This window comes from Roseateles sp. P4_D2 (assembly GCF_056401875.1).
This window is the reverse complement of the sequence record NZ_JBFUIM010000001.1, coordinates 339,102-449,394: the sequence shown is the minus strand read 5'-3', so window position 1 is coordinate 449,394 and position 110,293 is coordinate 339,102. Positions and strand designations below refer to the sequence as shown.

The following is a 110,293-nucleotide window of genomic DNA, read 5'->3' as shown; positions in this document are numbered from 1 at the left end:
ACGACCAGGCGCAGGTAGAAGGCCGTGTGCACGTCGGCCATCTCGAGGATGGGTGTGTCGCTCATCGCGTCGGGCTGGAAGGCCAGGTGCGGCACACGGTGGTCGGGGTCGGCCGTGTGCAGGCGGGTCACGTCCACCAGGTCGGCGACGACGGCCGACGCGGTCGGCTCGGCGCCGGCACCCTTGCCGTAGTAGAGCGTCGTACCGACGGCATCGGCCTGCACGACGACGGCATTCATCGCGCCTTCGACGTTGGCGATCAGGCGGCTGGATGGGATCAGCGTCGGGTGGACGCGCAGCTCGATGCCATTGTCACGACGGCGCGTGATGCCCAGCAGCTTGATGCGGTAGCCGAGCTGCTCGGCGTACTTGATGTCGGTGGCCTGCAGGCTGCTGATGCCCTCGACGTGGGCCTTGTCGAACTGCACCGGCACGCCGAAGGCGATGGCGCTCATCAGGGTCAGCTTGTGGGCCGCGTCCACGCCTTCGATGTCGAAGGTCGGGTCGCTCTCGGCATAGCCCAGGCGTTGCGCTTCCTTCAGCACGGTGGCGAAGTCCAGGCCCTTGCCGCGCATCTCCGACAGGATGAAGTTGGTGGTGCCGTTGATGATGCCGGCGATCCACTCGATGCGGTTGGCCGTCAGGCCTTCGCGCAGCGCCTTGATGATGGGGATGCCGCCGGCCACGGCCGCCTCGAAGGCGACGACGACGCCCTTCTCGCGCGCCGCTTCGAAGATCTCAGTGCCGTGCAGGGCCAGCAGGGCCTTGTTGGCGGTGACGACATGCTTGCCGTTGGCAATCGCCTGCAGCACGAGGCTGCGGGCCGGCTCGATGCCGCCGATCAGCTCGACGACGATGTCGATATCCGGGTTGTTGACGAGCTGCTGCGCGTCACCGACGCAGGGCACGCCGTCACCCACGATGGCCTGGTAGGCCTTGGCGCGCTCGGCGTTGCGGGCGGACACCATCGCGATCTCGATGCCCCGGCCGGCGCGGCCGCGAATCTCGGCCTGGTTGCGCTGCAAGACGTGGAAGGTGCCGGCACCGACGGTGCCGAGGCCGATCAGGCCAACTTGAATCGCTTTCATCGCAGGGCTCTCAGGACAGGAAATCAGGAAGTGTGGCGGCGGCGGTAGCCGGCCAGGAAACGGTCGATGCGGCCAATGGCCTCACGCAGATCATCCACATTGGGCAAAAAGACGAGGCGGAAGTGGTCATGCTCGGGCCAATTGAAACCGGTGCCCTGGACGATCAGCACCTTCTCCTCGGCGAGCAGCTCGTAGGCGAACTGCTGGTCGTCGGCGATGGGGTAGACCTTGGGGTCCAGCCTCGGGAACATGTAGAGGGCCGCTTTGGGCTTGACGACGCTGACGCCCGGGATCTGCGTCAGCAGCTCATAGGCCAGATCGCGCTGGTGGCACAGCCGCCCGGTCGGCGCGACCAGATCCTTGATGCTCTGGTAGCCGCCCAGCGCGGTCTGGATCGCCAATTGACCCGGCGTGTTGGAGCACAGGCGGAGGGACGCCAGCATGTTCAGGCCCTCGATGTAGTCGCGGGCATGGCGCTTCTCGCCGCTGACGATCATCCAGCCGGCACGGTAGCCGCAGGCACGGTAGTTCTTGGACAGGCCGTTGAAGGTGATGAAGAGCACGTCGTCGGCCAGGGACGCCATGCTGGTGTGCGTGTTGCCGTCGTAAAGCGTCTTGTCGTAGATCTCGTCGGCAAAGATGACGAGTTGGTACTTGCGAGCCAGTTCAATGATGCCCAGCAGCAGGTCGTCCGGATACAGCGCGCCGGTCGGATTGTTCGGGTTGCAGACCATGATGCCGCGGGTGCGCGGGCTGATCTTGGCCTCGATGTCGGCCAGGTCGGGCAGCCAGCCGGCGCCCTCGTCACAGCGGTAGTGCACCGGCCTGCCGCCCGACAAGCCGACGACGGCGGTGTAGAGCGGGAAATCGGGCGCCGGGATCAGGATCTCGTCACCATCGTTGACCAGGGCGTTGATCGCCATCTGGATCAGCTCGGAGGCGCCGTTGCCCAGGTAGACATCGTCCACCGTCACACCCTTGACGCCCTGCTGCTGCGTGTAGTGCACCACCGCCTTGCGCGGCGCGAACAGGCCCTTGCTGTCGGTGTAGCCGCCGGCGTCGCCGAGGTTGCGGATCATGTCCTGCACGATCTCGTCCGGCGGCGTCAGGCCGAACACCGCCGTGTTGCCGATGTTCAGCTTGATGATCTTCTGGCCCTCTTCCTCCATCTGGCGCGCCTTGTCCAGCACGGGGCCGCGGATGTCATAGCTGACGCTGGCGAGCTTGCTGGACTTGGCGATGGGCTTCAAAAGGGGCTCCGGCGCAGCAATGCTGCAGTGCAAGAAGGTGCAAAAAGGGGGATCTTGGAGTTTAAGCAAGGCCCGGGCATGCGGCCTGCCGTTCTGCGCGACACTCGCGCCCGGCTTTTCGCACCTTTTCCCGATGAAGTTCCAGCTTGACGAGCCGCAAGGCGGCAACAGCATTTCGCGCCATGACGCCCAGGGGGTCTGGGTCAACGGCCGGCCGCACACGGCGAGTGTCCTGGTCCCCTGGAAAGGCGACGTGGCTGCCTGGGCGCCTTCGCGCTTCGAGGAACTTCAGCCTGCACATTTCGAAGCGATCAAGGCCTTGAACCCCGAACTGGTCGTCTTCGGCAGCGGCGCCCGGTTGCGTTTCCCGAGCCCGGCCCTGTGGCGTGGGCTGGTTGAAGCGCGCATCGGCTTCGAAGTCATGGACAACGCAGCCGCTTGCCGCACTTACAACGTGCTTGCCAGTGAAGGCCGCAACGTTCTGGCAGCATTGCTCATTGAGGGATGACCTCCGCCGGTCGGGAGACCGGGGAGGCTTTATAATCACGGGCTATTGCTTGCGGGCGCCCGCGTAGATTGTTTTTGTGAAAGGCTTCACAGAGCGATCACGAACCGGGGACCCCGTGAGCACAACTCCTGCTGCACCCCCCAATGACGCCTGCGCTCAACAAACCCCTGCCGGAAATTGAGGCTCAAGCCACCGGCGGCGTGAAGTTCACTGCCAATGCCTTCCTGGGCAAGTCGGTCGTGCTGTATTTCTACCCGAAGGACAACACGCCCGGTTGTACCACCGAGGCGATGCAATTCCGCGACCGCCACAAGGACTTCGTGAAGGCCGGCGCGGTGGTGCTCGGTGTTTCGCGCGACAACATGGCCTCGCACGAGAAGTTCAAGCAGGCCCTGGAGCTGCCCTTCGAGCTGATCGCCGACACGGAAGAAAAGCTCTGCCACATGTTCGGCGTGGTCAAGAACAAGATCATGTACGGCAAGAAGGTCAAGGGCATCGAGCGCTCGACCTTCCTGATCGCCCCGAACGGCATCCTGGTGGGCGAATGGCGCGGCATCAAGGTCGCCGGCCACGTCGACGAGGTGCTGAAGGCCGTGAAGGGCCTCAAGAAGGAAGCCGCCTAAGCCGCACAAGGCGCCACATGACGCGCGAAAAACGCGTTGTTTGCTGACATCGCGGGCCCCCGCGGTATGTGCATAATCAGCTCATGCCCCGGGTCGAATCCTTGTCACAGACTGCAAAGCCGCACTCATCCTGTGCGGCTTTTTGCTTTCTGGAGCCTGGATCGCGTGGGGTTCACTTGTCGCCCATCCGCCGTAAATGCCACTGCCTAAGCCTCCTGCACAACGCGCCAGCCGCCTCGATGCCTCTGCTTATTCGGCCACTCTGACCCCCAGCAAACCTCGCGCGACGCCTCCCGTCGTCGTCGCGCCCGCCGCCGCTCCGGTCGCGGTGCCGACAGCCGAAGTGCTGCGGCTTCCCACCCCCACCTCCAGCCCCGCTGCCGCCAGGCCGGGACTGCCCATAAAAACAGCCAGCAAGGCGCCGGCCAGAGCCGCCGCGCCCAAACGCACGCGAAAACCCGCCGGCGCCGCCAAGCTCTTCGTGCTCGACACCAATGTGCTGATGCACGACCCGATGTCGCTGTTCCGCTTCGAGGAGCACGACGTCTTCCTGCCCATGATCACGCTCGAGGAGCTGGACGGCCACAAGAAGGGCATGACCGAGGTCGCCCGCAACGTGCGCCAGGTCAGCCGCGAACTGGACCAGCTCGCCGCCAGCCTGAAGACCAGCGGCATCGAGGAGATGGCCAAGGGCCTGGCCCTGGCCGGCACGGGCCACCGCGAAGCCGAGGGCAAGCTCTTCTTCCAGACCGAGCTGATCGATGCGCCGCTGCCGCAAGGCCTGCCCCAGGGCAAGGCGGACAACCAGATCCTGGGCGTCGTCCAGGCGCTGAAGGGCATGCACCCGGGCCGCGAAGTGGTGCTGGTGTCCAAGGACATCAACATGCGCATCAAGGCCCGCGCCCTGGGCCTGCCGGCGGAGGACTACCGCAACGACAAGACGCTGGAAGACTCCGACCTGCTCTACACCGGCGTCCAGGCCCTGCCCTCGGATTTCTGGGACCGCCATGGCAAGACCATGGAGAGCTGGCAGCAGGGCGGCACGACCTACTACCGCATCAGCGGCCCGCTCGTGCCCACGCTGCTGATCAACGAGCTGGTCTACCTGGAGGCGCCCGGCGAGACGCCCCTGTACGCCAAGGTCACCGAGATCACCGGCAAGACGGCCGTGCTGCGCACGCTGAAGGACTACGGCAATCAGAAGCACGCCGTCTGGGGCGTGACGTCGCGCAACCGCGAGCAGAACTTCGCGCTGAACCTGCTGATGGACCCGGAATGCGACTTCATCACGCTGACCGGCACCGCCGGCACCGGCAAGACGCTGATGACGCTGGCTGCCGCCTTGGCCCAGGTCTTCGATGACCGCCGCTACAGCGAGATCATCGTCACCCGAGTGACCGTGCCCGTGGGCGAGGACATCGGCTTCCTGCCGGGCACCGAGGAAGAAAAGATGGGCCCCTGGATGGGCGCCCTCGACGACAACCTCGAGGTGCTGGCCAAGGGCGGCTCCACCGCCGGCGAATGGGGCCGTGCCGCCACCAATGACCTGGTGCGCAGCAAGATCAAGATCAAAAGCCTGAACTTCATGCGCGGGCGCACCTTCCTGAACAAGTTCGTCATCATCGACGAGGCCCAGAACCTGACGCCCAAACAGATGAAGACCTTGATCACGCGCGCCGGACCGGGCACCAAAATCGTCTGCCTGGGCAACCTGGCGCAGATCGACACGCCCTACCTGACCGAGGGCAGTTCAGGCCTGACGTTTGCGGTCGACCGCTTCAAGGGCTGGGCCCACAGCGGCCATGTGACGCTGGCCCGCGGCGAGCGCTCACGCCTCGCGGATTTCGCTTCCGAAGTTCTTTGAACCGATGCGGCCCCTTCGTGGGGCCGTTTCTTTCCCATCAAATGGTTGCGATACCATTTCGCATTCACTGTCTGGCATTCCCATGATCTACCGCTCCCTCGGCCGCACTGGCTGGAACATCTCTGCCATCGGCTTCGGCGCCTGGGCCATCGGCGGCACCTGGGGCCATACGGATGACAGCGCCGCGATGGCGGCCCTGCACCGGGCGCTGGACCGCGGCGTGAACTTCTTCGACACCGCCGACGTCTACGGCGATGGCCACAGCGAGTGCCTGCTGGCCCGCCTCAAGCGCGAGCGCCCCGGTGAAGCCTTCTACATCGCCACCAAGGCCGGCCGGCGCCTGAACCCGCACGTCGCCGACGGCTACCGCGATCTGCGCCCGTTCATCGAGCGCAGCCTGCAGAACCTCGGGACCGACAGCCTGGACCTGCTGCAGCTGCACTGCCCGCCCAGCGCCGTCTACGCCATGCCCGAGGTCTTCGGCGCGCTCGACGACCTGGTGCGCGAGGGCAAGCTGCGGCACTACGGCGTCAGCGTCGAGCGCATCGACGAGGCCCTCGCGGCGCTCAAGTTCCCTGGCGTGCAGTCGATGCAGATCATCTACAACCTGTTCCGCCAGCGGCCGGCCGAAGCCTTCCTGCCTGCGGCCCAGGCGGCGCAGGTTGGCGTGCTGGCGCGGCTGCCACTGTCCAGCGGCATGCTGAGCGGCAAGTTCACGCGCGACAGCCGCTTCGGTGCCGACGACCACCGTGGCTTCAACCGCCAGGGCGAGGCCTTCGACAAGGGCGAGACCTTCTCGGGCGTCGACTATGAACAGGGCCTGGCCGCCGTCGAAGAGCTGCGTGCGCTGCTGCCGCCTGGCATCAGCATGGCCCGCCTCGCGTTGCGATGGATCCTGATGAACGAAGCCATCACGACCGCCATCCCCGGCGGCCGCACGCCCGCGCAGGTGGATGAGAACGTCAGCGCCGCCGACCTCGATGCCCTGCCTGCGCCGCTGATGCAGTCGCTGGCCGACCTCTACCAGCGCCGCATTGCACCGCAGGTGCACGGCCTGTGGTGAGCCGCTTTCACGTCACATGAAAAAAAGCGGCCCGAGGGCCGCTGCTTCGTTTTCCCTGCGAGAGATCAGACACTGCGACGGCGACCTGCCGCCAAGCCTGCCAGTGCGATGCCCACCAGGGCCATCGAGGCCGGCTCCGGCACATTGACGGTGATGTCGGTGGTCGCGAGGGTGGCGCCGGCCGCATCGGTGACGAACAGGCGGAAGTCCGTCGAGCTGGCCGCATACGGGTTGAAGTTGAAGCCCGGTGTCGTCAGGAAGGACATCTCCAGATTCCACGATTCGCCCAGGAACGTCGGCAGGCCCGCGGTCAGCAGGTCGATGTCGGTGTAGCTGACGGCGGCGCTGCTGTCGGTGTCGATGCCCAGCCAGATCTTGCAGCCCTGGCAGCCCCGAATGTCGTAGGCAAAGTCGAAGCTCCAGTTCGCGTAGTTCTTGCCGTCTGGCAGGTAGACGCCACCTTGCGCCTGGAAGTTACGCACGCCGTCATTGGCCAGAAAGGCGCTGTTCTTGTACGCATGGGCGCCGACGGCGACCTTCACACCGCTGGCCGCCACAGCGGCGAACTGCACGGTCTCCAGGCCGCTGCTGCCCGCAGGCGGCCAACCATCCGCCGCCGTCAACATCGTCAAGGCGGCATGCGCCGAGAGCGGGGCCAGGCCGGCGAAAGCCGCCGTGGCAAGCATCTTCTTGATCATCTGTTTGTCTCCAGTGTGGGCGATGTTTTGCAGGCCCTGTTGACGCAACGACACGCTTTGGGGCGACGCACAATCCCTAGCGCATCAACCATGCCAACACCTCGCCGCTTGTAGGACGGTCCAGTAGGACGAGCACCGCAGGCAACCTTGAAATGCCCCCCACGGTTGAAGGTGGAAATTCCCTCGACATGCGGCAAACCCTAGGGTTAGGCCATTGCGCTGAAATGACCCGTCAGGGAAATGCCACCCAATGCCGATCAGATATCCGGTTAACGATCAATCGCCGCGCTGAACGGCTTTCGAGAATCGTTTCACGCCGGCATCCTGGGCCGTCGCCTGGCGTCCAGCATTGATCAGCCTGTCGATCTGCTCCGCCGGCAGCTTGAGCCGCGTCGGAATCGCGTTCAGCGCCTGCTCCTCGGTCTCGGGCAAATCAGCAAAGCTGATCTGGGTGACGCTGAACTTGATGTCCTCGCAATGCCATTCCGGGTTCAGCGCCCGCAGCGCGGCCTTGCGTTCGTCGCTGAGACTGCAGCGATAGGTCACCAGGTCGCGCTCCCAGTTGCGCACCATGGGCACAAAGCTCGCATAGCTCATGCGCATGGTGCTCTCGATGGCCGTGTCGACGGCGCCGGATGCGATCTCCATGCCCGAGGGGCCGGCCACCTCGCGGGCCCAGTCCGCGCTCGGGCCCTGGCCAGCATCGACGACGATGAAAAGCAGGCGGCGCATCGTCGCCGCGTCCTGCTCGGGGATGGGGCCATAGGGCGTGTTCAGCAGCACGCGGCTTTGCAGGATGGCCACCAGGCCGAGGTTGTCGGTCAGTCCACCGTCGACGAGCTTCAGATAGCGGCCCGCCTTGGGGTCGGCGTTGTCGCGGAACAACCGCGCTAGCGCCAGCCGCAGCCGGTACTGGTCGTCGCGCTCGTCCCGGCGCACCGCCAGGCCCGGCGGCATTTGCACCTGGCAGGCATCGGGAAAGCGCTCCAGCACCACAGGCGCGAAGAGCAGCGGCACCGCCATCGACGCCGCCACCGCCTCGGAGACCGGATAACTCGCCAGGTCACTGCACAGCGCATCGAAGGCACGCTCATGGAAGGGAAAGGCCAGCCGGTACTGCACATTGCTGGCGCTGATCCACACCACGGGCCGCGAGCGCTTGAACATGTCGGCGAATGTCGCGCCCTTGAAGACATCGTTCTCCAGCCAGTCGTTGAAGTCGCTGCGATCGTTCAGGCCACCGGCAAACAGACGCCGCAGGTTGTTGGGGTTGAGCAGGCTGAAGCGCAGGTTGGCTTCGCCGTCGCGCAGCAGCACCTTGTCGCGGAACTCACGCAGGCCCTCGGCGCCGTGCAGGCCGAAGTAGGCCGACGTCAGCGAGCCACCCGACACGCTGGTGATGAAGCTGACCTCATCCAGCAGCGTGCGCCCTGGCGTCGACGCCTGCTCGCGCAAGCCCTCCAGCACGCCGTAGGAAAACGCCGCCGCACGCAGGCCACCACCCGAGAAACTCAGCGCGACGACGGTATCGGCATCCAGCGGCATGGGTGCGCGCTGCATGGTCTGCGCGGCCACCGGCTTGTTGCGCGGCGGGTTCATCGGGGCGCTGGCGCAGGCGGCCAGCAGCAGGCAGGTGCAAAGCAGCAGCAGGGCGCGCATGGAGCGTCTTTCCGTCAAGGTCGGCGCATTCTGCCGATGCTGCCAGCCCCTGTCTTTATTCCCAGTGACAATCGAGCAAATGAACCGCCCCCACGCTCGCATCCGCTCACTGCCCCCCGAGGGGGCGCGTCAGCGGTTTCGGGCGGCCGTGCACCGCTGACATGCCGCAGCCCGACCGCTGGATCGCCCACCTCGACATGGACGCCTTCTATGCGTCCGTCGAGCTGCTGCGCTATCCGCAGCTCAAGGGCCAGGCGATCGTCATCGGTGGCCGGCGGGCGGATGCGCCGCAGCAGCTGGAAGACGGCAGCTGGCGCTACTCCAAACTGCGCGACTACACCGGCCGCGGCGTCGTCACGACGTCCACCTACGCCGCGCGGGACCTCGGCGTGTTCTCGGCCATGGGCCTGATGAAAGCCGCCCTGCGCGCGCCCGACGCCATCCTGCTGCCGGCCGACTTCGACAGCTACCGCAAGTACTCGCGCCTCTTCAAGGCCGCCGTCGCCGAAGTCGCACCGGTCATCGAGGACCGTGGCATCGACGAGATCTACATCGACCTGAGCGACGTTCCTGGCGTGCGCGACGCCGTCGGCCACGACCCGCTGGGCGGCGTGAAGGCGGTGGCCCGCGAGATCAAAAACTCGGTGGGCCGCGCCACCGGCCTGACCTGCTCCATCGGCGTCACACCCAACAAGCTGCTGTCCAAGATCGCCAGTGAGCTGGACAAGCCCGACGGCATCAGCGTGCTGACGCTGGACGACATCCCCACACGCGTGTGGCCCCTGGGCGTGCGCAAGATCAATGGCATCGGCCCCAAGGCGGGCGAGAAGCTCGTCAAGCTCGGCCTGGAAACTGTCGGCGACATCGCCGCCGCCGACCCGGCCTGGCTGGTCGAGCAGTTCGGCGAAAGCTACGGTCAGTGGCTGCACGCCGCCTCGCATGGCCGCGATTCGCGGCCCGTCGTCACGCACAGTGAGCCCGTGTCCATCAGCCGCGAGACCACCTTCGAGCGCGACCTGCACGCCGTGCACGACCGCGCCCTGCTCGGCGGCATCATGGACGAGCTGTGCGAAAGCCTGTCGCGCGATCTCGCCCGCAAGCACTACGCTGGCAAGACGGTGGGCATCAAGCTGCGCTTCGAGGGCTTCGTCACCGTCACGCGCGATCAGACGCTGAAGGCCGCCATCACCAGCGCCGCCGACATCCGCTATGCGGTGGGCTTGTGCCTCAAGCGCGTCACGTTCGACAAGCGCCTGCGGCTGATGGGCGTGCGCATCGGCAACCTCGTGCATGCAAGCGAGGTGCCGCCCCCGGCGCCAGCGCGAGCAGAGCCTCTGCCCACGCTCGACAACCTGAGCTTGTTTTGAGCGACTGGAGCTACAGCGTCTCGGTACGCAGCCTGTGCGAGTTCACTGCCAAGCGCGGCAGCCTGGACCGCCGCTTCACGCCCTCGGCCACGGCGCTGGAGGGCCAGGCCGGCCAGATGGCCGTGCTGGCGCGCCGTTCGCCGGGCTACGAGACCGAACTGCCGCTGGAGGCCGTCCACGGCAACCTGCGCGTACGCGGCCGGGCCGACGGCTACGAGGCCGACGTGAACCGGCTGGAGGAGATCAAGACCATCCGCGGCCCCGTCGAGGCCATTCCCGACAACCGCCGCGCCCTGCACTGGGCCCAGCTGCAGACCTATGGCGCGCTGATTGCCGCCGACCGCGGCCTGACCGAGTTGGAGCTGGCCCTCGTCTACGTCGATGCCGACACGCAGAACGAGACCGTGCTGCGCGAGAAGGTGACGGCCAGCGAGCTGCAAGCCGCGTTCGAGTTGCGCTGCCGGCAGTTCGAGGCCTGGGCACGACAGGAGGCGGAGCACCGCACGGCGCGCGACGCGGGCCTGAACGCCCTGCCCTTCCCCAAGGGCGAACTGCGCCCCGGTCAGCGCCTGCTCGCCGAGGCCGTCTACCGCGTCGCCGCCAACGGCCGCTGCCTGCTGGCCCAGGCGCCCACCGGCATCGGCAAGACCCTGGGCACGCTGTACCCGCTGCTGCGCGCCATGCCGCTGCAGCAGCTCGACAAGATCGGCTACATGACCTGCAAGGGCACCGGCCGCATCACCGCGCTGGAGGCCCTGCATGCGCTGCGAGAACACACGCCGACGAAATCGCTGCGCGTGCTGACGCTGGTGGCCAAGGAGCAGGCCTGCGAACACCCCACCAAGGCCTGCCATGGCGACGCCTGCCCGCTGGCCAACGGCTTCTACGACAAGCTGCCCGCCGCCCGCGCCGAGGCCGTGCAGACGGCCTGGCTGGACCCCGCCGCCCAGCGCCGCATCGCGCTGCAGCACGACATCTGCCCCTACTACCTCGGCCAGGAGCTGCTGCGCTGGGCCGACGTCGTCGTCGGCGACGTGCATCACGCCTTCGACCCCTATGGCCAGCTCTACGGCCTCTCCCAGGCTCAGGGCTGGAAGCTCGCCCTGCTGGTGGACGAGGCCCACAACCTCATCGACCGCGCCCGCGACATGTACAGCGTCAGCCTCAGCCTGGCGCGCGTGCGCGAGGTCATTGCCGAAGCGCCGGCCAGCCTGCGCCCGCCGCTGCGCCGGCTGGCCAAGGAACTGGCCACGCTGARCCGCCGCCAGCAAGGCGACTACCAGGCGCTGGACACGGTGCCCGACGCCCTCGCCGAGGCCCTGCAACGCGTCAACGTCGCCCTGGGCGAGCACGTGCAGAACCACCCGCTCGACGTCGGGGCCATGCTGCAGTTCTATTTCGAGGTGCTGGGCCTGCAGCGCCTGCTGGACCGCTTCGATGCCCATTCGATTTGCGACCTGCAGCGCAGCGCCGCTCCGGGGGACCCCAAGCCGGCGCTGGACGCGCCACGGAACCTCTCGCTGCTGGAAGACGACGACGAGGACGATCCCAACGACGGTCGCGACGTGCTGCTGTCGGTGCGCAACGTCGTGCCAGGGCACTTCCTGAAGGAGCGCTTCGAGGGGCTCAGCAGCGTCACGCTGTTCTCGGCCACGCTCGGGCCGCCCGACTACCAACGCCAGCTGCTTGGCATGCCCGAGGACACCGCCTGGATCGACGTGCCCGCGCCCTTCCCGCCCGAGCACCTGACCGTGCAGGTGGCCCATCGCTTGTCCACGCGCTACGAACATCGCCAGGCATCGTTGGACGCGCTGGTGGACCTGCTCGCCCAGCAGTTCACCGAGCACCCCGGCAACTACCTCGCCTTCTTCAGCAGCTTCGACTACCTCGACAAGGCCTCGGCGCGGCTGGCACAGCGGCACCCACGGGTCACGCAGTGGAACCAGTCGCGCGCCATGGGCGACGCGGCACGGCGCGCCTTTCTGGACCGCTTCGTGGAGGGCGGCCGCGGCATCGGCTTCGCCGTGCTGGGCGGCGCCTTCGCCGAGGGCGTGGACCTGCCCGGCACGCGGCTGATCGGCGCCTTCATCGCCACCCTCGGCCTGCCGCCGGTGTCACCGCTGCAGGACCAGGTGCGCGAGCGCCTGGACACCCTGTTCGGCGCCGACCACGGCTATGCCGACCTTGTGCCCGGCATGCAGAAAGTCGTGCAGGCCGCCGGCCGCGTGCTGCGCTCCGTGGACGACCGCGGCTGGGTGTGGCTGCTGGACAAGCGCTATGCCCGACCCGAGGTGCGGGCCTTGCTGCCGGGCTGGTGGCAGCTGTAGCGCGGCGCACCCACGCCCGCATTCCGGGCCGAGCGCTGGGCCGTCCCCGAGCCGGCCCGCTTGCCGCCGACTGCGGCTCGACGCCGCAAGCGGCGGCGTCCCCCCGGGGGACCGACCAAGCACGCGCGCGTTCAGCGGCGCGGGAATGGGCGAGGGGTAAAGTTGTTTTCATGTTTGACCACGTCAAGTTCGGCGTCAGCGACTTCGCCGCGAGCAAGGCCTTCTATCTCAAGGCGCTGGCGCCGCTCGGCGTCACGGCGGGTGCGGAAGGCGAGCCGAGCTACGGCATCGAGCTCGTCATCGAGGGCCAGGTGACCAGCCTGTGCCTGTTCGAGACCCAGGAGAAGCCGGCCCATCTGCACCTCGCCTTCATGGCGCAGACACGCCAGCAGGTCGATGCGTTCTACCGCGCGGCGCTGGACGCCGGCGCCGCCGACAACGGCGCGCCGGGCCTGCGTCCGAAGTACCACGCGAACTACTACGCCGCCTTCGTCATCGACCCGGACGGCCACAACATCGAAGCGGTCTGCCACGCTCCCAAGGCCTGATATCGCCGTCTTTGTGTAGGGATGTTGCGAGCCGGCTCTCGCGGGCTGCACCCGGTAACCGGCGCCAGGCCAGGGCGTGCCACGCTGCGGGCCTATGAGCCACTTCCTTGCGCCGCCACCCTCACCCACCCGCGCGAGAGCGTCCCGCCTGGCGCCTCTCGCCGTGGCGACCCTGGTTTCGCTGGCCGGCTGCGGCGGTGGCGGCTCCGACTCAGCCACCACCACGCCGACAACGCCCCCTGCTCCTGCTCCTGCTCCTGCTCCTGCTCCTGCTCCTGCCCCGGCGCCAGCACCACCGATCGCCGGAACGCGCATCACCTGCGATCTCGCCAACTTCCAGGACGACATGCTGGCGGCCGTCAACGCCCGGCGCCGCAGCGGCGCCACCTGTGGCGCGCAGGGCGCCTTCGGCCCGGCACCTGATCTGACCTGGAACGCCGCGCTGACCCAGGCCGCCGTGGCGCACAGCGACGACATGGTCACGCACAACTTCTTCAGCCACACCGGCAGCGACGGCAGCACCCTCGGCACCCGCGCGACCGCCGCCGGCTATGTTTGGAGCAGCCTGGGCGAGAACATCGCCGCCGGCCAGTCCAGCGTGGCCGAGGTGGTGGACGGCTGGATGAAGAGCGATGGTCATTGCGCCAACCTGATGAACGCGACCTTCCGCGACATCGGCGTGGCCTGCGTGGCGGGCAACGCCAGCACCACCTACCGCAGCTACTGGACGCAGGACTTCGGCACGCCGCGATAGGTTCCGGACTCGCGGGGCCGGATCGTTGAGTCGGTCAACCAACAACGAAAAAAGCCACGAAGGCGAGTCATTGCGACTCGCCTTCGTGGCTCGTTGACCGAACCGAGGGGTCAGGCCTTCTTTGCCTTGGCGCGACGGGCAGCGTATGCGCCCAGCAGGGCGAGGCCGACCAGGGCCGCCGCGTCGGGCTCGGGCAACTGATTGCCGGCGGCGCCGATCTGGAAGGTGATGAACTCGCCGGTCTGCGCGTCGGTCACGGTGTAGGTGCCGGCAAACATCTGCAGGGAGGCAAACGAGGCGTTGTGGAAAGTCCAGGCTTGATCGGGCGACCAGAACGTGCCTTCCAGGTCTTCGCGCTCGATACCGATGCCCGGAAGCTGGGTGCTGACGGGGCGAACGTAGGTGGTGAAGCCCTTGTGACCAGCGTCGACCGTCGTGTTGAAGCTGGATTGGGCCCAGGGACCGCTCGCAGCGGACCAGGCCGAGAAAGCGGTGCCGGCGTGGAAACCGAAGGACATGTTCACGCCGCCGACGGCCGTGCCGCCCATGATGTCGTGGTTGCCGTTCTCCTCGATACCGGTGCCGCCCCAGCCAGACACGCCCTGCTGAAGCACCAGCTTGCTGGTGTCAATGGTGCCGGAGGAGTTCATCACCACGTTGGCGCCGGATTCGGTGAACGTGAAGACGATGCCCGCGTTGGCCAGGCTGCAAAGGGAAGCCGTCAGGATTGCAGCTGCGAAAGAAGCCAACTTCATGGCGGATCTCCTCAAGAAATTTCAATGATCCCCACAATGCAACGGCCGTGCCAGGCCGCAGTATTTCTTAAAAATCAATAGCTTAGCGAGCTCATATCCCTAGTTTGATCTAGGGGTGTAAATTTCTTTGACATTCAAAAACCCTCAACTTGAGGGGGTGCGACAGTGCTTTTTCTTTCGCTCGCTGAATCCAAACGCCACGGCCGGGCGCTCCAAGGAAGCACCATCCACCCGTTTCCCTGGAGCCCGCCCATGTTCTTCGACCGCTTTCAGGAAATCAGCCCGCTGATGATCCCGATCCTGTCGCTGCTGATTCCCATCGTTGCCATCGTGGCCCACTACCTGGGCAAGGCTCACACCGAGCGCCAGCGCCACGAGACCATCCGCGAGTTGGCCCGCGCCGGCCAGCCCATCCCGCCCGAGCTGCTGGGCGACGTGCAGGACAGCGACTGGCACCGCGCCAAGCGCGACCAGGCCAACCCCAACCGCATCCTCATTCCCGCCGTCATCAACATCGGCGTCGGCCTCGGCCTGATGGGCATGTTCAACGCCATGATGCCGGGCGCCTGGCTCTGGAGCATCGGCCTGATTCCGCTGTTCCTGGGGCTGGGCCTGGCGGTGTACTGGGCCGTTGAACGCAAGCAGCAACCGCCCCAGCCGTGACCTCCGGCCTCCCCGCCGCGCCGACCGAAGCGGTCCTGCAAGAGGATCGCCTGGTTGCCCGTGCCGCCGCCGGTGACCGCGCGGCCTTCGCCGCCCTCGTGCAGGCCCACCAGGGCTATCTGCGCAAGCTGCTCGGCCGCGTCTGCCGCGGCGACCAAGGCCGTGCCGACGACCTGGCCCAGGAAGCCTTCGTGCGTGCCTGGCGCGCCCTGCCCAAGTTCCGCGGCGAGGCGCGCTTTCGCACCTGGCTCACGCGGCTGGCCTATTCCGCGCTGTCGGCCGAACGGCCGGCTTTGCCTTTGGTGGACGACGCACCGCCGGAGCTGGGCGCACACAGCGACTTCGCCCCCGGCGCCGACTGGCGCATCGACCTCGACCGCGCCATGGCCGATCTCAGCGAGCCCCAGCGCCACGCGCTCCTGCTCTGCTACGGCGCCGACCTCAGCCACGCCGAAGCGGCGCTGGTGCTGGGCTGGCCGCTCGGCACGGTCAAGACACAAGTGCTGCGCGCAAAGGCCAAGCTGCGCGCGCAACTGCAAGCATGGGAGCCCACGCCATGACGATTTCCACGAACCACGACAACGACGCTTCTTTTGATGACGTGCTGCGGGAGCAGATGCAGAACGGCACCGAGCCCGATGACGCTGGCTTCAGCCTGCGGGTGATGGCCGCGCTGGCGCCCAAAGGAGTTTCATCGCAGCAGCGCCGCTGGGCGCGTTGGGTCAGGCGGGCGCAATGGGTGGCGATCAGCATCGCGGCCTGCGGTGCCGCTGCGTTGCTTGCTGATGGGAACCGGCCGCTCGATACGCCGCATGTGCTGGCGGCCGTATCGCTGATAGGGCTGCTGATCTTCTGGGCGATCCCCAGCCGTTGGAGCCGGGGCTGACGCGCTACGGCCACTGAGGGTAGCCAAGAGCCTATGGCTACACTGGCGATGTCGAAAAAGGCAGGGTCGGTTTTTCGGTAAGCCCGACCCCTCTCTGACGAGAGCTCTGCTCCATGCATTGCATGAGAACCCACGACGAACCTCAGCGCCTTTCGCGCTGCGGGCTCGTCTGTGTGGCAAAGCGGGTGCCGACGGTGCTTCGCATTGTGATCCGGTCGAGTCCATTTGACTCAAAGGACAAATCAATGCAACTCAACCACCTCGATCTCTCAGTGCCTGATGTGACCGCAGCCACCGCCTTTTTCGAGGCCGCCTTCGGCTTCACGTTGCGCCAGATCAAAGGCAACGACGGCATGGCGATCCTCGATGGTGAAGGCGGCTTCGTGCTCGTCCTCACCCGGGCGAAAGATGCCACCGAGCCGATGTATCCGAAGACCTTTCACATCGGTTTTCTGCTCGCTTCCGAGCAGGCCGTCATGAGCGCGCACGCACGGATGCTGGATGCAGGCATCGAACTCGCGCAGCCTCCGCGCGTGATGCGCGGCAGCCTGATGTTCTATTGCCACGCGCCCGGCGGGATCCTGGTGGAGGTGAGCCATCGGACGGTGGGCTGAGGCGTGGGTTCGAGTGCGCTTGCAGGCAGATCACCCCGCTCACGTCGCGCTCTTGAACTTGTCCCGCTGCGACAGGCAATAGACCAGCGGCACAGCCACCCCCGCCAGGACTGAGGCGGAACCCGCGGCGACTGCCACGGGGATCGGAGCGAAGGCCCACAGCGCCACATAGACAAGCCCGCTGATCGTGATGGACCAGCCCCCAAGCCGGTTGACCTTGCGGGCCAGTTCGCTCGGGAAGAAGCGCTTGGGCATGCGGTTGCCATACCAGGCAATCATGAGCCCGTTCATGGCGATGACCACCCGGGTGACGTTTTCGCCGTCCGCATAGCCCAGCTTGCGCGCCCAGGTCATGCCCAACGCCACGGCGACGATGCCGCCGCCCCAAGCAAGGCCTGCAATCAGATCAGCTTTCATCGCGCAATCTCCTTCTTGGGTTCCGGCGCGTCGGCGCTCGGGCTGAACGAATGGACGAAGCCCAGCAACGCTTCTTCGAGCACGGACAGCTTCAGGTGATACAGGACGGACTTGCCCGCCTTCTCGGCGTGTACGAGGTCGGCCTCCTTCAGCACGGTGAAGTGCGCCGACATCGTGGGCTTGGAGACATGGAACTGGTCACTCAGCTCACCGGCGCTCAAGGGGCCCTGCCTCAGGAGCTGCAGCACCTGGCGACGGGTGGGGTCGGAAAGGGCTTTGAAGACCTTGTTCATGGCTTGATGATTAGCTAATCATCGAAACGTGTCAAGGGCGCCCCGCACCGCCGACTGGTGCATCAACGCCCCACGGCGAGGCACGCGATCTCAGCCGCGAAGGCTTGAAGGAGGACTGCCAGAAAGCGGCAGACCGAGCGACGCCCGGTACACCACATGCAGAACCTGCGCAGAGGCAGGCGCGCCGCAAACTGGCACGCTTGATGCTGGCGTACCAATTGGTATACCAGCATGTGCACCATGAACAAGCGAAGCCTTCTGACCCTTGGAGACTGGCACCAGGCCTATCTGGACGGCGCGCCGCCCCGTGAGTTGCTGGGCGCGCTTGCCGGCCTCATCGGCCCGCACGACCCGGCCATGCTCGGCGAAGGCTGGCGGGCCCGCATGGCCGAACTGCACCTCGCCTGAAGCCTCACCCCTTCTTGCCTCCCCCTCTCAATCACCCAAGGAGCCGACCATGACCGATTCGTTCAAACCCCAGCGCCGCACCCTGCTGGGCGCGGCGGCCGCCGTGGCCACGCTGGGCGCGCCCGCACTGGTGCGTGCCCAGACACCCAAGATCCGCATCGGCTACTGGCCCGTGGCGGCCGGGCTGCCGTTCTATGCGGCGGTGGAGAAGGGTTACTTCAAGGAAGCGGGGCTGGACGTCGAGGCGCTCAAGTTCGCCGGCGCCCAGCAGGTGATGGAGGCCATGCTGGCGGGCCGCTGCGACGGCAGCTCCAACGGCACCGGCTCGGGCAACCTGGGCGTGGGCGAGATTGCTTCGCCGGGCTTGTTCAAGATCATCGCCACCAACCCGAGCAACCAGAAGTACGTGCTCGACCAGTTCCTCGTGCCCAAGGACAGCCCCGTCAAGACGCTGGCCGAGTTGAAGGGCAAGCGCGTAGCCAGCGGGCCCGGCATCCAGAACAAGACGCTGGCTATGGCCGTGCTGGAACGCGCCGGTGCTGCCGGCACGACGGTGACCGAGCTACCCATCGGCCAGCACGTGGCCGCACTCGCCGCCGGCCAAGTGGACGCCGTCTACACGCTGGAACCCACCGGCACCGTGGGCCGGCTCAATGGCACGACGCGCGTGCTGGAGGCCGGCGTCATCGCCAAGTACATCCTCGGCGACCCGCTGGCCCCGTGGCATGGCGGCTCGGCCACGCTGACGACCGAGTTCATCAAGAAGCACCCGGCCGAGACGAAGAAATACATCGCCGCCTATGCCCGCGGCATCGACCTCGTGCGCAAGGACCCGGCCCAGGCGCGCAACTTCCTGAAGGGCTACACGGCCATCGAAGGCCCGCTCACCGGCGAGGTGCCGCTGGCCTCCTACATGCTCTACAACGAGTTCACACCGAGCGACGTGGCGGCCTTCCAGAAGTTCTTCGACCTCTTCACCGAGAAGGGTGTGTTCGAGAAGAAGCTCGACGTCACGACCCTGCTCTACAAGGCATGAGGCCATGACTATCGTGGACCCAACCCCCGCCGCCGCCCAGCCCTGGCGCGCACCCGTCGCCGACGGCCAGCCCGCCGTGCGCCTGCCGCGCTTCAACGCCGCGAAGCTGCTGCCCTTCATCGGCCCGCTGTTGCTCTTCATCATCTGGGACCTGGTGGTGCGCCTCGGTCTCATCCGCCCCATCCTGCTGCCGCCGCCGCTGGCCACGCTGCAGACGCTGGTGGTGGGCCTGGCCGGCGGGCCGCTGCTGCTGGACTTCGCTACCACGGTGTGGCGCACGGTGCAGGCCTTTTTGATCGCCGCCGTCGTCGGCGTGCCGCTGGGTGTGCTGCTCGGCAGCAACGAGCGCGCCTACCGCAGCGTCGAGTTCCTGATCGACTTCTTCCGCTCGACACCATCGTCGGCGCTGATCCCGCTGTTCCTGCTGATCTTCGGCGTGTCGGACATCAACAAGATCGCCATCGCCGCCTTTGGCGCGCTGCTGATCGTGGTGTTCAACAGCGCCTACGGCGTCATCAACGCGCGCAAGCAGCGCGTCATGGCGGCCAAGGTGATGGGCGCGTCGCGCTGGCAGATCTTCAAGGACGTGCTGGTGTGGGAGAGCCTGCAGCCCAGCTTTGTCGGCCTGCGCTCGGCGGTGTCGATGGCGCTGGTGATCGTCGTCGTGGCCGAGATGTTCATCGGCTCGGACAACGGCCTGGGCCACCGCATCATCGACGCCCAGCAAGTGCTGAACGTGAAGACCATGTACGCCGCCATCCTGGCCGCGGGCATCCTGGGCTATGTGCTCAACATTCTGTTCCTGGTGCTGGAACGCAAGATCGTCCATTGGAGTGGGAGGTAAGCCATGTCCGCCGTCATCAACGCCCCGGTCGTGCCCGATGTGCCCGTGCGCGCCTTCCAGCCCGGTCCCGCCGGCACCCACATCACCATCCGCGGCCTGACGAAGTACTTCGCAGGCTGGCCGCTGTACGAGGACTTCAACCTCGACATCCCCAAGCACAAGATCGTGTCCGTCTTCGGCCCCAACGGCTGCGGCAAGAGCACGCTGATCAACATGATCGCGGGGCTGATTCCCATCGACTCGGGCCAGATCTTGTTCGACGGCAAGAGCCTCAAGGACACCAAGATCGGCTACGTGTTCCAGAACTACCGCGAGGCGATGTTCCCGTGGATGCGCACCATCGACAACATCGCCTACCCGCTGAAGATGGAAGGCCGCAGCAAGGCCGAGGTGGACCGGCGCATGGCCGAGCTGGTGGAGAGCTTCGACGTCAAGTTCGACCTGAAGCGCTACCCGTATGAACTCTCGGGCGGGCAGCAGCAGACGGCATCCATCATGCGGGCGCTGGCGCCCGGCCCCGAGGTGCTGTTCCTGGACGAGCCCTTCTCGGCGCTGGATTTCGAGATGACGTTGTTCATCCGCGAGAAGCTCCAGGAGGTCTTCATGCAGACGGGCACGACCATGATGCTGGTATCGCACGACTTGGAGGAGGCCGTGTACCTCGCCGACGAGGTGCTGCTGCTGACCAAGCGGCCGACCCGGGTGGCCGAGATCCTGAAGTACGAGGACCCGCGGCCGCGCACGGTGGCCACTTTGTCGGAGCCGAGCTTCATCACGGCCAAGAAGCAGAGCCTGGAGATCTTCCAGCGCGAGGTGCGGCGTTGAACATGCTCGCTGAGCAGAAGAGCTTGCTCACCGCGCCCGCTGGCTAAGATCGCCGGCATGCGGGCCATCGTCGACTCTTCTGCCAGCGCCCCGCGTGCCGGCCGTCCCAATCTGGCCGAGCAGGTCTACGCCCGGCTCAAGGCCGAGCTGAACGACTTCCAGCTCGTACCGGGCGACCGCTTCTCGGAGGCGGAACTGGGCCAGCGCCTGGGCGTTAGCCGCACGCCGGTGCGCGAGGCGCTTTTCAAGCTGCGCAACGAGGGCTTTCTCGACGTCGAGGCCAAGTCGGGATGGTCCGTACGGCCGATCGATTTCGGCAGGTTGGAGCAGCTCTACGACCTGCGCGTCGTCCTGGAGCTGGCCGCCGTGGCGCGGCTGTGCACGCACACCGGCACGCCGCCGCCGGAGCTGGAATCGTTGAAGGACATCTGGCTGGTCCCCGCCGCCGAGCGACTGAGTGATGCCCGCGAGGTGGGCATGCTGGACGAGGCCTTCCACGCCACGCTGGTGAGCGCGGCAGGCAACGCCGAGATAGCCCGTGTGCACTGGGACGTGACGGAGCAGATCCGCATCATTCGCCACCTGGATTTCACGCGCGGCCACCGCATCGAGGCGACCTACGCTGAGCACGCCAAGATCCTGCGCGCAGTCATGCAGCGCAAGGTCGAGCAGGCCCATTTGCTGCTGCGCAGCCATGTCGAACAGAGCAAGGCCGAGGTGCGCAAGATCACGCTGGCGACGCTGCACGAGGCGCGGGAGCGGTCCAAGAGCGCGTAGTGCGGGACAGCACGTGATCAAGACCCACCGCAAAGGGTCAGCCAAGATACCGAAGAGCCCACCCAAGTTGCCCGCCGCGGCGTACTATCGTCGCAGACGACCTGCCCGCAAGCCGGGTCCGGTCGGGTCACCTGGGCAGGTGATGCTAGGCCTGCTCTGACGTGCGAGTGCCCGGCTTCTAGCCAGAGGTGCATCATGTTCAAGCACATCCTGCTTCCGACCGATGGGTCTCGGTTCTCCGAGCAAGCGGTCTTTCATGGCGTCGAGTTGGCAAGGCTTTCCGGCGCGCGGGTGACGGCGTTCTACGCCACGCCTGCCTTCCATGTGCTGACCTATCGAGCGTCTGAGTTGGAGGGTTCGCGCGATCAGTTCGCGACAGACGTGCGGGCCCACGCGGACCTTTACCTCAAGTTTGTCAGCGGCGTGGCGAACGAAGCGAAGGTGCCCTGCGAGACCTTGATGGAACAGAACGACCATCCCCATGACGCCATCTGCAGTGTCGCCAAGCGCCTGCAGTGCGACCTGATCGTGATGGCTTCGCATGGCCGCAAGGGCTTGACCGGGCTGCTGCTCGGTAGCGAGACCCAGCGCGTGCTTGCACACACCGAAGTGCCCGTTCTGGTGTGGCGCGCCCAATCCAGCTGAGCGTTTCGCTGGCGCCCAATGCGCGAGTCACGCGGAGCACGCTCTCGGCCCGGACCTACTCGGCCAGGCCGAGGCTCAGCCGCAGCTTCTTCGGCAGCTTGGCAGCCACCAGCTCATGCGAGCGCTTCACCAGTGCCTTGAGTTCCGACAAGGGCAGCGCCTTCGCATCCTCCACCGCCACCCAGTGATACCGCGCCGCGTAAGGCGCGGGCGCGATGCCGGGCACACCGGTCAGCTCCAGGAAGCGGTGCTCGTCGACCTTGAAGCTGCAATGCGTCCACTTGCCGGGGTGTGGCCCGCCGACGAAGAACATCTTGCCGCCGACGCTGGCCACCCAGTCGGCGCCCCATTTGATGTCCTGCGTGGCGCCAGGCAGTTCCATGGCGTATTTGGCGAGGACTGAAAAGCTCATGGTGTCGGGCGGAGTTCGCGTTGTGGTGGCGGCCGGCGCAGGGTGGCCGGCCCGCCGCTGAAGCCTTGAAATTCTCGCCGAGCGCCTCGGTTTGCGGCAATTTGCAGCATTACTGCACGCCGCGCAGCCCTGCCCTGCTGCCCGGCCCACCAACAATTCAGGGATACGCCTTGCCGGGCGCCTGAGCACCGCTCGGGCCGCCCAAACCAGGTCGCAATATCGACCTCCAACGCCCGCCTGCTGCATGAATATCCTCAACCTGGGGCCGACCCCGCCCATGGCCCTCAACGCGCAGCCCGTAGACCCACTCCAGCACGGCATGGCCCTGTTCCATGCCAACCCGCCGGACTATGAGCGCGCGGTGGGCTGGTTCCGTGCCGCGGCAGACAGCGGCGACAAGGACGGGCTCGCCATGCTGGGGCTGTGCCAGCTGGAAGGGCTGGGCATGGCCGCGGACCCGGCGCAGGCGCGGCGGGTGCTGGAACAGGCCGCGTCCCGGCGCAGCGCCATCGGGCGCTTCCAGCTCGGGCGGGCGCTGATGACCGGCCGAGGCGGCCCGGTCGACGAAGCAGCGGGCCTGTCGGCCTACGTGACGGCGGCGGCCATGGGCCACGCCGAGGCCACCTTCAACCTCGCCAACTGCCTATACGCCGGCGTGGGCTGCCTGCCCGACCGCCTGGCGGCCAAGTCGCTCTACCTGCGCAGCCGTGCCCTGGGCTGCACCTTGAGCCCGCAAGGTGTGCGGGTACGCAGCCACGAGCTGAAGGCGGTTCGCGCGCTGGCGCAGCGCTTTGCCGACCCGAACCGCATGTTCTTCCTCGTGCAGGAGCGCCAGCAGGAGTTGGCGCTGGTGCACGCCATCGCGCAGCCCGGCGATACACCCAGGCTTGGTCACGCAAATGCTGCGAGGCCCCAAGCCCTGCGGCTGGCCGCGGGTGTCGTGGCGGCGATGGCCGGCACCTTGGGCCAATACCTGCGCCGGCCGTCGCGCGACGCCGGGCCGACGACGATCAACTTCTGACGCACCGCATCCCCTCGCCTGCTCCGGGGGGGTGGCTGGGTAGGATGACCCCATGTCCTCGCGCGCCATCCGCCTGCCCTCGCTCGACGCTCTGCTCGCCTTCGAGGCCGTGGCCCGCACGGGCGGCTTCGAGGCCGCCGCCGCCGAACTCGCGCTGACGGCCAGCGCCGTCGCCAAGCGCGTGGCCGGGCTGGAGGAGCGGCTGGGCCAGCCCCTGTTCCTGCGTCAACCCGCCAAGGGCCTGACCCTGACCTCCGCCGGCCACGAGTACCTGCCCCAGGTACGCCAGGCCCTGGCCCTGCTGCAGGCCATGCCGCTGCACCAGCGCGCCAGCCAGCAGCGCGAGCGTCTGCGCGTGACGTCCACGCCCACCTTCGCCCGCCAGTTGCTGGTGCCCGCGCTACCCGGCTTCACGGCAGCCCACCCCGAGGTGGAGTTGGAGCTGACGCTGTCAGTCCCGCTGCTGGCCGAGGGCGACGCGGGGGCGGACCTGGAGATCCGCCACGGCGCCGTGCCGGACGACATCGCGCCCGCCCAGGTGCTGCTGCGCGACCGCCTCACGCCGCTGGCCGCGCCCGCCCTGCTGGCCCGCCACGAACCGCTGCGCGAGCCGGCCGACCTGCTCGCCCTGCCGCTGCTGCGCACGCCGCTGCAGCCCTGGGCGCCCTGGCTGCGCGCCGCCGGCCTGGGCGACGTGCCCGAGCCGGACGAAGGCCCGCGCTTCGTCGACCTGGGCCTGACGCTGGCCGCGGCCCTGGCCGGCCAGGGCGTGGCACTGGCCCGGCTCAGCCTCGCCCGCCACGAGCTGGCCGAAGGCCGCCTCGTCCAGCCGTTTGCGCTGACCGTGCCGGCCGAGCGCCACTACGGCCTCATTCGCCACCGCGCCAGCCCGGCATCCGAGGCCTTCGCCGAGTGGCTGCATGCGCATTGCCGCGCGCTCGAAGCGGAAAACTCCTCTCGACCCGGCTGAGTTTTTTTCCGGGGCGACCGGTGCGGTGCGGGCCTAGCATCGCGGCCTCACTCCGACCAGTCCGCCATGCCCGTCATCACCTGCATCGAAGACCTGCGCCAACTCGCCGAGAAGCGGGTGCCGCGCATGTTCTACGACTACGCCGATTCCGGCTCCTGGACGGAGACGACCTACCGCGCTAACGAGAGCGACTTCCAGGCCATCAAGCTGCGCCAGCGCGTGGCCGTCAACATGGAAGGCCGCAGCACGGCCGTGCAGATGGTGGGCCAGGCCGCGAAGATGCCCGTGGCCATCGCACCGGTGGGGCTGACGGGCATGCAGCACGCCGACGGCGAGATCCACGCGGCGCGCGCAGCCGAGAAGTTCGGCATCCCGTTCACGCTCAGCACGATGAGCATCTGCTCCATCGAGGACATCGCCGAGAACACCTCGGCGCCGTTCTGGTTCCAGCTCTACATGATGCGCGACCGTGACGCCATGGCCCGCATGATCGGCCGCTGCAAGGCAGCCAAGTGTTCGGCCCTGGTGCTGACGCTGGACCTGCAGGTCATCGGCCAGCGCCACAAGGACCTGAAGAACGGCCTCACCGCGCCGCCGCGGCCGACGCTGGGCAACATCCTCAACCTGATGACCAAGCCACGCTGGTGCCTCGGAATGGCCGGCACCAAGCGCCACACCTTCCGCAACCTCGTGGGTCACGTGAAGGGCGTCAGCGACATGCGGTCTCTCTCGGCCTGGACGAACGAGCAGTTCGACCCGCGCCTGTCCTGGGCCGACATCGCCTGGGTCAAGGCGCAATGGGGCGGCAAGCTCATCCTCAAGGGCATCATGGACGTGGAAGACGCCAAGCTCGCCGTGCTGGCGGGGGCCGACGCCATCGTCGTCAGCAACCACGGTGGCCGCCAGCTCGATGGCGCGCCCAGCAGCATCCACGCGCTGCCCGCCATCGCGGCCGAGGTGGGTTCGCAGACGGAAGTGTGGATGGACGGCGGTATCCGCTCCGGCCAGGACGTGCTCAAGGCCTGGGCCCTGGGCGCCCGCGGCACGATGATCGGCCGCGCCATGGCTTATGGCCTGGGTGCGATGGGCGAGGAAGGCGTGGCCAAGGCGCTGGCCATCCTGCACAAGGAGCTGGACGTGACCATGGCCTTCTGCGGCCACACGCAGCTCACCAACGTGACGCGCGACATCCTGGTGCCGGGCACCTACCCGACGGCCTGAGTCTTACCAGGAAGTCTCGGCCGCGGTGCCCTGGTGGTAGAGCATCTGCCAGGCCTCGCCCTCGCGCACCCAGACCGAGGAGCGCAGCGTGTGCCGCGTGAGCGATCCGTCCGGCTGGCGGTGCGCAGCACGATAGGTCAGCAGCGCCGCCGAAGGGCCGAGGGGCCGCACGGCGAATTGATCGGGCTCGACACTCGGCGGACCCTCGTCTCTGCGGCCCTGCTCGGCCAGGAAACGCAGGATGGTAGGTCGGTCATAGGCCCGGCCGGAACGGCCGACCTCGTGAAAATCCGCGTGCAGCAGGGCTTGCAACCGCGCTTCGTCCAGGCGCACGCCGGGGTGATGCAGTTCGACTTCCAGACGCCGCAGCGTATCCACCAGGTCATCTTCCATGCGGCGCATTGTCGTCAGCAGCGGTGACTTTTCGCCCGCGGGCCACATCGTGCGCTACTGTGCCTCCATGAAGACCGCGTCCGTCCGCATCTGCCTGTTGCTGTCCACGCTGAGCGTGGGCGTCGCCGCCCAGACCTGCGCGCTGCCCGTCGACTTGAAGACCGAAACCGACCCAGCGCGCATCCAGCAGCAGGCCATCGCTCTGCTACCCTGCCTGGGACATCCCGACTTCCAGCTGCGCGACGACATTGCCTTCGAGCAGATCTCTGCATGGGCGCGCGGCGGCAAGCTGGAGGCCGCCACGCTGCAACGCCTGCGCACCGACCTCGTCGCCGTGCTGGACGCCAAGCCCGACACCGCCGGCGTGCACCAGCCCTTTGCGGTCCTCACGCTGGCCGAAGTGGCACGGGCCGACCGCCTCAAGCCCTTCATGACCACCGAGCAGCGCGGCGAGCTCGTCGAGCATGCCGCACGCTTCCTCAGCAGCGTGCGCGACTACCGCGGCTTCACCCCCGGCGAGGGCTGGCGCCACGGCGTGGCCCATGGTGCCGACCTGGCTCTGCAGCTCGGCATGAACGATGCGCTGAGCCCCACCCAACGCCAGGCCCTGCTGGACGCCGTCAGCAGCCAGGTGCTTGCCGACCACAGGCATGCCTACCGCTTCGGTGAAGGCCAGCGCCTGGCGCGTGCGGCGCTGCAACTCCAGCTGCGACTCAAGCCCGACGAAGCCGCCGTGCAGGCCTGGCTGGACCGGCTGCTGCAGCCGTTGAAGGCAGCCAAAGCCTGGGACGAGACCGCGCTGATCGATCTGCACAATCTGCGGGAGTTCCTGTGGCCGCTGCTGGCCGGCGTGCTGGACGTCACCGACGCCGCCCAGCGCGAACGGCTTTTGGTGCCGCTGCAGAAGACGCTACGCCGCCTGCCTTAGTCGGCGTGCCGCTCGAAGTGAAGCCGGTCGTGCCAGACGCCGCCGAGCTCGAAGCTGCGCAGCGAATGGCCGAACTGGCGAAAGCCATTGCGCAGCAGCACCTTCACCGAGCCGCCGTTGCCGACGCGTGCGTTGGCCTCCACGCGCATCAAGCCCAGCTCGCCAAAGGCCATGGCCAGCACCAGCCGGACGGCCTCGCTGGCATAGCCCCGGCCGCAGGCCGACTCGGCCATGCGATAGCCCAGCTCAGCCATCTGAAAATGAGCACGCTTCACGCCGATCAGGTTCACGCGGCCCACCAGCTCGCCGGCCACGGTACGCACGAGGAACTGGTAGCCCTTGTCTTCAGCGGCCTCGCGCTCGGCCAGCGCAATGGCGGCATCAACGCCCTCGCGTGAGTAGAAGCCGGGCGGCCGTGAGTTGATGCGGGTCTCGAAGAAGGCGCGGTTGTCCGTTTCGAAGCGCAGCAGCTCGTCGGCGACGTCGGGGGTGGGGGCAATCAGTTCGAGCAGGTTCATGGGCGGCAGCAAAGACGGCGCACCGATTACAACAGCAGCGGCGGTGGCCTCGCCTCGCGCCCGCGGGTGCCGTTAGGCTGGCGCCCAGGAGAAACCATGCGCCCTGCCCGCCTTGCCGCTTTGCTGATCGCCCTGCCCCTGCTGGCCGCGGCCGCCCCGCCCGCGATCCCGAGCAGCGACGCCATCGACGCCGAGGCCGCACGGCTGATGGCCGCCGCCCAGGCCCAGGGCCTGGCCGTGGCCGTCATCGACGACGGCCAGGTCGTGCATGTCGGCGCCTACGGCAAGCGCAATGCGGCGGGCGAGCCGCTGCTGACCGACACCGTCATGTACGGCGCCTCGTTGACCAAGGCGGTGTTCGCCTACTGGGCCATGCAGCTGGTCGAGGAGGGAAAACTCGATTTGGACCGGCCACTGGCAGGCTACCTGGACCGGCCGCTGCCGGAGTACGCCGGCTTCTTGACGCCCTATTCGTGGCAGCACTTGGCGGGCGACAACCGCTGGCGCCAGCTGACCGCTCGCATGCTGCTGACGCACAGCAGCGGCTTCGCCAACTTCGCCTTCCTGGAGCCCGACCGCCGGCTGCGCATTCACTTCGACCCCGGCTCACGCTACGCGTACTCCGGCGAAGGGCTCATCCTGCTGCAGTTCGTGCTGGAGCGCGGCCTGGGTCTGGACGTGGGCGCCGAGGTGCAGCGCCGCGTGTTCACGCCGTTTAGCATGACACGCACCAGCCTGAAGTGGCGCGCCGACTTCAGGCCCAACCTGGCCGACGGCTGGACGGCCGACGGCCGCGTGGTGCCGCACGCCGAACGCAGCAAGGTGCGCGTGGCCGGTTCCATGGACACGACCATTGCCGACATGGCCCGCATGGCGTCCGGCTACATCCGCGGCGTCGGCCGGTCGGCCGAGAGCGCCGCCGCGCTGACGGCGCCCCAGTTGCCCATCACGACGGCCACCCAGTTCCCGACATTGCAACCCGAACTGCCACCGGCCAGGCGCCGAGCCGACCTCACCGCAGGTCTGGGCGTCATCGTCTTTGAAGGCCCGCAGGGGCCGGGCTTCTACAAGGGCGGCCATGACGACAGCACCGGCAACACCTGGGTCTGCGTGAAACCGAGCAGGCGCTGCGTCGTCATCCTGGCCAACGACGTGCGCGCCGAGCGGGCCTTTCCGCAACTCGTGCGCTTCATCCTCGGCGAGACCGGCGTGCCATGGGGCTGGGAGTACGGTGCCATGGACTTCCTGCGCTAGCGGCCAGCGCTGCGCGAGCATTTGTCAGGGTCCGCCAGGACAAAATATTTTTGACCGGCCGCGAATCCGATCGCGCCCTGGCTCCCTCTTAGTGACCGAGGGCTGTCCTCGAACACTTGAGAGTCGAACCATGATCTATGTGAAAAACGTTCCGAACGGCGAGCGCGCCGTGCGCGTGGCGGCGGGCCTGGTGGCCGCGGCCCTGGGGCTGCTGCTGTTGGGCGGCATGGGCGGCTGGCTGGTGGCTGGCGGGGCGGCCGGGTTGGTGGCATCCGGGCTGTTCGGTTTCTGCCCGGCTTGCGCCATGATTGGCCGCAAGTTGAAGTAGCAGCCGGGCAGCACTGACATGGCCCTGGCCCCACAACACCAGCCCCTGCTCGCGGCCGCGCACGGCGGCGATCCGCGGGCACTGGAGCAATTGCTGAAGATCTCCCGGCCCGACATCCGCCGCTATGCCCAGCAGCACTGCCTGCTCAGCGACGTCGATGACGCGGTGCAGGAGGCCCTGCTCATCGTCAGCCGCAAGCTGCCGTCGCTGCGCGTGCTGGCGGCTTTCTCGGGCTGGTTGATCCGCCTGGTGCAGCGCGAATGCCGGCGCCTGGGCCGGCTCACGCTGCGCTATGACCCGTATGACGAGGAAAAGCTGGAGCAGTGGCTGGTCGTGCGCGACGAAGTGGGCCTGCGGCGGGAACTGGTGGCGGCGCTGGAGTCGCTGCCGTCCCACTACCTCGAGGTCATGCTGCTGCGCGACCTGGAGGAGCTAACCATCGAGGAAATCGCCGCCCGCACCGGCCTCACGCGGCCGAACGTGAAGAGCCGGTTGCATCGCGCCCGGGCACTGGCGCGGGAGTACCTGCTGGGCGGGAAACCGGCCGGCGTCTGACGGTGGCCGCCCGCAGCGGGACTTCCTCCTCTCCGACTTGAGTGCCGCCGTGGCAGTGCAAGCATGGTTGCCTCCATAACTTCGGAGACAGACACCATGAATCGACGCCACTACGTTCTCGGCGCGGCCACCTTGCTGGCCGGGCTCTCGTTGCCCGCTCTGGCACAGCGCGGCGATGACGACGGCGAGTTCGTCATCCTGCAAGCGCGCTACGGCACGGACCGCAACCATGTCGATGTGACCGACCAGCTGCGCCAGCTGGCCCGCCGTGACCGCCGCGTGCGGCTGACCAACGACCTGTTCGGCGTGGACCCCGACCCCGGCCGCGACAAGTACCTGCGCATCTACGCCCGCGACAGCCAAGGCCGCGAACGCCGCTTTGACTACCCCGAGCGCGCATGGATTGACGGCGGGCAATTCACCGCCTGGGGCGCGGGCCGCTGGGGCGAACCGAACTACAACGGTGGCTGGGCCGGCAACCCCTATCGCGACCGCCACGATGACGGCAGCTACACCATCCTTCACGCCAACTACGGCACCCCCGGCCGCGAGGTGGACGTGACCGGCAGGCTGCGCGAACTGGCGCGCCGCGACGAGCGCTTCCGCATGGGCAACGACACCTTCGGCGTCGACCCCGACCCGGGCCGCGACAAGCGGCTGATCATCATTGCGCGCGACCCCAATGGCCAGCAGCGCAGCTTCGCGTACGCCGAGGGCAGCTGGGTGGATGGCAGCCAGTTCACTGGTTGGCGCCGCGGCGACTGGGGCCGCTGATCGCGCGGTTTACCCGCCCTTACAACCGGCGAAGCCCGGCGTCCTCGCGCCGGGCCGTCCTCGCGTTGAACCCTTGGCCGTGCGACCATGCCCGGCCAAGACCAACAACGAGGGGATCGCCATGAAACGCCGCCAATTGGGCCAATGGACACTGGGCCTGGGTGCAGCCCTGGCCACTGCCATCACCGGGCCCGCCTGGGCCGACGATGACGGCGAGTTCGTCATCCTACATGCCCGCTACGGCACCGAGCACAACCACGTGGACGTGACCGGCCGCCTGCGCGAGCTGGCCCGCCAGGACCGGCGCTTTCGCTTGAGCAACGACCTCTTCGGCGTCGACCCCGAGCCTGGGCGCACCAAGACGCTGCGCATCTTTGCCCGCGACCGCCAGGGGCGTGAACGCACCTTCGAATTCCGTGAACGCGACTGGGTCGACGGCAACAGGTTCATCGGCTGGGGCCGCGGCAACTGGGGCGAGTCCGGCGGGTCGGGCGGTTGGCAAGGGGGCGGCAACAGCCCGGGCGGCGACCGCCACGACGACGGCGAGTTCACCATCCTCTACGCCACCTATGGCGCCGATGGCCGCGACGTGGACGTCACCGACCGCCTGCGCGAACTGGCGCGGCGCGACCAACGCGTGCGGTTGACCAATGAACTCTTCGGTGTTGACCCGTTTCCCGGAAAGACCAAGGTCCTGCGCATCTTTGCCCGCGACCGTGGCGGCCAGGAGCGCGTCTTCGAGTACCGCGAGTACGGCACCATCGACGGCAACCAGTTCGTCGGCTGGGGCCGCGGCGACTGGGGCCGCGGCGACTGGGRCCGCGGCCACCGCGGCGGCGGCGACCAGGGCCCGGTGCGGCCCGGCAGCGGCCGGCTCATCATCGACAGCGCCAGCTACGGCGCCGACGGCCGCTGGACCGACGTGACCCAGGCCCTGCGCGGCCAGGTCCGCGGCGACCGCTTCGAGACCGAGGTGCGCAACGAGCTGTTCGGCTTCGACCCCGCGCCCGGCCGCCGCAAGCTGCTCAGCGTGACCTATCGCTTCGGCAGCGAGCCGCCGAACACGGTGCGGGTTGGTGAAGGCGACCGGCTGCGGCTGCCCTAGGAAGGCGCAAGCGATCCGGCTTCAATGCCAGGCGCCGAGGATGGCGCCCATCACCGTGTAGGCCACCACCTGGTAGCCGCTGTTGATGAGCCAGAGCTTGAGCGAGCGCTGCTCGAACAGGTAGATCACGCCCAGGCTCATGGCCACCCAGCCCAGGCCGGTGGCCAAGCCGGCGAACAGGCCGAAGCTCAGAGTCGCCTTGGCGCCGAGGAAGGCCGCCAGGTTGAAGGCCATCACCAGCGAGGCCAGCGCCGACAGGCCGAAGACCTTGGCCGGGCTGGCCTGCTTGGCCTGGGCCTCGCTCAGGCCCGCCTCGGCCATCCAGGCCTTGGCGAAAAGGATGGGCGAGTACCAGAGCCCGCCGATCAGGAAGCTCGACAAGGCCGCCACAATGACCGCCGGGAAGTTGAATTGCACTGCGTCCATCGCAGACCCCTCTTGAAGTTGTTGGTGCGGCGATGCTGAGGCGCTCCCGTCCCCGGCAACAGCGGTCGCGCGCCGAAGTCGAAGATGAGCACGCCCAAAGCCGACAAACTGCCGCTCAAATCGCCGCCGAACCCGCCGATGCAGGCGCGCCTGGATGACCGGCTGCTGATGGCCGGCGGTTCGCTCGCCTTCGGGCTGGCCATCCCCTGGCTGACTGGGCTCTATGGGCCACTGGGCCCCGGCGACGCGCGCTTCTGGGTCGGCTTTGCCGGCTTCATCGCGCTGGCCTTTGCCATCTGGGCCGGCAACCGCTGGCTGCTGTTCAAGCAGCGCGAGCACCTGAACTGGTTCGCCCACCCGCTGCGCAAGCTCTTGATGCTGGTCAGCGCCAATGTGCTCTACACCGCACCGCTGACGCTGGCCGCCATCTGGGCCTGGTTCCATGTCGCTGGGCAGCCGGTCGACGTCAATGCGCTGAAGCTGGTGGTGGCCACCAATGTCATCTGCGTGCTGTTCGTGACGCATGCCTACGAGACCATGTTCCTGATCCGCGAGCGCGAGTCGGACATGCTGCGTGTGGAGCGCCTGGAGCGCGCCCGCACGCAGGCCGAGCTTGGCGCGCTGAAGGCTCAGGTCGACCCGCATTTCCTGTTCAACAGCCTCAACACCCTGGGCCATCTGATCGAGAGCGACGCGAAGAGCGCCCGCGAGTTCAGCGACACCCTGGCCGAGATCTACCGCTATGTGCTGGACAGCCGCCAGCGCGACCTCGTGCCACTGGACGAAGAGCTCGCCTTCCTGCGCCACTACCACCGCCTGCTGGCCCTGCGCTTTGGCGCCGCCATGCCACTGGAGCTGGACCCAGCCTTGCAAACCGGCTCGTGGCTGATCCCGCCGCTGGCGCTGCAGACGCTGCTGGAGAACGCCATCAAGCACAACGAGGCCAGCGCCGCGCAGTCGCTGACCGTCAGCTTCACGCTGGACGGGGACCGCGTGCACGCCCGCAACGCGCTGCAGCCGCGCCGCAGCGCCCTGCCCTCCTCAGGCCTGGGCCTGGCCAACCTCGACGAGCGCTGCCGCCTGCTGGCCGGCCGCGCGCTGGAACGCCGCGCCGAGGCTGGCGTGTTCGAAGTCTCCATTCCGCTGCTGGCCCGCCCATGAAGATCTTCATTGCCGAAGACGAGATCCCGGCGCGCGAGCGCCTGACCGCCACGCTGGCCCGCGTCGCGCCTGAGGCCCGCGTGCTCGGCCACAGCGACACGGTGCAAGGCACGCTGGCCTGGCTCGCTGACCACCCCGCACCCGACCTGCTGCTGCTCGACATTCAGCTCGCCGACGGCCTGTCGCTGGAGCTGTTCCGCGACCGCCGCCTGGCCCTGCCCACGGTCTTCACGACCGCCTATGACCAGTTCGCGCTGCAGGCCTTCCAGGCGCTGGCGGTGGACTATCTGCTCAAGCCGGTGTCCGACACCGCGCTGGCCCAAGCCCTGGCCAAGGCCGAACAATGGCGCAGTCATTTCGACCTCCAGGCCAAGGAGCGCTGGAACCATCAGCTCGACGGCCTGCTGCAGCGCCTGAGCCCGCCAGCCGGGCGTCAGCGCATCGTCGGCCGCAAGGGCGGACAGCAGTTCCATGCACTGGAACTGACCGACATCGCCTATTTCGTCTCGGTGGACAAACTCTGCTTTGCCGTCACTCAAGCCGGTGAGCGCTTTCTAGTCGAGCCCACCTTGGGCGAACTGGAGGAGGAGCTCGGGCCTCAGCGCTTCTTCCGCGCCAACCGCCAGCTGCTGGTGGCCGCGGGCGCAGTGCAACGCTTTGCGCCCGCCGGCAAGGGAAGGCTGAAGCTCGACCTCCGCCCGGCCCTGGACGGCGAGCTGCTGATCAGCCAGGAGCGCGCCGCGGCTTTTCGCCAGTGGCTGGAGGGGTAAACCCGGGCGGGCTACGATTCGGCATGGATCAAGTCTTGTTCGATTTCACCAAGCAGGATGCCACCGGCAGCTGCTCGACGGCCCACGCTTGGGCCAAGGTGCCCACACCGCTGACAGCGACCGAGCGCAGCGCGCTGACCGAGCGCGCCAAGGCCCTGCTTCAAAAACACAACGCCGTCCTCGTCGCCCACTACTACGTCGACGGCGCACTGCAGGACCTGGCGCTGGAGACCGGCGGCATCGTGTCCGACTCGTTGGAGATGGCCCGCTTCGGCCGCGACCACGCCGCCCAGACCCTGGTCGTCGCCGGCGTGCGCTTCATGGGCGAGACGGCCAAGATCCTCAGCCCCGAGAAGCGTGTGCTGATGCCCGACCTGGACGCCACCTGCTCGCTGGACCTGGGCTGCCCCGAGGACGAATTCGCCGCCTTCTGCGACGCCCACCCGGACCGCCAGGTCGTCGTCTACGCCAACACCAGCGCCGCTGTGAAGGCCCGTGCCGACTGGATGGTGACCAGTTCCTGCGCGCTGGAGATCGTGGCTGACCTGCATGCCAAGGGCCAGAAGATCCTCTGGGCGCCGGACCGCCATCTGGGCCGCTACATCCAGGAAGAGACCGGTGCCGACATGCTGATGTGGAACGGCGCCTGCATCGTCCACGACGAGTTCAAGGGGCTGGAGCTGGAACTGCTGCGCGAGCAGCACCCGGGTGCACTGATCCTGGTCCACCCCGAATCACCCAAGAGCGTCGTCGAGCAGGCCGACGTCGTCGGCTCCACCTCGGCGCTGATCAAGGCGGTTGTCGAAGGCACGGCGCCTGCGTACATCGTGGCGACCGACAACGGCATCCTGCACCGCATGCGCCAGTTGGCGCCGGGCAAGACGCTGATCGAAGCGCCCACGGCCGGCAACAGCGCCACATGCAAGAGCTGCGCCCACTGCCCCTGGATGGCGATGAACGGCCTGGCCAACCTGGTCGACTGCCTGGAGAGCGGCCAGCCTCAAATCCATGTCGACGAGGCTGTCCGCGTGAAGGCTCAACGCTGCATCACACGCATGCTGGATTTCGTCTCGGCGAGAAAGACTGCCGCTGCCGGTATGACCCCGGGTATCGGCGCAGCCTGATGGGGCTATAAATCGGCATTCACCGTCCTTGACGAGGCCCGCCATGAATGCCGACTTCAGCTCCCTCTACAACCACCATGAGCGCGAGGTCTTCGGCGCGGTCATGGACTCGTCCACCGACTACCCCGACATCGCGGCCAGCAACGACCTGCTCTGCGACGTCTGCTGTGTAGCCCTGAACCGCCTGCCCCCGCGCTACATCCGCCATGAGGTGGACTTCAGCTTCTACCTGACCGAGCACGAACGGCTGGAGATCGACAACGCGATCGTTGAGGCGGTGAGCTATGCGTTCAACTTTGTGCAGGCGCGTACGGCGCTGCGGTCACGTAAATAGGCCGAGTCGAGCAGGAATGGAAAAGGCCCGCCTCTCACGAGGCGGGCCTTTCACAAGATTCCTTGAGGGAATCACTCCGTTATAGATGGTCGGGGCGGCGGGATTCGAACTCGCGACCCTCTGCTCCCAAAGCAGATGCGCTACCAGGCTGCGCTACGCCCCGAACAAGCCTGCCATTCTAGCTCACAGGAACGAAGCGCCCCGTTCCGCTGATCAAAGCGGCTCTAACGGGCTCGCCCGGCTGCAGCATTTGCACTGCCGCGACATAGCCGCGCATCTGCTCCAGATAGGCCGGCTCGCGCTCCGGCGTGGCGCCGAGCTTGTAGTCCAGCACCCACCAGCAGCCATCGCGGCGCTGCACGAGGCGGTCGATGCGCTGGTCCTTCTCACCCTCCGTGCCCTGCCCCACGGCCACCTCGTTGCCGGCCCAGATCAGCTCGGCCGGGTCGAAGAAGGGCCGGCAGTCGGGGCTGGACAGGATGGCCTGGGCCGCCTGGGCAAGTTGCTCGCGTGACTTGGCGTCCAGGCCGAAGGCCTGCGAGGCTGAGGCCATCAACGCCACCAGCGGCTGCGTCTGGCCGCTTGCCGAGGCCCACTCCAGCACGCGGTGCAAGGCCTCGCCCACGCGGGCCAGGCGGTCGTCACGGGCCGTGCCATCACGTGCGGCCACGGCTGCTGGAGGTTGCCAGCTTGGCAGCGGCGCAATGGCTGGCGGCGCGGTGTTGGCTCGGCCGCCCGGTGTCATCGCAAGGGGCCAGCGGCGGGCCAGCGGTTGCAGCCGGTCCCACCAGCTGGTGGCCTGGCTGCGGCTCGGCGTGTGGCTGAGCACCACCGCACGCCGCGCCCGCGTCAGGGCAACGTACAGGCCGTTCAGCTCTTCGCGCTCGCGCTCGGCACGCTCCTCGTCGACCAATGCCTGCAATGACGGCGGCGGCCTGGCTTCGGAGGCGAGGAAGGCCGCGCGCCGCGGCGCCGGCTGGCCCACCGGCCAGTCCAGCAGCAGGCCCAGCGTCTCCGCCTTGGGCGGCGCGGCGTCGGCATCGAGCAAAAAGACGACCTCGGCCTCCAGGCCCTTGGCACCATGGATGGTCAGCAGCTGCACCGCGTCCGGCGCTGCGGCCGGCACGAACTTGATGGGCCGGCTCTTCAGCGCGCGCACGAAGCCGTAGAGCTGGGCATAGCGGCCGCCATCCAGGTCGAGCGCGGCACGCAGCAGCGCCTGCACGCTCTGCAGTCGCACGGCTGCATCCGCTGCGGGCACAGCCGCCGCGATGCGCATGAGCAGCTCGCCCTCGTGGACGATGCGGTCCAGCAGCTCGTGCGGCGTGCGCTGGCGCGCCTGCTCGGCCCAGCCGCGCAGCAAAACCCGGGCGCGCACCAACGCCGCGCTAGGCGCGGCCAGGCCTTGCAACGCGGCCCACCAGGAGCGCCGCTCGGCGGGTGCATGGCCCAGCCACTGCGCTGTACCAGCGGCCTCGGCCAGCGTCAGCAGGTCGGCTTCATCGACGCCAAACAGCGGGCTGCGCAGCGCGCGGGCCAGCGACAGGTCGTGCCCTGGCGAGGCCAGCACGTCCAACAACGCCAGCAGGTCGGCCACGTCGGGCAGCCCGGCCAGCGGCTGCTCCTCGGGCGCTGCGTGCGGCACACCGGCAGCCGTCAGCGCCTCGCTGAGCTGGCGCAGCGGGTCGCGCTTGCGTGCCAGCACGAAGAGGTCGCCCGGCTTGAGTTCAGGCCGGGCCTGCAGCAGCCCGACTATTGCCCCGCAGACCCGCTCACACTCGGGCGCGCGGCGGCTGATCTCGGCCTCGCGGCGGGGCTCGGTCAGGCTGGGGCGCCAGCGCAGCGGGTCAACGTCCGCCTGGGCGGGCGACGCCATGACCTCGGCGTCGAGGGCCCACAAGCCGGCCAGGTCGTCCACTTCGGCCACCTCGGTCGTGTGCACGCGAAAGCCCTGGTAGGTGCCGGCGCGCTGGGCGCTGTCGAAAGTGGCGTTCACGGCGGCCAGCACCTCGGGCGCGTTGCGCCGCGTGTGGTCGCAGGCCAGGCGCACGCCGGCGAGGCCGTCGCAGACGAAGCCCTGCGCCGCTGCGAACACGCGCGGGTCGGCACGTCGGAAGCGGTAGATGCTCTGCTTGGGGTCGCCGACGATGAAGACGGACAGCGGCGAGCCCGCGCCCGCGCCGGCATAGGCCGAGAGCCAGCCGTGCAGGGCCTGCCATTGCAGCGGGCTGGTGTCCTGGAACTCGTCGATGAGCAGGTGGCGCACCTGGGCGTCCAGGCGCTGCTGCACCCAGCCGGCCGTCTGCGCGTCGGCCAAAAGGGCCAGCGCGCCGCGCTCCAGGTCGTTCATGTCGACCAGGCCGCGCTCGCGCTTGATGGCCTCGAAGGCGTCCACCAGCACCAGAGCCAAGCGGCGCATCGCGGCGTGTTCGTCGGCGGCGCGCTGCTGGGCTATTGCCGCGCGCAAATGCAGCAACTCATCGCACAGCTCGTCCAGGTCCGGGTGGTCGACGCCCAGCTTGCGCGGTTCGCCCTTCAGGGTGAACAGCGCCGCGAAGCAGCCGTCGAAATCGGCGGCCTGTTCGATTGACGCGGCCGCTTCCTGCGCCTTCTTGCCTTTGGCTGCGCCGAGCAGCCGGGCGAGTGCCTTCAGCGGTTCACGCAGATGCTCGAAGAACTGCTCCGGCGTGGTGCCCAGCACATCCACTGCACCGGGCAGGCTGGCCTCCAGCACGCCAGCCATCTCGGCCAGCCGCAACTCCACACGCTTGGCGAACGCGCCCAGCAACCACTCGCGCAGGTTGAAACGGCCGCGCGACTGGGTCAGCGCCTGGAAGTCGGCGCGCAACGCCTCGTCTGCCAGCACCGCGACGTGGAAGCGCCGCCACAGCGTCGGCATCAGCTCCTCTTCGTCCTCGATGAGCTGCAGCTCGGGCGCGATGCCTTGCGCCTGCAGAAATGCCAGCGGCGCGGCGCGCAGCAGCTGCGAGAACCAGCCATGGAAGGTGCGCACCTCGACGGCCCGGCCGCCGCGCAGCAGCTCGGCTTGCAGGGCCGCAAGCCTGGGCCGCAGCGTCATGGCGTCGGCCTCGGCCACACCGCGGTGGCGCAGCGCCGCCAGTTGCTCAGCGTCAGGTGCCTGCGCAAACTCGGCCAGCCATTCGGCCAGGCGCTGGCGCATCTCGCCAGCGGCCTTGCGCGTGAAGGTGATGGCGACGATCTGCTGCGGCTCGGCGCCGGCCAGCAGCGCACGCAGGATGCGCGACACCAGCATCCAGGTCTTGCCGGCACCGGCACAGGCTTCGACGACGATGCTGCGCGAAGGGTCGCAGGCCAGCGCGTAGAACTGCTCGCGAGGGATGCGCAGGCCATCGGCCCAGTAGGCGAGTTCGGCGCTGCTCATGACCAGTCGTCCTTACGGCACAAACCGCGGGCTTCGCAGTAGTCGCAGACCTTGCCCTCGCCCAGCGCGGGCAGCGGCGCGCCGGCACGCACGGCGGCGAGGTCGGTTTGCAGGCCATCACGCAACGCCAGCGCGGTGTCGCTGACATCGGCGTGCGGCAGCAGTGCGATGCCCTTGCCGTCGTCCAGCACGACGTAGGCCGCCTGCAGGCTCGGCGCGGCACCCATCAGCAGCGCATAGGTGGCGAGCTGGGTGTCCTCCAGCGGCGCAGCAAGCTTCTCCTTCAGCCCCTTGGCATCGCCGGTCTTGTAGTCCAGCAGCCAGGTCTGGCGTCCCGCCTCGTCGATGCGGTCGATGCGGCCGCGCAGGGTCAGCGCGTCCAGGGGCGCGTCGAACGGCTGGCAATCTCGGTCCACCTCACCGGCCGCGAAGCGCTGGCCGCTGGCCTCGATCTCGGCCAGCCAGGCGAGGTAGAGCGGGCGCAGGCGCTCGAAGGCGGCTGAGAAAGGCAGGAAATCCGCCGCATCCAGCCACGCCAGCTCGGCCTCGGCTGCCGCGCGCAGGGCCGCGTCGTCGTCACCAGTTCGAGACTCGTGGAAGCGTTTCAGCACCGCATGCAACCAGGTGCCGTAGTCGCGCTTGTCGGGCTCTTGCTCCAACTCGTCGGCTTCGCGCAGGCCCAGCAGTACGCGGCTGAAGAACTGGTAGGGGCAGTTGCGCAGCGCGTCGATGGCGCTGGCGCTCAGGGCCGCCGGCAAGCGGCCATCGGCATCAGCGGCAGCGCGGTGTTGGGGCTGGCCCGGCGGCGTCAGAAGCTCACGCCCGTCGCGCCATTCATGCAGGCCCTGACCGCTGCGCGCTGCCGCGCCGGCCAGCCGCTCCAGCAGCGGGCTGGCCGGCAGCGGCTCGGCGCCTGCGAAGGCGCAGCGCAGCAGCGTCAGCACCGGCGCGCGCAGCAGCTGCGCGAAACTGAAGCCCTCGGCCTCGCGGCGTTCGGCCAGGCTGGGCAGGCCCAGGGCCGCCGCGTCGGCATCGGCCAGCAGACCCGCTTGCGGGTTCACCGGCCCCAGTGTGGCGGCGTCCGCGCCAGGCAGCACGACGGCGCCGAAGGGCCGAAGCATGGCCCGCGCCAACGGCGTGATGACAACCTCGACCGCACCCGCTTCTTCGGTCGGCTCGAACTGCGCCGCCTCCAGCGTGTCGTCCACCCAGGCCAGGAACTCGTCGGGCCGCAGCCGCGTCTGCGCCAGAGCCGCCTCGTGGGCGCTGCCGGCCCAGGGGTTGCGCGAAATCCACAGCGTTTCCAGCAGGGCCTCGCCGCCCTCGACCTCGGCCAGCGGCGTCAGCCCGCTCAGCGCCTGGCCCAATGCGGCGAGCCAGCCACCCAGCGTGCGCGCGCCGCCGGCCAGCGGCTCCAGTTGGCGCCGAGCCCGCTGCCAGGCCGCACCGACGGCCGGCGGCAGCGTCGCTGCATCGAGCTGGGCGGCCTGGCGCCAGCCGAAGCGGCGGCAGCGCGACTCCAGGCCGGACAGGCCTTCGGCATCCCAACCCGTGGCCAGCGCGGACTTCAGCCAGGCCAGCCAGTCGTCCACTGCGCCACCAGCCAGGGCGGCGCGCAGCAGGGCCATCAATGCGGCGGCGGCGGGCGTGGTCGCGAGCGTCCAACCGGTCTCGTCATGCATCGGCACGCCCTGGCGCGCCAGCAGCGCCCGCACGCGGCGGATGACGACGCGGTCTTGCGCAAGCAAGGCCACCGGTCGCCGGCCCGCGTTGAGGTGCTGGACGACGGCCGTGGCGGTCTGCTGGGCGAGCGTCTCGAAGTCCGGCGCGACGGCTTCCTCCACTCGCGCGGCGGGCGTGAAACCGGCCCAGGCCTGATCGAGGTCCAGGTCGGCGTTCAGRCACAGCGCTGGCACGTCGCCCGCCAGCAGCGCCTGGGCCAGCGGGTCGGGCCCGCCGGCGCGCAGCCAGATCCAGGCGCTGGGGCGCAGCGCGAACAGCGTGTCGGTGGGCGGGCGGCGCTCGTCAGAGGCCACCCAGGCCAGCGCGACCTGAGCCAGTGCGCGCTCCAGCAGGCCGGGGCCGGCGTCCAGGGCTGCAAGCCGTTGCCGGGCGGTGTCCATGAACGCAAGGCGCTCAATCGGCGGCACCTGGGCGGCCGCGCGGGCCAGCGCGTGGGCGGTGTCGACGAGCCGGGCGAGCGCCACACGGTAGTCGCGCGGGCTGCTGCGCTTGAGCGGTTGCACCCAGCTCTGCTCGGCCAGCAGCCGGTCGGCGGTGAAGGCGTCGATGGCGGCGTCGCCGGAGAGCTGGTCCGGTGCGGCCAGCGTGGTGGGGCCCAGCGCCGAAGCCAAGCTGCGGCTGGTCGTGATGCGAGGCTGCCAGCCGCCGTGGGCGAGCCAGGCGCGGCGCGCCGGCGCGATCTGCTGGGCGAAAGGCAGCAGCAGCACGGCATCGCGCACGGCCGCGCCTCGCCCTTCCAGCCAGTCGGCACTGACAGCCGCGACGCGGCGCCAGAAGGCTTCGTTGTCCTCGCCAGGCGCCAGGCCCAGATTCAAAGCTTGCTGCACTTGTAAAGCAGGCCTCCCGCCCGCATGTTTGCCACCGTTTCGGTCACCCTCGCGACCGTCCGGACAAAAGTGGCTATGTCACAATCATTTTGCCTATTCGGACGGCGCCCACTGCGGCGACCGCCAACCCTTTGAGGCCAAGGAACCCTCCCATGAGCAGCGAATTGATCAAGCATGTTTCCGACGCGTCCTTCGACGCCGACGTCATCCAGTCGGGCAAGCCCGTGCTGGTGGACTACTGGGCCGAGTGGTGCGGCCCCTGCAAGATGATCGCGCCCATCCTGGACGAGGTCGCCACCGGCTACGGTGACAAGCTGCAGATCGCCAAGATGAACGTCGACGAGAACCGCGAAGTGCCGGCCAAGTTTGGCATCCGCGGCATTCCGACACTGATGCTTTTCAAGGACGGCCAGCTCGCCGCGACCAAGGTCGGTGCCCTCTCCAAGGCCCAGTTGACGGCCTTCCTCGACGCGAACCTATAATCGCGCCCAACTGCTGCAGTGTTGCCGGCGCTCTCCGCGCGGTCACTGCAGCAGCCAAAGCCAACACGCCCCGGGTTCCTGGATACGAATTCAGCACCCAGCCAGCGTGGACTCGGCTCCCCCTCCCACCACTGAGTCAGTTGTCGAATCTGCGTCGCTCGCCGTTTGAGCGGTAGCCATTCGATCCTTTTCTGGGGCGGCCGTGGAATCGCCGTTGCGCCTTGGCTGGCGCTGCGGCCCCTGACGGGTATTCACCCATGCATCTTTCCGAACTCAAAGCGCTCCACGTTTCCGCCCTCATCGAGATGGGCGAGGCGCTGGAGATCGACAACGTCACGCGCCTGCGCAAGCAGGAGCTGATGTTCGCCATCATGAAGAAGCGCGCCAAGGCTGGCGAGCAGGTCTTCGGCGATGGCGTGCTCGAAGTGCTCCCCGACGGCTTCGGCTTCCTGCGCTCGATCGAGGCCAGCTACATGGCCTCCACGGACGACATCTACCTGTCGCCCAGCCAGATCCGCCGCTTCAACCTGCACACCGGTGACCTGGTGGAAGGCGAAGTGCGCGTGCCCAAGGATGGCGAACGCTACTTTGCTCTGGTCAAGGTTGACCGCGTCAACAACCAGACGCCGGAGGAGAGCAAGAACAAGATCATGTTCGAGAACCTGACTCCCTTGTTCCCCAAGGAGCAGTTCAAGCTCGAGCGTGAAGCCTTCAAGGGCGAAGAGAACATCACCGGTCGCATCATCGACCTGGTGGCGCCCATCGGCAAAGGCCAGCGCGCCCTCATCGTGTCCCAGCCCAAGACGGGCAAGACCGAGATGATGAAGAGCCTGGCGCATGCGCTGGTGGCTAACCATCCGGACTGCCACCTCATCGTGCTGCTCGTCGACGAGCGCCCCGAGGAAGTGACGGAGATGATCCGCACCGTGCGCGGCGAGGTCATCAGCTCCACCTTCGACGAACCCGCCGCCCGCCACGTGCAGGTGGCAGAGATGGTCATCGAGCGCGCCAAGCGCCTCGTGGAGCTGAAGAAGGACGTGATCATCCTGCTGGACTCGATCACCCGCCTGGCCCGTGCCTACAACAACGTGCTGCCCAGCTCCGGCAAGGTGCTGACCGGCGGCGTGGACGCCAACGCGCTGCAGCGCCCCAAGCGCTTCTTCGGCGCGGCGCGCAACATCGAGGAAGGCGGCTCGCTGACCATCATCGGCACCGCGCTGATCGACACCGGCTCCAAGATGGACGAGGTGATCTACGAAGAGTTCAAGGGCACCGGCAACTGCGAAATCCACCTGGATCGCCGCATGGCCGAAAAGCGCGTCTACCCTTCGCTGCTGATCAACAAGTCCGGCACGCGCCGCGAGGAATTGCTGCTCAAGCCCGAGATCCTGCAAAAGAGCTGGATCCTGCGCAAGCTGCTCTACAACATGGACGAGATCGAGGCGATGGAGTTCATCCTCGAGAAGATGAAGGCGTCGAAGAACAATCATGACTTCTTCGACATGATGCGGCGCGGCGGGTAGTGAGACGGGACCGAGGACAGGACCTGCGTCCTGTCCGACGCCCGTCAAACGCCCGCGCATGTCTCGCATGCGCGGGCACTTTCAGCCCGAACTAGCCAAACCGCAGGGAAGCCCGCTACAATCGCGGGTTTTCCGCCCTGACACCCCCGGAAAGTGCGCCGACCAGCGATTGACGTCGTCGGCGTGGCTCCCGACCTAGCCAAGAGGTTCCCATGAAAGACGGCATTCACCCCAACTACCGCGACGTCGTGTTCGTCGACCAGTCCAACGGTTTCCAGTTCGTGACGCGTTCCACCGTCCAGACCAAGGAAATGATCGAGCTGGACGGCAAGAAGCTGCCGCTGGTGAAGCTGGAAACCACCAGCGAGTCGCACCCCTTCTACACGGGTACGCAAAAGAGCATCGACAACCTCGGCGGCCGCGTCGAGAAGTTCCGCAACAAGTTCTCGCACCTCAAGAAGTAATCGGTTTGGCGGCGTTTCGCCGCGCCAACGACCAAAGGGCAGCTCAGGCTGCCCTTTTGTTTTGCCGCGGCATTCGCGCTGCCCTTTTCTCATTTGGCAGCATGGGCTGCCATTTTTCATTTTTGACCGCCGTTTGACGGCATCATGCCGGCCGGTTTCATCGAACTTAAGCGCGTGAATCTCCCCACCCCCGCCATCGTCGCCGAGCGCGGCGTCGAGCGCCTGCCGCGCCTGGCCCTGCTGCTGCTGTGCGCGGCCTATGTGCTGCCCGGCCTGTTCGGCCGCGACCCCTGGCGCAATGCCGACCTGAGCAGCTTCGGTTTCATGGCCAGCATCGCCCAGGGCCACGCGCCCTGGTGGCAGCCGGCGATCGCCGGCATTCCGGCCGAGGGCGGCCCCTTGCCCTACTGGCTGGGCGCGCTGGCCATCAAGGCCCTGCCCTTCCTGGACGCACCGGTCGCCGCTCGCCTGCCTTATGCCTTTGTGCTGGTCGGCGTGTTGGTGGCGGTCTGGTACACCTGCTTTCATCTCGCCCGCACGGAGGCTGCCCAACCGGTGGCCTTTGCCTTCGGCGGCGAAGCACAGGCCGTCGACTACGCCCGGGCCTTGGCCGATGGTGCCCTGCTTGCGCTGATGGCGTCGCTCGGCCTGCTGCAGCTCGGCCATGAGACGACGCCCGAGCTGATGCAATTGCTGGCTGTCTCGGTCTACCTTTACGGCTTAGCCGCGGCACCATTCAAGCGAGGCCGTGCGCGGGTCGCCATCCTGCTCGCCCTGCCCGTGCTGGCCGCCAGCGGTGCCCCCGCCGTGGCTTGCGCCCTCGGCCTGCTCGGCCTGCTGCTGAACCACCGCTCCAGCCATGACGAGGCCAAGGCCCAACGGGTCTGGCTGCTGGCTTCGCTGACGCTGGCGGTCCTGGCGGCCTGGGTCTTCAATGGCTGGGCCTGGCGTGTCCTGCCCGGCATCCAGTTCGCCTCGTTGCTGAGCCTGCTGGCCTGGTTCTGCTGGCCGTCGGGGCCCCTGGCCTTGTGGACGCTGTGGCGCTGGCGCCGCCACGGCCTGCGTCGCCACATCACGGTGCCCGCCATTGCCCTGCTGGTGCCGCTGATCACTTGCATCCTGATGGACGCTTCCGAGCGAGCGCTGCTGCTGGCCCTGCCGTCGCTGGCCATCCTGGCCGCCTTCGCGCTGCCCACACTGAGCCGCAGCGTCTCGGCAGCAGTGGACTGGTTCTGCGTGTTCATCTTCTCGGCGGTGGCGCTGTTCGGCTGGCTCTACTACGTCTCCATGCACACCGGCTGGCCGGCACGGCCCATGGCCAATCTGCGTCGGCTGGCCGAGGGCTTCGAGCCGCACTTCAGCCCGCTGGCCCTGCTGTTTGCCATCGCCGCGACGCTGTCCTGGCTGGCCCTGGTGCGCTGGCGCACAGCCCGCCATCGCCATGCGCTATGGAAGAGCCTGGCCCTGCCGGCCGGCGGCGTCGCGCTGGGCTGGCTGCTCGTCATGAGCCTGCTGCTGCCGCCGCTGGACTACGCGCGCAGCCTGGCGCCGCTGGTGGCTCGGCTGAAGACGCGCATGCCCGCCGATGCCAATTGCCTGGCCGCAACGGGCCAGAACCTCGCCACGCTGGCGGCACTGGAATGGCATGGCGGCTGGCAGGTGAAAGGCCGCGGGCCCCTGAATGCATCAGGATGCAGTCACGCCGTGATCAGCGCGGGCCAGCCGACGCCCAAGGGCTGGCAGGTCGTTGCGCAGGTGAAGCGACCGACGGACCGCAGCGGCAGCGCCGGCCTGGTCCTCTTGAAGCGTCAATGATCTGACAGGGCCGCTGCGTTGAAAGCCGCCTCATCGCCCAGCGCCGAATCGCTGGCCTGGCGCACACGCGCGGCCGGGAAGACGAGACGGAAGCGCGAGCCCTTGCCGACATCGCTCTGGATCATCAGCTCGCCGCCGTGGCGCTGCATGACATGCTTGACGATGGACAGGCCCAGGCCCGTGCCACCGGTCTCGCGCGAGCGGCTGCCGTCGACCCGGTAGAAGCGCTCGGTCAGGCGCGGGATGTGCTCGCGCGAAATACCCAGGCCGGTGTCGATGACGGTCAGCTCGCCGTTGCCGCCTTCGAGCAGCCGCCAGGCCACCTCGACCTCGCCGCTGTCCGGCGTGTAGCGCACGGCGTTGGTCACGAGGTTGGCGATGGCGCTGAGCAGCTCGCTCTCGATGCCGGCCAGCTCAACGTTGGTCTCCGGCCTCAGGTGCAATTGATGCCGGCCGGCCGACAGCACCTCGGCATCCGCGGCAATGCGCAGCAGCAGGCCATCCAGGCCCACCCAGCGGTCCGGCGCGGGGCGCGGACTGCCTTCGAGCTGGGCCAGCGTCAGCAGGTCGGCCACGAGGGTCTGCATGCGCTGGGTCTGCTGGTTCATCAGCACCAGAACGCGTTCGCGCTCGACAGCCGTCAGCGGCAGCGAGTGCATGGTTTCGATGAAACCGGACAGCACGGTCAGCGGCGTGCGGATCTCGTGCGACACATTGGCGACGAAGTCGCGCCGCATGGCTTCGGAGCGCACGCGTTCGGTGACGTCCAGCGACAGCACCAGGCGCATGCCCTCGCCGTATTCGCGCACGATGATGGACAGCGTGCCCGGGCCGCGGCCATTGCCCAGCACCAGGGATTCGGCAAAGTTGCCGGCCTGCAGGTAGGCGACGAAGGCCGGCGCACGCACGAGATTGGTAATGCGCTGGCGCAGGTCGCGCTGCGGGTCCAGCGAGAAATGGTCGGCCGCAACGCGGTTGCACCAGACGATCTGCTCCTGCGGGTCCAGCATCAGCACGCCATTGGGCGAAGCCTCGATGGCGGACAGGAACTGCTCCAGTTCCAGCCGGGCGCGCGCCACGCTGCGATCGCGGTCGCGCACGGCGCGCTCGATGCGGTAGCCGACCTCGCCCCACAAACCGGTGTCGCGCGGCGCGTTCTCGAGCTGGTTGCCGCGCAGCCAGCTCAGCAGGCGATGGCCCCGCACCGCGTCGACCAGCAGGGTCAGCACGACGCCGCTGACGACACCGATGCCAAGGCCCAGGCTGTCGATGCCAGTCGTCGTACGAACCACCACGCCAATGACAAACCCGATCAATGCGGCCACGAGGGCCATCAGCAGTCGGGGCAATAACCAGGTCATGTAGCGAGGTACATCTCAGTTGCTTGCGGGCCGAGCGCCGGGCCGCTCCCTAGCCGGCCCGCGCTGGCGATGTGCTTGCCGGTCAATCCGGCAAGCATCGCCGTCCCCTCGGGGGACCGGCCAAGGTATGCCTTGGACGAGGGGCTCATGCTGACAGCGCGCTGCTCTGTTGGGTCAGTCGGTAACCGGCACCGCGGACGGTCTCAATCATGCGCGCGCATTGCACGCGCTCCAATGCTTCGCGCAGGCGCTTGACGTGGACGTCGATGGTGCGTTCCTCGATGAAGACATGGTCGCCCCAGACGCGGTCCAGCAGCTGCGAGCGGCTGTGCACACGTTCCGGATGGGTCATCAGGAAGTGCAGCAGGCGGAATTCGGTGGGGCCGAGCTTGACCTCATTGCCCTCACGGCTGACGCGGCGCGTGCCCGGGTCCAGCAGCAGCGGGCCAACCTCGACCGCGCTGTCCAGCGCCTCGGGCGCCTTGCGGCGCAGCACTGCACGGATGCGCGCCAGCAGCTCATTCGTTGAGAAGGGCTTGGTGATGTAGTCGTCGGCACCCGCGTCGAGGCCGGCGATCTTGTCGCCCTCCTCGGCGCGCGCCGTCAGCATGATGACGGGCAGCTCCTTGGTGCGGGCCACGCCGCGCCACTGGCGAGCCAGGGCCACGCCGCTCTGGCCGGGCAGCATCCAGTCCAGCACCACCAGATCGGGCAGCACGCGGTCCACTTCGTACTGAGCCTGCGTGGCACTGCCGGCGATCGTCACCTCGAAACCGGCATGGCGCAGGTTGATGGAAATCAGCTCAGCAATCGCCGATTCGTCTTCAACAACAAGGACTCGGCTCATGATCAGCGCACCATCGTTTCAACCGCCTCGGGCGAGTTGTGTCGCACGTCCTGGCCCTTGACGACGTAGATGACGACCTCGGCCAGGTTCTTGGCATGGTCACCGACGCGCTCGATCGCCTTGGCGACGAAGACAAGGTCGATGGACGAGGAGATGGTGCGCGGGTCTTCCATCATGTAGGTGATGAGCTTGCGCAGCAGGCCGTCGAACTCCTTGTCGATCTCGTCGTCGTGCTTGAGCACGTCCAGCGCCCGCTCTACGTCCAGGCGCGCAAAGGCGTCGAGCGACTTGCGCAGCTGCGTCGTGGCGAGCTCGGCTTCGAAGCTCAGGTCGGACATCGGCAAGCGCATGCGGCTCGACACGCCGCTGGCCACCAGGCGCTGCACGGTGCGGGCGATGCGCGCCGCCTCGTCGCCGACGCGCTCGAGGTTGGCAATGCTCTTGCTGATGGCGATCAGCAGGCGCAGGTCGCGGGCCGTCGGCTGGCGGCGCGCAATGATGGTCGAGAGATCGCGGTCGATCTCGATTTCCATCGTGTTGACGCGGCTTTCCTTGGTCAGCACTTCATCGGCCGATGCGGCGCTGAAGTCCACCAGCGCCTGCACGGCCTGGGCCACCTGGGCCTCCACGAGGCCGCCCATTTCGAGCACGCGGGTCGAGATGCCGCTGAGCTCGGCATCGAACTGGGTCGAGAGATGTTTGTCCACCATACCGTCCTCCTTGATCAGCCGAAGCGGCCGGTGATGTAGTCCTCGGTGTCCTTGCGCTTGGGCTTCATGAAGAGCTCAGCGGTCGGTCCGAATTCGATCAGGTCGCCCAGGTACATATAGGCCGTGTAGTCAGAGCAGCGCGCGGCCTGCTGCATGTTGTGGGTCACGATAGCCACCGTGTAGTCGGCCTTGAGCTCGTGGATGAGCTCCTCGATCTTGCCGGTGGAGATCGGGTCCAGCGCCGAGCAGGGCTCGTCGAGCAGCAGCACCTCGGGCTTGATGGCAATGCCGCGTGCGATGCACAGGCGTTGCTGCTGGCCGCCGGACAGGCCGGAGCCGCTCTGGTTGAGCTTGTCCTTCACCTCACCCCAAAGAGCGGCCTTCTTCAGCGCCCACTCCACGCGCTCGTCCATCTCCACGCGCGGCAGCGTCTCGAACAGCTTCACGCCGAAGGCGATGTTGTCGTAGATGGACATCGGGAAGGGCGTGGGCTTCTGGAAGACCATGCCGATCTTGGCGCGGATCAGCGAGACGTCGTCCTTGCTGGACAGGATGTCGTCGCCGTCGAGCAGGATCTGGCCTTCGGCACGTTGCTCGGGGTAAAGCTGGAACATGCGGTTCAGCGTGCGCAGCAGCGTGCTCTTGCCGCAGCCCGACGGGCCGATGAAGGCGGTGACCTTCTTCTCGGGGATGTCGAGGTTGATGTTCTTCAGCGCGTGGAAGCTGCCGTAGAAGAAATTCAGGTTGCGCACCGAGAGTTTGGCGCGCTCGCCCACGGGCGTTTCGATCTTGGCGTCCATGTGGGTCAGTCCTTAGTGTTTGTTCTTGAAGAGCACGCGGGCCAGGATGTTCAGCAGCAGCACGCCCACGGTGATCAGGAAGACGCCGGCCCAGGCCAGCTTCTGCCAGTTCTCGTAGGGGCTCATCGCGAACTTGAAGATGGTGACCGGCAGGCTGGCCATCGGCGAGCTGATGTCGCTGGTCCAGAACTGGTTGGACAGCGCCGTGAACAGCAGCGGTGCGGTCTCGCCGGACACGCGGGCCAGGGCCAGCAGGATGCCGGTGAGGACGCCAGCGCGGGCCGCCTTCAGCGTGATGGTCAGGATGACCTTCCACTTCGGCGTACCCAGGGCGTAGGCGGCTTCGCGCAACGCGTTGGGTACCAGGCTGAGCATGTTCTCGGTCGTGCGGATGACGACCGGGATGACGAGTAGCGCCAGGGCCAGCGCGCCGGCCATGCCGGAGAAGCTCTTCAGCTTGGCCACGACCATCGCGTAGACGAACAGCCCGACGACGATGGACGGCGCAGACAGCAGGATGTCGTTGATGAATCGCACCGCGCTGCCCAGCCAGGTCTTCTGTCCGTACTCCGCCAGATAGACACCGGCCAGGATGCCGACCGGTGTGCCGATCAGCGTGGCCAGGCCCACCATGACGAAGCTGCCGAAGATGGCGTTGGCCAGGCCACCACCCTCGCCCTGCGGCGGCGGCGTCATCTCGGTGAAGGTGGACAGGGTCAGTCCGCCGATGCCGAGGTAGATGGTCTCGAACAGGATCCAGACCAGCCAGAACACACCGAAGCCCATGGCGCCCAGGGACAGCGCCAGCGCGATGACATTGGTGCGCTTGCGCTTCTTGTGCATCGCCAGGCGGCGAGCGTCGAGGGTGGTTGAGCTCATGAACGGGCTCCTTCGCTCTTCTTCAGGCGCATCAGCAGCAGCTTGGAGATGGTCAGCACGACAAAGGTGATCAGGAAGAGGACGAGGCCGAGGTACATCAGCGAAGCCTGGTGCAGGCCCTCGCCGGCTTCCGCGAACTCGTTGGCCAGCGTGGACGTGATGCTGTTGGCGGCCTCGAAGACCGACAGCGAGTTCAGCTGGTTCATGTTGCCGATGACGAAGGTGACGGCCATCGTCTCACCGAGCGCGCGCCCGAGACCCAGCATGACGCCGCCGACGACCCCGGTCTTGGTGTACGGCAGCACGACGCGGGAGACGACCTCCCAGGTCGTCGCGCCCAGGCCATAGGCGGACTCCTTCAGCATCGGCGGCGTGACCTCGAAGACGTCGCGCATCACCGAGGCGATGAAGGGGATGATCATGATCGCCAGGATGATGCCGGCCGACAGGATGCCGATGCCCACCGGCGGGCCTGACACCAGCGAACCCAGAAAGGGCACGCCGTTGAGCATCGCCTGCAAGGGCGCCTGCACGAAGGTGGCCAGGATGGGGCCGAACACCAGCAGGCCCCACATGCCGTAGACGATGGAGGGCACGGCAGCCAGCAGCTCGATGGCGATGCCCAGCGGGCGCTTCAACCAGCTGGGCGACAGCTCGGTCAGGAAGATGGCGATGCCGAAGCTGACCGGCACGGCGATCACCAACGCGATGAAGGAGCTCGCCAGCGTGCCGTAGATCATGACCAGGCCGCCGAACTTCTCCTGCACCGGGTCCCATTCCGCGCTGGTCAGGAAGCCGAGGCCGAAGGCCTTGAGCGCCGGCGTGGCACCAATGATGAGGGAGCCGATGATGCCGACCATCAACAGCAGCGTCAGCCACGCTGCACCCTGCGACAGGGCCGCGAACAGCGCGTCAGCCCAGGGGGCGACGCGGCGGCGCTGGGGTTTGGGTTCCATCGGTGAAGTATGCGAGCGACGTTCGCTTCGATCAGCGCCTGCGTTGCCGGCTGGAAGGATGGCTGCCAAGGAACCTCCTGGGGTCTGAGAGAGAAAAGGCGCCTGATGTAACGAAGCCCGGCGAGGCCGGGCCAGGTTCAGCGCCCGGGCATCACTTGTAGGCCACCGCCTTGCCGGACGTGTCCTTGATCTCGCCCCACTGCTTGCGCACCAGATCCTTTACGGCGGCAGGCAGCGGCACGTAGTCGAGGTCGTCGGCCATCTTGTCGCCGTTGCCGTAGGCCCATTCGAAGAACTTCAGCGCGGCACCGGCCTGCGCCGCCTTGTCCTGCGACTTGAACATCAGGATGTAGGTCGGGTTGGTCAGCGGCCAGGCAGTCTTGCCCGGTTGGTCGGTCGTGATCTGATAGAAGGTCTTGTTCCAGTCGGCGCCGGCCGCGGCGGCCTTGAAGGCGTCGTCGCTCGGGTTGACCCACTGGCCGTCCTTGTTCTTCAGCTGGACGTAGGTCATCTTGTTCTGCTTCACATAGGCGTACTCGACGTAGCCGATGGAGTTGGGCAGGCGCTGCACGAAAGCGGCGACGCCCTCGTTGCCCTTGCCGGCCGTACCGGCCAGCCATTTGACCGTCGTGCCTTCGCCGACCTTGCTCTTCCAGTCCTCGCTGACCTTGGACAGGTAGTTGGTGAAGATGAAGGTCGTGCCCGAACCGTCGGCGCGCGCCACGGGGGCGATGGTGGCGTCCGGCAGGGCGACGCCTGGGTTCAGCGCGGTCAGGGCCGCGTCGTTCCACTTGGTGATTTTGCCGAGGTAGATGTCAGCCAGCACGGCGCCGGTCAGTTTGATCTGGCCCGGGGCGATGCCCTTGATGTTGACGACGGGAACGACGCCACCAATGACCATGGGGAATTGCAGCAGGCCGTCCTTGGCCAGTTCCTCGTCCTTCAGCGGCATGTCGGAAGCGCCGAAGTCGACCGTCTTGGCCTTGATCTGGCGGATGCCGGCACCCGAACCGACCGACTGGTAGTTGATGCGGGCGCCGCTGGCCTTGTTGTAGGCATCGGCCCACTTGGCATAGATGGGCGCCGGAAAGGTGGCGCCGGCGCCGGTCACGTCCTGGGCAAGGGCCGCCTGGGCACCGAACAAACTCACGATGATCGCGAGCGACTTGCTGACCTGGACAAATTTCATCTGAGACACCTTCCGCAGGGCGGGTTTGACGATGACCGGCATCCTAGGGATCGAATGTGACGATTGAGTGACTGCCCAGTCATCGATCCGGCCATTGGAGCGCGTCAAAGCGCGGCTGGGAAGCCGCCTGAACCGCTTTGTGACACTGTCATTTTCGATTCACGCGAGCGTCATATAGCGCTTCTAGAGTGCCGGCCTATCGTTTCCAGACACAAACGGAGCTTCCGAAATGACCCGTCGCACATCCCTGATCGCGTTGACAGCCAGCGCATGGCTGGTCGCCTGCGCCACCACCCCCGCGCCGGCGCCGCTGGCCGAGACGCTGGCCCGCGACCCTCAGCTCAGCACCTTCAACCGCCTGGTCGCCCAGGCCGGCCTCGCCGACGAACTGCGTGCCGCCGGTCCGCTGACGGTCTTCGCGCCCAGCGACGACGCCTTCAAGGCCGTGCCGGCCAAGACGATGGAAGCGCTGGCCGCTGACCCGGCCCAGCTCAAGGCCGTGCTGGGCTATCACGTCATCGATGGCCGTGTTGCGGCCGCCGATGTGAAGCCGGGCATCGCCAAGACCCACCAAGGCGCCACGCTGGCCCTGGCCAAGGCTGGCAGCTTCGTCACCGTGGACGATGCCGTCGTGCAGCAGGCCGACATCGTCGCGACCAATGGCGTGGCCCATGTGGTCGACCGCGTGCTGATGCCGCCGAAGAAGTAAATCAGGCTCCAGCAAGCAGAAGGCCGCCACAGGGCGGCCTTTTTGTGGGCCGAGCGCTGGGCCGCTCCCGAGCCGGCCCGCATCTGGCGATGTGCTTGCCGGTCGATCCGGCAAGCATCGCCGTCCCCTTGGGGGACCGGTCAGGCACGCATGCGTTCAGCAGCGCGAGACTGGACGAGGGGCTCCGTTTCAAGACGAGACAGCATCCACCAGGCGCTGGGCACAGCGCTGGGCCACTGTGGCATCCGAGGCCTCGACCATGACGCGCAGCAGCGGCTCGGTGCCCGAGGCGCGGATCAGGACGCGACCCTTGTTGCCCAGCTCGGCCATCACCGCCGACTGCTCCTCGGCCAGGCGCGTGCTGCTCTTCCAGTCCTGGCCGGCAGCCAGGCGCACGTTGATCAAGGTCTGCGGGAACAGGTCCACGCCTTGCAACTGCTCCGCCAGGCCGCGTCCGCTGCGGCAGACGGCCTGCAGCACCAGCAGCGCGCTGACGATGCCGTCGCCCGTGGTGTGCTTGTCCAGCGCCAGCAGGTGGCCAGAGCCCTCGCCGCCCAGCTGCCAGCCGCGCGCGGCCAACTCTTCCAGTACATAGCGGTCGCCGACCTTGGCGCGCACGAACTCGACGTCGCGCGAACGCAGCGCCAGCTCGACGGCCATATTGGTCATCAGCGTACCGACGGCGCCCGGCACGCGCAGCCCTTGGGCGAGGCGGTCGGCCACCATCACGTAGAGCAGTTCGTCACCGTTGTAGAGGCGACCGTTGGCGTCCACCAGCTGCAGCCGGTCGGCGTCGCCGTCCAGCGCCACGCCGTAATGGGCGCCGTTGGCCTTGACAGCCTCGACAAGGGCCCCGGGCGCTGTCGCGCCGAAGCCGGCATTGATGTTGAAGCCGTCGGGCTTGCAGCCGATCGAGATGACCTCTGCGCCCAGCTCATGGAAGACATCGGGCGCGACGTGATAGGCCGCGCCGTGGGCCGCGTCGACGACGATCTTCAGCCCCTTGAGCGTCAGGTCCGAGCCGAAACTGTTCTTGCAGAACTCGATGTAGCGGCCGCGCGCATCTTCCAGGCGCTTGGCACGACCGAGGTTGGCCGAATCCACCCACTGCGGCGCCTCTTCCAGCGAGGCTTCGACGGCCAGCTCCCAGGCATCGGGCAGCTTCTCGCCCTTGGCCGAGAAGAACTTGATGCCGTTGTCGGCAAACGGGTTGTGCGAGGCGCTGATGACGACGCCGAGATCCAGGCGCAGTGCGCGCGTCAGGTAGGCCACACCCGGGGTCGGCAGCGGGCCGGTCAGCAGCACATTCACGCCGGCCGAGGCAAAGCCGGCCTCCAGTGCGGACTCGATCATGTAGCCCGAGATGCGCGTGTCCTTGCCGATCAGCACCGTGGGCCGCTCGTCCGTCTTGCGCAGCACGCGACCGACGGCATGGCCCAGGCGCAGCATGAAGTCCGGCGTGATCGGGTCCTGGCCCACCGTGCCCCGAATGCCGTCGGTTCCAAAATACTTGCGGGCCATCGAGCTCTTCCTTCTTATTTCGTGGCAGGGATTGTCGCCGCATCGACCGCGGCCCAGACCTTGAGCGCGTCCACGGTGGCGGCGACATCGTGCACACGAATCACGTTCGCGCCTGCGCTGACGGCCCGCAGCGCGGCGGCCAGGCTGGCCGGCAGGCGCTGGTCCACCGGCCGACCGGTGATGTCGCCCAGAGTGCGCTTGCGCGACCAGCCCACCAACAGCGGATAGCCCAGCCCCGCCAGGCGTTGCTGCCCGGCCAGCAGCTGGAGGTTGTGCTCGGCGCTCTTGGCAAAACCGTAGCCCGGATCCAGCGCGACGGCATCAGCCGGGATGCCCGACTCTCGCGCAGCTTGCGCGCGTTGGGCGAGAAAGGCGCCGACCTCGGCCACCACATCGCCGTAGACCGCCAGCTCCATCATCGACGCCGGCTCGCCGCGCATGTGCATCAGGCAGACACCCGCACCGCTGCCGGCCACAGCCGCCAGCGCGCCGGGCAGTTGCAGCGCCTGCACGTCGTTGATGATGTCCGCACCGGCATCCAGCGCGCGGCGCATCACGTCTGGCTTGTAGGTGTCGACCGAAACGGGAACGCCCAGCGTGACCGCCGCGGCCAGCACCTTGTCGATACGCGCCCATTCGCTGCCGGCATCGACGCGCGGCGCGCCGGGGCGGGTGGACTCGCCACCGATGTCCAGGATGTCGGCGCCCTCTGCCACCAGGCGCTCGCAGTGCGCGATGGCGGTCCGGGTGTCGTCATGCCGGCCACCGTCGGAAAAGGAATCCGGCGTCACGTTGACGATGCCCATCACGCGCGGATGGCTCAAATCAAGGCGGAAGCGGCGGGTCTGCCAATGCATGGGCGGCTCGGAATGGAAAACGGGCCCGGTGGAAGCCGGGCCCGTCGTTGGGGTGGGGATCAGGCCGCGGCGGGGGCGCCGTCGGTGCTGACCGGCGGCGTGCCACCACCGGTCGGGCCGCTCGGGGTCGGCTTGTCGTCAGGCGCGCGTGGGGGGCGGCCGGCCATGATGTCCAGGATCTGGTCGCGGTCGATGGTTTCCCACTTCATCAGCGCCTCGGTCATGGTCTCGACCTTGTCGCGGTTGTCCTCGAGGATCTTCTGCGCGACGGCGTACTGCTGGTCGAGGATGCGGCGGATCTCGCCGTCGACCTTCTGCTGCGTGCTCTCGCTGATGTTGGCCGTCTTGGTCATGCTGCGGCCGAGGAAGACTTCGCCCTCGTTCTCGGCATAGACCATCGGGCCGAGCACCTCGCTCATGCCATAGCGCGTCACCATGTCGCGGGCCATGCGGGTGGCGCGTTCGTAGTCGTTGGATGCACCGGTCGAGATGTCGTGGACGAACAGGTCCTCGGCAATGCGGCCGCCGAACATGATGCTGATGCTGTTGAGCATCTGCTTGAAGTACAGGCTGTGCTGGTCACGCTCAGGCAGCTGCCAGGTCACGCCCAGGGCGCGCCCGCGCGGCATGATGGTGACCTTGTGAACAGGGTCTGTGCCGGGCAGCAGCTCGGCGACGACGGCATGACCAGACTCGTGGTACGCCGTGGCGCGCTTCTCGTCCTCGGTCATGACCATGCTCTTGCGCTCGGGGCCCATGTAGAGCTTGTCCTTGGCGCGCTCGAAGTCGATCATTTCCACCAGGCGACCATTGCGGCGCGCGGCGAACAGGGCAGCCTCGTTGACGAGGTTGGCCAGGTCGGCACCGCTCATGCCAGGCGTGCCGCGGGCGAGGATGGACGCGTTGACGTCCTGGCCRATAGGCACCTTGCGCATGTGCACGTTCAGGATCTGCTCGCGGCCGCGGATGTCCGGCAGCGTGACATAGACCTGGCGGTCGAAGCGGCCGGGGCGCAGCAGCGCGGGGTCGAGGATGTCGGGTCGGTTGGTGGCGGCGATGACGATGACGCCGAGATTGGTCTCAAAGCCATCCATCTCGACCAGCATCTGGTTCAGCGTCTGCTCGCGCTCATCATTGCCACCGCCCAGGCCCGCGCCGCGATGGCGGCCGACGGCGTCGATTTCGTCGATGAAGATGATGCAGGGCGCGCTCTTCTTGGCCTGCTCGAACATGTCTCGCACGCGGGCCGCGCCAACGCCGACGAACATCTCGACGAAGTCGGAGCCCGAGATCGTGAAGAAGGGCACTTTGGCTTCACCGGCGATGGACTTGGCCAGCAGCGTCTTGCCGGTACCCGGAGGGCCGACAAGCAACACACCACGCGGGATACGGCCGCCGAGCTTCTGGAATTTCTGCGGATCCTTCAGGAAGTCGACCAGCTCCTTGACCTCTTCCTTGGCTTCATCGCAACCAGCGACGTCGGCGAAGGTGACGGTGTTGTTGGCCTCGTCCAGCATGCGGGCCTTGGATTTGCCGAAGCTGAATGCCCCGCCCTTGCCGCCACCCTGCATCTGGCGCATGAAGTAGACCCAGACACCGATCAGCAGCAGCATCGGCGTCCAGTTGATCAGCATGCTGACCAGGAAGCTCTGCTCTTCACGCGGCTTGATGTCGAACTTGACGCCGTTGCTGCGCAGGTCGCCGACCAGGCCGCGATCCTGGTAGGTGGCCAGCGTGCGCAGCTTGTTGCCTTCGGTGTCTTCGGCGTAGATGTCACCGGTGATGCCGTCGGGCAGCGTCGCGGATTTGATCCGGCGCGCCTGGACGAGATCCAGGAACTCGGAATAGGTCACCTGCTTACCGGGTGCCGTGGTGCCGCCGAACTGCTTGACGACCGTGAACAGCACCAGCGCGATCACGATCCAGACGGCGAACTTCGAAAACCATTGATTGTTCACTGCGACTCCTTGGCCCTGATGGCCCAGCGCGGGTTTCAGGACAGTGGGGGCGATTTTAGGGGCGGCAAGGGGCCTACCCCTGTAATCAGCGGTTTTTCAGTCCCATGCCCACCAAGAATGTCTCGGAAGAGCGGATGCGGGAGGCTTTGGGCTTCACGACCTTGAAGACTTTGAAATGTGTTTTGAAGAGGTTCACGAGCTCGTCGTAGCCGCTGCCATGGAAGACCTTGGCCACCAGCGCGCCCTCGGGCTTGAGGTGGCTGCTGGCGAAATCGACGGCCAGCTCGACCAGGCCGGAGATGCGGGCGGCATCGGTGGACGCAATACCCGACATATTGGGCGCCATGTCCGACACGACGACGTCCACCGGCCGGCCGGCCAGAGCCGCCTCCAGCTCTGCCAGCACCGCGTCCTCCTGAAAATCGCCCTGAATGAACTGCACGCCCTCGATGGGTTCGAACTCCAGCACGTCCAGCGCAATGATGCTGCCGTTGAGCTGCCCCACCGCCGCCCCGCCCCGCCCCGCCTCCGTGGGCGCGAACCGGCGGCGCAGATATTGGCTCCAGGCACCGGGCGTGGCGCCCAGGTCGACGACGATCTGGCCCGGGCGGATCAGCTTCAGTTCCTCGTCGATTTCCTTGAGCTTGTAGGCCGCGCGCGAGCGGTAGCCGTCCTTCTGCGCCTGCTGCACATAGGGATCCGAGACATGGTTGTTCAACCACGCCTTGTTGAGCTTCTTGCTTTTGGTTTGAGTTTTCATGCCTACGGGATAATACGGGGATGCCTCAAATCATCCTGACCCCTGCCCAGCGCAAGGACAAACGCTCCGACGCCCACCATCTCGACCCGGTCGTGATGATCGGCGGCGATGGCCTGACCCCCGCCGTCGTGAAGGAAGTGGACCTGGCGCTGAAGGCTCATGGCCTGATCAAGGTGCGGGTGCTGGGCGACGACCGCGCTGCGCGCGAAGCCATGTTCGCCCAGCTCTGCGACGAGCTGAACGCCGCGCCCATCCAGCACATCGGCAAGCTGCTGGTGCTGTGGCGGCCGATTCCGGAGAAGGCAGCCGCCGAGCGCACCGACGCCCGACCCGGCCCGCGCGTGGTCAAGATCGTCAAATTCTCCAAGAGCGGCAATGGTCGGCCCCAGGTCACCAAACTCAAGGTGTTGGGCAACCAGCGCGTCGCCCAGGGTGGCGAACTCAAGCGCGCCAAGCGCCGCATGACCAGCGTCAAGAAGAACGTCGCGGACTGATCCACGCCAGGGCCAGCACCGCCAGGCCCTTCACGCCGAAGAACGCGAGCGAAGCACCATGCAGCGCCGCGAAGGATGCGACCCCGGCGCCGGCCTTCGCGTCTGCCATCAGCGGTTGCAGGCCGTAGTAGCCGGCAATCGTGCAGAACAGGGCCACGACCGGCAGCAAGAGCCGGGCTGAAAACTGTTGGCTGACGCCCCCGCCCTCCAAGGTGTCACGGGCGATGCGTCGCTCGATCATCATCAGCACCAGCCCCAACGCCAGGCTGACCTGCGCCTCGATCGCAAACACGCGTGCGACGAAAGCACCGGCCTGGGCGCGCTCCAACACCGCGAAGGCACTGGGCGTCGCCGCGAAGGCCACACACAGCAAAAAGCCGCCCCAGAGGGCGGCCAGCAGGGCTTGGAGCCGAGCGAACATCACTCGTAGCGCACTTCGACGATTTCGTAGCGCTTGATGCCGCCGGGGGCCTGCACTTCGGCGACGTCACCGGCCTCCTTGCCGATCAGGGCGCGGGCGATCGGCGAGCCGACCGAGATGCGGCCATGCTTGATGTCGGCCTCGTCGTCACCCGTGATCTGGTAGGTCACTTCGGTGCCGCTGGCTTCTTCTTCCAGGTCCACCGTTGCGCCGAACACCACGCGACCGCCAGCGTCCAGCGTCGAGGGATCGATGATCTGCGCCGCCGCGAGTTTGCCTTCGATCTCGAGGATGCGGCCTTCGATGAAGCCCTGCTTGTCCTTGGCTGCGTCGTACTCGGCGTTCTCGCTCAGGTCACCCTGGGCGCGCGCTTCGGCAATTGCCTGGACGACGGCATGACGTTCGACGGTCTTGAGTCGGTGCAGCTCGGCTTTGAGCGACTCGGCGCCGCGCTTGGTCAGGGGAATGGTCGTCATGGCAAAAACTCAATGGGCAAAAAGAGTTCCGCCGCTGCGGCCCGGTCGGGCTGCTGCGGCGGAATCGATGGGCTGTAGTTTAAGCCAGCTCGGCGTGCAGTTCCTGCAGGGATTGCACGGTCAGACCATCACGGTGTTTCATGCCTTCGACCGCGGCTTCACAACCGGCCATGGTCGTGTAATAGGTCACGCGGTTGGCCAGAGCTGCCTGGCGGATGTAGCGGCTGTCAGCGATCGCCGTGCGGGTCTCGTCCACCGTCGTGAAGACGAGCTGGATGTCGCCGCCCTTGAGCGCGTCGACGATGTGAGGGCGGCCGTCCTTGATCTTGTTGATCAGCTTGACCGGCACGCCGGCCTCGGTGATCGCAGCCGCCGTGCCGCGCGTCGCGACGATGCCGAAGCCCAGCGCATGCAAATCCTTGGCGATGGCGATGGCGCGGGCCTTGTCGCTGTTCTTGACCGTGATCAGCACATTGCCCTGGCGCGGCAGGCGCGAGCCGGCGCCGATCTGGCTCTTCAGCATCGCCTCGCCGAAAGTCCTGGCTGCGCCCATCACTTCGCCGGTCGAACGCATCTCGGGGCTGAGGATGGGGTCCACACCCGGGAACTTGTTGAACGGGAAGACGGCTTCCTTGACGCTGAAGTAAGGCGGGATCACTTCGGCCGGCACGCGGCCCTTGCGGTCGCGCTGGTCGACCAGCTTCTGGCCCGCCATGCAGCGCGCGGCGATCTTGGCGAGCTGCTGACCGGTGGCCTTGGACACATAGGGCACGGTACGCGAGGCACGCGGATTCACTTCCAGCACGTAGACCGTGCAGGCCGCGAGACCGGCAGTCACGTCGCCCTGAATGGCGAACTGCACATTCATCAGGCCGATGACCTTGAGCGCCTTGGCCATCGCGGCCGTCTGGCGGCGCAGCTCGTCCTGCAGGTCGGCCGCCAGTGTGTAGGGCGGCAACGAGCAGGCCGAGTCGCCGCTGTGGATGCCGGCCGCCTCGATGTGCTCCATGATGCCGCCGATCATCACGTCGCCCGCAGCGTCGGCGATGCAATCGACGTCGACCTCGACGGCGTCTTCCAGGAAGCGGTCCAGCAGCACGGGCGACTTCTCGGACACGCGCACGGCTTCGCGCATATAGCGCTCCAGGTCCTTGTCGCCGTGCACGATCTCCATCGCACGGCCGCCCAGCACATAGCTCGGGCGCACGACCAGCGGGTAGCCGATCTCGTTGGCCAGCGCCACGGCCTGATCTTCATTGCGTGCAGTGCGGTTGGGTGGCTGGCGCAGGCCCAGCTCGTGCAGCAGCTTCTGGAAGCGCTCGCGATCCTCGGCGATGTCGATGGAATCGGGCGTCGTGCCAATGATGGGCACGCCGGCACGCTCCAGATCAAGTGCGAGCTTCAGCGGCGTCTGGCCGCCGTACTGCACGATGACGCCGACCGGCTTTTCCTTGTCGACGATCTCCAGCACGTCTTCCAGCGTGACCGACTCGAAATAGAGGCGATCCGACGTGTCGTAGTCGGTCGAGACGGTCTCGGGATTGCAGTTGACCATGATGGTCTCGTAGCCGTCCTCGCGCATCGCGAGCGCGGCATGCACGCAGCAGTAGTCGAACTCGATGCCCTGGCCGATGCGGTTCGGGCCACCGCCCAGCACCATGATCTTCTTCTTGTCCGTCGGGTTGGCTTCGCACTCGGCATCCGCGCCCTCGTAGGTCGAGTACATGTACGCCGTCTGCGTCGCGAACTCGGCCGCGCAGGTGTCCACGCGCTTGTAGACGGGGCGCACGTTCAGCGCATGGCGGCGCTCGCGCACGGCGTGCTGGTGCGTGCCCAGCAGTTTGGCCAGGCGCTTGTCCGAGAAGCCCTTGCTCTTGAGCAGGCGCAGCTCTGCCTCTGTGATGGACTCGATCGCCCGGCCCTTCAGCTCGCCTTCGATCTGCACGAGTTGCTCGATCTGCGCGAGGAACCACGGGTCCACCGCAGTCTCTTCATAGATCTCGTCCAGCGTCATGCCGATGCGGAAGGCGTCGGCCAAGAACAGGATGCGCTCGGGGCCGGCTTCGCCGATCTCCTGCACGATCTCTTCACGATCGGCCGAGCGCTCGGTCAGGCCGTCGATGCCGGTCTCCAGGCCGCGCAGCGCCTTCTGGAAGGATTCCTGGAAGGTTCGGCCCATGGCCATCACTTCGCCGACGGACTTCATCTGCGTCGTCAGCCGCGAGTCGGCCATCGGGAACTTTTCGAAGGCGAAGCGCGGGATCTTGGTGACGACGTAATCGATGCTGGGCTCGAACGACGCCGGCGTGATGCCGCCGGTGATGTCGTTTTTCAGCTCGTCCAGCGTGTAGCCGACTGCCAGCTTGGCGGCGATCTTGGCGATGGGGAAACCCGTTGCCTTGGAGGCCAGCGCCGAGGAGCGCGACACGCGCGGGTTCATCTCGATGACGACCATGCGGCCGTCCTTCGGGTTGATGGAGAACTGCACGTTGGAGCCGCCGGTGTCCACGCCAATCTCGCGCAGGATGGCGATGCTGGCGTTGCGCAGCAGCTGGTATTCCTTGTCCGACAGCGTCTGGCTCGGCGCCACGGTGATGGAGTCGCCGGTGTGGATGCCCATCGGGTCGAGGTTCTCGATGGAGCAGACGATGATGCAGTTGTCCGCCTTGTCGCGGACGACCTCCATCTCGTACTCCTTCCAGCCGATCAGGCTCTCTTCGATGAGCAGTTCGTTGGTCGGCGAGAGGTCCAGGCCACGCTTGCAGATGGTCTCGAACTCTTCCGGGTTGTAGGCGATGCCGCCGCCCGAGCCGCCGAGCGTGAAGCTGGGGCGGATGACCATCGGGAAACCCGCGCCACCGATCTCGGCGTGGATGCGCTTCTGCACGGCCCAGGCTTCTTCCAGCGAGTGCGCGATGCCGGACCGGGCCGAGCCCAGGCCGATCTTGGTCATCGCGTCCTTGAACTTGAGGCGGTCCTCGGCCTTCTCGATGGCATGCTCGTTGGCGCCGATCATCTCGACGTTGTACTTGGCCAGCACGCCGTGCTTGTGCAGGTCCAGCGCGCAGTTCAGCGCGGTCTGGCCGCCCATCGTCGGCAGCACGGCATCCGGCCGCTCCTTGGCGATGATCTTCTCGACCACCTGCCAGGTGATGGGCTCGATGTAGGTGACGTCCGCCGTGTCCGGGTCCGTCATGATCGTGGCCGGGTTGCTGTTCACCAGGACGACCTTGTAGCCCTCCTCGCGCAGCGCCTTGCAGGCCTGGGCGCCGGAGTAGTCGAACTCGCAGGCCTGGCCAATGATGATCGGACCCGCGCCGATGATGAGGATGGTTTTTAGGTCTGTACGTTTCGGCATGGCGGTCTGCTTAGAGAGTGGCCGTGGCCAGCTTGGCCCCGAACCCAACGAAAAGTGCGCCGACGCTGGCGTTGGCAGTGCTGGACAGCCGGCGGCGCGCGCGGAAGGCGGCGGCCAGGCGGGCGCCGGCAAAGATCAGCGTCGAGAGATAGATGAAACTCAGCACCTGGATGATGGAACCCAGGATCAGGAAGGTCAGCGCCGGATGCGGATAGGCCGGGTCGACGAACTGGATGAAGAAGGACAGCAGGAAGGCGATGGCCTTGGGGTTCAGCAGGCTGACGACCAGGGCCTTCTTGAACGGCTGGCTCGCGTCGACGAGGCGCGGTGCCTCGGCGGCCTTGGCCTCACCGCGCCAGGTACTCAGCGCACCGCGCAGCAACTGGATGCCGATCCAGCCCAGGTAGACCGCGCCGACCATCTTCACGACGAAGAAGATCTGCGGGCTGGCCATCAACAGCGACGCGCCACCGGCAGCAGCCGCCGTCATCAGCAGCGTGTCGCCGACGAACACGCCACAGGCCGCGCCGTAGCCGGTGCGAACGCCGCGCTGCGCCGCAACGGACAGCACATAGATCGAATTGGGCCCGGGCAGCAGGATGATGAAGATCGCCGCCGCGAGGAAGGTGCCGAGATCGGTGATGCCGAACATTTGCAGGCCCTCCTTCAGGACTTGTTCATCAGGGACAGGAACCGGTCGAACAGGTAGGCAATATCGTGCGGGCCGGGGCTGGCTTCCGGGTGGCCCTGGAAGCTGAAAGCCGGCTTGTCGGTGCGGGCAATGCCCTGCAGCGTGCCATCGAACAGGCTCACGTGCGTGGCGCGCAGATTGGCCGGCAGCGTGTCGGGGTCGACCGCGAAACCGTGGTTCTGGCTGGTGATGCCGACGCGGCCGCTGTCCAGGTCCTTGACCGGGTGGTTGGCGCCGTGGTGGCCGAACTTCATCTTGAAGGTCTTGGCACCGCTGGCCAGCGCCAGGATCTGGTGGCCCAGGCAGATGCCGAAGACGGGGATGCCGGATTCGATCAGCTGCGCCGTGGCCTTGATCGCGTAGTCGCAAGGCTCCGGGTCGCCAGGGCCGTTGGACAGGAAGACGCCGTCCGGCTCCAGGTCGAATACGGCGCTGGCGGGCGTCTGAGCCGGCACGACGGTGACCTTGCAGCCGCGCTCGGCCAGCATGCGCAGGATGTTGAGCTTGACGCCGAAGTCGTAGGCGACGACGTGAAACTTCGGTGCGGTCTGCGTGCCGTAGCCGCTGCCGAGCTTCCACTCGGTCTGCGTCCAGGTTTCGTTCTCGGTGCGGCTGACGACCTTGGCCAGGTCCAGGCCGGACATCGACGGTGCGGCCTTGGCGGCGGCCACCGCGGAGTCGATATGCGCTTGCGTCAGCGCTTCGCCGGCAGCCAACGCCAGGATGCAGCCGTTCTGTGCGCCGTTGGTGCGCAGCACGCGGGTCAGGCGGCGGGTGTCAAGGCCGGCAATGGCCACGGTACCTTCGTCGCGCAGGTACTGGTCAAGCGTGCGGCCCGAGCGGAAGTTGGAGGCGCGCAGCGGCAGGTCCTTGATGACGAGGCCGGCGGCATGCACCTTGGCGGCCTCGACGTCTTCATCGCTGACGCCGTAGCTGCCGATGTGCGGATACGTCAGCGTGACGATCTGCTTGCAGTAGCTCGGGTCGGTGAGGATTTCCTGGTAGCCGGACAGCGCGGTGTTGAACACCACTTCGCCGACCGTCTGGCCCGTTGCGCCGATGGATTGGCCTCGGAACACCGTCCCATCCGCCAGAGCCAGAATTGCTTGAGGGGGATGAAGCAGGTCGGTCAGCACAAGGGTCTCCGCAAATGGGGCGCGTGCCCAGCATCAACCCGGCCGAAGACGGGTCAATTTGAGGAAACCAACAAGGTTTTCGCCGGGCAGCAAGTGGGTTCAGGTAAACCCATCGAGTATAGCCGACTGGGGTTAGTACGGAGGCTTCGCGACCGCCTTGCGACGGCTTCGTGGCGCCTCGAAGTGCCGCTTCAGAGTGCCGAAATACCAGCCTTGGCGATCTCGGCATCCTCGCTGGACTTCACACCGCTGACGCCGACGGCGCCCACGCACTGCCCGTCAACGAGGATGGGCACGCCGCCCTCCAGCAGGCCGTGCATGCCGGGCACGCTGAGGAAGGACTGCCGCCCGCCGTTGATCATGTCCTCGTAAATCTTGGATTCGCGCCGGCCCAAGGCCGAGGTGTGCGCCTTGGCCGGCGCAAACATCGCCGAGCTGGGCGAGGCGCCATCCAGGCGCTGCAGCCACAGCAGGTGGCCGCCGGCGTCGACGATGGCGATGGACACCGCCCAGCCCTTGCTGACTGCATGGGCCTCCGCTGCGGCGGCGATGCGCTTGACGTCTGCGAGTTCGAGTTGAGATTGCTGTTTCATGGTCTTGCTTTCCGGGGGATAGACCCCAATGTAGCGGCCCAGCGGGAGCCTAGAATTCCCTCGGTCCTTTTGCCTCCGGAGCATCGTCATGAACGACAGTCTGCAAACCTCTTACGGCTATGCCGGCAACGGCCTGGCTGTTGACCGGCAGCGCGTACTGCGCAACACCTATTGGCTGCTCGCCCTGTCGCTGGTGCCTACGGTGCTGGGCGCCTGGATCGGCGTATCCACCGGCTTCATGGCCAAGATGGGCTTCGGCATCAGCACGCTGGTCTTCTTCATCGGCGCCTTCGGCCTGATGTTCGTCGTCGAAAAGACCAAGAACAGCAGCATGGGCGTCGCAGCCCTGCTGGGCTTCACCTTCTTCATGGGCCTGATGCTGTCGCGGCTGATTGCCCAGGTGCTGGGCTACCGCAACGGTTCCAGCTTGATCATGACGGCCTTCGGCGGCACGGCAGCGATCTTCTTCGCGATGGCCAGCCTGTCCACCATCATCAAGCGCGACCTGTCGTCCATGGGCAAATTCCTGGTCGTTGGCGCGATCGTGCTGATGGTCGCCGGCATCGCCAACATCTTCCTGCAGTCGTCAGCGCTGATGCTGACCATCCTGGTGCTGATGCTGGGCGTGTTCTCGGCCTTCCTGCTGTATGACATCAAGCGCGTCATTGACGGCGGCGAGACCAACTACATCTCCGCCACGCTGGCCATCTACCTGGACCTCTACAACGTGTTCCAGAGCCTGCTGTCGCTGCTCGGCATCTTCGGCGGCGAGCGCGACTGATTGACTCACCCGGAGGCGCTTTGCGCCTCCCCCTCAAGGGGGCTGAGCCCGGACAGAAACAGTCCTGAGGACTGTTTGTGCCTGGCGAAGGACAAGGCCTCAGGCCTTGGCAGCCGCCAGTGGCCCGGCAAAGCCGGTTCCACGGCGGCCGCCTGATGAAGGAGCCTGCTGACGCGGCTCCTTTTTTATTGGGCGCCCGGCTTGAAGTTCTTCAACACAAAGGGTGCGCTCACAATGATCGGCTGGCCCACCTGCCCGACGTGCGCCGACAGCATCACCGTGCCTGCAGCTTGGTTTTCTTGGACTGTGCCGTTCAGCACCACGGGCTCCAGCTTGTTGGTCAGCGTGGCCACACTGGACAGCAGGGCCGTGTAGGGCGCTGCATTCAGTTGCAGCGAGATGGGCACGCTGACCTTGGCCTTGGCGTCGTCCGTATCCAGCCGCATCCACATGAGCACCTGCAGCTTGTCGCCCTTGCGGATCTCGCCGGTGATGGGTGTGATCACGCCGTTGTCCCAGACGTTGGCGCGCTTGCCCTGCAGGTCGACGCGCAGGCAGGTCTTGCCCGAGGCCTCGCAAGCCACCTGCTGTGTGGATTGGCCCTCGCCATAGACCGACCAGGCACTGACCTTGGCCGAATTGATCAGGTGATCCAACGCGGGGTCACCGCCGCGCGCCACTTGGGGTGTCGGCGCGCCGGGCGCCGGCACGAGGGCACCCAGAATGGGTCGGACCCAGCCGTCTGCCTGCATGTCCCAGACGACGAAGTCTGAGTCGAACTGCCAATAACTCCAACCGAAGCTGCGCGCCTCGGCAGCTCGGGCGACCGCCGCAGTCCAGGCCACGCGCTGCGCCATGCCCGCCGTCTCCAGGGCACCGAACTCGCCCAGCAGAATCGGCCGGCCCGTGCGCTGCGCCCAAGCCTTCACGCGATCGAAGTCCTGCTTGAGCTTGTCCAGCTCGGCGGCCGTGCCCCAGGTCACGCCGGACAGCTTCTGGAACTGCGGCGTCCATGACGCGCCCTGGTGGGTGAACTCCATGGGCGTGTAGTAATGGAAGGTCACGACCAGGTTGCGGTCGGACTCGGGCAGCTTCAGGGTGTCGAGCTGATCCAGCGAGTTCCAGAACTTCGGCCCGACGACGACGCGGCGCTTCGGGTTGGTCTCGCGGATGATGGCCAGGTTCTCGGCCAGCATGTCGTTCCATACCGCGTCGGCCGCGCCGTTGGGCTCGTTCAGGATCTCGAACAGCACCGCGTCGGGCGCGTCCTTGTAGCGCGGGGCGATTTGGCGCCAGAAGGCCTTGAGGCGCGTCCGGCACTTGTCGATCTCCTTGGCGCAGTCGTTGAAGTTGTGCTGGTCCAGGATGACCTGCAGGCCCGCCCCCAGCGCCGCGGCTGTCATCTCGTCCAGCGTCTTCAGCCAAGCCGTCGACAAGCGGCCTTCGGCGTCCATGTGCTCGAAGGCATGCAGGTTCAAGCGCACATGATCGAAGCCACCGTCGCGGATGGCCTGCATATGGCGCAGCTGGAAGCGCGCCTTGGCCGGCTCGCTCCAGAGCGGGTCATAGCCCAGCGCGTTCACGCCGCGTTTGAGGGCCGGTTGCGGCAGGGCCAGGGTGGTTTGCGCAAGCGCGGACGACGCGAGCCCGAGGGCCAGGCAGGCAGTGCCCAGGACTCGGGGCAACAGATTTCGAATGGGCATGCTGGCTTGTCTCCTGTGGAAGTCATGACGCCGGCCGGGTGGACCCGATGCTCGGCAAAACAACTAAACAATGTTGTTTATTCATTTTGTCTACTTCGCACCGGGACCGAGTCCGGACTAACACGTAGGCCGAAAAGCAAAAAATCCCGGTCGTCGCAATGGGCGAGCCGGGATTTACTTGAGCAACGTGCGCTTCAGTGATCGAAGACTGCGATCGATTAGTTCCGGCATCACATCGCCGAAGCGATATGAGCCTACTCTGAAGCACCGCGGTCGAAGACCGCAATGCTTTCGACGTGCGCCGTGTGCGGGAACATGTTGACCGCGCTGGCCGCCGTGCAGCGATAGCCCGCCACATTGACGAGCAAGCCGGCATCGCGCGCCAGCGTTGCCGGGTTGCAGCTGACGTAGACGATGCGCTTCGGTGCCATCCAGCCCGGCGCCAGCGACGGGTCCTGGGCGATGTCCGCCACCGCCTTGGCCAGCGCAAAGGCGCCTTCGCGCGGCGGGTCGATGAGCCAGCGGTCCGCTGCACCATCCAATGCCAGCAGTTCAGGCGTCATCTCGAACAGGTTGCGCGCAACGAAGCTCGCCTTGTGCGCCAGGCCGTTCAGCGCCGCGTTCTCGCGCGAGCGCTGCACCAGGGTCTCGCTGCCCTCGATGCCCAGCACCTCGCGCGCCTTGGTGGCCAGCGGCAGCGTGAAATTGCCCAGGCCGCAGAACCAGTCGATGACCCGGTCATCCGGCTCGACAGCCAGCAGGCGCAGCGCACGGCCGACCAGGGTGGCGTTGATGTGCGGGTTGACTTGCGTGAAGTCGGTCGGCTTGAACGGCATGGTCACGCCGAACTCGGGCAGGCGGTAGGCCAGTTGCGGCCCGCCTTCGTCGAGCAACTTGACCGTGTCCGGCCCTTTGGGCTGCAGCCACCACTGCACGCCGTGTTTGGCGGCGAACTCGCGCAGCAGCGCGATGTCGCCGTCCGGCAGCGGGTTCAGGTGGCGCAGCACCAGCGCAATGACCTCGTCGCCCATGGCCAGTTCGATCTGGGGTAGGCGGTCGCGCTCGGCCATCGCCATGATCAGCTCGCGCATCGGCATCAGCAGGTCGCTGACGACCTTGGGCACGACCTTGCAGACCTGCATGTCGGCCACATAGCGGCTCTTGCGCTCGTGAAAGCCGATCAGCACGACGCCCTTCTTCTGCACATAGCGCACCGAGAATCGCGCGCGGTAGCGATAGCCCCAGGTCGGGCCCTCGATGGGCCGCAGCAGCACCTCGGCCTTGACCTTGCCGAGATGCCAGAGCTGGTCCTCCACCACGCGCTGTTTCACCGCCACCTGGGCGCCGGCCTGCAGATGCTGCATCTTGCAGCCGCCGCAGGCGCCGGCGTGCAGGCCGAAATGAGGGCAACCCGGCGTCACGCGCAGCGAGCTTTCCTTCTTGATTTCGGTGAGCTGGCCTTGCTCCCAGTTGTTCTTGCGGCGCGAGATCTGCGCCTTCACGATCTCACCCGGCAAGGCACCGTCGATGAAGACCACCTTGCCCTCGGCGTTGTGCGCCACGCCCTGCGCCTCAAGTTCGATACTTTCGACCTTGAGCCATTCCGTTGTCTGAGTCATCCCCAGATTATCTGAGGCTCGCGCAACCCGTCAGAAGATCGAGTCCCGATCCACGCCGTGGCGCATCATGTTGCGCTTGAGCTTGGCCAGCGCCTCGATCTGGATCTGGCGGATGCGCTCGCGCGTCAGCTTGAGGCGGATGGCCAGCACGTCCAGCGTCTCCGGTTCGCGGTCCGACAGGCCGTAGCGGCCCGACAGCACCTCGCGCTCACGGTCGTTGAGGCTGGCCAGCCCGTGCTGCAGCAACTCCTCGACCTCGTGCGACAGGCGCAGGCCCATCGGGTCGATAGCCTGGTCGTCGGCCACCAGATCCAGCATGGACTCGCCGCCCTCGCCGTTGCGGTCCACCGGCGAATCCAGCGAACTCGGCAGCTCGGCATAGGCCAACAGCTCGGCCACCTCGTCGACCGGCCGGCCCAGCGCTTGGGCCACGTCCTCGGCGCGCACGCGGCCTTCGGAGCCATTGGCGCTCTGCAGGGCCTCCAGCGCGCGGCGCGCCTTCAGCACCTGGTTGAGCTCGCGCACGATGTGCACCGGCAGCCGCACCAAGCGGGCCTGGTGCATCAGCGCGCGCTCGATGCTCTGGCGTATCCACCAGCTCGAGTAGGTGGAGAAACGGAACCCGCGCTCGGGCTCGAACTTGCCGATGGCGTGCATCAAGCCGAGATTGCCTTCCTCGATGAGATCGCTCATCGGCAGGCCACGGCCCAGGTAGTTCTTGGCGATGCTGACGACCAGGCGCAGGTTGTGCTCGATCATGGCCTGGCGCGCATCGAAATCACCCGCGCGCGCCGCAACGGCCGTGTCGAATTCCTGCTGAGGCGTCAGCAGCGGCGTGCGGCGGATGTCGCGCAGATAGGCCTGCAGCGCGTTGCCGAGCTCGACCTCGTCGCCGCCATTGCGCAGTGCCCGGCCGTCTTCTTCGCTGACGTCTGAAACCGGCTCGGCATCACCGCTGCCCCCGTTCAGCGCCGACAAGATGACAGCCGGCTCGCTGCCATTGCCACCATGTCCGTTGAGCTTGGGCGCAGCGCGTTTCATGACGTGATCGCTGGCCCGATGCATGACTGTTGGCTGGCCGGCTTCTCAGCGCGGCGGCAGCAGCTTGGCCGGATCGACAGGCTTGCCGAGCTTGCGCACTTCAAAGTGCAACTTGACGGTATCGCTCTCGGTGGAACCCATCTCGGCAATCCTCTGACCCTTGCGTACGGTTTGGTCCTGCTCGACCAGCATGGCCCGGTTGTGGGCATACGCTGTCAGGTAGGTGCTGTTGTGCTTGATGATGACCAAGTTGCCGTAGCCGCGCAACCCCGAACCAGCGTAAACAACGCGTCCATCGGCGACAGCCAGCACCGGGTCACCCGGCTTGCCTGCAAAGTCCAGACCCTTGTTGCGCTGCTCGTCGAAGCCGGCGCTGATGGATTGGGCGACCGGCCAACCCCAGGCCATGCTGTCGTCTTCCGATGCGGCCGGTGTGGACGTACTGGTGGACGAAGCCGTCGGCGCACTCGCGGCAGCGACCGGCGGCTTGGCGTCCAGCGGCCGCGACTCGACCTTGGCCGTGCTGGCGATGGGCTTGGCCGTCACGGCGCTGGGGTCGACACCTGGGGGCACGACGCGCAGCACCTGCCCCACCTCGATACGGTTGGGGTTCTCCAGGCTGTTCCATTTGGCCACGTCACGCCAGCTCTGGCCATTGTCCAGCGCGATGCGGATCAGCGCGTCACCCGGCTTGACGGTGTAGTAACCGGCTTTGCCGGCGTTCTCAGCACCCGGCAGCGGCGGCTTGGCATCGGGCGCGGAAGCCGCCGACGCGGCGGGCGCCGGCACCACCGCGGCCGTGGCGGGCTGCGGGTTGCGGTCCTCGACCGGTGCGGCACGATGCAACGACGTGCCGCAGGCGCTGAGCAGCAGCGAGGTGGTGATGGCAGTGAATAAAAGGCGCAGGCTTGAGGGCATCGTGTGGCTAGAGCACGTTGGAAGGCCGACCCGATTGTGTGGCGCGGTGCGCCGACGGCCCCGTCAGAGGACGCCGGATTTTAATGGGACGAACAGCACGGCTTCATGCTCGTTGCGCACCCAGCGGCTGACGCCCGCCTCGACGACATGGTCGAGCACCACCAGCACCTGGCCGCGGCCGCCGGCCGCCGTCGGGGCGATGAGACGCCCGCCAGGGGCGAGTTGCTCGGTCCAGGCGGCGGGAATGTCCTCGCCGCCCGCCGCAGCGATGATGCAGTCGAAAGGCCCGCTGGCTGCGTGGCCCAGGCGGCCATCGCCCCAGATGAGGCGCGGCACGCGCGGCAGCCCCACGCGCTGCAGATTGAGCTTGGCCTTGTCGTGCAGACCCTGCAGGCGCTCGATGGAGGTGAGCTGTCGCGCCAGCAGCGCGATGACGGCTGCTTGGTAGCCGCAACCCGTGCCGATTTCCAGCACACGGCCCAGCGACCCGCGCTGGCGCGCACCAGCGCCGGCCATCAGCAGGCCCAGCATGTGGGCGACCACCGAGGGCTTGGAAATGGTCTGGCCATGGCCGATGGGCAGGGCCGTGTCCTCATAGGCCTGGGCGGCCAGCGCGCTGTCGACGAACTCGTGGCGCGGCACGGTGGCCATCGCGGCGAGCACATGCTCGTCGAACTTCCCCTCGGCGCGCAGCCGGTCGACCATGCGCTGGCGCACGGCGCCGCTGTCCAGCCCGGTGCCGCTGGGGCGCGCCAGCCGGGCCGCGTCCCGCGTGGCCTGATGCAGATGGCGCTGCGGCATCAGCAGTTCACGCTGCGGTGACGTGGCCGACTTCAGGCTGGCCGGGAAGCGCTTGGGTGTAGACATTCAGAGACCGAGGCGCTGCGCCCAGGCACCGAGAGACGAATGTTCGGTCAGGTCCACCTGCAGCGGCGTGATCGACACCTGGCCGTTGGCGGTGGCGTGGAAGTCCGTGCCCTCGCCGGCGTCCCGGGCGTCCCCGGCCGGGCCGATCCAGTAGATGGTCTCGCCGCGGGGGTTGATCTGCTCGATGATGCCTTCGCTGGCATGGCGCCGGCCCAGGCGCGTGATCTTGCGCGGCAGGGTGTCGGCATCGGCCCGGTTGGGGATGTTGACGTTGAGCAGGAAGCCCTGGCTTAAGCCCCCGGCAATGACCTGCTCGACGACGCTGCGCGCCACGCGGGCCGCGGCCTCCAGTTCAACCCAGCCCTTCTCGGCCTGCGAGAAGGCGATGGACGGGATGCCGAACAGATAGCCCTCGGTGGCGGCGGCGACGGTGCCGGAATACAGCGTGTCGTCGCCCATGTTGGCGCCGTTGTTGATGCCCGAGAGCACCAGGTCGGGCCGGTAGCCGAGCAGACCGGTCAGGGCGAGATGGACACCGTCGGATGGCGTGCCGCTGACATAGCGGAACCCGTTGGCGGCGCGGTGGACATTCAGCGGCCGGTTCAGCGTCAGCGAGTTGGACGTGCCGCTGGCGTTCTGCTCGGGGGCGATGACTTCGATCTCGCCCAGGCCTTCGCAGGCTTTTACCAGGGCCGCGAGGCCCGGTGCGAGGTAACCGTCGTCGTTGGAAATCAGGATGCGCATGGGGCCAATTGTAGGGAGAGCGTCACCTGCGAGACCGGGTGTAACCACCTTGATTCCTATCATCGCCAATTCACGAAATCTGGAGACGACGATGAAGGCATGGCTCTGCGAGAACCCGGTGGGCGTCGAGGCGCTGCAATGGCGTGAACTGCCCGCTCCCGCTCTGCCAGCGGGCCAGATCCGCGTGGCTATCCGCGCCGCCAGCCTGAACTTTCCTGACCTGCTCATCGTGCAGAACAAGTACCAGATGAAGCCGCCCCTGCCCTTTGTGCCAGGCACGGAGTTCTCGGGCGTGGTCACCGAGGTGGGCGAAGGCGTCAAGGGCTTTGCCGTGGGCCAGCGCGTCGCGGCCTTTGGCGGCCTGGGTGGCTTTGCCACCGAGGTCTGCATCCCGGCCGTGCTGGCCATGCCGCTGCCCGAAGCTTTCAGTTTCGAGGACGCCGCGGCCTTCATCTGTACCTATGCCACGAGCCACCACGCGCTGGTGGACCGCGCAGCTCTGAAGCCCGGCGAGACCGTGCTCATCCTGGGCGCGGCGGGTGGCGTCGGCACGGCCGCCATCCAGATCGCCAAGGCCGCCGGGGCGCGGGTCATCGCCGCGGCGGGCAGCGATGCCAAATGCCTGGCCTGCAAGGCCCTTGGCGCCGACGCGACCATCAACTACGCGACGCAGAACCTGCGTGATGAATTGAAGGCCCTGACCGAAGGCAAGGGGCCCGACGTCATCTACGACCCCGTTGGCGGCGACCTGGCCGAAGCGGCCTTCCGCTCCATCGCCTGGCGCGGCCGCTACCTCGTCATCGGTTTTGCGCAGGGCCAGATTCCGGCGCTGCCGCTGAACCTGGCGCTGCTCAAGGGCGCGTCCCTGGTCGGCGTGTTCTGGGGCGAATTCGCCAAACGCGAGCCCGGGCATAACGCCACGATGCTGGGAGAGTTGGCGGCCTGGTATGCCGCGGGCAAGATCAAGCCGGTGCTGGACCGGGTGCTGCCGATGGAGGAGTTGCCTGCCGCCTTCGCGCGCATGGCGGCCCGCGAGGTGGTCGGCAAGTTAGTTCTTACCAATTCGTGAAGCCTGAACCGGGGGCTTGGACTAGGGCGATCCACCGGAGCTTCTAGGGGGCGGTGCGCTACATTCTCGACGGTCGAATCGACAGCCGCTGCCCGCCACGCGCCATGACCGTCAAAGTTCTCATCATCGAAGACAACCCCGTTGCCCGCAGTTTCCTGTGCCGCGTGGTGCGAGAGAGCTTCAGCGACGCGATGGAGCTCACTGAAGTCGGTGACCTTGAGAACGCCCGCCGCCAGGTGGCCAAGCTTTCAGGTGGCAACCCGGAGATCAGCTTCAAGCTCATCCTCGTCGACCTGGAACTGCCCGACGGCAACGGCATGGAGTTCCTGACCGAGTTGGCGGGATCTCCGGCTATCAAGATCGTCACGACGCTGTATTCGGACGACGACCACCTCTTTCCGGCCTTGCAGTGCGGTGCCGACGGCTATCTGCTGAAGGAAGACCGCTTCGAGGTGCTGGTGGAGGAGCTGCAGCGCATCGTGCGCGGCCAGCCGCCGCTGTCACCCGCCATCGCGCGCCGCCTGCTGTCTCACTTCCGCCCCGGCTCCAGTGACAGCGGCACCATGCCGCTGAACTCGGGCTTCGGCTCACTGTCGTCCTCGCACGCGGGCTTTTCCAACAGCCGCAGCGTCGCCCTGGACCCGCCGCCCGAATGGGAACGCCTGACGCCGCGCGAGAGCGAAGTGCTGACCTATCTGAGCAAGGGCTTCACGATCAAGGAGATCGCGAACCTGATGGGCATCAAGTGGTTCACCGTCAACGACCACATCAAGAGCATCTACAAGAAGCTCAACGTGTCCAGCCGTGCGGAAGCGGCGGTGCTGGCGTCAAAGCAGGGCCTGGTCTAACCAGCGGTCCATCAGCCGCTTCAGGGCGGCTCGCAATCCTTCAGATTCGCGCGACATCGCGGCGCGAAGTTCATTCGGCGTGATGCCGGCCTGCGCCAGTTCGTCGATATGGCCGATCAGCCATTGCTCGAAGCGCTCGGGCGCGACCTCGGGGTGGAACTGCAGGCCCAGGGCCCGGTTGTGCGGCGCGAACGCCTGGTGAGGGCAGACGGTCGTCGCCGCCAGTGACACCATCCCGGCCGGCAACTCGAACTGATCGCCGTGCCAGTGCAACATGGGTTGATCGCCCAGCTCGACCAACGCCGTGCCCTGCCCCGCCGCCGTCATGGTCAGCGGCGCAAAGCCGATCTCCTTGACGCCCATGGGCTTCACGCGCGCGCCCAGGGCTCGGGCCATCAGCTGCGCGCCCAGGCAGATGCCGAGCAGCGGCAGGCGTGAGTCCAGTCGTTGGCGGATCAGCCCGACCTCGTCGACCAGCCAGGGGAAACGTTCCTCGTCTTCCACGCTGATCGGCCCGCCAAGCACGACGAGCAGATCGATTGCATCAAGATCAACGGCAGCGAAGTCGTCGACGCCGGCCTCGTGATAGCGGACATCGAAACCGCGTGAAAGCAGCACGGGCTCGATGAGACCGAGGTCCTCGAAGGCGAGATGGCGCAGGGCCAGGGCGGTTTTCATCTGCGCCATCATCGCCTCTCGATCAGACAGCCGAGCGCAGCTTCACGCTCGGGAAATCCACCGGCACCGCAAACGCGACGTTCACGTAGTTGGTGAACAGATTCAGCGCCACGTGAGCCAGGATCTCGACGATCTGGCCGTCGCCAAACCCCGCCGCGCGCACGGCTGCCACATCGGCATCACCCACCTGGCCGCGCTGCTCGACGAGTTGGAGCGCGAAGCGCAGCGCCACCGCCGTCGCCGGGTCGGCCGACTCACCAGCCTGGGCCGCGTTCATCTCGGCAGGCGTCGCGCCGGCCTTGCGGCCCAGGGCGGTATGCGCGGCCAGGCAGTATTCGCAGGCATTGCGGTCGGCCACGGCGACAGCGATCTGCTCACCCAGTTTGGCCGGGATGGCCCCACCGCCAAGAGCGCCAAAGAAGGACCACATGGCCTGCAGCGCCGCAGGCGAATTCGCCGCCGCGCGGAACATGTTCGGCGTCGCGCCAAAGGCGCCGTGGATCGCGTCCAGCGTCGCGCGGGCCGCGGCGGGGGTGTCGGTGGCAGAGACAAGGGGAACGCGGGAGGTCATGGTGTTGCCTTTCGAGGGCAGTGGATGAAGGTCTCCACTGTCGTTGCCAGGCAAGAACGATAGGTATCATTTCATCCAACAATTTAACCCATTCGTACCGTGACTGACAGCCCGCCACTGGACCGCCTGAGCCCACTGTTCGAGCGCTTTCGCGTGCGCGCCAGCCTTTTCCACGCCGGGCCGCTGTGCGGCGTGACCCACTTCGATGCCCGGCCCGGCCGCGGTTTCCTGCATGTGATGCGCAATGGCGCGATGGAGGTGAGGCATGCCCGTGCGACCGGCCTCGTCGAACGCCTGTGGGTGCGCGAACCCAGCCTGGTCTTCTACCCGCGCCCGCTAGCGCACGACTTCCACAACGCGCCGACCGAGGGCTCGGACTTCGTCTGCGCAACCCTGGACTTCGAGGCCGGCCACCCACTCGTGCAGGCGCTGCCGCCGCTGGTCGTGCTCCCGCTGGCGCAGGTGGAGGGCATTGACGCGACGCTGAAGCTGCTGTTCGGCGAATCGGAGCACGTGCGCTGTGGTCAACGCCTGCTGGCAGACCGGTTGTTCGAGGTGCTGCTGCTGCAACTGCTGCGCTGGATGCTGGACCAGCGCGACGCGGCCCTGCCCTTGGGCCTGATGCGCGGCCTGGCGGACGCGCGCCTGGCCCGGGCGCTAACGGCCCTGCATGCCCGGCCGGGCGAGGCCTGGAGCCTGGCAGCCATGGCGGCCGAGGCTGGCATGTCGCGCAGCCGCTTTGCCGAGGCGTTTCGCGACGCCCTGGGCCAGACGCCCGCCGGCTATCTCGCCGACTGGCGCCTGGCCATCGTCCGCGCCGAACTGCGCGCCGGCAAGTCCTTGAAGACGCTGGCGGCCGAGCTGGGCTATGCGAATGCCTCGGCCCTGAGCCGGCTGTTCGCGCAGCGGCATGCGGGCACGTCGCCGCGGGCCTGGCTTCAGCAGCACGGGTAGTAAAGTGCCGCAGATGCATCGCGTCGGTCGCTTCGTCCTGCTCTGCCTGCTGCTCGTGCTGCTGCCCCTGCGCAGCCTGCTCGCGGCCGGCCAACTGGGCTGTGAGCCGGCACCGGTGCCCATGCAAGAGCAACACGCCGGCCATGACCACCAGAGCATGCATGGCGATGCCCACAACCACGCGGCCAAGCCCTGCAAGCTCTGCGCGCCCTGTTGCCTGGCGGCCGCGCCGCCGCCCGTGCTGACGCTGGACACGCCGCCTGCCGCACCGGCCCTGCGCGTCGCCCAGGCGCCGGCCGAGCGTTGGGCTGGCGTCGTGCCGCCACTGCCCGACCCGCCTCCCAGGGGCTGAGCTTCTCTTCTCCGCTGTTACTGCCGCTGTTCCCGCCGCTGCCAAGCGCGGCGGGCGTCTTCGCACCGCCCCGAGAGGCCCTGCATGCATCCCCTTCCCTTCGCCCGCACCTGCGGGCTCGCGCTGCTGACCGCGCTGACTGGCTGCGCCACCGCGCCCCCCGACAGCATCGCCCCCGTCTCCAGGCTGACCGAGCCACACACCGCCCAGCCACTGTCGGCCACCCTGCCCTCTGCTGACCAGATTGACGAGCGACTGCGAGAACCACTGACGGCGGATGCCGCCGTGCAGCTCGCGCTGCAGAACAATCGCGGGTTGCAGGCCCGGCTGGCACGCCTTGGTGTCACCGCTGCCGACGTCGATGCGGCCGGCCGCCTGCCCAACCCAGGCTTTCGCTTCAGCCGCCTGACGCGTGGCAGCGAGGTGGAACTGGAGCGCGGCTGGCATATCGACCTTGCGCGCCTGCTGACCCTGCCGCTGGTGCGCGCCGCCGAGCAGCGCCGCCTGCAGGCTGAGCAGCAGCAGGCCGCCGCCGACACGCTGGCCCTGGCCGCCGACACGCGCCGCGCCTGGGTACGCGCCGTCGCGGCCGAGGAGGCCCTGGCCTACCGCCGCCAGGTGCGGGAAGCCGCCGAGGCCGGCGCGGAACTCGCACGCCGCATGCAGGTCGCCGGCAACTTCAATGCTTTGGCGCGGGCCCGCGAACAAGGCTTCGAGGCCGACGCCCGACTCGCCTTGGCACGCACCGAGGCCCAGCGGCTCGCCGCACGCGAACGCCTCGTGCGCCTGCTGAGCCTGGAGGACGGCAGCGCACTGCGCCTGCCGGAGCGCCTGCCCGACCTACCAACCACGCCGCGAGAGCAAGCCGGCATCGAAGCGCAAGCCCTGGCCCAGCGCCTGGACGTGCAGGCGGCGCGGCTGACTCTGGAGCAATCCGCGCGCCAGCTTGACCTTGCTCGAATGACGCGCTGGGTGTCGATGCTGGAGCTGGGCACGGTACGCAACTCGTCCAACGAACAGCCTACCCAGCGCGGCTGGGAGGTGGCGCTGGAGCTGCCGCTCTTCGGCCCCGGCCCCCAACCGAAGGCTGAGGCGCTGGCCCGCGAAGCCGCACATGTGGCCGCGGATACAGCCATCCAGGCCCGCTCCGAAGCCCGCGAGGCGTACGGCCTCTACCGCAGCGCTTTCGATGTCGCCCGCCAGCACCGGGACGAACTGCTGCCGCTGGCCCAGCGCGTCTCCAGCGAACAGCTGCTGCGCTACAACGCCATGCTGATCGGCGTCTTCGAGCTGCTGGCCGATGCCCGCGCCCAGGTCGCCGCCGTCAGCGCCACGCGGGAGGCGCTGCGCGATTTCTGGGTCGCCCAGGCCGACCTCGACCAGGCCCTTGTCGGTCGTGTCGCGCCAGCCCTGCCCCAGGCCGCTGCCGCCGCCCCCGCCGCGGCAACCCACTGAATCCCGAGGATCCCATGCTCAATCGACGCTCCCTGCTCGCTGGCACCTCGCTGGCCGCGGTGTCCACCGCGGCGCTCGCGGCCCTGCCAGAACCCGTCATCCAGACCTCGCCCGACACGCAAGCGCCGCTGGTTCCACGCAATGGCCGCCCCTACAACCCCGTCGTCACGCTGAACGGCTGGACGGCGCCATGGCGCATGAACGCCGGCGTCAAGGAATTCCATCTCGTCGCCGAACCCGTCGTGCGCGAGATGGCGCCGGGCTTCACCGCACGCCTGTGGGGCTACAACGGCCAGAGCCCCGGGCCGACCATCGAGGTCGTCGAGGGCGACCGCGTGCGCATCTACGTGACCAACCGCCTGCCCGAGGCCACCAGCATGCACTGGCACGGCCAGCGCCTGCCCAACGGCATGGACGGTGTCACGGGCCTCACGCAGCCTCCCATCCCACCCGGCAAGACCTGGGTCTACGAGTTCATCGCCCGCCGCCCCGGCACCTTCATGTACCACCCGCATGCCGACGAGATGGTGCAGATGGCCATGGGCATGATGGGCCTGTGGATCACGCATCCCAAGGCGAAGCACCCGCAGATCGCCGACGTGGACCGCGACTACGCCTTCCTGCTCAATGCCTATGACATCGAGCCCGGCAGTGCGACACCGAAGGTCATGACCATGCTGGACTTCAACCTGTGGAGCTGGAACAGCCGCATCTTCCCGGGTATCGCGCCGCTCGTCGCGCGCCAGGGCGACCGCGTGCGCATCCGCATCGGCAACCTGACGATGACCAACCATCCCATGCACATCCATGGTCATGAGTTCGAGGTCACCGGCACCGACGGCGGCCCGGTGCCACGCACGGCGCGCTGGCCCGAAGTGACAACCGACATCGCGGTCGGCCAGATGCGCCAGATCGAGTTCATCGCCGACGAGGAAGGCGACTGGGCCTTCCACTGCCACAAGGCTCACCACACGATGAACGCGATGGGACATGACGTGCCAACCATGCTGGGTGTGGATGCGAGCGACCTGGAGGCCAAGATCCGCAAGCTGGTGCCGGGCTATATGGCCATGGGCCACAGCGGCATGCACGAGATGACGGAGATGAGCATGCCGGGGCCGGAGAACACCGCGCCCATGATGGCCGGGGACGGGCCTTTCGGATCGATAGCGATGGGTGGGATGTTCAGCGTGCTCAAGGTCAGGCGCGGACTGAAGCGGGGCGACTACAGCGACCCGGGCTGGTTCCCGCACCCCGCCGGCACGCTGGCGCGCGAAGTGGGTGACGCGCCGCCAGCGGCCACGGCGCCCGGCGCGGCTCCCCAGGATGCCCAGGTGCAGGTGCGCAAGCCCGGAGGGCACCACCAACATTGACGGCGGGCCGCATTGGCGGGTTTTTACAAGCTCTCGGCGGGGCAGATCGAGACACTGACTCCATCGATCCACCCCACCCAGGAGCCTGTCATGAGCACCACCATCCGCCCCTTCCGCATCGACATCCCGCAAGCCCAGATCGACGACCTGAAGCAGCGCCTGCGCCAGACCCGCTGGCCCCAGACCACCGTGCAGGATTGGAGCCGCGGCCAGGCCACCGGTTTCATTCGCGAACTGGCGGAGCAATGGGTGGATGGCTACGACTGGCGCCCGCACGAAGCCGAGCTGAACCGCCATCCGCAGTTCCTGACCGAGATCGACGGCCAGACCATCCACTTCCTGCACGTGCGCTCGCCCGAGCCGCATGCGCTGCCACTGATCCTCACGCACGGCTGGCCCAGCACGGTGGCCGAGTTCCTCGATGTGATCGGCCCCTTGAGCAACCCGCGCGCCCATGGGCTGGACCCGGCGATGGCCTTTCACCTCGTCATCCCGTCTCTGCCCGGCTTTGCCTTCTCGTCGCCGCTGGCCGGCCCAGGCTGGGAGGCCGCGCACACTGCCGCCGCCTGGGACACGCTGATGAAGCGCCTGGGCTACGAGCGCTATGGCGCCCAGGGGGGCGACGGCGGCGCGCTCGTCGGCCGCGAGCTGGGCATCCTGAATCCGCGGGGCTTGGTGGGCGTGCACCTGCAGCAGATCTTCGCCTTCCCGAGCGGCGCGCCGGGCGAGATGGAGAAGCTGTCCCCGTTCGAGAGGGCCGGGTTCGCCAACCTCGAGCGCTTCCAGAAGTACAACGGCTATGCCGAGATCCAGTCCAAGCGGCCGGCCACGCTGGGCTTCGGCCTGGTGGATTCGCCGGTGGCGCAGCTGGCCTGGAATGCCGAACTCTTCTTCGGCTTCGAGGGCGAGGCCGCCCAGACCATGGACCGCGAGCGCTTCCTGACCCATGTCTCGCTGTACTGGTTCACCGCCACCAGCGGTCAGGCGGCGGAGTTCTATTTCGAGAACGCCCAGACCGGCGCCGGCTACCGTGAACTGCCCAATCCGGTGCCCACGGCCGTGGCCTCCTTCCCGAACGACTTCCGCTCGGTGCGTGCCTTTGCCGAGCGCTCGCACAGCAACATCGTGCAGTGGACCGAAATGCCGCATGGCGGGCATTTCGCGGCGACGGACGCGCCCGAGCTGCTGGTGCGGGACATGCGCCGCTTCTTCGCCCAGTTGCAGTAAGTCGTCGCTACCATGCGTGCATGCCCTCTCCTCGCATGCACGTGGCGTGACGGGCCACAACCCAGGCATCCAGCGTGAAACGCGCGCGGCCGATTCGCCATCGGCCGCGCGTTTCATCACGCACATCGACCGGGTGAGCTACACGGCAGCGACGCAGGATCTGGTACGGCCGGATGGCAGCTGGGACCTCGTCTTCCGGCAGACCCGGAGCGGCCTGATGGTGCTGCAGACCGGCCAGACCGACCGCGTCGTGAAACTGGGCAGCGAGGCCGGCGACAGCTATCTCAGCATCGCTTTCCGACCCGAGATCTACATGCCCGCCCGACCAGGCCAGCGCATGATGAACCAGGGCCATGTGCATGGGTTCGCGGGGCGGCGTGACTTCCTGATCGGCGACGAGCGCCTGGAACTGCCCAGCTTCGAGAACGCCGAGCAGCTCGTCATGCAACTTGCGCGGCGCGGCCTCATTGAGGTGGACCTGCTGGTGCAGCGCGCTGCTGCCGGCGGCTGGGAGCGCGTGGACGACCGCAGCCTGCAGCGCCACAGCAGCCATGTGACCGGCATGAGCCCGAAGAAGCTGCAGCAGATCCTGCGCGCCGACGCCGCCGCAGGCCTGCTGCAACAAGGTCAGCGCCCCGCCGATGTGGCGGCCGAACTGGGCTACACCGACCAGGCCCATCTCACGCATTCGCTGCGCAGGATTCTGGGGCTCACACCGGGGCAGTTGCAGCCACGCGCACCCAACCTGCCCTGATTGACGCCCCGCACAAAGCAAAAAGGCCAGTCCTGGTGGACTGGCCTTGTGCTGGAGGAGAGGGGGGGATTCGAACCCCCGAGACGTTACCGTCCGCCTGATTTCGAGTCAGGTACATTCAACCACTCTGCCACCTCTCCGAATCTGGTGCGAGCTGAGCCCAGCATTATAGCCAGGCTTTTTGAGCTCAACCTCGCAACGTGTCAGCGCCGCCCAGATAGGGCCGCAGCGCCTCAGGCACCGTGATGCTGCCGTCGGCGTTCTGATAATTTTCGAGAACTGCAACGAGGGTGCGACCCACGGCGAGACCAGAGCCATTCAACGTGTGTACGAACTCGTTCTTGCCCTGCGCGTTCTTGAAGCGCGCCTGCATGCGGCGGGCCTGGAAGGCGCCCATGTTCGAGCAGGAGCTGATCTCGCGGAAGGTGTTCTGCGCCGGCAGCCAGACCTCGAGGTCATAGGTCTTGGTCGAGCCAAAGCCCATGTCGCCGCTGCACAGCAGCACCGTGCGGTAGGGCAGACCGAGCTTTTGCAGCACAGCTTCGGCGTGGCCCGTCATCTCTTCCAGCGCGGCCATGCTGTTCTCGGGCAGCTCGATGCGCACCATCTCGACCTTGTCGAACTGGTGCTGGCGGATCAGGCCACGCGTGTCGCGGCCGGCGGAGCCTGCTTCCGAGCGGAAGCAGGGGCTGTGGGCCGTCAGCTTGACGGGCAGGTCTTCAGGCTTGAGCACGCTCTCGCGAACGGTGTTGGTCAGTGAGATCTCCGAGGTCGAGATCAGGTACTGCTCGACCTGTTCCTCATCGCCGCCACGCAGCACCCAGAACATGTCTTCCTTGAACTTGGGCAACTGGCCCGTGCCCTCCAGGATCTCGCGGTTGACGATGTAAGGCGTGTAGCACTCGGTGTAGCCGTGCTCGGTCGTCTGCACGTCGAGCATGAACTGGGCAAGCGCGCGGTGCAGGCGAGCGGCCGGGCCCTTCAGGAAGGCGAAGCGCGATCCGGAGAGCTTGGCGCCCATCTCGAAATCCAGGCCCAGCGGCGCGCCCAGGTCGACGTGGTCCTTGACCTCGAAGTCGAATGTGCGGGGCGTACCCCAGCGGCGCACTTCGACATTGCCGGCTTCGTCCACGCCCGCAGGTACGCTGGCGTCGGGCAGATTGGGCACGCCCATCAGCATCTGGTTCAGCTCGACCTGGATGGCGTCCAGGCGTTCGGCGCCGGCTTTCAGCTCGTCGGCAATGCTGCCGACTTCTGCCATCAGCGCAGATGCATCTTCGCCCTTGCCCTTGGCCATGCCGATCTGCTTGGACAGCGCATTGCGGCGGGCCTGCAGTTCCTCGGTGCGCACCTGCACCGAGCGGCGCTCGCCTTCGAGCGACTTGAAGCGCTCCACGTCGAGGAAGGTCTGGGGGGTCTTGCGCGCGTTCAGGCGCTCGATGACAGCATCGAGGTCCTTGCGCAGCTGGGTGATGTCGAGCATGGGAATACCTTCAGGATTCGAATAGACAAGCGGCGCCAATGTGAGGCGCCGCCGGAAGCTGGAAGCACCGGCGTCAAGATCGCGAGGAACTGACCTCGGCCATGGACTTGTCGCCCAGCCCCATCGGCAACGGGAAGCGAACATGCTCCTCCACGCCCGGCAGGCTACGCACCGTGGTGGCGCCCAGCGCGCGCAGGCGGTCGATGACGGCCTGCACCAGCACATCGGGCGCCGAGGCGCCGGCCGTCAGACCCACACGGGCCCGGCCCTCCAGCCACTCGGCCTTCAGGTCTTCGGCGGAGTCGACCATATAGCCCGGCGTGCCCAGGCGTTCGGCCAGTTCGCGCAGACGGTTGCTGTTGGAACTGGTGGGGCTGCCAACAACGATGACGACGTCCACCTGGGGCGCCAGCACCTTGACGGCGTCCTGGCGGTTCTGCGTGGCATAGCAGATGTCCTGCTGCTTGGGTTCGCGCACCTGGGGAAAGACGCGCTTCACCTCGGCCAGGATCTCGGCCGCATCGTCCACGCTCAACGTGGTCTGCGTGACGACGGCGAGCTTGCCCTGATCACGCACCTGCACCTTGGCCACATCCTCGACCTCTTCGACAAGGAAGATGCCTTCGGACAGCTGGCCCATCGTGCCCTCGACCTCGGGATGACCCTTGTGGCCGATCATGATGAATTCATAGCCTTCGCGGTGCAGCTTGGCCACCTCGACGTGGACCTTGGTCACCAGCGGGCAGGTCGCGTCGAACACCTGGAAGCCCCGTGCGGCGGCCTCGCGGCGCACCTCCTGGCTGACGCCATGGGCGCTGAACACCAGCGTCGCGCCGGGCGGCACCTCGGCCAGGTCCTCGATGAAGATGGCGCCGCGCGACTTCAGGTCGTTGACGACGTAGGTGTTGTGGACGATCTCGTGGCGCACGTAGATCGGCGAGCCGAACTTCAACAGCGCGCGCTCGACGATCTCGATGGCACGGTCCACGCCGGCGCAAAAGCCGCGCGGTTCGGCCAGCACCACTTCCTGGGGATGCAAAACAGCGTTCATCAAAGCACCCCGATCACTTGGACTTCAAAGCTGACCGGCTGGCCAGCAAGCGGGTGGTTGAAGTCGAACAGCAGGGCTTCGTCGCCAAGTTCGCGAACGACGCCGGCATAGCCGCCCTGCCCGTCCGGGCCGGGGAATTGCACGACGTCACCGACGTTGTAGACCTCGTCCGGGTCGCCCAGCTGCCGCAGCAGTGACAGCTTCACGCGCTGCAACAGCTCGGGGTTGCGCTCGCCGAACGCTTCGCCGGGCTTCAGCTCGAAGCGCTCATGCGCGCCCTCGGGCAGGCCGATGAGGCGCGCCTCGATGGCGGGCGACAGCTGGCCGGCACCGAGCGACAGCGTGGCGGGCTTGTCGTCAAAGGTGTTGACGATGTCGGCGCCGTCCGGGCCCGAGAGCCGGTAATGCAAGGTCAGGAAGGACCCGGCCTGGATGGGGTTCATGCGAGAAGGGAAAAGAAAAGGGAACGCTTGGCTAGACTGCGGCCGATTTTATGTCGTTGACCCATCTGCCCCCTGAAGCCCGCCCGCGCGAGAAATTGCTTGCCCGCGGCCCGCAGGCGTTGGCGGATGCCGAACTGCTCGCCCTGCTGCTGCGCACCGGCATCCAGGGCCTGCCCGTGCTGCAACTGGCACAGAGCCTGCTGGATCGATTTGGCGGCTGGGCGGGGCTGCTGGCGGCCAGCGTGCAGGACCTCGGCAAAATCAAGGGCCTGGGCCCCGCAAAGCGTGCCGAGATCGCCGCCGTGCTGGAGATTGCGCGGCGCTCGCTGAACCAGCAGCTGACCGAGAAGCCAGCGCTGAACGACGTGGACACGGTCAAGACTTATCTGCGCCTGCATCTGGGCGCGCTGGGCCACGAAGTCTTCGCAGTGCTGTTCCTCGACGCGCAGTTGCGCCTGATTGCAATGGAGACGCTCTTCCAGGGCTCGCTGACCCACACGACCGTGCATCCGCGCGAGGTCGTCAAACGTGCTCTCGCCCTGGGCGCCGGCGCTGCCATCCTCGCCCACAACCACCCCAGCGGCGTGGCCGAGCCCTCGCGCGCCGATGAACTGCTGACCAAGCATCTCAGCCAGGCGCTGGCCCTGGTGGATGTGCGTGTTGTCGACCATTTCGTCGTCGGTGCGGGCGAGGTCGTGTCATTTGCGGAGCGGGGGCTGCTGTGACCGTCAAGACGGTGCGCAGCCTGGCCGACCTGAAACCGCTGGCCCGCGAGTTGGCCGCGGCAAGGCTGGCAGCCGAGCTCGAACGGGAGCGTGTCGCCGCGGCCATGCGCCTGGCGGAGCAGGAAAGGCGGGTCTTCGAGCTGACCGTCGGCCCGGTGACACCGCTGCGCAGCATGGACCGCTTCATCCACGACCTCGATCAACCGCCACCCGAGCCGCGCCAGCGCGAAGCGGACGAGCGCGCGGTGCTGCTGCAGGCCCTGTCCGACGAGATCGACGTCGACACGCTGCTGGACACCGACGAGACATTGAGCTTTCGCCGCGAAGGCATCAGCCTCGAGGCGGTGCGCAAACTGCGCCGCGGCCACTGGGCGCTGCAGGCCCAGCTCGACCTGCACGGGCTGCGCCGTGACGCGGCCCGCGAGGCCTTGGGGCTGTTCATCCACGACAGCGCGCGGCGCGGCCTGCGCTGCGTGCGCGTCGTGCATGGCAAGGGGCATGGCTCACCGGGCCGCGAGCCCGTTCTCAAGGGCCGCGTGCGGCGCTGGCTGGTGCAGAAGAACGAGGTGCTGGCCTTCGTGCAGGCGCGCGCCAGTGACGGCGGGGCGGGGGCGCTGATCGTGCTGCTCAGCGGAACGGCCTGACGCGCCGCTGACGGTGAATAACACCGGGCTGTCACGTCGCGCGGCCGACACGAGGTGCAACGCCATTGACCGACGCCGTTAGCCCGGAGTAGTCTGGGCTCAAGCCGCCATCAGCGCGACATCCGGTTTCCCAGCCCCAACGAGGAGAGCCCATGTCCCTTACCTTCTCCGATCGTGCGCCCCAGCCCAAGAGCTATCTGGGCATCGGTCTGGTTGTCGCCCTGCATCTGGCCGGGATCTACGCGTTGAGCGCCGGACTGATCAAGTCTCCGCCCAGGGTCAAGGAAGCCACCATCCTGTTGCCACCCATCCCGGACAAGCAGCCCGAAAGGGAACCTGTGCGAGAGATCAAGAAGGCCGAACAGCCCACGCTGATCAATGTTCCCAAGCCGGACGTGTTGCCTCCACCCACATGGACAGAGGAGACACCGCATGTCGTTGTCGTCGAACAGCGGACCGGAGAACCCACGGTTTCGGCGGGCGGCTCGACAGGCACCGGCACGCCGCCAGTAACGCCCCCTGTGGTGAAACAGGACGCGGGGCTCAGAGCGGCCGGCGCCGTCTGCTCGGTCATGCCGCGCCCCGAAGTCCCCGCCGTCAACTGGAGCGGTGAAGCCGTGCTGCAAGTGGTTGCCACGGTGCGCGGCGGCCGCGTCGTCGGTAGCGATTTCCGCGTGATGCAAGGCGCCCTGGACGGCAAGACCAAGCGCTCGCTGCAACGCTCGGTGGAATCCGCCCTCTCCGGCTACCAGTGCCAGGGCGATGCGACCTTCCAGCAGGATTTCGCTTTCAGGCTGGATTAAACGTTTCTCATCCAGTCGGCCGTGCCCGCAAAGGACTCGGCCAGCCGGGCCTGCAGGGCCGGGTCCACCCCGGTCTCCTGCATGGCCTGGCCCATGCAGGCCAGCCACTCATCACGCTCGGCAATGCCGATGCGAAACGGCATGTGCCGCGCCTTCAGCCGCGGGTGGCCGAAGCGGCTGATGTAGTGGTCCGGACCGCCGAGCCAGCCACACAGGAACCAGAACAGCTTGTCGCGCGCGCTGTCCAGCGAATCGCCATGCGCCGCGCGCAGCCGCGCGTAGGCCGGCTCCAGGTCCATCAGGTCGTAGAAGCGGTCGACGAGCTCGCGCACCCGCGCCTCGCCGCCTGCCCATTCGAAGGCAGTGGTGGGAGTCGATTCAGCCAAGGAGTTTGGAGGCGAGCGCCTTGATGGCTTGGGCCGCGTCGCAGCCGGGATAGTGCTCCAGCATCAGCTGGCGCTTGAGCACAGCCTGCTTGACGGCCACGTCGGCCTTGACCTCGCCGTAGAGCTCAAGCCGGAAGCTCTGACCCGGCGTCGGGCCGACAAAGCGCTGCAGCACCTGCTGCAGTTGTCCGCAGATCAGCTTGCCCTCGCCGACACGGTTGGCCTGGTTGACGAGCAGGCCCACGTGGCGGCGGTCCTGCTGGGTGGCTAGCACCTTGATGGTGGCGTAGGCATCGGTCAGCGAGGTGGGCTCGGGCGTGGCGACGACGAGGACGTCGGTGGCCAGCGAGATCGCGAACAGCACGACGTCGGAGATGCCCGCGCCGGTGTCCAGCAGCACCCAGTCGAAGCGCGGCTTGACCAGGTCGATGATGTGCAGCAGCTTGTCGCGCACTTCGGGAGTCAGGCGCGAATACTCGACCATGCCCGAGCCGGCCAGCAACACGGAGAAGCCGCCCGGCGCGGGCAGGATGGCCTGCTCCAGCGTGGCCTTTTCGGTGAAGACGTCGTGCAGCGTCAGTTTGGGGTGCAGGTTCAGCACCACGTCGAGGTTGGCCAGGCCCAGGTCGGCATCCAGCACCAGCACCTTCTGGCCGCGCGCGGCCAGGGCTGCAGCGAGATTGGCGGTGACGAAGGTCTTGCCGACGCCGCCCTTGCCGCTGGTGACGGCGAGGGTGCGCGCACCGCCGCGCGCCGGGCGCGGCGGCTGAGCAGGAGATGCGGCGGGAGCAGCAGGATCAGAGGTCGTGCTCATGCGGTGTCCTGTTGCGTTTCGAGATTCAGGGAGGCGAACAACATGCCCTTTTCTTCGGCGCTGACCAGGGAGTCGATCTGAGGTTCGAGGCAGGCGCGGTTGCGGCCCTCGGCCTTGGCGCGGTAGAGCTGGCGGTCGGCCCGCTCTGTCCAAAGCAACGGTGATGAGCGCACCCACTGCGGCGCGAAGGCGCCGCCCAGGCTGACGGTGACGCTGAGCATCTGGCCCGGGCCGACCTCGATGGCGAGCTCGGACACGCGCTCGCGCACGCGCTCAGCCACGGCCAAGCCCACATGCGAGGCGCAGTTGGGCAGGATGATGGCGAACTCCTCGCCGCCCACGCGGGCGACGAGATCCATGGGCCTCACGGTCTGCTCGACGGCGCAGGCCACGGCACGGATGACCTGGTCGCCGGCGCCATGGCCGTGGGTGTCGTTGACAGCCTTGAAGTGGTCGATGTCCAGCATCAGCAGCAAGGCCCCCTCACCCGAGCGCGCGACGCGGTCGACCTCGCGGGCCAGCGCCATCTCGAAGCTGCGGCGGTTGACGAGACCGGTCAGCGCATCCCGGCTGGAGAGGTCGCACAGCGCATCCAGCACGGCCTGCAACCAGGCAGCACTCATCGGCGCCTCGTCTGGAAGCAATGCGCCGGCCTGCTGCAGCAATTGCAGGGCCTGATCCAGAACGAGCGCTTCGGCGTCGATCAGGTGGGTGGCGGGCAGGCGTTGTTCCAAAGGGTTGTGGCTGTGGGGGCGGATGGGTGGATTGTGGTTTCGGGGCAGTCTAGCAGCGGCGTCTGCGCGCCCAGGTCGTGAAACAGGCACGTTCCTGGAGGCTGTTTGCACTATGCTGGACCGGCCCAGGGGCCTTAAAAAGGCCCTGCGGTGCAGAATCGGCGCGCCACGCCAGAACTGCTGCGAGCACCAACAAATCTGAATTTCGACATGCCCGCACCCGACCTCGCCTCCGGCACGGACTCCCTCGACCACGAATTCAGCTTCAGCAAGGCCGACTTCGACCGTGTGCGTGAACTGATCTACAAGCACGCCGGCATCAGCCTGCATGACGGCAAACATGCGATGGTCTACAGCCGGCTGTCTCGGCGCCTGCGCGAGACCGGGCACAAGAGCTTCGGCAGCTATCTGCAGTGGCTGGAGGCCTCGACCGGCCCGTCCGGCGCCGCGGAATGGCAGGAGTTCGTCAACTGCCTGACGACCAACCTGACCTCCTTCTTCCGCGAGGAGCACCACTTCCACGCGCTGAAGGACGACCTCAAGCCTTTTGCAAATGGTTCGGCCGGCAAGCAGGTCCGCATCTGGTGCTGCGCCGCTTCCACCGGTGAAGAGCCCTATTCCATCCTGATGACCTGCAGCGAGGCCTTAGGCGCCAGCGCCTCGGTGCAGCTCGTGTCCAGCGATATCGACACCAACGTGCTGGCCACGGCCAAGCGCGGCGTCTACAACGCCGACGCCCGCGGCCTTGACGCGACGCGGCTGAAGACCTTTTTCATGCGCGGCACCGGCGCCAACTCCGGCAAGATCCGCGTCAAGCCTGAACTGCAGCGCTGGGTCGAGTTCCGCTCGCTGAATCTGATGGACGCGCAGTGGCAGCTGGGCGACCCCTTTCACATGGTGTTCTGCCGCAACGTGATGATCTATTTCGATGCGCCCACCCAGCGCAAGGTGCTGGAGCGCATCCACCGCGTCATGCGGCCGGGAGGGCTGCTTTTCGTCGGGCATTCGGAGAACTTCACCGAAGCCCGCGACTTGTTCAAGCTGCGCGGCAAAACCATTTACGAACGGGTCTGACCATGAGCACCCCATTCGCCTCGCCACCCACGGTCGGCCTCGGCAACCCGGTCGCGGTGGCCAAGGTCAACCACCTCAAGGCCCAGCCGCGCAAGCAGGGTGAAGCCTCGTTCTTCTTCTACGACGCGCATTTCAAGAACGCTGCGGTCAAGATCCTGCCGGGCGAGTATTTCGTCGACCAGGAAGACCTGCTCGTCATGACGACGCTGGGCTCCTGCATCGCCGCCTGCCTGTGGGACCGCGTCGCCAAGGTTGGCGGCATGAACCACTTCATGCTGCCCGAGGGCAATGGCGACTCGGGCCGCTACGGCTCGTTCGCCATGGAACTGCTCATCAACGAGATGATGAAGCGCGGTGCCAGCAAGGCACGCATGGAAGCAAAGATCTTCGGCGGCGGTGCCGTCATCTCCGGCATGAACTCGCTCAACGTCGGCGAGCGCAACACCAACTTCGTCATCGACTTCCTGAAGCTCGAGCGCATCCCCATCGTGTCCAAGGACGTGATGGACGTCTACCCCCGCAAGGTCTGCTTCCTGCCGGCCAGTGGCAAGGCGATGGTGAAGCGCCTGGCACCGACGAATAACGACGCGCTGATCCAGCAGGACAGGGCAGCCATTCAAAAGGTGCAGCCGGTCGCCAGCAGCGGCGGCTCCATCGATTTGTTCTAGGAGGCCACCGATGGCCAAGACCAAAGTCGTGGTGGTGGACGACTCAGCGCTGGTGCGCTCCATCCTCACCGAGATCATCAACCGGCAGTCCGACATGGAATGCATCGGCGCGGCCGCCGACCCGCTGGTCGCGCGCGAGATGATCCGCAACCTCAACCCCGACGTCATCACGCTGGACGTCGAGATGCCGCGCATGGATGGCCTCGATTTCCTTTCGCGGCTGATGCGGCTGCGGCCGATGCCAGTGGTGATGGTGTCCACGCTGACCGAGCGGGGCGCCGAGGTCACGCTGAAGGCGCTGGAACTGGGCGCCATCGACTTCGTCGCCAAGCCCAAGATCGGCGTGGCCGACGGCATCCGCCAACTGGCCCAGGACATCACGGACAAAATCCGCATCGCCTCCAAGGCCCACATCCGCCGCGCGCCACCGCCGCCCGCACCGGGTGCAGCCGCGCCAGCCCCGGTCAAGGCCGTCACGATGGCCAGCCTCGGCAGGGCCTCGACCGAAAAGATCATCTTCATCGGCGCCTCCACCGGGGGCACCGAAGCCACCAAGGACGTGTTGATCAACCTGCCGGCCGACAGCCCGGCCGTTGTCATCACCCAGCACATGCCGCCCGGCTTCACCAAGAGCTATGCCGCGCGGCTGGACGGCCTGTGCAAGATCCGCGTCAAGGAAGCCCAGGACGGCGAGCGCATCCTGCCCGGCCACGGCTATATCGCGCCGGGCGGCATGCATCTGAGCGTGGAACGCAGCGGCGCGAACTACATCGCCCGCGTGCAGGACGGCGAGCCCATCAACCGCCATAAGCCCTCGGTCGAAGCGCTGTTTCTGTCGGCTGCCAAGGTGGTCGGCCCGAACGCCATCGGCATCATGCTGACCGGCATGGGCGCGGATGGCGCCAGGGCCATGAAGGTCATGAAGGACGCTGGCGCCTACAACTACTGCCAGGACGAGGCCAGTTGCGTCGTCTTCGGCATGCCGCGCGAGGCCATCGCGGCCGGCGCGGCGGACGAGGTGCTGCCGCTGAACCAGATTGCGACCAAAGTGCTGGAGCGGCTGCGCGCCACTTCGGGCATCTCGCTCAACCGCGTCTGACGATTCATTTCAGGCGTTTTGCGGGCCGAGCGCCGGGCCGCTCCCTAGCCGGCCCGCCTTGGGCGATGTGCTTGTCGGTCAATCCGGCAAGCATCGCCGTCCCCTCGGGGGCTGAGGCCGGACACATTGCGCCCAGTGGGCGCGATGTGCCTGCCGAAGCGCTGCGGCCACTGGCCGCAGCGCGGTCCCGACCAAGGTAATCCTTGGACGAGGGGGCTTCAACGTTTACCACCACTGGCGGGCGCATCGGCCTTGGCCAGCAGCATCGGACGGTGACGCGCGACGACCACAGGGTCGGCCGGGAAGACCGGCTTGAAACCGTCCAGCGACTTCGGCGCGGTCGGCACCCAGGCCGTCTGCACAGGCCGTTCGGCCTTGCCAGTCACGATGACGCGGTTCGAGCGCTCCGCGGCCGCTTCCTTCAGTTCAGCATTCGAATCCGTGAACGCCCGGGCGCTCGTCGTGGCGAGCACGAGGACGGCAGCAAACGAGGCAAAAGCAATCCAGCGGGGCAGAGTGATCATGGCGGGTCTCCTTCAAGTGCTGGTTATGCTATGCATCCAGAGCCTCGCCACGAAGCGCTTATTTCTTCACTGATTGGTTGGATTGGCTTACCAGATGGCCTCACTCGACCGTTTTCCCCTTCATTACCTGGCTGCCTTTCGTGCCGCGGCCCAGACCGAGAACCTGCGCGCCGCGGCCGAGAGCCTGCACCTGACGCACAGCGCGGTCAGCCAGCAGATCCGCGGCCTGGAGGCCCAGCTCGGCTTTGAGCTGTTCACTCGCCAGGGCCGGCGGCTGACGCTGAACCCGGCTGGGCAGGCGCTGCAGCGCGGTGTGACACAGGTGTTCGCTGCCTTGCAGGCGGGCCTGCTGGCGGCGGCGCAAGCGCACGGGAGCGCCGCGCAGACGCTGCGAGTGACCGCCCTGCCCTCGTTCGCTCAGCGTTGGCTGCTGCCCCGCCTGCCGCGCTGGCAAGCCCTGCAGCCCTGCATCACGCTGGACCTGCATTCATCCCAGCAGGTGGTGGACCTGGAACGCGAGGGCTTTCACATCGGCCTGCGCATCGGCCGCGGGGGCTGGCCTGGGTTGATCTGCGAGCCGCTCTTCCATTCGCCGCACATCGTGGTCGCTGCGCCGCTGCTCGCGCAGCGCCTGGTGGACGCAACGCCGGAACTCTTGACGCAGCAGCCGCTGATGGGCGACGCCGATTTGTGGCGACAGTGGTTTGCCGAGGTCGGCCACAAGGGCGCTGTGCCAACGCCGGTGGCGACCTTCAATGACGCCGCGATGCTGGGCCAGGCGGCCGAGCAAGGGATGGGTGTGGCCCTGACGCGCGAGCTGTTTGCCGCCGACGCGCTGCTGGACGGGCGGCTCGTGCGGCTGTCGGCTCACGCCGTCGACGATGACGCCACGCGTGACTACCAGGTCGTCTACCCCGAGGCCCTGCGCGACGACCCGGCCGTACGCATCTTCTGCGACTGGCTGCATGCCGAGGTCGCGGCGCTGCAGCAGCGACTCAAAGAAACAGCTGCTGCAGATCGCTGAGGAAGTCGAAGCCTCGCTCGGTTGGCTGGATGCGAGCCGCATCACTGGTCAGCAAGCCACGGCCACGGGCCACCTCCAAGCCTTTCGCAATCGCCGACACAGGCAGCCCGGTGCGCTCGAGGAACTGCGTGAGCGTGACGCCTTCCTTGAGCCGCAGCGCGTTCAGCATGAATTCGAAGGGCAGGTCCTTGCGCGCCACCTCGTGTTCGTTGCTGACCTTGTTCGCCTGCGCCATGAAGGCCGCCGGCTCGCGCCAGCGCACCTGGCGCAGCACGCGGTTGGGGAAGCTCAGCTTGCTGTGCGCGCCAGCGCCGATGCCGAGGTAGTCGCCGAACTGCCAGTAGTTCAGGTTGTGCAGGCAGCGGTGGCCCTCGCGGGCATAAGCCGAGACCTCGTAACGCGACAGCCCCGTGGTGCCGGTACGCGCCGTGATCAGGTCCAGCATGTCGCTGGCCAAGTCAGGGTCGGGCAGGCCGGCCGGCGTGCGCGTCGCGAACACCGTGTTGGGTTCGATGGTCAGGTGGTAGATGGACAGGTGCGGTGGCTTGAAACTCAGCGCAGCGTCCAGCTCACGCGACAGGTCGTCCAGCGACTGCCCGGGCAACGCATACATCAGGTCGAGGTTGAAGGTCTCGAACGCCGCAGCCGCCTCGGTGAGCGCCTCGCGTGCCTGGCTCGCGCTGTGCACGCGGCCAAGCGTCTTCAGCTGTGCGTCATCGAAGCTCTGTACGCCCACCGACAGGCGCGTAACGCCAGCCTGGCGAAAGCCCTTGAAGCGCTCGCGCTCGAAGGTGCCGGGGTTGGCCTCCAGCGTGATCTCGCAGCCCGGCTCCAGCGGCAGGCGTGCACGGATATCCGAGATGAGCTGCGCGATCTGCTCGGGGTTGAACAGGCTGGGCGTGCCGCCGCCGATGAAGATGCTGATGACAGGCCGGCCCCAGATCAGCGGCAGCGCCGCTTCGAGGTCGGTGCGCAGCGCGGCGAGATAGGCCTCGGCCGTGTCGACCGCCAACGCGCCATCCTTGACCTCATGCGAGTTGAAGTCGCAGTAGGGGCATTTGCGCAAGCACCAGGGCAGATGAACGTAGAGGGCAAGCGGGGGCAGCGCGGGCAACTGCAGCGTACCCGGCCGCATCAGATGGACGATCTCAGCCAAGCCGCCAGACCTCGCGGAATTGCTGGATCAGGTGCACGGCGGCCAGCGCCCGGTGGCTGTGCTGGTTCTTGACCGTGGCGCCGAGGCTGGCCACGGTCTGGCCGAGCTCGGGGATGTGCATCAGCGGGTCGTAGCCAAAGCCGCCCTCGCCGCTCGGCGCCTTCAGGATCTCGCCGCTCCAGCGGCCCATGGCGATCAGTGGCTCGGGGTCGTCGGCGCTGCGCACCGCCACCAGGGCGCAGACAAAGCGCGCCCGGCGATCCTCGATGCCGGCCATCTCGCGCAGCAACCGTTCATTGTTGGCTGCGTCGCTTTTCTCGCCGCCGGCATCCAGCGCGTAACGTGCCGAACGCACGCCGGGCGCGCCGCCGAGAGCGTCAACGCTCAAGCCTGAATCGTCGGCCAGCGCTGGCAGGCCGCTGAGCTTGGCGGCGTGGCGGGCTTTGGTCAGCGCGTTCTCGGCAAAGGTTTCAAAGGGCTCCTCGGCCTCCGGGATGCCCAGGCTGCCCTGGTTCACCAGTTCGATCCCCAAGGGCGCGAACAACGCCTGCAGCTCGACGAGCTTCTTCGCGTTGTTGGAGGCAAGAACCAGCTTCACTTCAGCGCGGCTTGTTGGGCCTCGATCAGCTCGCGGATGCCCTTGTCGGCCAGGTCGAGCAGCGCATTCATCTCGTCACGCGTGAACACCACGCCCTCGGCCGTGCCCTGCAGCTCGACAAAGCCACCGGAGCCCGTCATGACGACGTTCATGTCGGTGTCGCAGGCCACGTCCTCGATGTATTCAAGGTCCAGCAGCGGCACGCCGTCGACGATGCCCACCGAGATGGCGGCTACCGTGTCCTTGATCGGCGAGCGCGACAGCTTGCTGTCGGCCAGCAGCCTGTTGACGGCGTCCTGGGCCGCGACGAAGGCGCCGGTGATGGCCGCCGTGCGCGTGCCGCCGTCGGCCTGCAGCACGTCGCAGTCCAGCGTGATCGTGCGCTCGCCGAGGGCGCTCAGGTCGAACACCGCGCGCAGCGAGCGGCCGATGAGTCGCTGGATCTCCTGCGTGCGGCCGCTCTGCTTGCCACGGGCGGCCTCGCGGTCGCCGCGGGTGTGGGTGGCGCGCGGCAGCATGCCGTACTCGGCCGTCACCCAGCCTTCACCCGAGCCGCGCTTGTGCGGCGGTACGCGCTCCTCGACCGAGGCCGTGCACAGCACGCGGGTGCCACCGAACTCGATCAGCACCGAGCCCTCGGCATGCACGGTGAAACCGCGGGTGATGCGCACCGGGCGCAATTGATTGGCGGCGCGGCCTGCGCTGCGCGTGAAGGTCTTGGTCATGGGGAAAGAAGAGTTAGCGGCGATTGGCGCCGCGGCCCGATTGGCGGATGACTTCGTTGATCTCGCGTATCGAACGCTCGATCTCCTCGTCGTCCATGCCGGCGACAAGGTCGGCGTCCAGGGCGCCCTGGATGGTGGACGCAAAGCCGGAATTGCCGAGATTCTGCGTGGTCTCGCCGCTGGGCTCGCCCTCGCCTTCCCATTCGACGGCCAGCACGGTGACGTTGTCACTGCGCGCGCCGCCGCGGCGCAGGGCCTGCTCGACCAGTTCGGGCACAGCTTCGGTAATGGCCTGGTCAGCCATGTGCTGAACGATCTCGCCGTCCTCCACGCTGCCCCACAGGCCGTCGGAGCACAGCAGGATGCGGTCCGAGGCCTCCATGATGAGCGGCCCCTGGCAGTCCACCATGGGCTTGCCGGGGCTGCCCAGGCAGGTGAAGAGCACGTTGCGATTGAAAGGCTCGCCGCCGCGGGACACGCGGCCCAGGGCTTCCTGCAACTCGGAATAGGAATGGTCGCGGGTGCGGGCAATCAGCTTGCCGGCGCGCACGAGATACAGGCGCGAATCGCCGCAATGCGCCCACCAGGCCTGGTTGCCCTGCAGGATGCAGGCGACGACCGTCGTGCGCGGCGTGTCGTGCAGGCCCTTGCTCTCGGCATAGCGCAGCAGCTGCTGATGGGCAATGACGATGGTTTCCTGCAGGAAGCGCTGTGGGTCTTCGATGACCGGGCGGGCGTCCTGCTGGAACAGCGCGGCCAACGTCTGCAGCGCGATCTGGGCCGCGACTTCACCTTCCGGGTGGCCGCCCATGCCGTCAGCCAGCGCGAACAGTCCCGCCTCCCGCGTGAAGCAATAGCCCATGCGGTCTTCGTTGGTCTCACGGCCACCGCGACGGCTGACCTGGAAGACATTGAATCGCATCAGGCTTTCGCTCCGGACTTCAGGTTTTCAAGCTGGAGTTTGAGGCGTTCACTGAAGCTGAGCTTGGTGTAGCGCCTTTCGGTCTCACGAGCGAGTTCCTTCTGCAGCGCGAACACGCTCTGCGGGCGCGACAGTGCGTCCAGCGACATGCACCACTCGGTCACTTCGAGCAGGTTGTCCGAGTAGACATTGCGCAGGCGCGAGAGGCTCAAGGACAGGCGGTCCTTCTCCAGGCGCTGCGGCGCGTCATTGGGCGGGTAGCCCTGCATGCAGGCATAGATGCACGCGCCGATGGCGTAGATGTCGGTCCAGGGGCCCAAGCTACCGTCGCGGCGGTACATCTCCGGCGCAGCAAAGCCCGGCGTGTACATCGGGCGGATGAAGTTGCCTTCCTTGCTCAGCACTTCGCGCGCGGCGCCGAAGTCCAGCAGCACGGCCTTGTTGTCATTGGTGATGAAGATATTGGCCGGCTTGATGTCCAGGTGCAGCATCTTGTGCTGATGGACGATGCGCAGGCCGCGCAGGATCTCGTCGAAGAGGCTGCGGATGGTTGACTCGCGGAAGACCTTGTCGCGCTTCATATCGCGCGCGGTCACGATGAAGTCCTGCAGGGTGTCGCCCTGCAGGTAGTTCATGACCATGTAGACAGTTTCGTTCTCGCGCAGGAAATTCAGCACCGAGACGACGCTGGGGTGCGAGATCTGCGCGAGCGAACGGCCCTCTTCGAAGAAGCTCTTCAGGCCGAGTCGGTATAGCGGTTGCTTCTCGGGCTTGACGCGAGGGGTCAGTTCGCCGGGCGAACGTTCGGCCAGCGACGAGGGCAGATATTCCTTCAATGCGACCAGATGGTGGTCGGGATCCTCGGCGAGATACACCACGCCGAAACCGCCCGCCGCCAGCCGCTTGATGATCTGATAGCCCCCAACCACCGTGCCTGCGGGCAAGGGCGCCGGCTTCGGCTTGGACATAATCGCGTTTTGTCTGTTTTGCGAGATGCGAAATGCCAGTCTACAGCATGACCGGGTACGCCAATTCCCTGGCACAACCCCCTAAAGCCGAGGACGGCAACAGTTCAGCGCAAGCGTCGGTCAGCGTCGAATTGCGGTCGGTCAACGGCCGGTTCCTGGACCTGTCCATGCGCATGCCCGAGGAGATGCGCGGCCTTGAACCCCAGTTGCGCGAGCTGATCGCGGCACGTTTCAAGCGCGGCAAGATCGAGTTGCGCATCAACACCCAGCGCGACGCCGATGGCGCCTGGCCGCAACCCCAGCCCGAGCAGCTCAACCGCCTCGCCAGCCTGGAAGCCAAGGTACTCACCTGGCTGCCGCAGGCGGCGCCGCTGTCTGTCCATGAGGCCTTGAACTGGTGCAAGAGCGGCGCGGCGGCACCAGCCCAGTTGGACGCTACGACGCTCGAGGCCGCACAGGCCTGCGTGCAGGGCCTGGCCGAGGCCCGCGAGCGCGAGGGCGAGAAGCTGGTGGCCATCCTGAACGAACGCATTGCGCGGCTGCGCGTGCTTGCCGACGAGGCCGAGCCCCTGCTGCCCGCCGTCGTCGCGCGCCAGCAGCAGCGCTTCCTGGAGCGCTGGCAGGAAGCGCTGGCTACCACCGGCGCCGGCAGCAGCGTGCCACAGGAAGCTTTGCAGGAGCGCGCGCTGAACGAGGCCGCGGCGTTTGCTATCCGCATCGACGTGGCCGAGGAACTCGGGCGGCTGCGGGCGCACCTCGAAGAGCTGACCCGCCTGCTTAAAAAGGGCGGCGAACTCGGCAAACGCCTGGATTTTCTGATTCAGGAATTACATCGCGAAGCGAATACTTTGGGCTCCAAATCCGCCGCGCTGGAATTGACCAATATTTCCGTCGAGATGAAAGTCGCCATCGAGCAGATGCGCGAACAGGTGCAAAACATCGAATAGGTTTTGGGCAGGTCATTCAGGCGGCCATCCGCACCTCGGACTGCGCCACGCCAACGGGCCAACGCGCCAGGCTCGGCCGGGACGGCTGGAACAGCTCCACCCACGCCAGATCCTGGGGTTCGAGCGAGCCGACGTCGAGGGCGACGTCCAGCACCGCCTGGGCATCAATCGGGAGCAGGTCGAGGTCTTCTGCGCCTTGCCCCCAAAGCGGCGGCGTGACGAGCAGCGCTTCGTCGAGCAGGCCCAACAGGCCCTGGCAGACCGGATGGGCGCCGAAATACAGCAAGCCTGCGCCGCCAGCCGCCGCAGCAAGGCGGCGCGGCACGCGGTGGGTGCAGCGCAGCAGGAAGGCAGCGGCACCCGCCTCGGCATCCCTGACCGCGCGGAAGGCGCGGTCGTCGATGCGCAGATAAGTGGCCGCCTGGGCGAGGTCGCGGCACAACAGCATGACGGGTTGGCGCTCGTCCACCACGCGCAGCAACCGGGCTGCGGCCGCCTTGTCGTCGAGCCGGCAGGCCATCAGATACCCGGCCGCCGTCGGCAGGGCGGCGATCGCGCCGGCGCGCAGCCTGTCCGCAGTCGCCTGGAGCAGGCGCGCTTGCGGGTTGTCAGGATGGACCTCGTGGCGAAGAAAGCGGCGCATCGTGGGACCTCGTGATGTCACATGGACACGCCACGACGATAAGAAAAGCCATCCGACGCCCGCGTCGGACAAGCCGCTGTGGCGCTGCCGGAGGTCAAGACTTGACGACGCACGGGGTTGTCGGGCACTCGCAATCGGGCCTGCATTGCCAAATAGGGCAGCCATCGCCGCTCCGTGCAGGCGGCGCCGGGCGGCGTCCGAGCTAAAGTTCGCACCCATCACCCACCGGGCGGCGCGAGAAATCCGCAGGGCTGACAGGCACTTAGCCTTCAGCCCCAAGCCGGCCCGGCACGCCAAGCCCACTTCTCCATGGAATATCCCGGCAATCTTTTCGTCGTCGCCGCACCCAGCGGCGCGGGCAAGTCCAGCCTCGTCAAGGCCCTGCTGGAGCTGGATGCCAAGCTGGCCGTGTCCATCTCCCACACCTCGCGCGCACCGCGCGGCCAGGAGCAGCATGGCCGCGAATACTGGTTCATCACGCCGGAGGAATTCCGCGCGATGGCCGAACGCGGTGATTTCTTTGAATGGGCCGAGGTCCACGGCAACCTCTACGGCACTTCACGTGCGGCCATCGAGGCGCGCATGCAGCATGGCGACGACGTCGTGCTCGAGATCGATTTCCAGGGTGCGCTGCAGATCAAGCAGCTCTTCCCCTATGCCGTGCTGATTTTCATCCTGCCGCCGAGCTGGGACGAATTGCAGTCACGCCTGAACCGCCGTGGCGACACCGAACCCGAGGTCATCGCCAAGCGCATGGCCAATGCGCGCCTCGAGGTGGCGCAGGCGCAGAACTTCGATTTTGTCGTCGTGAATGCGGTGTTCGACACCGCCGTTTTCGACCTCAAATCCATCGTCCACGCGCAGCGGCTAAAATACTTGGCTCAGCGGCGCAACCGCTCTGCCGTCTTTCAGGCGCTCGATCTGCCCTGATCCGCTTTTCTCCAAGGAACACCATGGCCCGCATCACCGTCGAAGACTGCCTGATCAAGATCCCGAACCGCTTCCAGCTGGTGCTGGCCGCCACCTATCGCGCCCGCATGCTGAGCCAGGGCCACAGCCCGCGCATCGAGAGCAAGAACAAGCCCGGCGTGACCGCCCTGCGTGAAATTGCCGCCGGCGAAGTCGGCATCGAGATGCTGCGCAAGGTTCCGGTCTAAGCACCATCCCCTGCTGCCACACGGGCGCCCTCGGGCGCCCGTTTGCATTTCGGAGTTTGGGCCGAGCGCCGGGCCGTTCCCAAGCCGGCCCGCCATGGCGATGTGCTTGTGGCTCAACGCTACAAGCATCGCCGTCCCCGCGAGGGGCCGGCCAGGTATTCCCTGGACGAGGGGCCAACAGTTTTCATCGGCTAAATTCGGGACCATATGGCCCAACGCTCCCTCACCGCCTGGTTCACGCTGCCTGGATTGCGCCAGGCGGCGCCGCCCACGCAGGCGGAAGCTGCTTCCTTTGATGCCCTCGCTCCCAAGCTCGGCTACCTGAGCAAGGCCGAGGTCAAGCGCGTGCGTGAGGCCTACAAGTTCGCCGACGAGGCCCACCTGGGCCAGAAGCGGGCGACCGGCGAGCCCTACATCACCCACCCGATCGCCGTCGCCGGCATCTGTGCCGAGTGGCGACTCGATGCCCAGGCGCTGATGGCGGCGCTGATGCATGACGTGGTCGAAGACTGCGGCGTTTCCAAGGCCGAGCTGATCGAGAAGTTCGACGCCACGACGGCCGATCTGGTCGACGGCCTGACCAAGCTGGACAAGCTGCAGTTCTCCACCAAGGAGGAGTCGCAGGCCGAGTCCTTCCGCAAGATGCTGCTGGCGATGGCACGCGACCTGCGCGTCATCCTCATCAAGCTGGCCGACCGCCTGCACAACATGCGCACCATGGGTGCGATGGCGCCGCACAAGGCCCGTCGCATCGCGCGCGAGACCTTCGACATCTATGCGCCCATCGCCCACCGCCTCGGCCTGAACCAGACCTTCCGCGAGCTGCAGGACCTGTCCTTCCAGTATTTCCACCCCTGGCGCTATGCGGCGCTCAGCAAGGCCGTGGGCAAGGCGCGCGGCAACCGGCGCGACCTGGTGTCGCGCATCGAGGCCGAGATCCGCGCCGCCTTTGCCAAGGCCAGCCTGCGCGTGGAGGTGCAGGGGCGCGAGAAAACGGTCCATTCCATCTACAAGAAGATGCGCGAAAAGGGCGGCCTGTCCTTTGCCCAGGTGAGCGATATTTTTGGCTTTCGCATCCTGACCGAGGAGCCGCTGCAGTGCTACACGGCCCTGGGCGTGCTGCACCAGCTCTACAAGCCGCAAGCCGGGCGTTTCAAGGACTACATCGCCACGCCCAAGGACAACGGCTACCAGTCCCTGCACACCACGCTGATGGGGCCGCTGGCCACGCCGCTGGAGTTCCAGCTGCGCACCGAGGGCATGCACCAGATCGCCGAGCAGGGCGTGGCGGCGCACTGGATCTACAAGAGCCGCGGCAAGCAGGCGTCGGCGCTGGTGGCCCAGCAGGCCAATGCGCGCTGGCTGCAAAGCCTCATCGACATCCAGGATGAGACGCGCGACGCCAACGAGTTCCTCGAGCACGTCAAGATCGACCTCTTCCCGGACGCGATCTACGTCTTCACGCCCAAGTCCAAGATCATGGCGTTACCGAAGGGCGCGACGCCGGTGGACTTCGCCTACGCCATCCACTCCGACGTCGGCGACCATTGCGTCGCGGCCCAGGTCAATGGCGAGGCCGTGCCGCTGCGCGCCGAGCTGCGCAGCGGCGACATCGTCGAGATCATCACCGCGCCAGGCGCCAGCCCCAACCCGGCCTGGCTGAGCTTTGTGCGTACCGGCCGGGCCCGCTCCAAGATCCGCCACTACCTGAAGGACCTGGAGCAGGAGGAGTCCCGCGAACTGGGCGAGAAGATGCTGGCCCAGGCGATGCGCGTGGAAGGCCTCGGGCTGCCCAGCCTGGAGCTGGACGACCCGGCTGCGCCGATCTGGCATGAGCTGGCCGGCTGGGCCGGTAGTGCAAACACCGAGCAGCTCCTCGTCGACATTGGCGCGGGCCGCAAGATTGCCACCATCATTGCCAAGAAGCTGGCCCGACTGATGGCCGAGCAGGGGCAAAAGCCCGATGCGCTGGCGCTGACGCTCGGCCGCTTCGCTGAGGCGCCGTCCAACCAGGGCAGCGTGACCATCGACGGCAACGAGGGCGCTTCCGTGCAGCTGGCCAGCTGCTGCCGCCCCATCCCCGGCGACGAAGTACGCGGCTACCTCGGGCGCGGCGAAGGACTTATCGTGCACACCTGCGAATGCGCCATCGGCCGCCGCCTCTTCCAGCGCGACAGCGAGCATTGGATCCAGGTCGAATGGGCCGAGGAGCTGGGCCGCAGCTTCGAGGCCGGCATCGCGCTGCTGATGGCCAACGGCAAGGGCGTGCTGGCCCAGGTGGCCCAGGCGGTGGCCCAGGCCGAGGCCGACATCACCCACATCTCGATGAGCGACGAGGCGCAATTGCGCGAAACGGCCGAGATGACGCTGCTCATCGCCGTGCGGGATCGCCTGCACTTGGCCGACGTGCTGCGCGTGCTGCGCCGCACCGCGCCCGTTCAGCGCGTCTGGCGCGTCAAGCCGTAGGACGTGCGCCGAGGGCGCTGCGGCCAATCACGGCCGTGACTGTTTCTATTCGCTTCCTGGGGTTAACCAGTGTTTCTGGGCCCGGTATTTCTTTTCGGGATAGCAAACGAGACAAAACGAATTTCTCCGAGTTACGGCGGCTGCTTAAGGTCGCGCCGCGGCCCGGGAAGGCGGTGCAAAAGCCCCTCTTTCCGGCCCGCAGCGACCGACCCACAACAAGCCCGGGATCCCACCGGAGCGCGGAGAAGACACGTGAACAAGTTCAACAAGCCTGCGGTGGCAACCGCCGTTTCCATGGCCCTGGCCCTGATTGCCCAGCAATCCGCCCTCGCCCAGCAAAGCGGCGACGGCGCCAAGCCCGAAGACGCCAAGCCGGCGGCGCGCAAGCCAGGCGCCCCGGTGCAGGAACTTGAAACCGTGCTGGTGGTCGGCACGCGCCAGTCGCAGCAGTCCAGCATCAACCGCAAGAAGCACGCGGCCACGGCCCAGGACTCCATCGTGGCCGAGGACGTCGGCGCCTTCCCTGACCGCAACATCGGCGAGGCCATCTCCCGGATCGCCGGCGTGGCCCTGGACCGCGGCGACTTCGGCGAAGGTGTGAACGTATCCATCCGCGGCAACGGCCCCGAGCTGACCCGCGTCGAAATGGACGGCATGGCCGTGCGTTCGGGCGCCGGCACCGACCTGCTGGGCGGCGGCGACGGCCGCGGCACCGAGTTCCGCGAGCTGTCTTCCGACCTCATCAAGAGCGTCGACGTCATCAAGGGCTCCACGGCCGCGATGACGGAAGGTTCGCTTGGCGGCGGCATCATCATCACGACCCGCACGGGTCTGGACTTCGACAAGCCCTTCTACTCGTTCCGCGCCGCCGCCACGCAGAGCGACCTGAACAAGCAGAACACGCCCAACTTCAACCTGGTGCTGGCCGACAAGTTCCTGGACAAGCGCTTGGGGGTAATCGTCAACCTGAACAAGTCGCGCTACAAGAGTGAGCAGCATGGCGTCACACAGGGCGGCAGCAACAACCAGCAGGGCCTGGTGCGCCTGGGCGACTTCGACGGCTCGCCAGAGAAGACCTTCACCTTCAACCCGGCGACGGCCAACGGCGACACCATCAACACGCCGATGCAGATCACGCCGCTGATCGCCGGCGGGAACTTCAACGCCTCCACGCCGCTGGAGCTGTTGACCAAGTCAGCCGCAGCGCAGACCAAGGCCGACTGCTTCACCACCTTCCCCAATCTGACGACGGCCCAGACCAACCTCATGGTCGCCGCTGGCCGCACTGCGGCCTACACGCAGCGCCAGAACGAGCAGATCACCTGCCTGAACCAGTGGAATGACTACTCGCCCTCGCAAACGGCGGGCTTTCGCTACAACTTCAAGAGCCAGGACGACAAGCGCACCGGCGGCGACGTGCGAGTGGACTTCAAGGTCAACGACAACCTGACCGTGTACTCCAAGCTGAGCCTGAACAAGCGCCATGTCGACGACATCGTCGGCTTCCTCGGCGTGGGCAGCAACACGGCCTTCAATCCCGCTGGCACCTTCACCGACAACACGACCACCAACGTCCGCTCGTTGACGGCGGGCCAGAGCGCCGTTGCCTCGCTGCTGCCCAACTCGTACTCCTTCCGCGCCAACAATGCGCCGCTGGTGCTCGGCACGACGACCAACGTGCTGCCGGGCTACACGGTCGATTCCTCGCATCACCTGACGAGCTATTCGACCAACAACGGCTCCTTTGGCACGGACACCATCTTCAGCAGCATCGACACCGATTCGAAGACGCTGATCCTGGGCGGCGAATACAAGAGCGACCGCCTCAGCGTGCAGGCGATGGGCGGCTCGACCAAGTCCACCGCGATGCGCTATGACCGCCGCGCCTCCGTCAGCTATGTGTACGGCATCGGCAACTTCGCGCTGCAGCCCAATGGCATCTGGTCGTTCACGCTGCCCAATGGCAACAACAACGAGCAACTCAACTTCCCGCTCTATTCCACGCTGAACCCGGCCGCGCCATTGGCCGCCTTCCCGGCCTCGGCGACCAACCCGGTCTCGGTGCCGGCCTACACGGCCGCCCAGCGCGCGCAGTACACCAACAACACGCAGTTGCTGGTCATCCGCTCCTTCGACACCGAGAGCACCGAAAAGACCGGCAAGGTCGACCTGGCCTACAACCTGGTCGACAAGGTGCCCTTCCTGACCTCGCTGAAGGGCGGCCTCAACTACCGAGACACCGGCGGCACCACCTGGAGCGGCGCCGGCGGCACGATCAAGGACCCGGTCGGCACCTTCGGCACGGCCGGCTTCGTGCCGGGCGTGTACATGCCCGGCGTCAACACGCGCTGGAACGTCATCGGCTGCGAGAACACCGCCGGCTCCGTGGCCGCGAACGGCCAGCCCTGCGCTTACGGCTACATCCCCAACAACCAGCTCAACAACGGCACCGGCAGCGTGGTGGCGGGCACCAACACGTTCACCAAGGCGCAGTACGAAGAACTGATCCGCCAGACGCTGACCATGGCCCCGGCCGGCCAGTTCTACGGCGGCTCCAAGGACCGCCCGGCGACGCTGATCGACGGCTGGAACCAGCTCGACGTCGACAAGATGTTCCAGCTTGCCGGCATCCCGGTGCGTCTGGACTGCTTCCGCACCTGCACGGCCAGCGACGGCAAGGTCTACGACATGCCGATGACCAAGTTCACCGAGAAGTCCAAGGCCGCCTATCTGATGACGGACTTCGAGATCGACCGCGTGCCGTTCACGAACTGGGCCCTGCCCTTCGGTATGGAACTGGCAGGCAACTTCGGCGTGCGCGTGGTGCAGACCGACGTGACCGGCACCGGCTACCTGACCTTCCGCTCGGTGCGCAAAACCGCCGCTTTCGATATCAACAACCCGACGGCCCCCGCCGGCTTCGTGTCGAACACCTTCTCGCAGAACGCATCGGTCGAGGCCAAGTCGACCGACGTGATGCCCTCGCTGAACCTGGTGCTGTGGCCCGTTGTCGACAAAGTCGCGCTGCGCTACTCCCTCGGCAAGACGATCGCCCGCCCGCCGGTGTCCAAGCTGCTGCCCTCGGGCGGCACCAACGTCGTCTGCTCCAACAGTCAGATCGTGGAGGAGTCAGCCGATCCGGACGACAGCGCCCCCGACCAGGGCTGCTCGGGCACGCTCGGCAACCCGGCGCTGAAGCCGCAGACCAACGTCAACCAGAACCTGTCGCTGGAGTGGTATGCCAATCGCGACACCAGCGTGTCGGTCGGCGTCTTCCGCCAGAAGGGCCTGATCGGAGCGCCCACCATCGGCGTCTTCCGCAACAACAACAAGGTGTTCGCCACCAGCAATGCGGTCGACCCGATCACCGGCACCCCGCTGAAGGACATCGACTTCTCGTTCGCCCAGTGGGACAACGCCCCGGCGTCGACCCGCCGCGGCCTGGAGCTTGGCGTGAGGACCGCCTTCACCTTCCTGCCGTCCATCCTGCGCTACACCGGCGTGGACGCCAATTACAGCCGCGTGCGTTCGACCCAGGGCGCGCCGACGCTGGACCTCATCAGCGGCGAAATCCTGCCGGTCGTCAACGAGCCGAAGTATTCGTGGAATGCCTCGCTGTGGTACGACGACGGCGGCTTCCAGGCCCGCGTGGCGATGCAGGTGGTGGCCGCGCGCTATTTCGTGTTCACGCCGAACACCGGAACCAGCGTGGGCGTTAACAACTTCCCGTCCATCGGCACCAGCTTCCGCGGCGCACCGACGAGCTACAACCCGGGTGCCCCCATCTTCGGCAGCCGCACCGCCTTCATTGACGCCAAGGTCTCCTACCGGTTCAAGAACGGCCTGGAGCTGTTCGCGGACGTCCGCAACCTCACCGGGGAGCGCACGCAGACCACGACGGGCGGCTATCAAGACTATGCCGACGGCATTCCCAGCATCTATGGCGATGGCTACAACGGCCGCCGCTACATGGTGGGCATGACGCTGCGCAGCCCGCGTTGAAATGAAACCCCTCGCCCAGTCTTGCCCCGCTGAACGCGGGCAAGCCCGGTCGGTCCCCCGGGGGGACGGCGATGCTCGCGGCATCGAGCCGCGAGCACATCGCCATGGCGGGCCGGCTTGGGAGCGGCCCGGCGCTCGGCCCGAATACCTGGGGCTCGTCGGCGTGGCGCTGTGCCTCGCGCTGGCCTGCCCGGCCAGCCAGGCGCAGTTGGCCGCCGCCAGTGCGCCTGCCGGGGCGCCCAACACGCTGGACGCCGTCAAGGTGACAGGCCAGCGCGACAAGAGCGTCGATCCGTCCATGATTGACGCCGCCAAGAGCAAGGTGCTGTCACGCGAATACGCGCGGTCCTGCGCCTTCATGAGCAGCTACTCGGCTGCCGACGACCCCGTCACGCTGGCCTACATGCGTGACTTCAAGCTGTCGGACAGCCCGTCCAACGAGGCCGAGCGCTTCAGCGACCTCAGCCCCGAAGGCAATGCCAAGACCGCCAGCGCTGGCAGCTCGCTGGAACCCGCCGTCGACACGGCGCCAGACTTGATGGCGCCCTCCACCGGGTGCGGTCCCGGCGACCGCCGCGCCGCCGCCGGCCGCAACTGGATCGCCCGCAAGGACAAGTCGCTCACCCAGGCCTTCGAGGCTTACGAAGCGGGCAACTACACCGAGGCCCGCGCCAGGTTTGAAGAGGGCTGGAAGAAGCTGGGCTACGAAGAAGCGGCCATGATGCTGGGCCGCATCCACCTGATGGGCCTGGGCACGCCGCGCAGCACACCCAAGGCCATCGAGTGGCTGCACGAAGTGGTCGACGCGTCCTACAACCCGGCCGCGGACCGCCTGAAGTTCGACCCCCAGAAGCCCGACAACATCAACACCCGCGTCGAGGCTTCGCTGCTGCTGGCGCGCATCTACCTCACCGGCCAGGGTACCCAGCGCGACCCGGTGCAGGCCTACAAGTGGTGGCGCAAGGCGCTGGACTACGGCTTCGAGCCCGCGGGCACGCTGCTGGCCCAGGCCCACCTCAGCGGCATCGGCACCAAGCCCGACGCCAAGCCCGCGCTGGCCTACCTGCAGGCCGCCGGCGAGGCAGGTGACGTGACCGCCCTGTACATGTTGGGACAGCTGTACCACCACCAACTGCCCGGCCAGCCCGACGGCGTGCCGCTGGACCTGCAGCGCGCCGGTGCCTACTTCGCCGCCGCCGCTAAGGCTGGCCACCTGGAGGGCACCTACGCCGCCGCACGCATGCTGGACCTGGGCGAAGGCATGCCCGCCGCCGCGCCGGAGCGCGCCGTCGTGCTCTACAAGGACGCCGCGCTGAAAGGCCATGCCGATGCGCAAAACGCGCTGGCCACGTTCTTCTACCGCGGCGAGGTCGTGCCGCAGAACTTCGCCACAGCCCGCCGGTTCTTCCAGGCCGCCGCCCAGCGCCGCCAGCCGGATGCGATGTTCAACCTCGCCGTCATGCTGGCCCAGGGCCAGGGCGGCGACAAGGACATGGCTGCCGCCTACGCCTGGTGCAGCCTCAGCAAATCCATGGGCCACGAGCAGGCCGCTGTGGCCCTGCCCAGCATCGCCGCGCGGTTGAGTCCGGACGAAAAGGCCCGCGCCGACGCGATGCTGAAACCGCCGGCGAAGAAATCCTGATCAGCCGCCTGCCGGCGCCGGATAGACGACCTCGACGACCTCGATCTTCTCGACGCCCACCGGCGTCACGAGATTGAGTTCGTCGCCAACGCGTGCCTTCAGCAGCGTGCGCGCGATGGGCGAGATCCAGCTGACCTCGCCGGCCAGGCTGTCGGACTCGTCGATGCCCTTGATCGTGATCGTCTTCTCCTCGCCCTTGGTGTTGGCATAGGTCACCGTCGCGCCGAAGAAGATCTGTTCGCTGCCGTAATGGACGCTCGGATCGGCGACCTCGGCGATGTCCAGCCGCTTGGTCAGGAAGCGCAGCCGCCGGTCGATTTCGCGCAGCCGCTTCTTGCCATAGAGGTAGTCGCCGTTCTCCGAGCGGTCGCCGTTCTTTGCCGCCCAGGACACGACCTCCACGACGCGCGGCCGCTCCACGTCCAGCAGCTCCATGAACTCGGCACGCAGCCGCGCATAGCCAGCCGGCGTCAGATAGTTGCGCGTGCCAGCTGGGAGCGCCGGCAGCGAGGGGCCGTCGCCATCGTCATCGTCGGCCGTGTCGGATTCCTTGGTGAAGGCCTTGTTCATGACAACATTGTCCGATGCATACCCCCTCGCCTGCCGGGCCGCTGACCGGACTCACCGTCGTCGAAATGGCCGGCATCGGCCCCTGCCCGCTGGCCGGCATGCTGCTGGCCGACCATGGCGCCGATGTCCTGGTCATCGAGCGCCCCGGTGGCCGAGTGCTGGATACCGGCACGGGTCTGGATCGGGGCAAACGACGCACCTGCCTGGACTTGAAAACGACGGACGGCCTGGCCGAGGCGCGTGCGCTGGTCGAGGGCGCGGATGCGCTGATCGAAGGCTTTCGTCCCGGCGTCATGGAGCGCCTGGGCCTCGGGCCTGAGGTCTTCCAGACCAGCCACCCGCGCCTCGTCTACGGCCGCCTCACGGGCTGGGGCCAGACAGGGCCGCTGGCCCAGGCCGCCGGCCATGACATCAACTACGTCGCTGTGACGGGCGTACTGTCCGCGGCCACGCGTGCAGGCGTCGCTCCGAGCATCCCGGCCACACTGATCGGCGACATGGGCGGCGGCGCGATGTTCCTGGCCTTCGGCTTGATGGCCGCGCTGTGGGAGGCTCAGCGCAGCGGCCGGGGCCAAGTGGTGGATGCGGCCATGGTGGATGGCGTGGGCTTGCTGTCCAGCCTGCTGCATTCGCTGCGCGCCGCGGGCCGCTGGAGCGACAAGCCCGAACAGAACTTCTTCCTGCACAGCTCGCCCTTCTATGACTGCTTCGAATGCGCCGACGGGAGCTTCGTGTCGATCGGCGCGCTGGAGCCGCAGTTCTATGCCGAGTTGCTGCAGCGCCTGGGGCTGGATGACGTCGATCCCGCCGCCCAACACGATCGCAGCCAGTGGCCAGCGCTGCGCGAGCGCGTGGCTTCGCGCCTGCGCGAGAAGACGCGTGATGAATGGTC

General features: G+C 67.1%; 112 protein-coding genes and 2 tRNA genes (2 of these 114 only partly in view). 60 read left to right on the top strand and 54 right to left on the bottom strand.

The features are described from left to right. Positions 1-1,088, bottom strand: partial view of a homoserine dehydrogenase gene (locus tag AC1DW0_RS02095; protein ID WP_457323918.1) — the 5' portion only. Its footprint begins 232 nt before the window's first position; only the first 1,088 of its 1,320 coding nucleotides appear in the window; its start codon is at positions 1,086-1,088; the stop codon falls past the left edge of the window. A gap of 23 nt (positions 1,089-1,111) precedes the next feature. Further along, the gene (locus AC1DW0_RS02090) at positions 1,112-2,338 is read right to left on the bottom strand and encodes a pyridoxal phosphate-dependent aminotransferase (protein ID WP_457356407.1); all 1,227 of its coding nucleotides are present in this window, start codon (positions 2,336-2,338) and stop codon (positions 1,112-1,114) included. A gap of 19 nt (positions 2,339-2,357) precedes the next feature. Between AC1DW0_RS02090 and AC1DW0_RS02085 the strand changes: the two genes are divergently transcribed. The 4 genes from AC1DW0_RS02085 to AC1DW0_RS02070 all read left to right on the top strand — a co-directional run bounded on the left by AC1DW0_RS02085 (position 2,358) and on the right by AC1DW0_RS02070 (position 6,396). Then, entirely contained in the window at positions 2,358-2,846 is a 489-nt protein-coding gene (locus AC1DW0_RS02085; protein ID WP_235531919.1) for an Mth938-like domain-containing protein, read from the top strand. 143 nt (positions 2,847-2,989) lie between these two features. After that, positions 2,990-3,469: a peroxiredoxin gene (locus AC1DW0_RS02080; RefSeq protein ID WP_056195593.1), complete on the top strand. Its 480-nt coding sequence runs from the start codon at positions 2,990-2,992 to the stop codon at positions 3,467-3,469. Positions 3,470-3,665: 196 nt separating this feature from the next. Continuing rightward, positions 3,666-5,333, top strand: a complete 1,668-nt coding sequence (locus tag AC1DW0_RS02075; RefSeq protein ID WP_477944737.1) for a PhoH family protein — start codon at positions 3,666-3,668, stop codon at positions 5,331-5,333. A gap of 82 nt (positions 5,334-5,415) precedes the next feature. After that, the gene (locus AC1DW0_RS02070) at positions 5,416-6,396 is read left to right on the top strand and encodes an aldo/keto reductase (protein ID WP_477944735.1); all 981 of its coding nucleotides are present in this window, start codon (positions 5,416-5,418) and stop codon (positions 6,394-6,396) included. 65 nt (positions 6,397-6,461) lie between these two features. Here the strand turns inward: AC1DW0_RS02070 and AC1DW0_RS02065 are convergent, their stop codons facing one another. Both AC1DW0_RS02065 and AC1DW0_RS02060 read right to left on the bottom strand, forming a co-directional pair. Then, the gene (locus AC1DW0_RS02065; RefSeq protein ID WP_477944733.1) at positions 6,462-7,094 is read right to left on the bottom strand and encodes a PEP-CTERM sorting domain-containing protein; all 633 of its coding nucleotides are present in this window, start codon (positions 7,092-7,094) and stop codon (positions 6,462-6,464) included. A 276-nt stretch (positions 7,095-7,370) separates the two neighbouring features. After that, positions 7,371-8,753, bottom strand: a complete 1,383-nt coding sequence (locus AC1DW0_RS02060) for a patatin-like phospholipase family protein (RefSeq protein ID WP_477944731.1) — start codon at positions 8,751-8,753, stop codon at positions 7,371-7,373. Between the two features lie 161 nt (positions 8,754-8,914). On the opposite strand from AC1DW0_RS02060, the gene AC1DW0_RS02055 reads away from it, so the two are divergent. The 4 genes from AC1DW0_RS02055 to AC1DW0_RS02040 all read left to right on the top strand — a co-directional run bounded on the left by AC1DW0_RS02055 (position 8,915) and on the right by AC1DW0_RS02040 (position 13,749). Further along, positions 8,915-10,120, top strand: coding sequence for a DNA polymerase Y family protein (locus AC1DW0_RS02055; RefSeq protein ID WP_477944729.1), 1,206 nt, complete (start codon positions 8,915-8,917; stop codon positions 10,118-10,120). After that, entirely contained in the window at positions 10,117-12,447 is a 2,331-nt protein-coding gene (locus AC1DW0_RS02050; protein ID WP_477944727.1) for an ATP-dependent DNA helicase, read from the top strand. Before AC1DW0_RS02055 ends, AC1DW0_RS02050 begins: the two co-directional genes overlap by 4 nt. A gap of 170 nt (positions 12,448-12,617) precedes the next feature. After that, positions 12,618-12,995, top strand: a complete 378-nt coding sequence (locus AC1DW0_RS02045) for a VOC family protein (protein ID WP_056195580.1) — start codon at positions 12,618-12,620, stop codon at positions 12,993-12,995. Between the two features lie 163 nt (positions 12,996-13,158). Then, on the top strand, positions 13,159-13,749 hold the full coding sequence (locus AC1DW0_RS02040) for a CAP domain-containing protein (RefSeq protein ID WP_477944725.1): 591 nt from the start codon (positions 13,159-13,161) through the stop codon (positions 13,747-13,749). A 110-nt stretch (positions 13,750-13,859) separates the two neighbouring features. Here the strand turns inward: AC1DW0_RS02040 and AC1DW0_RS02035 are convergent, their stop codons facing one another. Continuing rightward, positions 13,860-14,504: a hypothetical protein gene (locus tag AC1DW0_RS02035; RefSeq protein WP_056195574.1), complete on the bottom strand. Its 645-nt coding sequence runs from the start codon at positions 14,502-14,504 to the stop codon at positions 13,860-13,862. Positions 14,505-14,756: 252 nt separating this feature from the next. On the opposite strand from AC1DW0_RS02035, the gene AC1DW0_RS02030 reads away from it, so the two are divergent. The 4 genes from AC1DW0_RS02030 (at position 14,757) to AC1DW0_RS02015 (ending at position 16,667) form a co-directional block, all read left to right on the top strand. After that, entirely contained in the window at positions 14,757-15,167 is a 411-nt protein-coding gene (locus AC1DW0_RS02030; RefSeq protein ID WP_477944723.1) for a DUF6249 domain-containing protein, read from the top strand. Further along, positions 15,164-15,727 (top strand): RNA polymerase sigma factor, encoded by a 564-nt coding sequence (locus AC1DW0_RS02025; protein ID WP_477944721.1) that lies wholly within the window; start codon positions 15,164-15,166, stop codon positions 15,725-15,727. The genes AC1DW0_RS02030 and AC1DW0_RS02025 overlap by 4 nt, the downstream gene beginning before the upstream one ends. Further along, a complete protein-coding gene (locus AC1DW0_RS02020) occupies positions 15,709-16,053 on the top strand; it encodes a hypothetical protein (RefSeq protein ID WP_157281391.1) in 345 nt (114 codons plus the stop codon). Before AC1DW0_RS02025 ends, AC1DW0_RS02020 begins: the two co-directional genes overlap by 19 nt. Before the next feature lie 245 nt (positions 16,054-16,298). Then, positions 16,299-16,667, top strand: a complete 369-nt coding sequence (locus AC1DW0_RS02015) for a VOC family protein (protein ID WP_457356399.1) — start codon at positions 16,299-16,301, stop codon at positions 16,665-16,667. A gap of 39 nt (positions 16,668-16,706) precedes the next feature. Here the strand turns inward: AC1DW0_RS02015 and AC1DW0_RS02010 are convergent, their stop codons facing one another. Further along, entirely contained in the window at positions 16,707-17,084 is a 378-nt protein-coding gene (locus AC1DW0_RS02010; RefSeq protein WP_457356398.1) for a hypothetical protein, read from the bottom strand. Continuing rightward, positions 17,081-17,377: an autorepressor SdpR family transcription factor gene (locus tag AC1DW0_RS02005; RefSeq protein WP_056195558.1), complete on the bottom strand. Its 297-nt coding sequence runs from the start codon at positions 17,375-17,377 to the stop codon at positions 17,081-17,083. Before AC1DW0_RS02005 ends, AC1DW0_RS02010 begins: the two co-directional genes overlap by 4 nt. A gap of 240 nt (positions 17,378-17,617) precedes the next feature. Between AC1DW0_RS02005 and AC1DW0_RS02000 the strand changes: the two genes are divergently transcribed. From AC1DW0_RS02000 to AC1DW0_RS01975, 6 genes are all read left to right on the top strand, one after another. Continuing rightward, complete coding sequence (locus AC1DW0_RS02000; protein WP_477944718.1) at positions 17,618-17,785, top strand: hypothetical protein; 168 nt, start codon at positions 17,618-17,620, stop codon at positions 17,783-17,785. A 49-nt stretch (positions 17,786-17,834) separates the two neighbouring features. Then, positions 17,835-18,821: an ABC transporter substrate-binding protein gene (locus tag AC1DW0_RS01995; protein ID WP_477944716.1), complete on the top strand. Its 987-nt coding sequence runs from the start codon at positions 17,835-17,837 to the stop codon at positions 18,819-18,821. Between the two features lie 4 nt (positions 18,822-18,825). Continuing rightward, entirely contained in the window at positions 18,826-19,665 is an 840-nt protein-coding gene (locus AC1DW0_RS01990; protein ID WP_477944714.1) for an ABC transporter permease, read from the top strand. 3 nt (positions 19,666-19,668) lie between these two features. Further along, positions 19,669-20,490 (top strand): ABC transporter ATP-binding protein, encoded by an 822-nt coding sequence (locus AC1DW0_RS01985; protein ID WP_477944712.1) that lies wholly within the window; start codon positions 19,669-19,671, stop codon positions 20,488-20,490. 57 nt (positions 20,491-20,547) lie between these two features. Next, positions 20,548-21,267, top strand: a complete 720-nt coding sequence (locus AC1DW0_RS01980) for a GntR family transcriptional regulator (RefSeq protein ID WP_477944710.1) — start codon at positions 20,548-20,550, stop codon at positions 21,265-21,267. Between the two features lie 195 nt (positions 21,268-21,462). Next, entirely contained in the window at positions 21,463-21,912 is a 450-nt protein-coding gene (locus tag AC1DW0_RS01975) for a universal stress protein (protein WP_056195544.1), read from the top strand. A 55-nt stretch (positions 21,913-21,967) separates the two neighbouring features. On the opposite strand, the gene AC1DW0_RS01970 is transcribed toward AC1DW0_RS01975, so the two are convergent. Beyond that, the gene (locus tag AC1DW0_RS01970) at positions 21,968-22,324 is read right to left on the bottom strand and encodes an MmcQ/YjbR family DNA-binding protein (RefSeq protein WP_457325410.1); all 357 of its coding nucleotides are present in this window, start codon (positions 22,322-22,324) and stop codon (positions 21,968-21,970) included. Between the two features lie 244 nt (positions 22,325-22,568). Between AC1DW0_RS01970 and AC1DW0_RS01965 the strand changes: the two genes are divergently transcribed. The 3 genes from AC1DW0_RS01965 (at position 22,569) to AC1DW0_RS01955 (ending at position 25,536) form a co-directional block, all read left to right on the top strand. Then, positions 22,569-23,345 (top strand): tetratricopeptide repeat protein, encoded by a 777-nt coding sequence (locus tag AC1DW0_RS01965; protein WP_457325409.1) that lies wholly within the window; start codon positions 22,569-22,571, stop codon positions 23,343-23,345. A gap of 52 nt (positions 23,346-23,397) precedes the next feature. Beyond that, positions 23,398-24,315 carry a LysR substrate-binding domain-containing protein gene (locus AC1DW0_RS01960; RefSeq protein WP_477944708.1) on the top strand — a complete coding sequence of 306 codons (918 nt, stop codon included), beginning with the start codon at positions 23,398-23,400 and terminating at the stop codon, positions 24,313-24,315. Positions 24,316-24,381: 66 nt separating this feature from the next. Then, the gene (locus AC1DW0_RS01955) at positions 24,382-25,536 is read left to right on the top strand and encodes an alpha-hydroxy acid oxidase (protein WP_477944706.1); all 1,155 of its coding nucleotides are present in this window, start codon (positions 24,382-24,384) and stop codon (positions 25,534-25,536) included. A gap of 3 nt (positions 25,537-25,539) precedes the next feature. Here AC1DW0_RS01955 and AC1DW0_RS01950 read toward each other — a convergent pair whose 3' ends face one another. Continuing rightward, complete coding sequence (locus tag AC1DW0_RS01950) at positions 25,540-25,929, bottom strand: nuclear transport factor 2 family protein (RefSeq protein WP_235531916.1); 390 nt, start codon at positions 25,927-25,929, stop codon at positions 25,540-25,542. Here AC1DW0_RS01950 and AC1DW0_RS01945 point away from each other — a divergent pair. Further along, positions 25,928-26,857 carry a DUF2785 domain-containing protein gene (locus AC1DW0_RS01945; RefSeq protein WP_477944704.1) on the top strand — a complete coding sequence of 310 codons (930 nt, stop codon included), beginning with the start codon at positions 25,928-25,930 and terminating at the stop codon, positions 26,855-26,857. The genes AC1DW0_RS01950 and AC1DW0_RS01945 overlap by 2 nt on opposite strands. Here AC1DW0_RS01945 and AC1DW0_RS01940 read toward each other — a convergent pair. Further along, positions 26,854-27,375: a GNAT family N-acetyltransferase gene (locus tag AC1DW0_RS01940; RefSeq protein ID WP_457321599.1), complete on the bottom strand. Its 522-nt coding sequence runs from the start codon at positions 27,373-27,375 to the stop codon at positions 26,854-26,856. The two genes, AC1DW0_RS01945 and AC1DW0_RS01940, sit on opposite strands and share 4 nt — an antisense overlap. Positions 27,376-27,471: 96 nt before the next feature. Here AC1DW0_RS01940 and AC1DW0_RS01935 point away from each other — a divergent pair, with 96 nt between their 5' ends. The 5 genes from AC1DW0_RS01935 to AC1DW0_RS01915 all read left to right on the top strand — a co-directional run bounded on the left by AC1DW0_RS01935 (position 27,472) and on the right by AC1DW0_RS01915 (position 31,391). After that, positions 27,472-28,629, top strand: coding sequence for a serine hydrolase domain-containing protein (locus tag AC1DW0_RS01935; protein WP_477944701.1), 1,158 nt, complete (start codon positions 27,472-27,474; stop codon positions 28,627-28,629). A gap of 130 nt (positions 28,630-28,759) precedes the next feature. Continuing rightward, entirely contained in the window at positions 28,760-28,957 is a 198-nt protein-coding gene (locus AC1DW0_RS01930) for a YgaP-like transmembrane domain (RefSeq protein ID WP_056195517.1), read from the top strand. 18 nt (positions 28,958-28,975) lie between these two features. Next, positions 28,976-29,512, top strand: a complete 537-nt coding sequence (locus tag AC1DW0_RS01925) for an RNA polymerase sigma factor (protein WP_457356388.1) — start codon at positions 28,976-28,978, stop codon at positions 29,510-29,512. A 96-nt stretch (positions 29,513-29,608) separates the two neighbouring features. Continuing rightward, positions 29,609-30,286 (top strand): hypothetical protein, encoded by a 678-nt coding sequence (locus tag AC1DW0_RS01920; protein ID WP_457356387.1) that lies wholly within the window; start codon positions 29,609-29,611, stop codon positions 30,284-30,286. A 121-nt stretch (positions 30,287-30,407) separates the two neighbouring features. After that, positions 30,408-31,391, top strand: a complete 984-nt coding sequence (locus tag AC1DW0_RS01915) for a DnaJ-like protein C-terminal domain-containing protein (RefSeq protein ID WP_477944698.1) — start codon at positions 30,408-30,410, stop codon at positions 31,389-31,391. A gap of 21 nt (positions 31,392-31,412) precedes the next feature. Here AC1DW0_RS01915 and AC1DW0_RS01910 read toward each other — a convergent pair whose 3' ends face one another. Then, the gene (locus tag AC1DW0_RS01910; RefSeq protein WP_457356385.1) at positions 31,413-31,817 is read right to left on the bottom strand and encodes a DUF1761 domain-containing protein; all 405 of its coding nucleotides are present in this window, start codon (positions 31,815-31,817) and stop codon (positions 31,413-31,415) included. Between the two features lie 84 nt (positions 31,818-31,901). On the opposite strand from AC1DW0_RS01910, the gene AC1DW0_RS01905 reads away from it, so the two are divergent. The 4 genes from AC1DW0_RS01905 to AC1DW0_RS01890 are packed head-to-tail and all read left to right on the top strand — an operon-like array spanning position 31,902 to position 35,206. Further along, the gene (locus AC1DW0_RS01905; RefSeq protein ID WP_457445673.1) at positions 31,902-32,978 is read left to right on the top strand and encodes a sensor histidine kinase; all 1,077 of its coding nucleotides are present in this window, start codon (positions 31,902-31,904) and stop codon (positions 32,976-32,978) included. Next, positions 32,975-33,748 (top strand): LytR/AlgR family response regulator transcription factor, encoded by a 774-nt coding sequence (locus AC1DW0_RS01900; protein ID WP_457445674.1) that lies wholly within the window; start codon positions 32,975-32,977, stop codon positions 33,746-33,748. The genes AC1DW0_RS01905 and AC1DW0_RS01900 overlap by 4 nt, the downstream gene beginning before the upstream one ends. 23 nt (positions 33,749-33,771) lie before the next feature. After that, positions 33,772-34,872, top strand: coding sequence for a quinolinate synthase NadA (nadA, locus tag AC1DW0_RS01895; RefSeq protein WP_457445675.1), 1,101 nt, complete (start codon positions 33,772-33,774; stop codon positions 34,870-34,872). Between the two features lie 43 nt (positions 34,873-34,915). Beyond that, positions 34,916-35,206: a late competence development ComFB family protein gene (locus tag AC1DW0_RS01890; RefSeq protein ID WP_056195496.1), complete on the top strand. Its 291-nt coding sequence runs from the start codon at positions 34,916-34,918 to the stop codon at positions 35,204-35,206. 86 nt (positions 35,207-35,292) lie between these two features. On the opposite strand, the gene AC1DW0_RS01885 is transcribed toward AC1DW0_RS01890, so the two are convergent. The 3 genes from AC1DW0_RS01885 to AC1DW0_RS01875 form a co-directional block, all read right to left on the bottom strand. Next, positions 35,293-35,369: transfer RNA gene (locus AC1DW0_RS01885), tRNA-Pro, on the bottom strand. A 15-nt stretch (positions 35,370-35,384) separates the two neighbouring features. Next, a complete protein-coding gene (locus AC1DW0_RS01880) occupies positions 35,385-38,609 on the bottom strand; it encodes a UvrD-helicase domain-containing protein (protein WP_477944694.1) in 3,225 nt (1,074 codons plus the stop codon). Then, complete coding sequence (locus AC1DW0_RS01875) at positions 38,606-41,167, bottom strand: PD-(D/E)XK nuclease family protein (RefSeq protein WP_477944692.1); 2,562 nt, start codon at positions 41,165-41,167, stop codon at positions 38,606-38,608. The genes AC1DW0_RS01880 and AC1DW0_RS01875 overlap by 4 nt, the downstream gene beginning before the upstream one ends. A 164-nt stretch (positions 41,168-41,331) precedes the next feature. Between AC1DW0_RS01875 and trxA the strand changes: the two genes are divergently transcribed. The 4 genes from trxA to AC1DW0_RS01855 all read left to right on the top strand — a co-directional run bounded on the left by trxA (position 41,332) and on the right by AC1DW0_RS01855 (position 45,463). Continuing rightward, the gene (trxA, locus tag AC1DW0_RS01870; RefSeq protein WP_056195487.1) at positions 41,332-41,661 is read left to right on the top strand and encodes a thioredoxin TrxA; all 330 of its coding nucleotides are present in this window, start codon (positions 41,332-41,334) and stop codon (positions 41,659-41,661) included. Between the two features lie 257 nt (positions 41,662-41,918). Then, positions 41,919-43,184: a transcription termination factor Rho gene (rho, locus tag AC1DW0_RS01865; protein WP_056195484.1), complete on the top strand. Its 1,266-nt coding sequence runs from the start codon at positions 41,919-41,921 to the stop codon at positions 43,182-43,184. A gap of 212 nt (positions 43,185-43,396) precedes the next feature. Beyond that, positions 43,397-43,648: a type B 50S ribosomal protein L31 gene (locus AC1DW0_RS01860; RefSeq protein ID WP_056195481.1), complete on the top strand. Its 252-nt coding sequence runs from the start codon at positions 43,397-43,399 to the stop codon at positions 43,646-43,648. Positions 43,649-43,822: 174 nt separating this feature from the next. Continuing rightward, positions 43,823-45,463 (top strand): hypothetical protein, encoded by a 1,641-nt coding sequence (locus tag AC1DW0_RS01855; protein WP_457445678.1) that lies wholly within the window; start codon positions 43,823-43,825, stop codon positions 45,461-45,463. Here AC1DW0_RS01855 and phoR read toward each other — a convergent pair. From phoR to pstS, 7 genes are all read right to left on the bottom strand, one after another. Further along, the gene (gene phoR, locus AC1DW0_RS01850; RefSeq protein WP_082532552.1) at positions 45,457-46,824 is read right to left on the bottom strand and encodes a phosphate regulon sensor histidine kinase PhoR; all 1,368 of its coding nucleotides are present in this window, start codon (positions 46,822-46,824) and stop codon (positions 45,457-45,459) included. The two genes, AC1DW0_RS01855 and phoR, sit on opposite strands and share 7 nt — an antisense overlap. Positions 46,825-46,969: 145 nt before the next feature. After that, the gene (phoB, locus tag AC1DW0_RS01845) at positions 46,970-47,671 is read right to left on the bottom strand and encodes a phosphate regulon transcriptional regulator PhoB (protein ID WP_056195477.1); all 702 of its coding nucleotides are present in this window, start codon (positions 47,669-47,671) and stop codon (positions 46,970-46,972) included. A 2-nt stretch (positions 47,672-47,673) separates the two neighbouring features. Then, entirely contained in the window at positions 47,674-48,381 is a 708-nt protein-coding gene (gene phoU / locus AC1DW0_RS01840) for a phosphate signaling complex protein PhoU (protein ID WP_056195475.1), read from the bottom strand. A 14-nt stretch (positions 48,382-48,395) separates the two neighbouring features. Beyond that, positions 48,396-49,181, bottom strand: coding sequence for a phosphate ABC transporter ATP-binding protein PstB (gene pstB / locus AC1DW0_RS01835; RefSeq protein ID WP_056195472.1), 786 nt, complete (start codon positions 49,179-49,181; stop codon positions 48,396-48,398). A 12-nt stretch (positions 49,182-49,193) separates the two neighbouring features. Next, positions 49,194-50,060, bottom strand: coding sequence for a phosphate ABC transporter permease PstA (gene pstA / locus AC1DW0_RS01830; protein ID WP_457325194.1), 867 nt, complete (start codon positions 50,058-50,060; stop codon positions 49,194-49,196). Further along, positions 50,057-51,016 carry a phosphate ABC transporter permease subunit PstC gene (gene pstC, locus AC1DW0_RS01825; protein ID WP_457445679.1) on the bottom strand — a complete coding sequence of 320 codons (960 nt, stop codon included), beginning with the start codon at positions 51,014-51,016 and terminating at the stop codon, positions 50,057-50,059. Before pstC ends, pstA begins: the two co-directional genes overlap by 4 nt. Before the next feature lie 151 nt (positions 51,017-51,167). Continuing rightward, positions 51,168-52,205, bottom strand: a complete 1,038-nt coding sequence (gene pstS, locus AC1DW0_RS01820; protein ID WP_477944689.1) for a phosphate ABC transporter substrate-binding protein PstS — start codon at positions 52,203-52,205, stop codon at positions 51,168-51,170. 229 nt (positions 52,206-52,434) lie between these two features. On the opposite strand from pstS, the gene AC1DW0_RS01815 reads away from it, so the two are divergent. Then, positions 52,435-52,914, top strand: coding sequence for a fasciclin domain-containing protein (locus AC1DW0_RS01815; RefSeq protein ID WP_477944687.1), 480 nt, complete (start codon positions 52,435-52,437; stop codon positions 52,912-52,914). Positions 52,915-53,103: 189 nt separating this feature from the next. Here the strand turns inward: AC1DW0_RS01815 and glmM are convergent, their stop codons facing one another. The 4 genes from glmM to AC1DW0_RS01795 all read right to left on the bottom strand — a co-directional run bounded on the left by glmM (position 53,104) and on the right by AC1DW0_RS01795 (position 58,010). Further along, complete coding sequence (gene glmM / locus AC1DW0_RS01810; protein ID WP_477944685.1) at positions 53,104-54,435, bottom strand: phosphoglucosamine mutase; 1,332 nt, start codon at positions 54,433-54,435, stop codon at positions 53,104-53,106. Positions 54,436-54,449: 14 nt separating this feature from the next. Next, a complete protein-coding gene (folP, locus tag AC1DW0_RS01805; RefSeq protein ID WP_457356213.1) occupies positions 54,450-55,292 on the bottom strand; it encodes a dihydropteroate synthase in 843 nt (280 codons plus the stop codon). A gap of 59 nt (positions 55,293-55,351) precedes the next feature. After that, a complete protein-coding gene (gene ftsH, locus AC1DW0_RS01800; protein ID WP_477944683.1) occupies positions 55,352-57,250 on the bottom strand; it encodes an ATP-dependent zinc metalloprotease FtsH in 1,899 nt (632 codons plus the stop codon). 85 nt (positions 57,251-57,335) lie between these two features. Continuing rightward, positions 57,336-58,010, bottom strand: a complete 675-nt coding sequence (locus AC1DW0_RS01795) for an RlmE family RNA methyltransferase (RefSeq protein WP_056195451.1) — start codon at positions 58,008-58,010, stop codon at positions 57,336-57,338. A gap of 20 nt (positions 58,011-58,030) precedes the next feature. Between AC1DW0_RS01795 and AC1DW0_RS01790 the strand changes: the two genes are divergently transcribed. After that, a complete protein-coding gene (locus AC1DW0_RS01790) occupies positions 58,031-58,504 on the top strand; it encodes a YhbY family RNA-binding protein (protein WP_056195448.1) in 474 nt (157 codons plus the stop codon). On the opposite strand, the gene AC1DW0_RS01785 is transcribed toward AC1DW0_RS01790, so the two are convergent. From AC1DW0_RS01785 to AC1DW0_RS01760, 6 genes are all read right to left on the bottom strand, one after another. Continuing rightward, complete coding sequence (locus tag AC1DW0_RS01785) at positions 58,482-58,925, bottom strand: DUF4149 domain-containing protein (RefSeq protein WP_457356215.1); 444 nt, start codon at positions 58,923-58,925, stop codon at positions 58,482-58,484. The genes AC1DW0_RS01790 and AC1DW0_RS01785 overlap by 23 nt on opposite strands. Then, entirely contained in the window at positions 58,925-59,401 is a 477-nt protein-coding gene (gene greA / locus AC1DW0_RS01780; RefSeq protein WP_056195443.1) for a transcription elongation factor GreA, read from the bottom strand. Before greA ends, AC1DW0_RS01785 begins: the two co-directional genes overlap by 1 nt. Positions 59,402-59,480: 79 nt before the next feature. After that, positions 59,481-62,759, bottom strand: coding sequence for a carbamoyl-phosphate synthase large subunit (gene carB / locus AC1DW0_RS01775; protein WP_457356216.1), 3,279 nt, complete (start codon positions 62,757-62,759; stop codon positions 59,481-59,483). Positions 62,760-62,769: 10 nt separating this feature from the next. Further along, a complete protein-coding gene (leuE, locus tag AC1DW0_RS01770; RefSeq protein ID WP_457356217.1) occupies positions 62,770-63,411 on the bottom strand; it encodes a leucine efflux protein LeuE in 642 nt (213 codons plus the stop codon). Positions 63,412-63,425: 14 nt separating this feature from the next. After that, positions 63,426-64,586 carry a glutamine-hydrolyzing carbamoyl-phosphate synthase small subunit gene (gene carA / locus AC1DW0_RS01765; RefSeq protein ID WP_457356218.1) on the bottom strand — a complete coding sequence of 387 codons (1,161 nt, stop codon included), beginning with the start codon at positions 64,584-64,586 and terminating at the stop codon, positions 63,426-63,428. 191 nt (positions 64,587-64,777) lie between these two features. Then, positions 64,778-65,179, bottom strand: coding sequence for a GlcG/HbpS family heme-binding protein (locus AC1DW0_RS01760; RefSeq protein ID WP_457325548.1), 402 nt, complete (start codon positions 65,177-65,179; stop codon positions 64,778-64,780). Between the two features lie 88 nt (positions 65,180-65,267). Here AC1DW0_RS01760 and AC1DW0_RS01755 point away from each other — a divergent pair, with 88 nt between their 5' ends. Further along, the gene (locus AC1DW0_RS01755; RefSeq protein WP_457356219.1) at positions 65,268-65,960 is read left to right on the top strand and encodes a Bax inhibitor-1/YccA family protein; all 693 of its coding nucleotides are present in this window, start codon (positions 65,268-65,270) and stop codon (positions 65,958-65,960) included. Positions 65,961-66,145: 185 nt separating this feature from the next. On the opposite strand, the gene AC1DW0_RS01750 is transcribed toward AC1DW0_RS01755, so the two are convergent. The 6 genes from AC1DW0_RS01750 to surE form a co-directional block, all read right to left on the bottom strand. Next, positions 66,146-67,663 carry a glycoside hydrolase family 5 protein gene (locus AC1DW0_RS01750; RefSeq protein ID WP_477944678.1) on the bottom strand — a complete coding sequence of 506 codons (1,518 nt, stop codon included), beginning with the start codon at positions 67,661-67,663 and terminating at the stop codon, positions 66,146-66,148. 254 nt (positions 67,664-67,917) lie between these two features. Next, a complete protein-coding gene (rlmD, locus tag AC1DW0_RS01745) occupies positions 67,918-69,282 on the bottom strand; it encodes a 23S rRNA (uracil(1939)-C(5))-methyltransferase RlmD (RefSeq protein WP_477944676.1) in 1,365 nt (454 codons plus the stop codon). Between the two features lie 30 nt (positions 69,283-69,312). After that, complete coding sequence (gene rpoS / locus AC1DW0_RS01740; RefSeq protein ID WP_082532550.1) at positions 69,313-70,323, bottom strand: RNA polymerase sigma factor RpoS; 1,011 nt, start codon at positions 70,321-70,323, stop codon at positions 69,313-69,315. A 45-nt stretch (positions 70,324-70,368) separates the two neighbouring features. Further along, complete coding sequence (locus AC1DW0_RS01735; protein ID WP_457356222.1) at positions 70,369-71,241, bottom strand: peptidoglycan DD-metalloendopeptidase family protein; 873 nt, start codon at positions 71,239-71,241, stop codon at positions 70,369-70,371. A 63-nt stretch (positions 71,242-71,304) separates the two neighbouring features. Continuing rightward, the gene (locus AC1DW0_RS01730; RefSeq protein WP_056195420.1) at positions 71,305-72,108 is read right to left on the bottom strand and encodes a protein-L-isoaspartate(D-aspartate) O-methyltransferase; all 804 of its coding nucleotides are present in this window, start codon (positions 72,106-72,108) and stop codon (positions 71,305-71,307) included. Then, positions 72,109-72,852: a 5'/3'-nucleotidase SurE gene (gene surE / locus AC1DW0_RS01725; protein WP_056195417.1), complete on the bottom strand. Its 744-nt coding sequence runs from the start codon at positions 72,850-72,852 to the stop codon at positions 72,109-72,111. A gap of 91 nt (positions 72,853-72,943) precedes the next feature. Between surE and AC1DW0_RS01720 the strand changes: the two genes are divergently transcribed. Together AC1DW0_RS01720 and AC1DW0_RS01715 are read left to right on the top strand one after the other, a co-directional pair. Beyond that, on the top strand, positions 72,944-73,921 hold the full coding sequence (locus tag AC1DW0_RS01720) for an NADPH:quinone oxidoreductase family protein (RefSeq protein WP_457356223.1): 978 nt from the start codon (positions 72,944-72,946) through the stop codon (positions 73,919-73,921). A 104-nt stretch (positions 73,922-74,025) separates the two neighbouring features. Next, on the top strand, positions 74,026-74,769 hold the full coding sequence (locus AC1DW0_RS01715; protein ID WP_056195409.1) for a LuxR C-terminal-related transcriptional regulator: 744 nt from the start codon (positions 74,026-74,028) through the stop codon (positions 74,767-74,769). Here AC1DW0_RS01715 and AC1DW0_RS01710 read toward each other — a convergent pair. Both AC1DW0_RS01710 and AC1DW0_RS01705 read right to left on the bottom strand, forming a co-directional pair. Then, a complete protein-coding gene (locus tag AC1DW0_RS01710) occupies positions 74,749-75,447 on the bottom strand; it encodes a glutamine amidotransferase (RefSeq protein ID WP_056197162.1) in 699 nt (232 codons plus the stop codon). The two genes, AC1DW0_RS01715 and AC1DW0_RS01710, sit on opposite strands and share 21 nt — an antisense overlap. A 22-nt stretch (positions 75,448-75,469) precedes the next feature. Further along, the gene (locus AC1DW0_RS01705; protein ID WP_056195406.1) at positions 75,470-76,018 is read right to left on the bottom strand and encodes a carboxymuconolactone decarboxylase family protein; all 549 of its coding nucleotides are present in this window, start codon (positions 76,016-76,018) and stop codon (positions 75,470-75,472) included. Between the two features lie 99 nt (positions 76,019-76,117). On the opposite strand from AC1DW0_RS01705, the gene AC1DW0_RS01700 reads away from it, so the two are divergent. The 6 genes from AC1DW0_RS01700 (at position 76,118) to AC1DW0_RS01675 (ending at position 82,133) form a co-directional block, all read left to right on the top strand. Further along, positions 76,118-76,972 carry an AraC family transcriptional regulator gene (locus tag AC1DW0_RS01700; protein WP_457356224.1) on the top strand — a complete coding sequence of 285 codons (855 nt, stop codon included), beginning with the start codon at positions 76,118-76,120 and terminating at the stop codon, positions 76,970-76,972. A 13-nt stretch (positions 76,973-76,985) separates the two neighbouring features. Further along, the gene (locus AC1DW0_RS01695; protein ID WP_457323274.1) at positions 76,986-77,324 is read left to right on the top strand and encodes a hypothetical protein; all 339 of its coding nucleotides are present in this window, start codon (positions 76,986-76,988) and stop codon (positions 77,322-77,324) included. A gap of 84 nt (positions 77,325-77,408) precedes the next feature. Next, positions 77,409-78,779: a TolC family protein gene (locus AC1DW0_RS01690; RefSeq protein ID WP_457356225.1), complete on the top strand. Its 1,371-nt coding sequence runs from the start codon at positions 77,409-77,411 to the stop codon at positions 78,777-78,779. Positions 78,780-78,793: 14 nt separating this feature from the next. Next, complete coding sequence (locus AC1DW0_RS01685) at positions 78,794-80,152, top strand: multicopper oxidase family protein (RefSeq protein WP_457356226.1); 1,359 nt, start codon at positions 78,794-78,796, stop codon at positions 80,150-80,152. 90 nt (positions 80,153-80,242) lie between these two features. Then, positions 80,243-81,379 carry an epoxide hydrolase family protein gene (locus tag AC1DW0_RS01680; protein ID WP_457356227.1) on the top strand — a complete coding sequence of 379 codons (1,137 nt, stop codon included), beginning with the start codon at positions 80,243-80,245 and terminating at the stop codon, positions 81,377-81,379. Between the two features lie 16 nt (positions 81,380-81,395). Next, the gene (locus AC1DW0_RS01675; protein ID WP_457356228.1) at positions 81,396-82,133 is read left to right on the top strand and encodes a helix-turn-helix transcriptional regulator; all 738 of its coding nucleotides are present in this window, start codon (positions 81,396-81,398) and stop codon (positions 82,131-82,133) included. A gap of 52 nt (positions 82,134-82,185) precedes the next feature. Here AC1DW0_RS01675 and AC1DW0_RS01670 read toward each other — a convergent pair. The 4 genes from AC1DW0_RS01670 to AC1DW0_RS01655 all read right to left on the bottom strand — a co-directional run bounded on the left by AC1DW0_RS01670 (position 82,186) and on the right by AC1DW0_RS01655 (position 85,110). Continuing rightward, positions 82,186-82,273: transfer RNA gene (locus tag AC1DW0_RS01670), tRNA-Ser, on the bottom strand. A gap of 47 nt (positions 82,274-82,320) precedes the next feature. Continuing rightward, positions 82,321-83,616 carry a serine--tRNA ligase gene (gene serS, locus AC1DW0_RS01665; protein ID WP_056195388.1) on the bottom strand — a complete coding sequence of 432 codons (1,296 nt, stop codon included), beginning with the start codon at positions 83,614-83,616 and terminating at the stop codon, positions 82,321-82,323. Between the two features lie 73 nt (positions 83,617-83,689). Further along, the gene (gene ispH / locus AC1DW0_RS01660; protein ID WP_056195385.1) at positions 83,690-84,667 is read right to left on the bottom strand and encodes a 4-hydroxy-3-methylbut-2-enyl diphosphate reductase; all 978 of its coding nucleotides are present in this window, start codon (positions 84,665-84,667) and stop codon (positions 83,690-83,692) included. Then, positions 84,667-85,110: an FKBP-type peptidyl-prolyl cis-trans isomerase gene (locus AC1DW0_RS01655; RefSeq protein WP_056195383.1), complete on the bottom strand. Its 444-nt coding sequence runs from the start codon at positions 85,108-85,110 to the stop codon at positions 84,667-84,669. Before AC1DW0_RS01655 ends, ispH begins: the two co-directional genes overlap by 1 nt. Positions 85,111-85,160: 50 nt before the next feature. Between AC1DW0_RS01655 and radC the strand changes: the two genes are divergently transcribed. The 3 genes from radC (at position 85,161) to AC1DW0_RS01640 (ending at position 87,282) form a co-directional block, all read left to right on the top strand. Beyond that, positions 85,161-85,835 (top strand): RadC family protein, encoded by a 675-nt coding sequence (radC, locus tag AC1DW0_RS01650; protein WP_056195380.1) that lies wholly within the window; start codon positions 85,161-85,163, stop codon positions 85,833-85,835. Continuing rightward, the gene (locus AC1DW0_RS01645) at positions 85,832-86,479 is read left to right on the top strand and encodes a Smr/MutS family protein (RefSeq protein WP_457324032.1); all 648 of its coding nucleotides are present in this window, start codon (positions 85,832-85,834) and stop codon (positions 86,477-86,479) included. Before radC ends, AC1DW0_RS01645 begins: the two co-directional genes overlap by 4 nt. Before the next feature lie 152 nt (positions 86,480-86,631). Then, positions 86,632-87,282 (top strand): hypothetical protein, encoded by a 651-nt coding sequence (locus AC1DW0_RS01640; RefSeq protein WP_056195376.1) that lies wholly within the window; start codon positions 86,632-86,634, stop codon positions 87,280-87,282. On the opposite strand, the gene AC1DW0_RS01635 is transcribed toward AC1DW0_RS01640, so the two are convergent. From AC1DW0_RS01635 to AC1DW0_RS01625, 3 genes are read right to left on the bottom strand one after another with little or no spacing between them, the layout of a single operon-like run. Further along, a complete protein-coding gene (locus AC1DW0_RS01635; RefSeq protein ID WP_457394002.1) occupies positions 87,279-87,668 on the bottom strand; it encodes a group II truncated hemoglobin in 390 nt (129 codons plus the stop codon). The genes AC1DW0_RS01640 and AC1DW0_RS01635 overlap by 4 nt on opposite strands. Next, positions 87,661-88,482, bottom strand: coding sequence for a MinD/ParA family protein (locus AC1DW0_RS01630; protein WP_056195368.1), 822 nt, complete (start codon positions 88,480-88,482; stop codon positions 87,661-87,663). Before AC1DW0_RS01630 ends, AC1DW0_RS01635 begins: the two co-directional genes overlap by 8 nt. After that, positions 88,479-89,216, bottom strand: a complete 738-nt coding sequence (locus AC1DW0_RS01625) for a GGDEF domain-containing protein (protein ID WP_056195365.1) — start codon at positions 89,214-89,216, stop codon at positions 88,479-88,481. The genes AC1DW0_RS01630 and AC1DW0_RS01625 overlap by 4 nt, the downstream gene beginning before the upstream one ends. A gap of 210 nt (positions 89,217-89,426) precedes the next feature. On the opposite strand from AC1DW0_RS01625, the gene AC1DW0_RS01620 reads away from it, so the two are divergent. From AC1DW0_RS01620 to AC1DW0_RS01610, 3 genes are read left to right on the top strand one after another with little or no spacing between them, the layout of a single operon-like run. After that, the gene (locus AC1DW0_RS01620; RefSeq protein WP_056195362.1) at positions 89,427-90,290 is read left to right on the top strand and encodes a CheR family methyltransferase; all 864 of its coding nucleotides are present in this window, start codon (positions 89,427-89,429) and stop codon (positions 90,288-90,290) included. A 2-nt stretch (positions 90,291-90,292) separates the two neighbouring features. Beyond that, positions 90,293-90,958, top strand: coding sequence for a chemoreceptor glutamine deamidase CheD (cheD, locus tag AC1DW0_RS01615; RefSeq protein WP_056195359.1), 666 nt, complete (start codon positions 90,293-90,295; stop codon positions 90,956-90,958). Positions 90,959-90,968: 10 nt separating this feature from the next. Continuing rightward, the gene (locus AC1DW0_RS01610; protein ID WP_056195356.1) at positions 90,969-92,057 is read left to right on the top strand and encodes a protein-glutamate methylesterase/protein-glutamine glutaminase; all 1,089 of its coding nucleotides are present in this window, start codon (positions 90,969-90,971) and stop codon (positions 92,055-92,057) included. Between the two features lie 218 nt (positions 92,058-92,275). Here the strand turns inward: AC1DW0_RS01610 and AC1DW0_RS01605 are convergent, their stop codons facing one another. Then, positions 92,276-92,581 (bottom strand): hypothetical protein, encoded by a 306-nt coding sequence (locus AC1DW0_RS01605; protein ID WP_477858410.1) that lies wholly within the window; start codon positions 92,579-92,581, stop codon positions 92,276-92,278. A gap of 94 nt (positions 92,582-92,675) precedes the next feature. On the opposite strand from AC1DW0_RS01605, the gene AC1DW0_RS01600 reads away from it, so the two are divergent. Then, positions 92,676-93,605, top strand: a complete 930-nt coding sequence (locus AC1DW0_RS01600) for a LysR substrate-binding domain-containing protein (protein WP_477944667.1) — start codon at positions 92,676-92,678, stop codon at positions 93,603-93,605. Here the strand turns inward: AC1DW0_RS01600 and hemW are convergent. Genes hemW through AC1DW0_RS01575 form a run of 5 tightly spaced genes read right to left on the bottom strand, consistent with a single transcriptional unit; the run spans position 93,577 to position 97,974 of the window. Further along, positions 93,577-94,740: a radical SAM family heme chaperone HemW gene (gene hemW, locus AC1DW0_RS01595; protein WP_477944917.1), complete on the bottom strand. Its 1,164-nt coding sequence runs from the start codon at positions 94,738-94,740 to the stop codon at positions 93,577-93,579. The genes AC1DW0_RS01600 and hemW overlap by 29 nt on opposite strands. 13 nt (positions 94,741-94,753) lie before the next feature. Continuing rightward, positions 94,754-95,359, bottom strand: a complete 606-nt coding sequence (rdgB, locus tag AC1DW0_RS01590; RefSeq protein WP_056195346.1) for an RdgB/HAM1 family non-canonical purine NTP pyrophosphatase — start codon at positions 95,357-95,359, stop codon at positions 94,754-94,756. Further along, on the bottom strand, positions 95,356-96,084 hold the full coding sequence (gene rph / locus AC1DW0_RS01585) for a ribonuclease PH (protein WP_056195344.1): 729 nt from the start codon (positions 96,082-96,084) through the stop codon (positions 95,356-95,358). Before rph ends, rdgB begins: the two co-directional genes overlap by 4 nt. Positions 96,085-96,097: 13 nt before the next feature. After that, positions 96,098-97,006: a PP2C family protein-serine/threonine phosphatase gene (locus AC1DW0_RS01580; protein WP_056195341.1), complete on the bottom strand. Its 909-nt coding sequence runs from the start codon at positions 97,004-97,006 to the stop codon at positions 96,098-96,100. Next, positions 97,006-97,974, bottom strand: coding sequence for a serine/threonine protein kinase (locus tag AC1DW0_RS01575; RefSeq protein ID WP_056195338.1), 969 nt, complete (start codon positions 97,972-97,974; stop codon positions 97,006-97,008). The genes AC1DW0_RS01580 and AC1DW0_RS01575 overlap by 1 nt, the downstream gene beginning before the upstream one ends. 32 nt (positions 97,975-98,006) lie before the next feature. On the opposite strand from AC1DW0_RS01575, the gene AC1DW0_RS01570 reads away from it, so the two are divergent. Continuing rightward, positions 98,007-98,921, top strand: coding sequence for a YicC/YloC family endoribonuclease (locus tag AC1DW0_RS01570; protein WP_457326165.1), 915 nt, complete (start codon positions 98,007-98,009; stop codon positions 98,919-98,921). A 16-nt stretch (positions 98,922-98,937) separates the two neighbouring features. Here the strand turns inward: AC1DW0_RS01570 and AC1DW0_RS01565 are convergent, their stop codons facing one another. Then, a complete protein-coding gene (locus AC1DW0_RS01565; protein ID WP_056195332.1) occupies positions 98,938-99,564 on the bottom strand; it encodes a Sua5/YciO/YrdC/YwlC family protein in 627 nt (208 codons plus the stop codon). Between the two features lie 309 nt (positions 99,565-99,873). Here AC1DW0_RS01565 and gmk point away from each other — a divergent pair, with 309 nt between their 5' ends. The 5 genes from gmk (at position 99,874) to AC1DW0_RS01540 (ending at position 108,831) form a co-directional block, all read left to right on the top strand. After that, positions 99,874-100,494, top strand: a complete 621-nt coding sequence (gmk, locus tag AC1DW0_RS01560) for a guanylate kinase (protein ID WP_056195329.1) — start codon at positions 99,874-99,876, stop codon at positions 100,492-100,494. A 23-nt stretch (positions 100,495-100,517) separates the two neighbouring features. Next, the gene (gene rpoZ / locus AC1DW0_RS01555; RefSeq protein ID WP_056195325.1) at positions 100,518-100,721 is read left to right on the top strand and encodes a DNA-directed RNA polymerase subunit omega; all 204 of its coding nucleotides are present in this window, start codon (positions 100,518-100,520) and stop codon (positions 100,719-100,721) included. Between the two features lie 207 nt (positions 100,722-100,928). Then, entirely contained in the window at positions 100,929-103,187 is a 2,259-nt protein-coding gene (locus AC1DW0_RS01550; RefSeq protein ID WP_457355865.1) for a RelA/SpoT family protein, read from the top strand. A gap of 252 nt (positions 103,188-103,439) precedes the next feature. After that, positions 103,440-107,189, top strand: coding sequence for a TonB-dependent receptor (locus tag AC1DW0_RS01545; RefSeq protein ID WP_477944665.1), 3,750 nt, complete (start codon positions 103,440-103,442; stop codon positions 107,187-107,189). Positions 107,190-107,352: 163 nt separating this feature from the next. After that, the gene (locus tag AC1DW0_RS01540) at positions 107,353-108,831 is read left to right on the top strand and encodes a tetratricopeptide repeat protein (RefSeq protein WP_477944663.1); all 1,479 of its coding nucleotides are present in this window, start codon (positions 107,353-107,355) and stop codon (positions 108,829-108,831) included. Here the strand turns inward: AC1DW0_RS01540 and greB are convergent, their stop codons facing one another. After that, positions 108,832-109,401 (bottom strand): transcription elongation factor GreB, encoded by a 570-nt coding sequence (greB, locus tag AC1DW0_RS01535; protein ID WP_457445704.1) that lies wholly within the window; start codon positions 109,399-109,401, stop codon positions 108,832-108,834. Positions 109,402-109,415: 14 nt separating this feature from the next. Here greB and AC1DW0_RS01530 point away from each other — a divergent pair, with 14 nt between their 5' ends. Further along, positions 109,416-110,293: the 5' portion of a CaiB/BaiF CoA transferase family protein gene (locus AC1DW0_RS01530; protein ID WP_477944661.1), read on the top strand. The gene runs 157 nt beyond the window's last position; 878 of the gene's 1,035 nt are visible here — the first part of the coding sequence; its start codon is at positions 109,416-109,418; its stop codon lies off the right edge, out of view.

Coding starts and splice junctions, on each gene's coding strand:
- AC1DW0_RS02085 (WP_235531919.1), top strand. CDS start 2,358: ATGCTGCAGTGCAAGAAGGTGCAAAAAGGGGGATCTTGGAGTTTAAGC.
- AC1DW0_RS02080 (WP_056195593.1), top strand. CDS start 2,990: ATGACGCCTGCGCTCAACAAACCCCTGCCGGAAATTGAGGCTCAAGCC.
- AC1DW0_RS02075 (WP_477944737.1), top strand. CDS start 3,666: ATGCCACTGCCTAAGCCTCCTGCACAACGCGCCAGCCGCCTCGATGCC.
- AC1DW0_RS02070 (WP_477944735.1), top strand. CDS start 5,416: ATGATCTACCGCTCCCTCGGCCGCACTGGCTGGAACATCTCTGCCATC.
- AC1DW0_RS02065 (WP_477944733.1), bottom strand. CDS start 7,094: ATGATCAAGAAGATGCTTGCCACGGCGGCTTTCGCCGGCCTGGCCCCG.
- AC1DW0_RS02060 (WP_477944731.1), bottom strand. CDS start 8,753: ATGCGCGCCCTGCTGCTGCTTTGCACCTGCCTGCTGCTGGCCGCCTGC.
- AC1DW0_RS02055 (WP_477944729.1), top strand. CDS start 8,915: ATGCCGCAGCCCGACCGCTGGATCGCCCACCTCGACATGGACGCCTTC.
- AC1DW0_RS02045 (WP_056195580.1), top strand. CDS start 12,618: ATGTTTGACCACGTCAAGTTCGGCGTCAGCGACTTCGCCGCGAGCAAG.
- AC1DW0_RS02035 (WP_056195574.1), bottom strand. CDS start 14,504: ATGAAGTTGGCTTCTTTCGCAGCTGCAATCCTGACGGCTTCCCTTTGC.
- AC1DW0_RS02030 (WP_477944723.1), top strand. CDS start 14,757: ATGTTCTTCGACCGCTTTCAGGAAATCAGCCCGCTGATGATCCCGATC.
- AC1DW0_RS02020 (WP_157281391.1), top strand. CDS start 15,709: ATGGGAGCCCACGCCATGACGATTTCCACGAACCACGACAACGACGCT.
- AC1DW0_RS02015 (WP_457356399.1), top strand. CDS start 16,299: ATGCAACTCAACCACCTCGATCTCTCAGTGCCTGATGTGACCGCAGCC.
- AC1DW0_RS02010 (WP_457356398.1), bottom strand. CDS start 17,084: ATGAAAGCTGATCTGATTGCAGGCCTTGCTTGGGGCGGCGGCATCGTC.
- AC1DW0_RS02005 (WP_056195558.1), bottom strand. CDS start 17,377: ATGAACAAGGTCTTCAAAGCCCTTTCCGACCCCACCCGTCGCCAGGTG.
- AC1DW0_RS02000 (WP_477944718.1), top strand. CDS start 17,618: ATGAACAAGCGAAGCCTTCTGACCCTTGGAGACTGGCACCAGGCCTAT.
- AC1DW0_RS01995 (WP_477944716.1), top strand. CDS start 17,835: ATGACCGATTCGTTCAAACCCCAGCGCCGCACCCTGCTGGGCGCGGCG.
- AC1DW0_RS01990 (WP_477944714.1), top strand. CDS start 18,826: ATGACTATCGTGGACCCAACCCCCGCCGCCGCCCAGCCCTGGCGCGCA.
- AC1DW0_RS01985 (WP_477944712.1), top strand. CDS start 19,669: ATGTCCGCCGTCATCAACGCCCCGGTCGTGCCCGATGTGCCCGTGCGC.
- AC1DW0_RS01980 (WP_477944710.1), top strand. CDS start 20,548: ATGCGGGCCATCGTCGACTCTTCTGCCAGCGCCCCGCGTGCCGGCCGT.
- AC1DW0_RS01975 (WP_056195544.1), top strand. CDS start 21,463: ATGTTCAAGCACATCCTGCTTCCGACCGATGGGTCTCGGTTCTCCGAG.
- AC1DW0_RS01970 (WP_457325410.1), bottom strand. CDS start 22,324: ATGAGCTTTTCAGTCCTCGCCAAATACGCCATGGAACTGCCTGGCGCC.
- AC1DW0_RS01965 (WP_457325409.1), top strand. CDS start 22,569: ATGAATATCCTCAACCTGGGGCCGACCCCGCCCATGGCCCTCAACGCG.
- AC1DW0_RS01960 (WP_477944708.1), top strand. CDS start 23,398: ATGTCCTCGCGCGCCATCCGCCTGCCCTCGCTCGACGCTCTGCTCGCC.
- AC1DW0_RS01955 (WP_477944706.1), top strand. CDS start 24,382: ATGCCCGTCATCACCTGCATCGAAGACCTGCGCCAACTCGCCGAGAAG.
- AC1DW0_RS01945 (WP_477944704.1), top strand. CDS start 25,928: ATGCGGCGCATTGTCGTCAGCAGCGGTGACTTTTCGCCCGCGGGCCAC.
- AC1DW0_RS01950 (WP_235531916.1), bottom strand. CDS start 25,929: ATGGAAGATGACCTGGTGGATACGCTGCGGCGTCTGGAAGTCGAACTG.
- AC1DW0_RS01940 (WP_457321599.1), bottom strand. CDS start 27,375: ATGAACCTGCTCGAACTGATTGCCCCCACCCCCGACGTCGCCGACGAG.
- AC1DW0_RS01935 (WP_477944701.1), top strand. CDS start 27,472: ATGCGCCCTGCCCGCCTTGCCGCTTTGCTGATCGCCCTGCCCCTGCTG.
- AC1DW0_RS01930 (WP_056195517.1), top strand. CDS start 28,760: ATGATCTATGTGAAAAACGTTCCGAACGGCGAGCGCGCCGTGCGCGTG.
- AC1DW0_RS01925 (WP_457356388.1), top strand. CDS start 28,976: ATGGCCCTGGCCCCACAACACCAGCCCCTGCTCGCGGCCGCGCACGGC.
- AC1DW0_RS01920 (WP_457356387.1), top strand. CDS start 29,609: ATGAATCGACGCCACTACGTTCTCGGCGCGGCCACCTTGCTGGCCGGG.
- AC1DW0_RS01910 (WP_457356385.1), bottom strand. CDS start 31,817: ATGGACGCAGTGCAATTCAACTTCCCGGCGGTCATTGTGGCGGCCTTG.
- AC1DW0_RS01905 (WP_457445673.1), top strand. CDS start 31,902: ATGAGCACGCCCAAAGCCGACAAACTGCCGCTCAAATCGCCGCCGAAC.
- AC1DW0_RS01900 (WP_457445674.1), top strand. CDS start 32,975: ATGAAGATCTTCATTGCCGAAGACGAGATCCCGGCGCGCGAGCGCCTG.
- nadA (WP_457445675.1), top strand. CDS start 33,772: ATGGATCAAGTCTTGTTCGATTTCACCAAGCAGGATGCCACCGGCAGC.
- AC1DW0_RS01890 (WP_056195496.1), top strand. CDS start 34,916: ATGAATGCCGACTTCAGCTCCCTCTACAACCACCATGAGCGCGAGGTC.
- AC1DW0_RS01880 (WP_477944694.1), bottom strand. CDS start 38,609: ATGAGCAGCGCCGAACTCGCCTACTGGGCCGATGGCCTGCGCATCCCT.
- trxA (WP_056195487.1), top strand. CDS start 41,332: ATGAGCAGCGAATTGATCAAGCATGTTTCCGACGCGTCCTTCGACGCC.
- rho (WP_056195484.1), top strand. CDS start 41,919: ATGCATCTTTCCGAACTCAAAGCGCTCCACGTTTCCGCCCTCATCGAG.
- AC1DW0_RS01860 (WP_056195481.1), top strand. CDS start 43,397: ATGAAAGACGGCATTCACCCCAACTACCGCGACGTCGTGTTCGTCGAC.
- phoR (WP_082532552.1), bottom strand. CDS start 46,824: ATGACCTGGTTATTGCCCCGACTGCTGATGGCCCTCGTGGCCGCATTG.
- phoB (WP_056195477.1), bottom strand. CDS start 47,671: ATGAGCCGAGTCCTTGTTGTTGAAGACGAATCGGCGATTGCTGAGCTG.
- phoU (WP_056195475.1), bottom strand. CDS start 48,381: ATGGTGGACAAACATCTCTCGACCCAGTTCGATGCCGAGCTCAGCGGC.
- pstB (WP_056195472.1), bottom strand. CDS start 49,181: ATGGACGCCAAGATCGAAACGCCCGTGGGCGAGCGCGCCAAACTCTCG.
- pstA (WP_457325194.1), bottom strand. CDS start 50,060: ATGAGCTCAACCACCCTCGACGCTCGCCGCCTGGCGATGCACAAGAAG.
- pstC (WP_457445679.1), bottom strand. CDS start 51,016: ATGGAACCCAAACCCCAGCGCCGCCGCGTCGCCCCCTGGGCTGACGCG.
- pstS (WP_477944689.1), bottom strand. CDS start 52,205: ATGAAATTTGTCCAGGTCAGCAAGTCGCTCGCGATCATCGTGAGTTTG.
- AC1DW0_RS01815 (WP_477944687.1), top strand. CDS start 52,435: ATGACCCGTCGCACATCCCTGATCGCGTTGACAGCCAGCGCATGGCTG.
- glmM (WP_477944685.1), bottom strand. CDS start 54,435: ATGGCCCGCAAGTATTTTGGAACCGACGGCATTCGGGGCACGGTGGGC.
- folP (WP_457356213.1), bottom strand. CDS start 55,292: ATGCATTGGCAGACCCGCCGCTTCCGCCTTGATTTGAGCCATCCGCGC.
- AC1DW0_RS01795 (WP_056195451.1), bottom strand. CDS start 58,010: ATGAAAACTCAAACCAAAAGCAAGAAGCTCAACAAGGCGTGGTTGAAC.
- AC1DW0_RS01790 (WP_056195448.1), top strand. CDS start 58,031: ATGCCTCAAATCATCCTGACCCCTGCCCAGCGCAAGGACAAACGCTCC.
- AC1DW0_RS01785 (WP_457356215.1), bottom strand. CDS start 58,925: ATGTTCGCTCGGCTCCAAGCCCTGCTGGCCGCCCTCTGGGGCGGCTTT.
- greA (WP_056195443.1), bottom strand. CDS start 59,401: ATGACGACCATTCCCCTGACCAAGCGCGGCGCCGAGTCGCTCAAAGCC.
- carB (WP_457356216.1), bottom strand. CDS start 62,759: ATGCCGAAACGTACAGACCTAAAAACCATCCTCATCATCGGCGCGGGT.
- leuE (WP_457356217.1), bottom strand. CDS start 63,411: ATGTTCGGCATCACCGATCTCGGCACCTTCCTCGCGGCGGCGATCTTC.
- AC1DW0_RS01760 (WP_457325548.1), bottom strand. CDS start 65,179: ATGAAACAGCAATCTCAACTCGAACTCGCAGACGTCAAGCGCATCGCC.
- AC1DW0_RS01755 (WP_457356219.1), top strand. CDS start 65,268: ATGAACGACAGTCTGCAAACCTCTTACGGCTATGCCGGCAACGGCCTG.
- AC1DW0_RS01750 (WP_477944678.1), bottom strand. CDS start 67,663: ATGCCCATTCGAAATCTGTTGCCCCGAGTCCTGGGCACTGCCTGCCTG.
- rlmD (WP_477944676.1), bottom strand. CDS start 69,282: ATGACTCAGACAACGGAATGGCTCAAGGTCGAAAGTATCGAACTTGAG.
- rpoS (WP_082532550.1), bottom strand. CDS start 70,323: ATGAAACGCGCTGCGCCCAAGCTCAACGGACATGGTGGCAATGGCAGC.
- AC1DW0_RS01735 (WP_457356222.1), bottom strand. CDS start 71,241: ATGCCCTCAAGCCTGCGCCTTTTATTCACTGCCATCACCACCTCGCTG.
- AC1DW0_RS01730 (WP_056195420.1), bottom strand. CDS start 72,108: ATGTCTACACCCAAGCGCTTCCCGGCCAGCCTGAAGTCGGCCACGTCA.
- surE (WP_056195417.1), bottom strand. CDS start 72,852: ATGCGCATCCTGATTTCCAACGACGACGGTTACCTCGCACCGGGCCTC.
- AC1DW0_RS01720 (WP_457356223.1), top strand. CDS start 72,944: ATGAAGGCATGGCTCTGCGAGAACCCGGTGGGCGTCGAGGCGCTGCAA.
- AC1DW0_RS01715 (WP_056195409.1), top strand. CDS start 74,026: ATGACCGTCAAAGTTCTCATCATCGAAGACAACCCCGTTGCCCGCAGT.
- AC1DW0_RS01710 (WP_056197162.1), bottom strand. CDS start 75,447: ATGAAAACCGCCCTGGCCCTGCGCCATCTCGCCTTCGAGGACCTCGGT.
- AC1DW0_RS01705 (WP_056195406.1), bottom strand. CDS start 76,018: ATGACCTCCCGCGTTCCCCTTGTCTCTGCCACCGACACCCCCGCCGCG.
- AC1DW0_RS01695 (WP_457323274.1), top strand. CDS start 76,986: ATGCATCGCGTCGGTCGCTTCGTCCTGCTCTGCCTGCTGCTCGTGCTG.
- AC1DW0_RS01690 (WP_457356225.1), top strand. CDS start 77,409: ATGCATCCCCTTCCCTTCGCCCGCACCTGCGGGCTCGCGCTGCTGACC.
- AC1DW0_RS01685 (WP_457356226.1), top strand. CDS start 78,794: ATGCTCAATCGACGCTCCCTGCTCGCTGGCACCTCGCTGGCCGCGGTG.
- AC1DW0_RS01680 (WP_457356227.1), top strand. CDS start 80,243: ATGAGCACCACCATCCGCCCCTTCCGCATCGACATCCCGCAAGCCCAG.
- serS (WP_056195388.1), bottom strand. CDS start 83,616: ATGCTCGACATCACCCAGCTGCGCAAGGACCTCGATGCTGTCATCGAG.
- ispH (WP_056195385.1), bottom strand. CDS start 84,667: ATGAACGCTGTTTTGCATCCCCAGGAAGTGGTGCTGGCCGAACCGCGC.
- AC1DW0_RS01655 (WP_056195383.1), bottom strand. CDS start 85,110: ATGAACCCCATCCAGGCCGGGTCCTTCCTGACCTTGCATTACCGGCTC.
- radC (WP_056195380.1), top strand. CDS start 85,161: ATGTCGTTGACCCATCTGCCCCCTGAAGCCCGCCCGCGCGAGAAATTG.
- AC1DW0_RS01640 (WP_056195376.1), top strand. CDS start 86,632: ATGTCCCTTACCTTCTCCGATCGTGCGCCCCAGCCCAAGAGCTATCTG.
- AC1DW0_RS01630 (WP_056195368.1), bottom strand. CDS start 88,482: ATGAGCACGACCTCTGATCCTGCTGCTCCCGCCGCATCTCCTGCTCAG.
- AC1DW0_RS01620 (WP_056195362.1), top strand. CDS start 89,427: ATGCCCGCACCCGACCTCGCCTCCGGCACGGACTCCCTCGACCACGAA.
- cheD (WP_056195359.1), top strand. CDS start 90,293: ATGAGCACCCCATTCGCCTCGCCACCCACGGTCGGCCTCGGCAACCCG.
- AC1DW0_RS01610 (WP_056195356.1), top strand. CDS start 90,969: ATGGCCAAGACCAAAGTCGTGGTGGTGGACGACTCAGCGCTGGTGCGC.
- AC1DW0_RS01605 (WP_477858410.1), bottom strand. CDS start 92,581: ATGATCACTCTGCCCCGCTGGATTGCTTTTGCCTCGTTTGCTGCCGTC.
- AC1DW0_RS01600 (WP_477944667.1), top strand. CDS start 92,676: ATGGCCTCACTCGACCGTTTTCCCCTTCATTACCTGGCTGCCTTTCGT.
- hemW (WP_477944917.1), bottom strand. CDS start 94,740: ATGCGGCCGGGTACGCTGCAGTTGCCCGCGCTGCCCCCGCTTGCCCTC.
- rph (WP_056195344.1), bottom strand. CDS start 96,084: ATGACCAAGACCTTCACGCGCAGCGCAGGCCGCGCCGCCAATCAATTG.
- AC1DW0_RS01580 (WP_056195341.1), bottom strand. CDS start 97,006: ATGCGATTCAATGTCTTCCAGGTCAGCCGTCGCGGTGGCCGTGAGACC.
- AC1DW0_RS01575 (WP_056195338.1), bottom strand. CDS start 97,974: ATGTCCAAGCCGAAGCCGGCGCCCTTGCCCGCAGGCACGGTGGTTGGG.
- AC1DW0_RS01570 (WP_457326165.1), top strand. CDS start 98,007: ATGCCAGTCTACAGCATGACCGGGTACGCCAATTCCCTGGCACAACCC.
- AC1DW0_RS01565 (WP_056195332.1), bottom strand. CDS start 99,564: ATGCGCCGCTTTCTTCGCCACGAGGTCCATCCTGACAACCCGCAAGCG.
- gmk (WP_056195329.1), top strand. CDS start 99,874: ATGGAATATCCCGGCAATCTTTTCGTCGTCGCCGCACCCAGCGGCGCG.
- rpoZ (WP_056195325.1), top strand. CDS start 100,518: ATGGCCCGCATCACCGTCGAAGACTGCCTGATCAAGATCCCGAACCGC.
- AC1DW0_RS01550 (WP_457355865.1), top strand. CDS start 100,929: ATGGCCCAACGCTCCCTCACCGCCTGGTTCACGCTGCCTGGATTGCGC.
- greB (WP_457445704.1), bottom strand. CDS start 109,401: ATGAACAAGGCCTTCACCAAGGAATCCGACACGGCCGACGATGACGAT.